The sequence below is a fragment of the Pseudomonas ekonensis genome (genome assembly GCF_019145435.1).
Lineage (GTDB): Bacteria > Pseudomonadota > Gammaproteobacteria > Pseudomonadales > Pseudomonadaceae > Aquipseudomonas > Aquipseudomonas ekonensis.
This window is the reverse complement of record NZ_JAHSTS010000003.1, coordinates 108,607-223,333: the sequence shown is the minus strand read 5'-3', so window position 1 is coordinate 223,333 and position 114,727 is coordinate 108,607. Positions and strand designations below refer to the sequence as shown.

97 protein-coding genes and 1 pseudogene (2 of these 98 running past the window's edge) are annotated in these 114,727 nt (G+C 64.5%); 36 read left to right on the top strand and 62 right to left on the bottom strand.

Going from position 1 to position 114,727, the window contains the following annotated elements; translation table 11 throughout:
* The 5 genes from pstB to KVG96_RS24950 all read right to left on the bottom strand — a co-directional run.
* Positions 1–95 carry the 5' portion of a phosphate ABC transporter ATP-binding protein PstB gene (pstB, locus tag KVG96_RS24970; protein WP_085579095.1) on the bottom strand. The gene continues 739 nt to the left of window position 1, outside the view, so 95 of the gene's 834 nt are visible here — the first part of the coding sequence; its start codon is at positions 93–95; its stop codon lies off the left edge, out of view.
* Between the two features lie 95 nt (positions 96–190).
* Complete coding sequence (gene pstA, locus KVG96_RS24965; RefSeq protein WP_085630273.1) at positions 191–1,861, bottom strand: phosphate ABC transporter permease PstA; 1,671 nt, start codon at positions 1,859–1,861, stop codon at positions 191–193.
* Between the two features lie 15 nt (positions 1,862–1,876).
* Positions 1,877–3,910, bottom strand: a complete 2,034-nt coding sequence (locus KVG96_RS24960; RefSeq protein WP_217894793.1) for an ABC transporter permease subunit — start codon at positions 3,908–3,910, stop codon at positions 1,877–1,879.
* 423 nt (positions 3,911–4,333) lie between these two features.
* A complete protein-coding gene (locus KVG96_RS24955) occupies positions 4,334–5,335 on the bottom strand; it encodes a phosphate ABC transporter substrate-binding protein PstS (RefSeq protein ID WP_011336616.1) in 1,002 nt (333 codons plus the stop codon).
* A gap of 175 nt (positions 5,336–5,510) precedes the next feature.
* Positions 5,511–6,809, bottom strand: coding sequence for an MFS transporter (locus KVG96_RS24950; protein ID WP_085579103.1), 1,299 nt, complete (start codon positions 6,807–6,809; stop codon positions 5,511–5,513).
* Positions 6,810–7,184: 375 nt separating this feature from the next.
* Between KVG96_RS24950 and KVG96_RS24945 the strand changes: the two genes are divergently transcribed.
* Both KVG96_RS24945 and KVG96_RS24940 read left to right on the top strand, forming a co-directional pair.
* Positions 7,185–7,589: an acyl-CoA thioesterase gene (locus tag KVG96_RS24945; protein ID WP_003229628.1), complete on the top strand. Its 405-nt coding sequence runs from the start codon at positions 7,185–7,187 to the stop codon at positions 7,587–7,589.
* Between the two features lie 57 nt (positions 7,590–7,646).
* Positions 7,647–8,546 carry a D-hexose-6-phosphate mutarotase gene (locus tag KVG96_RS24940; RefSeq protein ID WP_217894426.1) on the top strand — a complete coding sequence of 300 codons (900 nt, stop codon included), beginning with the start codon at positions 7,647–7,649 and terminating at the stop codon, positions 8,544–8,546.
* A gap of 117 nt (positions 8,547–8,663) precedes the next feature.
* Here KVG96_RS24940 and KVG96_RS24935 read toward each other — a convergent pair whose 3' ends face one another.
* From KVG96_RS24935 to KVG96_RS24915, 5 genes are all read right to left on the bottom strand, one after another.
* A complete protein-coding gene (locus KVG96_RS24935) occupies positions 8,664–9,200 on the bottom strand; it encodes a DUF3299 domain-containing protein (RefSeq protein ID WP_085630281.1) in 537 nt (178 codons plus the stop codon).
* Between the two features lie 102 nt (positions 9,201–9,302).
* Positions 9,303–9,548 carry a GlsB/YeaQ/YmgE family stress response membrane protein gene (locus KVG96_RS24930; RefSeq protein ID WP_085579109.1) on the bottom strand — a complete coding sequence of 82 codons (246 nt, stop codon included), beginning with the start codon at positions 9,546–9,548 and terminating at the stop codon, positions 9,303–9,305.
* A gap of 106 nt (positions 9,549–9,654) precedes the next feature.
* Positions 9,655–10,737: a 5-(carboxyamino)imidazole ribonucleotide synthase gene (locus KVG96_RS24925; RefSeq protein WP_217894425.1), complete on the bottom strand. Its 1,083-nt coding sequence runs from the start codon at positions 10,735–10,737 to the stop codon at positions 9,655–9,657.
* Between the two features lie 10 nt (positions 10,738–10,747).
* On the bottom strand, positions 10,748–11,239 hold the full coding sequence (gene purE, locus KVG96_RS24920; RefSeq protein WP_085579114.1) for a 5-(carboxyamino)imidazole ribonucleotide mutase: 492 nt from the start codon (positions 11,237–11,239) through the stop codon (positions 10,748–10,750).
* Between the two features lie 345 nt (positions 11,240–11,584).
* On the bottom strand, positions 11,585–12,493 hold the full coding sequence (locus KVG96_RS24915) for a LysR substrate-binding domain-containing protein (protein ID WP_217894424.1): 909 nt from the start codon (positions 12,491–12,493) through the stop codon (positions 11,585–11,587).
* Between the two features lie 178 nt (positions 12,494–12,671).
* On the opposite strand from KVG96_RS24915, the gene aspA reads away from it, so the two are divergent.
* The 7 genes from aspA (at position 12,672) to KVG96_RS24880 (ending at position 25,329) form a co-directional block, all read left to right on the top strand.
* Positions 12,672–14,096, top strand: a complete 1,425-nt coding sequence (gene aspA, locus KVG96_RS24910) for an aspartate ammonia-lyase (protein ID WP_085579118.1) — start codon at positions 12,672–12,674, stop codon at positions 14,094–14,096.
* Positions 14,097–14,546: 450 nt separating this feature from the next.
* A complete protein-coding gene (locus KVG96_RS24905) occupies positions 14,547–15,986 on the top strand; it encodes an alanine/glycine:cation symporter family protein (protein ID WP_217894423.1) in 1,440 nt (479 codons plus the stop codon).
* A 104-nt stretch (positions 15,987–16,090) separates the two neighbouring features.
* Positions 16,091–17,095, top strand: coding sequence for an asparaginase (locus tag KVG96_RS24900; protein ID WP_217894422.1), 1,005 nt, complete (start codon positions 16,091–16,093; stop codon positions 17,093–17,095).
* 108 nt (positions 17,096–17,203) lie between these two features.
* Complete coding sequence (locus tag KVG96_RS24895; protein WP_217894421.1) at positions 17,204–18,202, top strand: AraC family transcriptional regulator; 999 nt, start codon at positions 17,204–17,206, stop codon at positions 18,200–18,202.
* Between the two features lie 249 nt (positions 18,203–18,451).
* Positions 18,452–19,477, top strand: coding sequence for a histone deacetylase family protein (locus tag KVG96_RS24890; protein ID WP_217894420.1), 1,026 nt, complete (start codon positions 18,452–18,454; stop codon positions 19,475–19,477).
* Positions 19,474–20,574 carry a polyamine ABC transporter substrate-binding protein gene (locus tag KVG96_RS24885; protein ID WP_217894419.1) on the top strand — a complete coding sequence of 367 codons (1,101 nt, stop codon included), beginning with the start codon at positions 19,474–19,476 and terminating at the stop codon, positions 20,572–20,574. Before KVG96_RS24890 ends, KVG96_RS24885 begins: the two co-directional genes overlap by 4 nt.
* Before the next feature lie 141 nt (positions 20,575–20,715).
* Positions 20,716–25,329: a dermonecrotic toxin domain-containing protein gene (locus KVG96_RS24880; RefSeq protein WP_217894418.1), complete on the top strand. Its 4,614-nt coding sequence runs from the start codon at positions 20,716–20,718 to the stop codon at positions 25,327–25,329.
* Positions 25,330–25,348: 19 nt separating this feature from the next.
* Here the strand turns inward: KVG96_RS24880 and pdxR are convergent, their stop codons facing one another.
* The gene (gene pdxR, locus KVG96_RS24875; protein ID WP_217894417.1) at positions 25,349–26,899 is read right to left on the bottom strand and encodes a MocR-like pyridoxine biosynthesis transcription factor PdxR; all 1,551 of its coding nucleotides are present in this window, start codon (positions 26,897–26,899) and stop codon (positions 25,349–25,351) included.
* Positions 26,900–26,991: 92 nt separating this feature from the next.
* Between pdxR and KVG96_RS24870 the strand changes: the two genes are divergently transcribed.
* The 3 genes from KVG96_RS24870 to KVG96_RS24860 are packed head-to-tail and all read left to right on the top strand — an operon-like array spanning position 26,992 to position 28,757.
* Positions 26,992–27,615, top strand: a complete 624-nt coding sequence (locus tag KVG96_RS24870; RefSeq protein WP_217894416.1) for an FMN-binding negative transcriptional regulator — start codon at positions 26,992–26,994, stop codon at positions 27,613–27,615.
* A gap of 11 nt (positions 27,616–27,626) precedes the next feature.
* Entirely contained in the window at positions 27,627–28,073 is a 447-nt protein-coding gene (locus KVG96_RS24865; protein ID WP_217894415.1) for a GNAT family N-acetyltransferase, read from the top strand.
* 12 nt (positions 28,074–28,085) lie between these two features.
* A complete protein-coding gene (locus tag KVG96_RS24860) occupies positions 28,086–28,757 on the top strand; it encodes a GNAT family N-acetyltransferase (protein ID WP_217894414.1) in 672 nt (223 codons plus the stop codon).
* A 39-nt stretch (positions 28,758–28,796) separates the two neighbouring features.
* On the opposite strand, the pseudogene KVG96_RS27585 reads toward KVG96_RS24860, so the two are convergent.
* Positions 28,797–28,886 (bottom strand): annotated as a pseudogene (locus tag KVG96_RS27585) (transcriptional regulator); the annotation flags it as partial.
* Positions 28,887–29,107: 221 nt separating this feature from the next.
* On the opposite strand from KVG96_RS27585, the gene KVG96_RS24855 reads away from it, so the two are divergent.
* Positions 29,108–31,180: an autotransporter outer membrane beta-barrel domain-containing protein gene (locus KVG96_RS24855; protein WP_217894413.1), complete on the top strand. Its 2,073-nt coding sequence runs from the start codon at positions 29,108–29,110 to the stop codon at positions 31,178–31,180.
* A 122-nt stretch (positions 31,181–31,302) separates the two neighbouring features.
* On the opposite strand, the gene oadA is transcribed toward KVG96_RS24855, so the two are convergent.
* Complete coding sequence (gene oadA / locus KVG96_RS24850; protein ID WP_217894412.1) at positions 31,303–33,111, bottom strand: sodium-extruding oxaloacetate decarboxylase subunit alpha; 1,809 nt, start codon at positions 33,109–33,111, stop codon at positions 31,303–31,305.
* A 100-nt stretch (positions 33,112–33,211) separates the two neighbouring features.
* Positions 33,212–34,627 carry an acetyl-CoA carboxylase biotin carboxylase subunit gene (locus tag KVG96_RS24845; RefSeq protein WP_085579143.1) on the bottom strand — a complete coding sequence of 472 codons (1,416 nt, stop codon included), beginning with the start codon at positions 34,625–34,627 and terminating at the stop codon, positions 33,212–33,214.
* Positions 34,628–34,818: 191 nt separating this feature from the next.
* Between KVG96_RS24845 and KVG96_RS24840 the strand changes: the two genes are divergently transcribed.
* Positions 34,819–35,781, top strand: a complete 963-nt coding sequence (locus KVG96_RS24840; protein WP_217894411.1) for a LysR family transcriptional regulator — start codon at positions 34,819–34,821, stop codon at positions 35,779–35,781.
* On the opposite strand, the gene KVG96_RS24835 is transcribed toward KVG96_RS24840, so the two are convergent.
* From KVG96_RS24835 to KVG96_RS24825, 3 genes are all read right to left on the bottom strand, one after another.
* On the bottom strand, positions 35,723–35,935 hold the full coding sequence (locus KVG96_RS24835) for a PA3496 family putative envelope integrity protein (RefSeq protein WP_085579147.1): 213 nt from the start codon (positions 35,933–35,935) through the stop codon (positions 35,723–35,725). The two genes, KVG96_RS24840 and KVG96_RS24835, sit on opposite strands and share 59 nt — an antisense overlap.
* A gap of 174 nt (positions 35,936–36,109) precedes the next feature.
* On the bottom strand, positions 36,110–36,976 hold the full coding sequence (hexR, locus tag KVG96_RS24830; protein WP_085579149.1) for a transcriptional regulator HexR: 867 nt from the start codon (positions 36,974–36,976) through the stop codon (positions 36,110–36,112).
* 151 nt (positions 36,977–37,127) lie between these two features.
* Complete coding sequence (locus tag KVG96_RS24825) at positions 37,128–40,001, bottom strand: GGDEF domain-containing phosphodiesterase (protein ID WP_217894410.1); 2,874 nt, start codon at positions 39,999–40,001, stop codon at positions 37,128–37,130.
* Positions 40,002–40,258: 257 nt separating this feature from the next.
* On the opposite strand from KVG96_RS24825, the gene uvrD reads away from it, so the two are divergent.
* The 4 genes from uvrD (at position 40,259) to KVG96_RS24805 (ending at position 44,625) form a co-directional block, all read left to right on the top strand.
* Positions 40,259–42,442: a DNA helicase II gene (gene uvrD, locus KVG96_RS24820; protein WP_217894409.1), complete on the top strand. Its 2,184-nt coding sequence runs from the start codon at positions 40,259–40,261 to the stop codon at positions 42,440–42,442.
* Positions 42,443–42,584: 142 nt separating this feature from the next.
* Complete coding sequence (locus tag KVG96_RS24815; protein WP_217894408.1) at positions 42,585–43,025, top strand: EamA family transporter; 441 nt, start codon at positions 42,585–42,587, stop codon at positions 43,023–43,025.
* A gap of 176 nt (positions 43,026–43,201) precedes the next feature.
* The gene (locus tag KVG96_RS24810) at positions 43,202–44,080 is read left to right on the top strand and encodes a Tim44 domain-containing protein (protein WP_217894407.1); all 879 of its coding nucleotides are present in this window, start codon (positions 43,202–43,204) and stop codon (positions 44,078–44,080) included.
* A 137-nt stretch (positions 44,081–44,217) separates the two neighbouring features.
* The gene (locus tag KVG96_RS24805) at positions 44,218–44,625 is read left to right on the top strand and encodes an SMI1/KNR4 family protein (RefSeq protein ID WP_217894406.1); all 408 of its coding nucleotides are present in this window, start codon (positions 44,218–44,220) and stop codon (positions 44,623–44,625) included.
* A gap of 26 nt (positions 44,626–44,651) precedes the next feature.
* Here the strand turns inward: KVG96_RS24805 and KVG96_RS24800 are convergent, their stop codons facing one another.
* Entirely contained in the window at positions 44,652–46,415 is a 1,764-nt protein-coding gene (locus KVG96_RS24800; protein WP_217894405.1) for a cation:proton antiporter, read from the bottom strand.
* Between the two features lie 282 nt (positions 46,416–46,697).
* Between KVG96_RS24800 and KVG96_RS24795 the strand changes: the two genes are divergently transcribed.
* Positions 46,698–47,180: an acyl-CoA thioesterase gene (locus KVG96_RS24795; RefSeq protein WP_085579164.1), complete on the top strand. Its 483-nt coding sequence runs from the start codon at positions 46,698–46,700 to the stop codon at positions 47,178–47,180.
* Positions 47,181–47,282: 102 nt separating this feature from the next.
* Here the strand turns inward: KVG96_RS24795 and pdxY are convergent, their stop codons facing one another.
* A complete protein-coding gene (gene pdxY / locus KVG96_RS24790) occupies positions 47,283–48,155 on the bottom strand; it encodes a pyridoxal kinase PdxY (protein ID WP_085579166.1) in 873 nt (290 codons plus the stop codon).
* Positions 48,156–48,272: 117 nt separating this feature from the next.
* Here pdxY and KVG96_RS24785 point away from each other — a divergent pair, with 117 nt between their 5' ends.
* Entirely contained in the window at positions 48,273–48,686 is a 414-nt protein-coding gene (locus KVG96_RS24785; RefSeq protein WP_085630450.1) for a DUF3301 domain-containing protein, read from the top strand.
* Position 48,687: 1 nt separating this feature from the next.
* Here KVG96_RS24785 and KVG96_RS24780 read toward each other — a convergent pair whose 3' ends face one another.
* Entirely contained in the window at positions 48,688–49,659 is a 972-nt protein-coding gene (locus tag KVG96_RS24780; RefSeq protein ID WP_217894404.1) for a CobW family GTP-binding protein, read from the bottom strand.
* A gap of 25 nt (positions 49,660–49,684) precedes the next feature.
* On the opposite strand from KVG96_RS24780, the gene KVG96_RS24775 reads away from it, so the two are divergent.
* Positions 49,685–50,038 (top strand): NADH:ubiquinone oxidoreductase, encoded by a 354-nt coding sequence (locus tag KVG96_RS24775; RefSeq protein ID WP_217894403.1) that lies wholly within the window; start codon positions 49,685–49,687, stop codon positions 50,036–50,038.
* Positions 50,039–50,042: 4 nt separating this feature from the next.
* Here the strand turns inward: KVG96_RS24775 and KVG96_RS24770 are convergent, their stop codons facing one another.
* Together KVG96_RS24770 and zigA are read right to left on the bottom strand one after the other, a co-directional pair.
* The gene (locus tag KVG96_RS24770) at positions 50,043–50,693 is read right to left on the bottom strand and encodes a DUF1826 domain-containing protein (protein WP_217894402.1); all 651 of its coding nucleotides are present in this window, start codon (positions 50,691–50,693) and stop codon (positions 50,043–50,045) included.
* Positions 50,693–51,898 (bottom strand): zinc metallochaperone GTPase ZigA, encoded by a 1,206-nt coding sequence (zigA, locus tag KVG96_RS24765; protein WP_217894401.1) that lies wholly within the window; start codon positions 51,896–51,898, stop codon positions 50,693–50,695. The genes KVG96_RS24770 and zigA overlap by 1 nt, the downstream gene beginning before the upstream one ends.
* Before the next feature lie 209 nt (positions 51,899–52,107).
* Here zigA and KVG96_RS24760 point away from each other — a divergent pair, with 209 nt between their 5' ends.
* Complete coding sequence (locus KVG96_RS24760; protein ID WP_217894400.1) at positions 52,108–52,485, top strand: glutamine synthetase; 378 nt, start codon at positions 52,108–52,110, stop codon at positions 52,483–52,485.
* On the opposite strand, the gene KVG96_RS24755 is transcribed toward KVG96_RS24760, so the two are convergent.
* A complete protein-coding gene (locus KVG96_RS24755; protein ID WP_217894399.1) occupies positions 52,482–53,684 on the bottom strand; it encodes an N-acetylmuramoyl-L-alanine amidase in 1,203 nt (400 codons plus the stop codon). The two genes, KVG96_RS24760 and KVG96_RS24755, sit on opposite strands and share 4 nt — an antisense overlap.
* Before the next feature lie 83 nt (positions 53,685–53,767).
* Here KVG96_RS24755 and folE2 point away from each other — a divergent pair, with 83 nt between their 5' ends.
* Genes folE2 through KVG96_RS24725 form a run of 6 tightly spaced genes read left to right on the top strand, consistent with a single transcriptional unit; the run spans position 53,768 to position 58,980 of the window.
* Positions 53,768–54,664, top strand: coding sequence for a GTP cyclohydrolase FolE2 (gene folE2 / locus KVG96_RS24750; protein WP_217894398.1), 897 nt, complete (start codon positions 53,768–53,770; stop codon positions 54,662–54,664).
* On the top strand, positions 54,661–55,329 hold the full coding sequence (locus KVG96_RS24745; protein ID WP_217894397.1) for a metal ABC transporter ATP-binding protein: 669 nt from the start codon (positions 54,661–54,663) through the stop codon (positions 55,327–55,329). The genes folE2 and KVG96_RS24745 overlap by 4 nt, the downstream gene beginning before the upstream one ends.
* Positions 55,329–56,195, top strand: coding sequence for a metal ABC transporter permease (locus tag KVG96_RS24740; protein ID WP_217894396.1), 867 nt, complete (start codon positions 55,329–55,331; stop codon positions 56,193–56,195). Before KVG96_RS24745 ends, KVG96_RS24740 begins: the two co-directional genes overlap by 1 nt.
* 11 nt (positions 56,196–56,206) lie before the next feature.
* The gene (locus KVG96_RS24735) at positions 56,207–57,082 is read left to right on the top strand and encodes a metal ABC transporter substrate-binding protein (RefSeq protein ID WP_217894395.1); all 876 of its coding nucleotides are present in this window, start codon (positions 56,207–56,209) and stop codon (positions 57,080–57,082) included.
* Positions 57,079–57,639 carry a gamma carbonic anhydrase family protein gene (locus tag KVG96_RS24730; protein ID WP_217894394.1) on the top strand — a complete coding sequence of 187 codons (561 nt, stop codon included), beginning with the start codon at positions 57,079–57,081 and terminating at the stop codon, positions 57,637–57,639. Before KVG96_RS24735 ends, KVG96_RS24730 begins: the two co-directional genes overlap by 4 nt.
* 3 nt (positions 57,640–57,642) lie before the next feature.
* A complete protein-coding gene (locus tag KVG96_RS24725) occupies positions 57,643–58,980 on the top strand; it encodes a dihydroorotase (RefSeq protein ID WP_217894393.1) in 1,338 nt (445 codons plus the stop codon).
* Positions 58,981–59,029: 49 nt separating this feature from the next.
* Here KVG96_RS24725 and KVG96_RS24720 read toward each other — a convergent pair whose 3' ends face one another.
* Entirely contained in the window at positions 59,030–59,548 is a 519-nt protein-coding gene (locus KVG96_RS24720) for a DUF3617 domain-containing protein (protein WP_085579193.1), read from the bottom strand.
* Positions 59,549–59,680: 132 nt separating this feature from the next.
* On the opposite strand from KVG96_RS24720, the gene cls reads away from it, so the two are divergent.
* Complete coding sequence (cls, locus tag KVG96_RS24715) at positions 59,681–61,120, top strand: cardiolipin synthase (protein WP_217894392.1); 1,440 nt, start codon at positions 59,681–59,683, stop codon at positions 61,118–61,120.
* 3 nt (positions 61,121–61,123) lie between these two features.
* On the opposite strand, the gene cfaB is transcribed toward cls, so the two are convergent.
* From cfaB to hflK (KVG96_RS24690), 5 genes are all read right to left on the bottom strand, one after another.
* Positions 61,124–62,311 (bottom strand): C17 cyclopropane fatty acid synthase CfaB, encoded by a 1,188-nt coding sequence (gene cfaB, locus KVG96_RS24710; protein WP_217894391.1) that lies wholly within the window; start codon positions 62,309–62,311, stop codon positions 61,124–61,126.
* Between the two features lie 176 nt (positions 62,312–62,487).
* Positions 62,488–64,395, bottom strand: coding sequence for a heavy metal translocating P-type ATPase (locus KVG96_RS24705; RefSeq protein ID WP_217894390.1), 1,908 nt, complete (start codon positions 64,393–64,395; stop codon positions 62,488–62,490).
* Positions 64,392–65,450 carry a protease modulator HflK gene (gene hflK / locus KVG96_RS24700; RefSeq protein WP_217894389.1) on the bottom strand — a complete coding sequence of 353 codons (1,059 nt, stop codon included), beginning with the start codon at positions 65,448–65,450 and terminating at the stop codon, positions 64,392–64,394. The genes KVG96_RS24705 and hflK (KVG96_RS24700) overlap by 4 nt, the downstream gene beginning before the upstream one ends.
* Positions 65,447–66,493: a protease modulator HflC gene (gene hflC / locus KVG96_RS24695; protein WP_217894388.1), complete on the bottom strand. Its 1,047-nt coding sequence runs from the start codon at positions 66,491–66,493 to the stop codon at positions 65,447–65,449. Before hflC ends, hflK (KVG96_RS24700) begins: the two co-directional genes overlap by 4 nt.
* Entirely contained in the window at positions 66,490–68,448 is a 1,959-nt protein-coding gene (hflK, locus tag KVG96_RS24690) for a protease modulator HflK (RefSeq protein WP_217894387.1), read from the bottom strand. The genes hflC and hflK (KVG96_RS24690) overlap by 4 nt, the downstream gene beginning before the upstream one ends.
* Before the next feature lie 210 nt (positions 68,449–68,658).
* On the opposite strand from hflK (KVG96_RS24690), the gene lpdA reads away from it, so the two are divergent.
* Complete coding sequence (gene lpdA, locus KVG96_RS24685; protein WP_217894386.1) at positions 68,659–70,059, top strand: dihydrolipoyl dehydrogenase; 1,401 nt, start codon at positions 68,659–68,661, stop codon at positions 70,057–70,059.
* An 84-nt stretch (positions 70,060–70,143) separates the two neighbouring features.
* On the opposite strand, the gene KVG96_RS24680 is transcribed toward lpdA, so the two are convergent.
* Positions 70,144–70,617: an Lrp/AsnC family transcriptional regulator gene (locus KVG96_RS24680; RefSeq protein ID WP_085579211.1), complete on the bottom strand. Its 474-nt coding sequence runs from the start codon at positions 70,615–70,617 to the stop codon at positions 70,144–70,146.
* A 144-nt stretch (positions 70,618–70,761) separates the two neighbouring features.
* On the opposite strand from KVG96_RS24680, the gene KVG96_RS24675 reads away from it, so the two are divergent.
* A complete protein-coding gene (locus tag KVG96_RS24675; RefSeq protein WP_217894385.1) occupies positions 70,762–71,391 on the top strand; it encodes a LysE family translocator in 630 nt (209 codons plus the stop codon).
* Here KVG96_RS24675 and KVG96_RS24670 read toward each other — a convergent pair.
* The 6 genes from KVG96_RS24670 to KVG96_RS24645 form a co-directional block, all read right to left on the bottom strand.
* The gene (locus tag KVG96_RS24670) at positions 71,388–73,520 is read right to left on the bottom strand and encodes a hypothetical protein (RefSeq protein WP_217894384.1); all 2,133 of its coding nucleotides are present in this window, start codon (positions 73,518–73,520) and stop codon (positions 71,388–71,390) included. The two genes, KVG96_RS24675 and KVG96_RS24670, sit on opposite strands and share 4 nt — an antisense overlap.
* Entirely contained in the window at positions 73,507–74,703 is a 1,197-nt protein-coding gene (locus KVG96_RS24665) for a DUF3142 domain-containing protein (RefSeq protein ID WP_217894383.1), read from the bottom strand. Before KVG96_RS24665 ends, KVG96_RS24670 begins: the two co-directional genes overlap by 14 nt.
* A gap of 124 nt (positions 74,704–74,827) precedes the next feature.
* Positions 74,828–75,643: a class I SAM-dependent methyltransferase gene (locus KVG96_RS24660; protein ID WP_217894382.1), complete on the bottom strand. Its 816-nt coding sequence runs from the start codon at positions 75,641–75,643 to the stop codon at positions 74,828–74,830.
* Complete coding sequence (locus tag KVG96_RS24655; protein ID WP_217894381.1) at positions 75,637–76,791, bottom strand: acyltransferase family protein; 1,155 nt, start codon at positions 76,789–76,791, stop codon at positions 75,637–75,639. The genes KVG96_RS24660 and KVG96_RS24655 overlap by 7 nt, the downstream gene beginning before the upstream one ends.
* Before the next feature lie 4 nt (positions 76,792–76,795).
* On the bottom strand, positions 76,796–78,100 hold the full coding sequence (locus tag KVG96_RS24650) for a glycosyltransferase (RefSeq protein ID WP_217894380.1): 1,305 nt from the start codon (positions 78,098–78,100) through the stop codon (positions 76,796–76,798).
* Positions 78,094–79,653, bottom strand: coding sequence for a glycosyltransferase (locus KVG96_RS24645; protein ID WP_217894379.1), 1,560 nt, complete (start codon positions 79,651–79,653; stop codon positions 78,094–78,096). The genes KVG96_RS24650 and KVG96_RS24645 overlap by 7 nt, the downstream gene beginning before the upstream one ends.
* A gap of 524 nt (positions 79,654–80,177) precedes the next feature.
* Between KVG96_RS24645 and KVG96_RS24640 the strand changes: the two genes are divergently transcribed.
* Positions 80,178–81,545, top strand: coding sequence for a glycosyltransferase family 4 protein (locus tag KVG96_RS24640; protein ID WP_217894378.1), 1,368 nt, complete (start codon positions 80,178–80,180; stop codon positions 81,543–81,545).
* A gap of 48 nt (positions 81,546–81,593) precedes the next feature.
* Here the strand turns inward: KVG96_RS24640 and KVG96_RS24635 are convergent, their stop codons facing one another.
* From KVG96_RS24635 to rpmH, 25 genes are all read right to left on the bottom strand, one after another.
* Positions 81,594–83,624: a pyridoxamine 5'-phosphate oxidase family protein gene (locus KVG96_RS24635; RefSeq protein ID WP_217894377.1), complete on the bottom strand. Its 2,031-nt coding sequence runs from the start codon at positions 83,622–83,624 to the stop codon at positions 81,594–81,596.
* Positions 83,625–83,687: 63 nt separating this feature from the next.
* Positions 83,688–84,314, bottom strand: a complete 627-nt coding sequence (locus tag KVG96_RS24630; protein ID WP_217894376.1) for a glutathione S-transferase family protein — start codon at positions 84,312–84,314, stop codon at positions 83,688–83,690.
* 104 nt (positions 84,315–84,418) lie between these two features.
* The gene (locus KVG96_RS24625) at positions 84,419–85,345 is read right to left on the bottom strand and encodes a LysR family transcriptional regulator (protein WP_217894375.1); all 927 of its coding nucleotides are present in this window, start codon (positions 85,343–85,345) and stop codon (positions 84,419–84,421) included.
* 10 nt (positions 85,346–85,355) lie between these two features.
* The gene (locus KVG96_RS24620) at positions 85,356–86,540 is read right to left on the bottom strand and encodes a Fic family protein (protein ID WP_225927565.1); all 1,185 of its coding nucleotides are present in this window, start codon (positions 86,538–86,540) and stop codon (positions 85,356–85,358) included.
* A gap of 638 nt (positions 86,541–87,178) precedes the next feature.
* The gene (gene glmS, locus KVG96_RS24615; RefSeq protein ID WP_217894374.1) at positions 87,179–89,011 is read right to left on the bottom strand and encodes a glutamine--fructose-6-phosphate transaminase (isomerizing); all 1,833 of its coding nucleotides are present in this window, start codon (positions 89,009–89,011) and stop codon (positions 87,179–87,181) included.
* 2 nt (positions 89,012–89,013) lie between these two features.
* Positions 89,014–89,790: a DeoR/GlpR family DNA-binding transcription regulator gene (locus KVG96_RS24610; RefSeq protein WP_217894373.1), complete on the bottom strand. Its 777-nt coding sequence runs from the start codon at positions 89,788–89,790 to the stop codon at positions 89,014–89,016.
* Positions 89,791–90,016: 226 nt separating this feature from the next.
* The gene (glmU, locus tag KVG96_RS24605) at positions 90,017–91,384 is read right to left on the bottom strand and encodes a bifunctional UDP-N-acetylglucosamine diphosphorylase/glucosamine-1-phosphate N-acetyltransferase GlmU (RefSeq protein WP_217894372.1); all 1,368 of its coding nucleotides are present in this window, start codon (positions 91,382–91,384) and stop codon (positions 90,017–90,019) included.
* A gap of 116 nt (positions 91,385–91,500) precedes the next feature.
* On the bottom strand, positions 91,501–91,926 hold the full coding sequence (locus KVG96_RS24600; RefSeq protein WP_085579247.1) for a F0F1 ATP synthase subunit epsilon: 426 nt from the start codon (positions 91,924–91,926) through the stop codon (positions 91,501–91,503).
* Positions 91,927–91,971: 45 nt separating this feature from the next.
* Entirely contained in the window at positions 91,972–93,348 is a 1,377-nt protein-coding gene (gene atpD / locus KVG96_RS24595; protein WP_065260117.1) for a F0F1 ATP synthase subunit beta, read from the bottom strand.
* 27 nt (positions 93,349–93,375) lie between these two features.
* A complete protein-coding gene (gene atpG, locus KVG96_RS24590) occupies positions 93,376–94,236 on the bottom strand; it encodes a F0F1 ATP synthase subunit gamma (protein ID WP_085579249.1) in 861 nt (286 codons plus the stop codon).
* 50 nt (positions 94,237–94,286) lie between these two features.
* Positions 94,287–95,831, bottom strand: a complete 1,545-nt coding sequence (atpA, locus tag KVG96_RS24585) for a F0F1 ATP synthase subunit alpha (protein WP_085579251.1) — start codon at positions 95,829–95,831, stop codon at positions 94,287–94,289.
* A 21-nt stretch (positions 95,832–95,852) separates the two neighbouring features.
* Positions 95,853–96,389, bottom strand: a complete 537-nt coding sequence (locus KVG96_RS24580) for a F0F1 ATP synthase subunit delta (protein WP_085579253.1) — start codon at positions 96,387–96,389, stop codon at positions 95,853–95,855.
* Positions 96,390–96,401: 12 nt separating this feature from the next.
* A complete protein-coding gene (locus KVG96_RS24575) occupies positions 96,402–96,872 on the bottom strand; it encodes a F0F1 ATP synthase subunit B (RefSeq protein ID WP_085579255.1) in 471 nt (156 codons plus the stop codon).
* A 58-nt stretch (positions 96,873–96,930) separates the two neighbouring features.
* Positions 96,931–97,188 (bottom strand): F0F1 ATP synthase subunit C, encoded by a 258-nt coding sequence (gene atpE, locus KVG96_RS24570; protein ID WP_003097235.1) that lies wholly within the window; start codon positions 97,186–97,188, stop codon positions 96,931–96,933.
* 133 nt (positions 97,189–97,321) lie between these two features.
* On the bottom strand, positions 97,322–98,191 hold the full coding sequence (atpB, locus tag KVG96_RS24565; protein WP_085579257.1) for a F0F1 ATP synthase subunit A: 870 nt from the start codon (positions 98,189–98,191) through the stop codon (positions 97,322–97,324).
* 16 nt (positions 98,192–98,207) lie between these two features.
* The gene (locus KVG96_RS24560; protein ID WP_085579259.1) at positions 98,208–98,615 is read right to left on the bottom strand and encodes a F0F1 ATP synthase subunit I; all 408 of its coding nucleotides are present in this window, start codon (positions 98,613–98,615) and stop codon (positions 98,208–98,210) included.
* 148 nt (positions 98,616–98,763) lie between these two features.
* Positions 98,764–99,636, bottom strand: a complete 873-nt coding sequence (locus tag KVG96_RS24555; protein WP_085630347.1) for a ParB/RepB/Spo0J family partition protein — start codon at positions 99,634–99,636, stop codon at positions 98,764–98,766.
* A 9-nt stretch (positions 99,637–99,645) separates the two neighbouring features.
* Positions 99,646–100,443 carry a ParA family protein gene (locus tag KVG96_RS24550; protein ID WP_085579263.1) on the bottom strand — a complete coding sequence of 266 codons (798 nt, stop codon included), beginning with the start codon at positions 100,441–100,443 and terminating at the stop codon, positions 99,646–99,648.
* Between the two features lie 18 nt (positions 100,444–100,461).
* Positions 100,462–101,106, bottom strand: a complete 645-nt coding sequence (gene rsmG / locus KVG96_RS24545) for a 16S rRNA (guanine(527)-N(7))-methyltransferase RsmG (protein WP_217894371.1) — start codon at positions 101,104–101,106, stop codon at positions 100,462–100,464.
* On the bottom strand, positions 101,103–103,001 hold the full coding sequence (gene mnmG / locus KVG96_RS24540) for a tRNA uridine-5-carboxymethylaminomethyl(34) synthesis enzyme MnmG (RefSeq protein ID WP_217894370.1): 1,899 nt from the start codon (positions 102,999–103,001) through the stop codon (positions 101,103–101,105). The genes rsmG and mnmG overlap by 4 nt, the downstream gene beginning before the upstream one ends.
* Positions 103,002–103,555: 554 nt before the next feature.
* A complete protein-coding gene (gene mnmE, locus KVG96_RS24535) occupies positions 103,556–104,926 on the bottom strand; it encodes a tRNA uridine-5-carboxymethylaminomethyl(34) synthesis GTPase MnmE (protein ID WP_217894369.1) in 1,371 nt (456 codons plus the stop codon).
* A 79-nt stretch (positions 104,927–105,005) separates the two neighbouring features.
* Positions 105,006–106,688, bottom strand: a complete 1,683-nt coding sequence (gene yidC / locus KVG96_RS24530; RefSeq protein ID WP_085579272.1) for a membrane protein insertase YidC — start codon at positions 106,686–106,688, stop codon at positions 105,006–105,008.
* Positions 106,689–106,690: 2 nt separating this feature from the next.
* Entirely contained in the window at positions 106,691–106,936 is a 246-nt protein-coding gene (gene yidD / locus KVG96_RS24525) for a membrane protein insertion efficiency factor YidD (protein WP_085579274.1), read from the bottom strand.
* Positions 106,929–107,330: a ribonuclease P protein component gene (gene rnpA / locus KVG96_RS24520; protein WP_170929990.1), complete on the bottom strand. Its 402-nt coding sequence runs from the start codon at positions 107,328–107,330 to the stop codon at positions 106,929–106,931. The genes yidD and rnpA overlap by 8 nt, the downstream gene beginning before the upstream one ends.
* 16 nt (positions 107,331–107,346) lie before the next feature.
* On the bottom strand, positions 107,347–107,481 hold the full coding sequence (rpmH, locus tag KVG96_RS24515) for a 50S ribosomal protein L34 (protein WP_013793569.1): 135 nt from the start codon (positions 107,479–107,481) through the stop codon (positions 107,347–107,349).
* A 565-nt stretch (positions 107,482–108,046) separates the two neighbouring features.
* Here rpmH and dnaA point away from each other — a divergent pair.
* From dnaA to gyrB, 4 genes are read left to right on the top strand one after another with little or no spacing between them, the layout of a single operon-like run.
* A complete protein-coding gene (gene dnaA, locus KVG96_RS24510; RefSeq protein ID WP_217894368.1) occupies positions 108,047–109,570 on the top strand; it encodes a chromosomal replication initiator protein DnaA in 1,524 nt (507 codons plus the stop codon).
* A 39-nt stretch (positions 109,571–109,609) separates the two neighbouring features.
* Positions 109,610–110,713, top strand: coding sequence for a DNA polymerase III subunit beta (dnaN, locus tag KVG96_RS24505; RefSeq protein ID WP_217894367.1), 1,104 nt, complete (start codon positions 109,610–109,612; stop codon positions 110,711–110,713).
* 14 nt (positions 110,714–110,727) lie between these two features.
* Positions 110,728–111,831 carry a DNA replication/repair protein RecF gene (recF, locus tag KVG96_RS24500; protein WP_085579282.1) on the top strand — a complete coding sequence of 368 codons (1,104 nt, stop codon included), beginning with the start codon at positions 110,728–110,730 and terminating at the stop codon, positions 111,829–111,831.
* A 5-nt stretch (positions 111,832–111,836) separates the two neighbouring features.
* Positions 111,837–114,254, top strand: a complete 2,418-nt coding sequence (gene gyrB / locus KVG96_RS24495; protein ID WP_217894366.1) for a DNA topoisomerase (ATP-hydrolyzing) subunit B — start codon at positions 111,837–111,839, stop codon at positions 114,252–114,254.
* A 63-nt stretch (positions 114,255–114,317) separates the two neighbouring features.
* Here gyrB and KVG96_RS24490 read toward each other — a convergent pair whose 3' ends face one another.
* On the bottom strand, positions 114,318–114,727 hold the 3' portion of the coding sequence (locus KVG96_RS24490; RefSeq protein WP_217894365.1) for a response regulator transcription factor. It continues 310 nt past the right edge of the window; only the last 410 of its 720 coding nucleotides appear in the window; its start codon lies off the right edge, out of view; the stop codon is at positions 114,318–114,320.

The following is a 114,727-nucleotide window of genomic DNA, read 5'->3' as shown; positions in this document are numbered from 1 at the left end:
TCGATGGCCACGGTTTCCTGCTCCAGGTTCAGGCTCTGCTTGTCGCGGCCCAGGGCGGACATGTTGATGCCGTGGGTATGTGTTTCGTGCTGCATGGGTTCTCACTCCGTTCGTAGCTGCCAGCGTCTAGCTGCAAGCTGCAAGTTTTGAGCAAAAGCGGCTTGTGGCTTGCCGCTTGTGGCTAATGGCTTTAGCTATCCAACGCTTTGTATTTTTCGCGCAGGTGGTTACGGATCCACACCGCCGACAGGTTGAGCACTGCGATCACCAGCACCAGCAGCAGCGCCGTGGCGTACACCAGCGGCCGCGCGGCCTCGACGTTCGGGCTCTGGAAGCCGACGTCGTAGATGTGGAAGCCCAGGTGCATGATCTTCTGGTCCAGGTGCAGGTACGGGTAGTTGCCGTCCACCGGCAGCGACGGCGCCAGTTTCACCACACCCACCAGCATCAGCGGCGCCACTTCGCCGGCGGCGCGGGCCACGGCGAGGATCATGCCGGTCATCATCGCCGGGCTGGCCATCGGCAGGACGATCTTCCACAGGGTCTCGGCCTTGGTCGCGCCCAGGGCCAGCGAGCCCTCGCGCACGGTGCGCGGGATGCGCGCCAGGCCTTCTTCGGTGGCCACGATCACCACCGGCACCGCCAGCAGCGCCAGGGTCAGGGAGGCCCAGAGCAGGCCCGGCGTGCCGAAGGTCGGCGCCGGCAGCGCTTCAGGGAAGAACAGCCGGTCGAGGGAACCGCCCAGCACGTAGACGAAGAAGCCCAGGCCGAACACGCCGTAGACGATCGCCGGAACGCCCGCCAGGTTGTTCACCGCGATGCGGATCACCCGGGTCAGGGTGTTCTGCTTGGCGTATTCGCGCAGGTAAACCGCCGCCAGCACGCCGAACGGGGTCACGATCATCGCCATGATCAGGGTCATCATCACGGTGCCGAAGATGGCCGGGAAGATCCCGCCTTCGGTGTTCGCCTCGCGGGGGTCGTCCGACAGGAATTCCCAGACCTTGCTGAAGTAGAAGCCGACCTTGGTGAAGGTGCCCATGGCGTTCGGCTGGTAGGCATGGACCACCTTGCCCAGGCCGATCTCGACTTCCTTGCCGTTGGCGTCGCGGGCGGTCAGGGCGTCGCGGTTGAACTGCGCGTGCAGGTCGGAGAGGCGTGCCTCGACCTCCTGGTAACGGGCGTTCAGCTCGGCGCGCTCGGCGTCCATGTCCGCTTGCGCGGCCGGGTCGAGCTTGCCTTCGAGCTCCAGCTTGCGGCCGTGCAGGCGGATGCGTTCGAGGCCGGCGTTGATCGCGCCGATGTCGACCTTCTCCAGGGTCTTGAGCTGGGCGGCGAGCTTGTTCACCCGGTCGATCCGCGCCTGCAGCTCGGGCCAGGCGGCCTCGCCTTCGGCGATGACCTTGCCGTCCTGCTTGACGTTGACCAGGTAGCCGTAGAAGTTGCCCCATTCGCGGCGCTCGACGGCCATCAGTTCCACCGGCGTGGTCTGGTCGTTCAGCCACTCGCCGACGGTCCAGGTGAAGTCGTTGCCGTTCAGGTCACGGTTACCGACCTTGATCAGCTCGCGGGTCATGAACTCCGGGCCTTCGTCCGGCACCGGCAGGCCGGCGCTCTTGAGGCGGGCGCGGGGCACTTCTTCCTTCTGCACCACTTCGCCGATGACCAGGTGCTTGCCCTGGCCCGGCACGTCGTAGCTGGCGTGGAGCAGATCCGCCGGCCAGAAGTGACCCAGGCCGCGCACGGCGATCACCGCCAGCAGGCCAATGGTCATGATGACCGCGATGGACACCGCGCCACCGCTGATCCAGACGCCCGGGGCGCCGCTCTTGAACCATCCTTTCAGGGAGTTCTGTTTCACAGACTTCTACCTTTCTTAAAGCGACGAGTATTTCTTGCGCAGACGCTGACGAATCAGTTCCGCGAGGGTGTTCATGATGAAGGTGAACAGCAGCAGCACCAGCGCCGAGAGGAACAGCACGCGGTAGTGGCTGCCGCCGACTTCCGACTCCGGCATTTCCACCGCGACGTTGGCCGCCAGGGTGCGCAGGCCTTCGAACAGGTTCATTTCCATCACCGGGGTGTTGCCGGTGGCCATCAGCACGATCATGGTCTCGCCCACCGCGCGGCCCATGCCGATCATCAGCGCCGAGAAGATGCCCGGGCTGGCGGTGAGGATCACCACGCGGGTCATGGTCTGCCACGGCGTGGCGCCCAGGGCCAGCGAGCCCAGGGTCAGGCCGCGCGGCACGCTGAACACGGCGTCTTCGGCGATGGAGTAGATGTTCGGGATCACCGCGAAGCCCATGGCCAGGCCGACCACCAGGGCGTTGCGCTGGTCGTAGGTGATGCCCAGGTCGTGGGAGATCCACAGGCGCATGTCGCCGCCGAAGAACCAGTTCTCCATGTACGGGCTCATGTACAGCGACAGCCAGCCCACGAACAGGATCACCGGGATCAGCAGCGCGCTCTCCCAGCCGTCCGGGATCTTCAGGCGGACCGATTCCGGCAGGCGGCTGAAGGTGAAGCCAGCGATCAGGATGCCGATCGGCAGCAGCATCAGCAGGCTGAAGATGCCCGGCAAGTGCCCTTCCACATACGGCGCCAGGAACAGGCCGGCGAAGAAGCCGAGGATCACCGTCGGCATCGCTTCCATCAGCTCGATCACCGGTTTGACCTTGCGGCGCATGCCCGGGGCCATGAAGTAGGCGGTGTAGATCGCGGCGGCGATGGCCAGCGGCGCGGCCAGCAGCATGGCGTAGAACGCGGCCTTCAGGGTGCCGAAGGTCAGCGGCGACAGGCTCAGCTTCGGTTCGAAGTCAGTGTTGGCGGCGGTCGATTGCCAGACGTACTTAGGCTCGTCGTAGTTCTCGTACCAGACCTTGCTCCACAGCGCGCTCCACGACACTTCCGGGTGCGGGTTGTCGAGCAGCAGCGGCTGCAGCTTGCCGCCGGCCTCGACGATCACGCGGTTGGCCCGCGGCGACAGGCCGAACAGGCCTTGGCCCTCGACCACCTGGTCGACCAGCAGGGTGCGGTGCGCGGTGCTGTGGAACACGCCGAGCTTGCCGCTGGCGTCGAGGGCGGCGAAGCCCTTGCGACGCTCCTCGGCGCCGATCTCCACGATCGGCGCCTTGCCCATCTGGAAGGTGCGGATCTGTTTCAGGCGCAGTTCGCCGTCGGTGTCGCGGGCCATGAACCACTGGGCCAGACCACCGGTGGAGTCGCCGACGATCAGCGAGATGCCACCCACCAGTTGAGTGGCGGCAGTGACTTGCGCGTCAGCGTTTTCCAGCAGCTTGTAGCGACCGTTGAGGCTCTTGTCGCGCAGGCTGAACACGTCGGCCTGGGCCCGGCCGTTGACCACGTACAGCCACTGCTGGCGCGGGTCGACGAAGATGTTCTTCACCGGTTCAGTCATTTGCGGCAGATCGATGCGCTTCTGCTCGTTGGTGACTTCGCCGGTCATCATGTTTTCTTCGCTGGTCAGGGCCAGCACCTGCAGCTGCGCGCCGGTGGAGCCGGCCAGCAGCAGGGTCGAATCGTTGGCGTTGAGGCTGATGTGCTCCAGCGCGCCGCCGCTCTCGTTCAATGCGATCGGCGCTTCGCCGTACGGGTACTCGATCGCCGGGGTGATGGTTTTCTTGCCTTCCGGGTAGCTGACCTTATAGGTGTGACGGAACACCAGCGCCTGGCCGTTGGACAGGCCCACGGCCACCAGCGGATGGCCCGGCTGGTCTTCGCCGATGGAGGTCACGGTGGTGCCGGCCGGCAACGGCAGACCGACGCGCTTGAGCTCGGCGCCACTGTCGATGTCGAAGAACAGGGCCTGGCCCTTGTCGGAAACGCGCATGGCCACCTGGTTCTGCTCTTCCAGCGAGATCATCAGCGGCTTGCCGGCGTCCTGCATCCAGGCCGGGGCCAGGGTGTCTTTGGCGGTCAGGCTGGCGCCCTGGAACAGGGGCGCGACCACATAGGCGAGGAAGAAGAAGATCAGGGTGATCGCCGCCAGCACCGCCAGGCCGCCGACGAGGACGTACCAACGGGTGAAGCGATCCTTGAGCGCACGGATGCGGCGCTTGCGTTGCAACTCAGGCGTATTGAAGTCAATGCGCTTGGGAGGGTTCGTAGTCATTTTGGAATTGGCCAGATCATTCATGCGCACACCCTAGCGATCCTGTATGACAGAAAGATGACAATGCAGTGACGCACCAAATCCGCCGCCAGCAGGGCACTGGCGGTGGATAGAAGAATTCGGGGAGTGTGGGGCCGGGCCGCTCGCGGGCCGGGCCCCACACGGGAGTCAGGCGGGGTTCACCCCTGACTCAGTTTGTTACTTTTTTGCGACTTCGGCGCCGCCTTCCTGCAGGCCCAGGTCAGCCAGCGCTTTGGCGGCGACTTTGGCCGGCAGCGGGATGTAGCCGTCCTTCACCACGACTTCCTGACCCTGCTTGGACAGAACCAGTTTCACGAACTCGGCTTCCAGCGGGGCCAGAGGCTTGTTCGGGGCCTTGTTGACGTAGACGTACAGGAAACGGGACAGCGGGTACTTGCCGTTCAGGGCGTTTTCTTCGGTGTCTTCGATGAAGTCGGTGCTGCCTTTCTTCGACAGGGCGACGGTCTTCACGCTGGCGGTCTTGTAGCCGATGCCCGAGTAGCCGATGCCGTTCAGCGAGGAGCTGATCGACTGCACGACCGAAGCCGAGCCAGGCTGTTCGTTGACGTTAGGCTTGTAGTCGCCTTTGCACAGGGCTTCTTCCTTGAAGTAGCCGTAGGTGCCGGATACCGAGTTGCGGCCGAACAGCTGAACCGGCTTGTTGGCCAGGTCGCCGGTCACGCCCAGGTCGCCCCAGGTCTTCACGTCAGCCTTGGCGCCGCACAGGCGGGTGGACGAGAAAATTGCATCGACCTGTTCCATGGTCAGATGCTGGATCGGGTTGTCCTTGTGCACGAACACAGCCAGGGCGTCCACGGCGACCGGAATGGCGGTCGGCTTGTAGCCGTACTTCTGCTCGAAGGCAGCCAGTTCGGTGTCCTTCATCTTGCGGCTCATCGGGCCCAGGTTGGAGGTGCCTTCGGTCAGCGCGGGCGGCGCGGTGGCGGAACCGGCGGCCTGAATCTGGATGTTTACGTTCGGGTATTCTTTCTTGTAGTTCTCGGCCCAGAGGGTCATGAGGTTAGCCAGGGTATCGGAACCGACGCTGGACAGGTTGCCCGACACACCGGTGGTCTTGGTGTAGCTCGGGATAGCAGGGTCAACAGCGGCAACCGCGTTGGCGGTCGCAACGCCAGCGGCGACAAAGGTCATGGCCGCCATCAAACGCTTCAGTTTCATGCCTTACTCCTAGCAGATAGGGTGTGTTAAGTCGGGGCCAAGTATCAGCAGGCCGTGTGAACACTCTATGGCTGAAATATGACAATTGGATGAAAGGCCAGCATCCAGGTTTTACTTGATGATTCAGGCCGGCTCCCACACCGCAATGCCTTTCAATGCGGGAGCGGGCCGGACATCAGCGGCCCTTGCTCCAGAGCCACGCCCCGACCACGATCCCCATCCCGCACAGCACCGCCACGTAATAGGCCGGGCCCATCGCGCTTTCCTTGAGCAACAGGCTGACCACCATCGGCGTCAGGCCGCCGAAGATTGCGTAGGCGACGTTATAGGAGAAAGACAGGCCACTGAACCGCACCACCGGCGGAAACGCCTTGACCATCACGTAAGGCACCGCGCCGATGGTGCCGACCAGAAGGCCGGTCAGCGCGTAGAACGGGAACAGCCAGTCCGGATGGTCCGCCAGGCTGTGGTAGAAGGTCCACGAGCTGGCCAGGAGGCCCAGGCAGCCGAACACGAACACGCGCCCGGCACCGAAACGGTCGGCCAGCGCGCCGGCCAGGATGCAGCCCACGCTCAGGAACACGATCGCCAGGCTGTTGGCCTGCAGCGAAACGGTCGGCGTGAAGTGGTAGACGGTCTGCAGCACAGTCGGGGTCATCAGGATCAGCACGACGATGGCGGCGGACAGCAGCCAGGTCAGCAGCATCGACACCAGGATCGCCCCGCGGTGGTCGCGCAGCACCGCCCGCAGCGGCACTTCCTCGGCCAGGGCCTTGCGCAGCTGCAGTTCGGCGAACACCGGCGTCTCGTGCAGCCAGCGGCGCAGGTAGACCGAGAACAGGCCGAACACGCCACCGAGCAGGAACGGGATCCGCCAGGCGTAATCCGCCACTTGCTCCGGCGTATAAAGGCTGTTGATCGCCGTGGCGACCAGCGAGCCCAACAGGATGCCGGCGGTCAGGCCGCTGGTCAGCGTGCCGCAGGCATAGCCGATGTGCCGGTCGGGCACGTGTTCGGAAACGAAGACCCATGCCCCCGGCACCTCGCCGCCGATGGCCGCGCCCTGGATCACCCGCATCAGCAGCAGCAGGATCGGCGCCCACAGGCCGATCTGCGCGTAGGTCGGCAGCAGGCCCATGATCAGCGTCGGCACAGCCATCATGAAGATGCTCAGGGTGAACATCTTCTTGCGCCCCAGCAGGTCGCCGAAGTGCGCCATGACGATCCCGCCCAATGGCCGCGCCAGGTAGCCGGCGGCGAAGATGCCGAAGGTCTGCATCAGGCGCAGCCACTCGGGCATGTCCGCCGGGAAGAACAGCTTGCCGACCACGGTGGCGAAGAAGACGAAGATGATGAAGTCGTAGAACTCCAGCGCACCGCCCAGGGCGGACAGCGACAGCGTCTTGTAGTCGTTGCGGGTCAGGGGTCGTGCGGGCTGGTCGGACTGCGCGAGGCTCGAGGGCGCTGTGGTCATGGCAAGGTCTTCTCTTATAGTCGGATCTGCCGCCGCAGCAACGCTGGCTGCGGCTCGGGCAGGTTCGGCACCATAGCAAATTGTTCGAAAAAGCACATAGGGGCGCATTTGGCGGGCGAAATGAGAACCTGACGGTCGTCGCGGAGTCTACCGACCGATATACTCGCAACCTCGCCCCGGCTTGTAGGGGGTTGCTGTGCGAAAACGCCGTTGGCCGCATGACCGTGCCGGGCCAGCCGGTTTCGCAGAGTTTCCCTAAAGGCGCCTTATGGAAAACGTGACGAACGTAGTATGTTCGGTGCTGAATCGTTTTTCCTGAAGACGGCCGTCACCCGCATCACCAACGAAGAGTCACGGGTCAGAGGCACCCTCGGCATGATAGAGCTCGAACAAGAAGATCCGATCCCGCAAGGCGACCTGGCCTTGCAGATCACCGCGCTTCCCCGCGAAACCAACGGCTTCGGCGATATTTTCGGCGGCTGGCTGGTGGCGCAGATGGACCTGGCCGGCACGGCGATGGCCAGCCGCGTCGCCGGCGGCCGGGTGGCCACCGTGGCCATCGACCGCATGGCGTTCCTGGTGCCGGTGGCCGTGGGCGCGCAACTGTCCTTCTATACCCAGACCCTGGAGATCGGCCGCAGCTCGATCCAGATGATGGTCGAGGTGTGGAGCGACGATCCGTTGTCCAGCGAGTGGCGTAAAGTGACCGAAGCGGTGTTCGTGTTCGTCGCCATCGACGGCAGCGGCCGCACCCGTTCGGTTCCGCCGCGCGCCCGCTAAACCTTGCGGCCGCCGGCAGGTCGAAAACGTCCCGAATCGCTGATCGAGAGCAGTCCCATGAACACGCCCAACGTCGAAGCCGTCAAACTCGATGAACTGAACTGCTGGCGCATCCGCCACGGCCAGGCCGAAGTGCTGGTGGCCCAGCAAGGCGCGCACATCCTCAGTTACCAGGTGGACGGCCAGCCGCCGGTGATCTGGCTCAACGACAAGGCCGCGTTCAAGGCCGGCAAGAGCATCCGCGCCGGCGTGCCGGTGTGCTGGCCCTGGTTCGGCGTGTTCGCGCGCAACCCGCAGAGCGTGCAGGCCATGCGCACCGGCACGGAACCGGCGGGCGCCCACGGGTTTGTCCGGGCGACCGACTGGGAACTGGCCGGCATCGAAGCCGAAGGCGAAAGCCTGAAGGTCGAATTCACCCTGCCCTGCCCCGAAGGCGGTTTCGCCGACTGGCCGCACCCGGTGGACCTGACCCTGACCCTGCGCCTGGACGAGCGCCTGCACATCGGCCTGACCAGCCGCAACCGCGGTGCCGACACCGTCAGCCTGAGCCAGGCGCTGCACACGTACTTCGCGGTCAGCGACGTGCGCGACGTCAAGGTCGAAGGCGTGGACGGCCTCCGTTACATCGAGACCCTGGACGACTGGAAAACCGTCACCCAGAAAGGCGACCTGCAGTTCACCGGGGAAACCGACCGCATCTACCTCGACGCGCCGCCGCGACTGAGCATCAACGACCCGGCCTGGGAACGGCGCATCGTGCTGAACGCCACCGGCTCGCGCACCGCCGTGATCTGGAACCCTTGGATCGACCGCGCCGCCGCGTTCAGCGACATGGCCGACGACGGCTGGCAGCGCATGCTGTGCATCGAAACCGCGAACGTAATGGACAACATCGTGAACCTGGCGCCGGGCGCCAGCCACACCCTGGGCGTGAGCATCGGCAGCGAGCCTCTCTGATTCACCCCACTTGCGGGAGCCAGCCTGCTGGCGATAGCGGTCTGTCAGTTGACGATGAATCGACTGACACGACGCAATCGCCAGCAGCCTGGCTCCCGCAGTGGTTTGGCGGGTTGATCAGAGATCCGATTCCTGCACCACCTTCACCTTGTCCGCATCCAGCGCATACGCTGCGTCGGCCAGGTCATTGCTGACCTTCTCGACCTTCAGCGTGCCGGTCACCCACAGCGGCGTGTAGATGTCGTCCAGCTTCAGGCCCTTGGGATAGCGCACCAGCACCAATTGGTTGGGCGGCGGTGGCGGCACGTGGATGCAGGCGCCCGGGTACGGCACCAGGAAGAACAGCGTGCTGCGGCCCTTGGCGTCCGACTCCAGCGGCACCGGATAGCCGCCGATGCGGATGCGCTTGTCGTTCATCGACGCCACGGTCTTGGTCGAATACATCACCGCCGGCAGGCCCTTGGCCTGTTTCATCCCGCCCTTCTGGGTGAAGGTGCCGTTGGCCTCCGGGGAGTTGTGGTCGATTTCGGGCATGGCTTCGAGGGCTTTCTGGTCCGACTTGGGCATCAGTTCCAGCCAGTCGGTTTCCGGCAGTTCGCCGGCGTGGGCCAGACCGCTGCCCAGCAAAAGGAGAGTCAACAGAAGACGACGCATGAAGGGGCTCGTTGAGAATGCTCGTGAAAGGAAGGAACCGCGGATCGCCGAGCATTGCGGCCCTTCCCGCAGGACCTGCGGGAAGGGCCTTGTCGCTTTGGATCAGCTCTTTTTGATCAGGCCGTAGATCACCAGCAGGATGATCGCGCCGACCAGCGCGCCGAAGAAGCCGGCGGCCTGGCCTGCGTGGTAAATGCCCAGGGCCTGGCCGCCGTAGGTGGCCGCCAGCGAACCGCCGATACCCAGCAGGATGGTCATGATCCAGCCCATGCTGTCGTCGCCCGGCTTGAGGAACCGCGCCAGCAGGCCGACGATCAGGCCGATGAAGATGGTACCGATAATTCCCATGGCATTTCCCTCTGATTGATTGGCTATAGCCTAGCCAGACTTTGGCATCCTGCCATCAGAGAACGGCGGCCCCCGAAGGTTCCGCCGCCGCCAGATGAAACTCTCGTCACTCGGCGATCAGCGCCTCGACCTTGAGGATCTGCTGCGCCAGGGTCGCCTTGTCGGCACAGCGCAGGTTGGCGTGGCCGACCTTGCGCCCGGCCTTGAACGCCTTGCCGTAGTGGTGCAGGTGGCAATCGGCGATGGCCAGCACTTTCTCGGTCTCCGGCACCTTGCCGATGAAGTTGAGCATCGCGCTCTCGCCGACCTTGGCGGTCGAGCCCAGCGGCAGGCCGGCCACCGCCCGCAGGTGGTTCTCGAACTGGCTGCACTCGGCGCCTTCGGTGGTCCAGTGCCCGGAGTTGTGCACCCGCGGGGCGATTTCGTTGGCCTTCAGGCCGCCGTCGACCTCGAAGAACTCGAACGCCATCACGCCGACGTAGTTCAGCTTGGTCAGCACACGGCTGGAGTAGTCTTCGGCCAGGGCCTGCAACGGGTGATCGGTGCTGGCCACCGACAGCTTGAGGATGCCGCTGTCGTGGGTGTTGTGCACCAGCGGGTAGAACCGGGTCTCCCCGTCACGGGCGCGCACGGCGATCAGCGAGACTTCGCCGGTGAACGGCACGAAGCCTTCCAGCAGGCAGGCCACGCTGCCCAGCTCGGCGAACGTGCCGGCCACATCCTCAGGCGTGCGCAGGACCTTCTGGCCCTTGCCGTCGTAGCCCAGGGTGCGGGTCTTGAGCACGGCCGGCAGGCCGATGGCCGCCACGGCGGCGTCCAGATCGGCCTGCGACTGGATGTCGGCGAACGCCGGGGTCGGAATCCCCAGCTCCTTGAACATGCTCTTCTCGAACCAGCGGTCGCGGGCGATGCGCAAGGCTTCGGCGCTCGGGTACACCGGCACGAACTGGGAGAGGAACGCCACGGTCTCGGCCGGGACGCTTTCGAACTCGAAGGTCACCAGGTCGACTTCATCGGCCAGTTGGCGCAGGTGGTCCTGATCGCCGTAGTCGGCCCGCAGGTGTTCGCCCAGCGCGGCGGCACAGGCGTCCGGCGCAGGATCCAGGAAAGCGAAGTTCATGCCCAGCGGGGTGCCCGCCAGGGCCAGCATGCGGCCCAACTGGCCGCCACCGATCACACCGATCTTCATCTCAACAACCTCAGGCAATGCGTGGGTCTGGATTGTCCAGGACGCTGTCAGTCTGCTCGGCGCGGAAGGTCTTCAGCACCGCGTGGAACTGCGGGTGCTTGGCGCCCAGGATGCTGGCCGACAGCAGCGCGGCGTTGATCGCGCCGGCCTTGCCGATGGCCAGGGTGGCGACCGGAACGCCGGCCGGCATCTGCACGATCGACAGCAGCGAATCGACGCCCGAGAGCATGGCCGACTGCACCGGCACGCCCAGCACCGGCAAGTGGGTCTTGGCCGCGCACATGCCCGGCAGGTGCGCCGCACCGCCGGCACCGGCGATGATCACCTCGATGCCGCGGCCTTCGGCCTCTTCGGCGTACTGGAACAGCAGGTCCGGGGTGCGGTGGGCGGAAACCACTTTCACCTCGTAGGGGATGCCGAGCTTTTCCAGCATATCGGCGGTGTGGCTAAGGGTGGACCAATCGGACTTGGAGCCCATGATCACGCCAACCAGTGCACTCATCGTCGCGCCTCTTCTCTCTGGGCGCCCGCAGGCGCGTCAAAAACAACAAGCCACGCAAGTTGCGTGGCTTGATTGTACGGAAAATGGCCGGACAAACCGGCCGAAGGCCGCGCAGTATACCGCAAAGAAGCCAATAAACAGCCCCCGTCTCGACCATCTGTCATCTGCCGCAAAGCCCCGGTTTTATTGACCCGAAGGTCAGTGCTTGCGCACCGCTCGATCCCTGTGGGAGCTGCGGTGCGACGACTCGACTTGCAAGCGATGGCGTCTGCCCCGTCAATGCAGAGGTTGCCTGACCCGCTGCTTTCGCCGGCAAGCCAGCTCCCACACGGTTGTCGGGTGGGCTCAAGCCGTTTGCGCGGCTCCGCCCTCGAGCTTGCGCCACAGCAGCCGCACGTTGGCTTTGCGCACCAGCGCGCAGCGGTACAGGCGGATCTCCAGCGGCACATGCCACTGCGGGCCGCCGCAGATCACCAGTTCGCCGCGGGCCAGTTCGGCGCGCACGCTCAACTGCGGCACCCAGGCGATCCCCAGGCCTTCGAGCGCCATGCTCTTGAGGCTGTCGGCCATGGCGGTCTCGTAGACGGTGGTGAAGCGCAATTGGCGCTGGCGCAGCAGGCCGTTCACCGAACGCCCCAGGAACGCCCCCGCGCTGTAGGCCAGCAGCGGCACGCTCGCCTCGCCTTCCAGGTCGAACAGCGGCCGGCCGTTGGCGTCCGCCGCGCACACCGGCAGCATTTCGGTGTGGCCCAGGTGCAGCGACGGGAAGATGTCCGCGTCCATCTGCATCGCCGCATCCGGGTCATAGAAGGCCAGCATCAGGTCGCAGCCGCCTTCGCGCAGGGCATGCACGGCGTCGCCGACGTTGGTCGCCACCAACCGCGTGGCGATGTTCAGGCCTTCGTTGCGCAACTGCGCGATCCAGCGCGGAAAGAAGCCCAGCGCCAGGGAGTGCGCCGCCGCCACCTGGATCACCTCGCCCTGCCCACCCTCCAGATGGTGCAGGTGGCGCAGCACTTCGCCGAGCTGTTCGACCACCGTGCGCGCCGTCACGAGGAACAGTTGCCCCGCCGCCGTCAGCTCGATGGGCGTGCGCGAACGGTTGACCAGGGTCAGCCCCAGCGCGGCCTCCAGGCTGCGGATCCGTCGGCTGAACGCAGGCTGGGTCACGAAGCGCCGTTCAGCCGCCTGCGAGAAGCTGCGGGTGGCGGCCAGGGCACTGAAGTCCTCAAGCCATTTGCTTTCCAGATTCATCACACCCTCCGGGGCGCACCAAAATAGGTCACACGTCTGCCGCGCGAGCGGCGTCACACGGGCATTATGCCGAATGCGCATAGGGCAGTGTTTAACAGCATTGGCCCAAAAATTCCCACAAGCCTAGCATTCGCAGCGTTCCGGCACAGACCGGGTCCATATCGAGATGATTTCTATCATGTCCTCCGCTGCATCTTTCCGCACAGAAAACGACCTGCTTGGCTCCCTCGAAGTACCGGCTCAAGCGTACTACGGCATCCAGACCCTGCGAGCGGTGAACAACTTCCGTCTCTCCGGCGTTCCGATCTCGCATTACCCGAAGCTGGTGGTCGGTCTGGCCATGGTCAAACAGGCCGCCGCTGACGCCAACCGTGAGCTGGGCCATCTGAGCGAAGCCAAGCACGCTGCCATCAGCGAAGCCTGTGCCCGACTGATCCGCGGCGATTTCCACGAAGAGTTCGTGGTCGACATGATTCAAGGTGGCGCCGGTACGTCCACCAACATGAACGCCAACGAAGTGATCGCCAACATCGCGCTGGAAGCGATGGGTCACCAGAAAGGCGAATACCAGTACCTGCACCCGAACGACGACGTGAACATGGCGCAGTCGACCAACGACGCCTACCCGACCGCGATCCGCCTGGGTCTGCTGCTGGGTCACGACGCGCTGCTGGCCAGCCTCGACAGCCTGATCCAGGCGTTCGCGGCCAAGGGTGAAGAATTCAACCACGTCCTGAAGATGGGCCGCACCCAGCTGCAGGACGCCGTGCCGATGACCCTGGGCCAAGAGTTCCGCGCCTTCGCCACCACCATGGGCGAAGACCTGGCCCGCCTGAAGACGCTGGCCCCGGAAGTGCTGACCGAAGTGAACCTGGGCGGCACCGCCATCGGCACCGGCATCAACGCCGACCCGCGCTACCAGGCCCTGGCCGTGCAGCGCCTGGCACTGATCAGCGGCCAGCCGCTGGTGCCGGCCGCCGACCTGATCGAAGCCACCTCCGACATGGGCGCCTTCGTGCTGTTCTCCGGCATGCTCAAGCGCACCGCGGTCAAGCTGTCGAAGATCTGCAACGACCTGCGCCTGCTGTCCAGCGGCCCGCGCACCGGCATCAACGAGATCAACCTGCCGGCGCGTCAGCCAGGCAGCTCGATCATGCCAGGCAAGGTCAACCCGGTGATCCCGGAAGCCGTGAACCAGGTGGCCTTCCAGGTCATCGGCAACGACCTGGCGCTGACCATGGCGGCCGAAGGCGGCCAACTGCAGCTGAACGTGATGGAGCCACTGATCGCCTTCAAGATCCTCGACTCGATCCGCCTGCTGCAACGCGCCATGGACATGCTGCGCGAGCACTGCATCGTCGGCATCACCGCCAACGAAGCCCGCTGCCGCGAACTGGTCGAGCACTCGATCGGCCTGGTCACCGCGCTGAACCCGTACATCGGCTACAAGAACGCCACCCGCATCGCCCGCGTCGCCCTCGAGACCGGCCGCGGCGTGCTGGAACTGGTGCGCGAAGAAGGCCTGCTCGACGACGCCATGCTCGCCGACATCCTGCGCCCGGAAAACATGATCGCCCCACGTCTGGTTCCGCTCAAAGCCTGAACCGACGCGAAATTCGCTGTACCGCTCACCAGGTCGAGGGACTAGACACCTCTCACCTTTTGAGGGCTTGGGGATCGCTCCCCAAGCCCTTTTTTTTAACTTTCCGATCCTGAGACCCGTATGTCTGGGGATTGCTCGCACAAAAAAGAGCAACCTCCACACAAGCCCGGCGCCGGTAACGCCGGGTGTTTCAAAGCCTACGTTCCGTCGCTTGCACCACAACCGTGCAGACGGGCGCCGCACTGATAGGTATAGTGCCGCCCCTCTTCGCGTGAGCGGTCGTCGGTAACGAGGCCCAAACCCATGCGAAACCCGAACTAATAACAAACCCGCGATATGGAACCGGGACGAAACCTTCGCCTCGCCTGTTGTGCCGCACGCACACCGGTGTAACGCGATGTTTCAGACCGTCCAGCATTTGCTTACACAAAAAACAGCGAGGAAAAATCCATGCTAGAAGTCATCAACGACTTCCTCTCAGGCAAAGTACTGATCTTGCTCATTGTCGGGCTCGGCAGCTACTTCACGATTCGCTCGCGTTTCGTTCAACTGCGCCACTTCACCCACATGTTCGCAGTGTTCCGCGACAGCCTCAAAGGCAACGCCGGGCAACTCAGCTCGTTCCAGGCCCTGATGCTCAGCCTCGCCGGCCGCGTCGGTGCGGGCAACATCGCCGGTGTCGGCATCGCCGTGACCCTGGGCGGCCCGGGCGCGGTGTTCTGGATGTGGGTGACCGCACTGGTCGGAATGTCCAGCAGCTTCTTCGAATGCACCCTGGCCCAGGTCTACAAGCGCGCCGACGGCGACGGCCTGTACCGCGGCGGCCCGGCCTACTACATCCAGCACGGCCTGAAGCTCAAAGGCATGGCGGTGGTGTTCTCCATCCTGCTGCTGGTCACCTACGGCTTCGCCTTCATCGGCCTGCAGTCCTACACCGTGACCCACTCGCTGCAGAACGCCTTCGACTTCGACCCGCGCCACACCGGCATCGTCCTGGCGGTGCTGCTGGCCATCACCTTCATCGGCGGCATCAAGCGCATCGCCGCGGTGTCCGACCTGCTGGTGCCGGTCAAGACCCTGGCCTACATCGCCGTGACCCTGTACGTGATCGGCACCCAGATCGAACACGTTCCGGCCATGCTTGAGACCATCTTCAAGAGCGCCTTCGGCCTCGACCCGGCCTTCGGCGGCCTGCTCGGCAGCGCCATTGTCATGGGCGTGAAGCGTGGCGTGTTCGCCAACGAAGCGGGCCTGGGCAGCGCGCCGAACGTCGCCGCCGTGGCTGCCGTGAAACACCCGGGCGCCCAGGGCGTGGTCCAGGCCTTCAGCGTGTTCCTCGACACCTTCGTGATCTGCACCTGCACCGCACTGCTGATCCTGCTGTCGGGCTTCTACACCCCAGGCTTCGAAGGCGACGGCATCGTCCTGACCCAGAACTCGCTGGCCGCCGTGGTCGGCGACTGGGGCCGCCTGTTCGTCAGCGTCGCGCTGTCGCTGTTCGTGTTCACCTGCATCCTCTACAACTACTACCTGGGCGAGAACAGCCTGCAGTTCCTCAGCCGCAACCGCGTGGTGCTGATGGTGTTCCGCGGCCTGGTGCTGGCGCTGGTGGTCTGGGGTTCGATGCAGGACCTGTCGACCGTGTTCGCCTTCGCCGACATCACCATGACCTGCCTGGCCTTCGTCAACCTGATGGCCCTGGCCATGCTGTTCAAGGTCGGCCTGCGGGTGATGCGCGACTACGACGAGCAGCGCCGCGCCGGCGTCGATCAGCCGGTGTTCGACTCGCGCAAGTTCGCCGACCTGGACCTGGACCTGAAGGCCTGGCCCGCCGAAACTTCGCCGGCCACCCAGGCCGAGCCGCAAGGCGTGCCCGCAGCGCAACGCTGACGGGTGAACGGCGGGCGCATCCTCTGCGCCCGTCGGTTACAGTGCGTTAAATGTCGGAGCGGGCTTGCCCGCTCCCACAGCACCTCACCGTTTCGGAGAATCCCATGAACCCTTCGACCTACCCTGCCGCCCAGCACGTCATGGTGCTGTACACCGGCGGCACCATCGGCATGCAGGCCAGCGCCAACGGCCTGGCCCCGGCCTCCGGTTTCGAGGCGCGGATGCGCGACTACCTGCACGGCCAGCCTGAACTGGTGGTGCCGCAGTGGCGCTTCCGTGAGATGGCGCCGCTGATCGACAGCGCCAACATGACCCCGGCCTACTGGCAGCAACTGCGCGAAGCGGTGGTCGATGCCGTCGACGTGCAGGGCTGCGACAGCGTGCTGATCCTGCACGGCACCGACACCCTGGCCTACAGCGCCGCTGCCATGAGCTTCCAACTGCTGGGCCTGCATGCCCGCGTGTGCTTCACCGGCTCGATGCTGCCGGCCGGCGTCACCGACAGCGACGCATGGGAGAACCTCAGCGGTGCGCTGACCGCCCTCGGCCAGGGCCTGGCGCCGGGCGTGCACCTGTACTTCCACGGCGAGCTGCTGGCGCCCACCCGCTGCGCGAAGGTGCGCAGCTTCGGGCGCCACCCGTTCAAGCGGCTGGAGCGCCAGGGCGGCGGCACGCACGCCGCTTCGCTGCCTGCCCAACTGACCTACGGCGCCCCCAAGCAACTGGCGAACGTCGCGGTGCTGCCGCTGTTCCCGGGCATTTCGGCACAGGTCGTCGACGGCCTGACCGCCAGCGGCATCCAGGGCCTGGTGCTGGAGTGCTACGGCAGCGGCACCGGCCCGAGCGACAACCCCGAATTCCTCGCCAGCCTCGGCCGGGCGCGGGACAAGGGCGTGGTGGTCGTCGCCGTGACGCAATGCCATGAGGGCGGGGTCGAGCTGGACATCTACGAGGCCGGCAGCCGTTTGCGCGGCGTGGGCGTCCTGTCCGGCGGCGGCATGACCCGCGAGGCGGCGTTCGGCAAGCTGAACGCGCTGCTGGGCGCGGGGCTGAGCGACGCCGACGTGCGGCGCCTGGTCGAACTGGACCTGTGCGGCGAGCTCGCCTGACCTGACGCCACAGATCCCCTGTGGGCACGGGCAGGCTCGCGCCCGCAGGGAATTTTCATCCGGCATGCAACTTGCTGCGTTCCAGCCATCCCCAGGCTGGAAGATCCCATGCTCCACTCCCACCTCACCACCCTCAACGCCGTCTCCCTGATCCTCAACACGTTCAAGGACCAAGGGCTGTCCGGCGACGCGCTGCTGGCCGGCAGCGGCATCAGCGCGGCGGACCTGAGCCGCGCCGACACGCGCATCACCACCAACCAGGAGATGCAGGTGTGCGCCAACGCCGTGGCGCTCAAGCACGACATCGGCCTGGAACTGGGCCGGCGCATGCATGTTTCCTGCTACGGGATACTCGGTTACGCCCTGCTCACCTGTGCCACCTTCGGTGACGCCCTGCGCCTGGCGATCCGTTATCCGGCGCTGCTGGGCACCCTGTTCGAACTGAGCCTGGAGGACGACGGCGAACAGGTCTGGTTCGTCGCCGCCGACTACCGCGAGAGCCCGGCGATGGCGGTGTTCAACGCCGAGTTCTGCCTGGTCTCGCTGAAAGTCATCTGCGACGACCTGCTCGGCCACCCGCTGCCGTTGCGCGCCGCCCGTTTCGAACACGCCGCCCCGGACTACCGCGACAGCTACGCCGAGCCCTTCGGCTGCCCGCTGCACTTTCGCGCCAAGGACAACGCCTTCGCGTTCGAACGGCGCTGGCTCGACCAGCCGCTGCCGCTGGCCGACACCATCACCCACCAGGCCATGGCCGAGCGCTGCCGCAAGCAGAACACCGAGTTCACCGGGCGCCAGGCCTGGCTGGGACGGATCCGCCAGTTGCTCGGCGCGCAGCTCAATTGCGCGCCGGGGCTGGAGGGGCTGGCGCAGCAGATGAACTGCTCGCCGCGCACCCTGCGCCGGCACCTCAAGGACATGGGCTGCAGCTATCAGGAACTGCTCGATGAGCTGCGCTTCGAGCGGGCCAAGCAGATGCTCTGCGAAGACCAGATGCCGATCTACCGCATCGCCGAGACCCTGGGCTTCAGCGAGACCGCAAGCTTCCGCCATGCGTTCGTGCGCTGGAGCGGCGTTGCCCCCAGCCAGTTCCGCCCCCACGGCTGAGCCCTGCCTCGGCAGCAGCGAGCCTGCTCACGATAACGGCGGATCATCCAGCGCCTCATTGCCCGATAGTCAGCCATCGCGAGCAAGCTCGCCCCCACAGGCACCGAGGCTGCTGCCGTCAGGGGAGGGGCGAATTGAGGTCAGCACTTTTGGCCGCATCGATCCCCTTTTGGCCGCTCCCGCCGTTCTCCGCACCGTTCAGTGCCGCAACACTGTGTTCAACCGAATCAGCCCTGCGGAGAACAACAAATGCTGACGATCTACTCGGACGACCACCACCTGCACCACGGCCGCTGCGAACTCATCGACGGCCAGCTCAAGCCGTGCTTCGAGATGCCGTCCCGCGCCGACCACGTGCTGCAACGGGTCAAGCACCAGAACCTGGGCCCGGTGCAGGCGCCGAAGGATTTCGGCCTCGAGCCGATCGCCCGCATCCACAGCCGCGACTACCTCGATTTCTTCAAGGGCGCCTGGGCGCGCTGGGCCGAACTCAACACTGACGGCGACCTGCTGCCCTACACCTGGCCGGCGCGCACCTTGCGCCAGGTTAAGCCGACCAGCCTGCACGGCCAGCTCGGCTACTACAGCTTCGACGGCGGCGCGCCGATCACCGCCGGCACCTGGCAGGCGGCCTACAGCGCCGCGCAAACGGCGTTGACCGCCCAGGCAGCGATCCAGCGCGGCGCCCACAGCGCCTTCGCCCTGTGCCGTCCGCCGGGACACCACGCCGCCGGCGACCTGATGGGCGGCTACTGCTACCTCAACAACGCCGCCATCGCCGCCCAGGCGTTCCTCGACCAGGGCCACAAGAAAGTCGCGATCCTCGACGTGGACTATCACCACGGCAACGGCACCCAGTCGATTTTCTACGAGCGCAGCGACGTGCTGTTCACCTCGATCCATGGCCACCCGGAGGCGGAATTCCCGTTCTTCCTCGGCTATGAAGACGAGCGCGGCGAAGGCGCCGGCGAAGGCTTCAACTTCAACTACCCGCTGCCGGCAGGCGCAGGCTGGGACGTCTGGAGCGCCGCGCTGGAGCAGGCTTGCAAAGAGATCGAGCGCTACGGCGCCGACATCGTCGTCGTGTCCCTGGGCGTCGACACCTTCAAGGACGACCCGATCTCGCAGTTCAAGCTCGACAGCCCGGACTACCTGGCCATGGGCAAGCGCATCGCCGCCCTGGGCAAGCCGACGCTGTTCGTCATGGAGGGCGGCTACGCCGTGGAGGAAATCGGCATCAATGCGGTGAACGTGCTCGAAGGTTTTGAACAATGAACAGCCTCAAGCCCCTGATCGCCTCCGCGCTGTGCGCCGCACTGCTCGGCGGCGCGGCCCACGCCGAAGAACGCACCCTGCGCGTCTACAACTGGTTCGACTACATCACCCCCAAGGCCCTGGAGGATTTCAAGGCGCAGAACACCCAGACCAAACTGGTCTACGACATCTTCGACACCAACGAGGCGCTGGAGGCCAAACTGCTGACCGGCAACTCCGGCTACGACGTGGTGGTGCCGTCCAACGTGTTCCTGGCCAAGCAGATCGAGGCCGGGGTGTTCCAGCCGCTGGACCGCAGCCGGCTGCTGAACTGGAACCACCTGGACCCCAAACTGATGAAGCTGATCGAGGCCAACGATCCGGGCAACAAATTCGCCGTGCCGTACATGTACGGCACCATCCTGATCGGCTTCAACCCGGCCAAGGTCAAGGCGGCGCTGGGCGACAACGCCCCCGTGGACAGCTGGGACCTGATCTTCAAGGAAGAGAACATCAGCAAGCTCAAACAGTGCGGCGTCGCCCTGCTCGACTCGCCGTCGGAGATCCTGCCGCTGGCCCTGCAGCACCTGGGGCTGGACCCCAACAGCAAGAACCCGCAGGACTACGCCAAGGCCGAGGCGCTGCTGCTGAAGATCCGTCCGTACGTCACCTACTTCCATTCCTCCAAGTACATGGCCGACATCGCCAACGGCGACATCTGCGTGGCGGTGGGCTACTCGGGCAGCTTCTCCCAGGCCGCCAACCGTGCCAAGGAAGCGAAGAACGGCGTGGTGGTGGACATGCGCCTGCCCAAGGAAGGCGCGCCGATCTGGTTCGACATGCTCGCCATCCCCAAGGGCGCGCAGAACCCGCAGGACGCCTACACCTTCATCGACTACCTGCTGCAGCCGCAGGTGATCGCGCCGGTCAGCGACTTCGTCGGTTACCCGAACCCCAACAAGGACGCCACGCAACAGGTCGACCCGGCGATCCGCAACAACCCGAACCTGTACCCGACCGACGCGGCCATGAACACGCTCTACACCCTGCAGCCGCTGCCCCGCGACGCCGAACGTGCGCGCACCCGGGCCTGGACCCGGATCAAGTCCGGCACCTGATCCGGCTCCGGCCACATAAGACCCGCACCCGTGCGGGTCTTTTTTTGCCTGCGGTAACCGGCTACCGCAGGCGTCGCCCGATGCGCGGATACCGTGGCAGCGAACGAGATTCCCCACAGGCCTCCCAACGGTTGCGACCCCATGAGCGAAACCCCGACAGAAACGCCCGTCCCGCTGCTGCTGAACGAAAGCCGGCTGATCGAACAGATCAGCCGGGGCCCGACCCTGCATGCCGCCACGGCGCAACAATTGCGCAACGCCCTGAAGCAGCGCTTTCCCGACCTCGACATCGACCCGGACATGGCCGTGGTGATGTCTCCGCTCTGGCGCGAGCACAACGGAGCGCTGGTCAGCGACAGTTGCCGCTTCGAATCGCTGAGCCATGCACTGGTGCGTCTGGCCCTTGATCAAGCCAGCGCCAACTACATCGAGGGCGAACACTTCCTGACCCTGACGCCGTATGCCGAGGAACCGGTTCACCTGCCCGTCGGCATGGATGCGCTGACGGTACTGCTCAATGAACAGGCACCGCAGATCTTCGCGCACTTCCAGCAAGCCCAGTTGGACCACTGGAACGAGCCCGTCGGTGCGCTGCCGCGCTGGCAAGCGTTGTCCGACATGCTCAAGGCAGCGCTCGACGTCGAGTCGGTCAACGGCTGGGACGCAGATCTGTGCGCCTTGTGCCGCCAGGTCTCCAGGTTCCCCGACAAGGCATCGCGCCCGCCGGAAGGCAGCGGACTGACGAATGTCCGTGCCCGCATGGTGGACCTGGACTATGCCTTCGATTTCGCCGAGGCCATCGACACCCGGCACCTGATGTCGCCCGGTGCGCTGGTGTTGACCGCCAACCGGGGCGGGCGCGACCTGATCGTGATGTACACGGTCTTCGACGGTTATGAAGCCTTCGATTCGCTGGAACAGTTGGGCGCCGTGCTGCCCGAACGGATCGACGTCGACCTCGGCGGATCCAGCCTGAAGTGGCGCCTCTACGAGCCGGAGGGCAACGTCTTCGATGCCATGGCCTGGGCGCTGGTGAATTGCCAGCTCGACTCCATCGACGCCCTCGACCCGGCCAGCCCCTCAGCCGCGGCCCGGCTCACACCGCGCAGAACCGAGATCCGGACGCTCAGCGCCCGCGACAACCAACGCATGGCCCAATTGGTCGACGCGATGCCGCCGTGGCTGTCGGCAGGCTCCCTCGATGACATCCAGGCCTACAGCGGATACCTGAACACCTTGGGCCTCTTGCGCGAAGGGGCCGAGGACGCCTTCGCACCCATGAACCTTGCGTCCATACAGACCTACGCCCAACAGCGGATGCGCGAGGCCATCATTGCGCAGAGACCGGGCGCAGCGGCTGCGGCACTGCACCTGGACGACGTGCGGGTCACCGTGACCCAAAGCTTCGAGACCGGCGGCTTCACCCTGCCTTCGCCGCTCGGACGCAGCATCCAGACCCTCGGCCAGTTCGCCCTGAGCAACACGCCCCCCTACATGGCGACCGTCGCCTACGCCGACGATTCGGCCACGCCGGACTGGCTGACGCCGGCGTTTCTGGTACGCATCGCAGAAAGCATCGACGTCGGGGAAACCTACCCGCAACTGATCAAGCGCACCCTCATCGACGACCCGGTGCAGGCCCGGCGGCACAGGCTGCGCTATTGCCGTCAGTTGCCGACCCTGCTGCAACTGCGGGCCCTGGAGTGCAAGCTCAAACAGGAAGGCAACGTGGATGACCGGGGCTACCGGCAAATCTGCCGGCTGGCGGCGTCCATGGCCGGCAACGCCCCGTCCGCCGACTGGCCGGTGCAGATCCGTCCCCTGGCGTTCATGCCGCAGTTGCGCCCGGGCAGCGGGACAGACACCGTCACCGGCATGTACATCATCGGCCCGGGCCAGCACCGCAGCGGTCCGTGCCTGCTGTACCGGCCCCTGATGGAGCGCTCACTGCTCCAGTTCGAGTCCGGACAGAACCTGCTGTACGCGCTCCACCAGCCCGGCGAACTGCGGGACTCGGTACTCGCCTGGCTGGCCGACGACGGGCGCAGCTTCGAATACGCCCAGTATGTGTTCCCGAACGGCATGCCCTCGCCGCGAACCATCGCCGACCTGGCCTTCGAGCCGTTCATCCATCTCGGCCTGTCCCCCTCGATCCGACTGGCCGGCGCGCCACTGACGGGGGACATCCCCGCCACGCTGTTCCGCGACCACAGCCAGGCCCTGGCCATGCTGGCCGACCGCCAATCGACCTCGAACGCCGAGCGGCGCCGGGCATTGCTGGTGGACAGCGGCTGGGCGGTTTTCGGTGTGGCCGCCAACTTCCTCAGCGGCCCGGCGGGCACCGCCGTCTGGGTCTGGCAAATCATCGTCCAGATTCAACAGGCGATCGAAGCCCGCGAGCGCGGCGATACGGAGGTGCAATGGTCGTCCACCGGCGATGTGTTGCTGACGCTGAGCATCCTGCTGACCCACCGAATGGCGTGGCGGCGCCTGCGCCTGTCGGGGCCTTCGGACAAGAATGCACTTCTCGACCCGACACTGGAGGAAGCGCCCCTCACCGATGCCCCCGTTGCGTCAATGCCTGCGAAAGTCGTCCAGGAACCCGCCCTGTCCAGCCCGCGACTGCCCGAGGCGCACCTTGGCGGGCTGGCACCGATCAACGGGATCCGCACGTCCTCCGGAACACGGTTTGAACAACTCATGGACCGGTTGCAGGTGACGGCTCCCGGACTGCCTGCGCAGGCGCGCCCCAACGCGGATCATCTGCACGAGTCGGCGGGAAGGACCTACGCCCAGGTGGGCCGCCGCTGGTTCGAAGTCCGTTACGACCGGGACGGACCGGTCAGCGTCATCGATCCGGACCATCCCGAGCGATCGGGCCTGTGCATCAGGTTCGACCACGGGGAAGGCCGGTGGGTCTGGGATCTTCGGTTGCGGTTGCGCGGGGGACAGCCGTCCGGTCGGATTCGGGCATTTCGCCAGGAGAAGGCCAAGAGAATGGCCGAGGCCTGGACAGCCCTGCAGGCTTTCCTGACACAGGAGCCTGCGTTGAAAGCCGCGCTGGAGGACATCGTGATCCGCACCGAGAGCCAGGATCCGCAAACGGCGGTGCCCGAAAGCACCCTAACCGACTACCTGGCGCGATCCGACACCTTGAGCGACGGCTACACAAAGGCCCTGGCGGACCTGGAGAACTGGCGCAAGGAAGGCGGCACCGGTGTGTTCTATCAAGCGCAACTGATACGCCTCACCGTCGAACAGCATCGCTGCATCAATGGCTGGGTCAGGCTCAAGCTTCGCGAATACATCAGGCATGTCAAACCGATGATGAGCCAGGCACCGGCGTCGGAGCCGTCGGCACGCGCGCAACAACGGGAGGCGACACTGGCCACCCTCGCCGTCAGCAATGCGATCGTCGAACGGCTCGACCGCATGGACAGCACCTTGGCCAAACTGATGAGCGGCACCGGCCAGACCCGGGAAGCCGCCGGAAAACTGGAGAAACTGCGGCCGCCACTGTCGCGCTTCGACTTCCTCGCCAATGAAGTCGGCATGTCCGTCGATCTCTGCCTGCAAGAGCGCGCGGGCAGCGCCAGCGAGGCGACCCGGCAGATGATCTTCAGCGTGTTCGATGAGGCCGGGGATGCGGGGCACGCCTTGGTCGAGCGGCGCGCAGCGTCGGAACCCGGGCCCGCCAGCGCCCAGGAAACCGAACGCGTCATTGCGCTGGTCGACCGTCTGGAGGGCTGCCAAAAGCGCATGGAAGACTTGCTGGCCAGCTCACCCGAGCAACTGGAGCCGACACGCTACCGACGGATCGCCCAGCTCATCGCCGAGTTTCGCCAACTGGCCCGCAGCCGCCTGCTCGAATTGCTGCCCGCCCCCGAAGAGATTCCGATCGCCGCCATGGTCAGGCTGGAAACAGGGCCGTCCACGTCACGCCCCGTCGGCAAGGTCAACAAGCTGCGGCCACGGGTGCTTGAGACGGAACGGCCGGGCCCTGCGGCAAAACCGGAACCGCTGGAAAACGTGCCCATCGTCAAGGTGCCGCCCCGCCGCACCGTGCAGCCCCCTTCAGCGGATGACGATCAGATCCTCGGCAAAGGCCTTGCGCTGTACAACGACAACGATCTCTTCATCAAACACACAACCGCAGATTCCCGGCGCCCCCGGCGCATTCCTGCGGACATGAAGGATCTGTTCGAGCAACAGGCAGCACGCCTTGAGCAAGCGGCCAAGGATGTCCATGCAGCCTACGGACGCAAGAAAGCCTCAGGAAACACGCAATGGATCGACAGCAGGCTGAGCAGCGACCTGAAGTCGGCCGCGCAAAAGTGCCGGCGGGAAGGCGTGAGGGTCTACAGCGACATGATCATGAGCCGCAAACCCCGGGAAACCTACCTTCAGTGGCTGCATGAACACGACCGGATCGACATCGTCAAAGACCCGCGCGGCCGCATCAAGACCCGGCAACGCAAGGACTGGTTCCAGGAATACCGCGTGCTCGACAAGACACGGCAGAACAAGCCGCTGTGGGTCGCCCACTTTCACTACGGCAACGTGACCGACGCCGACGGCGGCTTCACCGTCGCCCACCTCAAGCTCGCCGATGAGTACCTCAAGTCGCTGCCGGATACGGCCCGCCAGGAACTGAGCACGTTTGACGACGTGGACAACGCCCTGCGCCGGTTGACCACGCCGCAAGTGCTTGACCTGTTTCTCAAGGGCCGTTCAGCCGGTCCCTCCAGCCCCTGAGCCGGCGGGCACCGTGCGGTCAATCACGCCACACGGTGCCCAGGCGCGCCAGCGCAGCCGCTATCGCAGGCTCGGGCACCGCCGCAAACCCCAGCACCAGGCCGGCGCGCCGGTCCGCCGGCGGTGACGGGTCGGGCAGCCAGTAACCGCTCAGCCCGTTGACCTCGACGCCGGCGCTCCGGGCCTTTTCCACCAGTTCACGTTCGCGCGCCACGCTGTCGACCGGCACCGTCAGGTGCAGGCCGGCCATCACGTCGGGCAACGGACCGACGCCACGGATGCCGGCGGGCCAATGGGCCAGCAAACAGTTGAGCCGGTTCAGGGCGGCGCGGCGCATGCGCCGGATATGCCGCTGAAAGTGGCCCGCAGCCATGAACTCGGCCATGACCGCCTGGGTGCTCACCTCGGAATGGCGCACGTCCACGGCGCGCCGCTGCGCGAAGGCCTGCACCAGCCCCGCAGGCAGCACCAGATAGCCCAGGCGCAGCGCCGGGAACGCGACCTTGCCGAAGGTGCCGACGTACAGCACGCGGCCCTGACGGTCGAGCGCCGCCAACGGTGCCAATGGCGCGCCGCTGTAGCGGTATTCGCCGTCGTAGTCGTCTTCGACGATCCAGCCCCGGGTGCGCTCGGCCCAGGCCAGCAGCTCCAGGCGCCGGGCCAGGCTCATGACCACGCCGCTGGGGTACTGGTGCGAAGGCGTGACGTAGGCCAGCCGGCAATCGCCGAGCCGCTCCAGCTCGCCGCAGTCGATGCCTTCGCTGTCCACCGCCACCCCGTGCAGGTTCGCGCCGGCCAGCGCAAAGGCATGGCCCGCCGCCCGGTAGCCCGGATTCTCGATGGCCACACCGTCGCCCGGCTCCACCAGCAACTGTGCACAAAGGCTGATCCCCTGCTGCGCGCCGCTGGTGATCACAATTTGTTCAGCGGTGCACTGCATGCCCCGCGAGCTGCGCAGGTATGCCGCGATCATCCCGCGCAGCCGCGCATCGCCGGCCGGGTCGCCGTAGCACAGCTGATCCAGGTCGGGCTTGCGCCAGAACCCCGCGTTCAGCTTGGCCCAGACCTCGAACGGGAACAGGTCGAACGCCGGAACGCCGACCCGGAACGCCTTGGGCGGCCCGCTGGGCGGCATCGGCAAATGGTTCTTCGTGACCCGTTCCAAGGCCGCGCTGTGGATAACTTTGCTGGATAAATACCCAGGCAAATCCTCGCATTTTGTGGATAAGGCTGTGGGTAAGCCTGTTGAAAACCCTGTGGATATTTTTGTGGAAAACTTTTCCGCCGACAGTGACGCCTGCGGCAACTGCGCCACGTACGTTCCGTCGCCGACCCGCCCTTCGATGAATCCTTCGGCATACAGCTGATCGTAGGCCCGCACCACGCTGTTGCGGGAGATCCCCAGCGCGGCGGCCAGGTCCCGGCTCGCCGGCAGGCGCATGCCGCTGGCCAGGCGCCCGTCCAGCACCCGCAGGCGCAGCGCCTGGTACAGCTGACGGCTCAGGCCCTGGCGCCGGTCCAGTTCAATGCCCGCCGGGTTGAAGGACAAGGACAACGGCTCGCTGGCCATGGCAATGGCTCCATGAAATTGGTCATGAGTGGCTCTTACAACAGACCAATAGCCTGCCTAGGATGCAGGCAACCGCCAAGGAATTTTTCTTCATGTACACCCCACGCGCCTTTGCCGTCGACGACCTGTCCCAACTGCACGAACTGATCCTCGCCACCCGCCTCGCCATCCTGGTGAGCCACGGGGCGCAGGGGCTGCAGGCCAGCCACGTGCCCGTGCTGCTGCATCGCGAGCAAGGCGAACACGGCACGCTGTACGGACACCTGGCCAAGGCCAATCCCCAATGGAAAGACCTGCGCGACGGCGCCGAAGCGATGGTGATCTTCGCCGGCCCCGACGCCTACGTCAGCCCCGGGTTCTACCCGGGCAAGGCCGAGCACGGCAAAGTCGTGCCGACCTGGAACTACGTCGCCGTGCACGCCTACGGCCACGCCGAGACCTTCAGCGACGGCGGGCGCCTGCTCGACATCGTCAGCACCCTCACCGACCGCCATGAGTCGAACCGCGCCACACCCTGGAAAGTCGACGACGCCCCCGCCGACTACATCGACGGCATGCTCAAGGCCATCGTCGGCTTCGCGATCCCCATCGACCGCCTCGAAGGCAAACGCAAGCTCAGCCAGAACCGCAGCGCCGAAGACATCGCCGGCGTGCGCGAAGGGCTGGCCGCCAGCCCCGACTTCACCGACCGAACCCTCGCCCACCTGATGCGTTAAGGACCATCACCATGAGTCAGATCGACATCCGCCCGGTCAGCGCCGACGACCACGCGGCCTGGCTGCCGCTGTGGCAGGCCTACCTGCGCTTTTACCAGACCGAGTTGCCGGACGCCGTGACGCAGAACACCTGGCAGCGTTTCCTCGACCCGAACGAACCGACCCATGCCGCCCTCGCCTGGGCCAACGGCAAGGCCGTCGGCATGGTGCACTTCATCTATCACCGTTCGAACTGGAGCATCGAGAACTCCTGCTACCTGCAGGACCTGCTGGTGGCGCCCGAAACCCGCGGCACCGGCGTCGGGCGCCTGCTGATCGAACACGTCTACGCCACGGCCAAGGCCGACGGCTGCTGCAAGGTGCACTGGCTGACCCACGAAACCAACGCCACGGCGATCCGCCTCTACGAGCGCATCGCCGAACGTCCGGGCTTCATCCAGTTTCGCAAAGCCATTTGAGGATCAACGTTCATGACCACCCCGCTCGCTGACTGGAAAGGCGTTCCGCCCCCCTCGACCACCCTGATCGAAGGGCGCTTCATCCGTCTGGAAAAACTCGACCCGGCCCGCCATGGCGACGACCTGTTCAAGGCCCTGCAAGGCCCCGGCGCCGATCCGAAACTGTGGGATTACCTGCCTTACGGCCCGTTCCCGGAACGCAGCGCGTTCAACGATTGGCTGAACAACCACGCCGCCGCCAGCGACCCGTACTTCTTCAGCGTGATCGACCGCGCCAGCGGCCAGGTCCAGGGCATCCTCAGCCTGATGTCCATCGTGCCGGCCCAGGGCCGCATCGAAATCGGCCACGTCACCTTCGGCGCGCCGATGCAGCGCTCGCCGAAAAGCACCGAGGCGGTGTACCTGCTGGCCAAGGAATCCTTCGCCCTGGGCTACCGCCGCCTGGAGTGGAAGTGCAACAACGCCAACGCCCGCTCCAAATACGCCGCCGAACGCCTGGGCTTCAGCTTCGAAGGCGTGTTCCGCCAGCACATGGTGGTCAAGGGCCAGAACCGCGACACGGCGTGGTACTCGATCCTGGATTCGGAATGGCCGGCGGTGGCGGCGGGGTTCGAGCGGTGGCTGAGCGACGGGAACCAGACGGCGTCGGGGCAGCTCAAGGGCCTGGCCGAGTGCCGCGCGTAAGGCTCGTCCTGCATCGGGGGTGCTGTGGGGCCAGCGGTCTTCGTTCCGCACCCGCAGCCCCCCCATCTTCAGCCCGAACGGGCGGAACACGGCATTCAGCGACTTGAGCGTCCGATTGCCTTCCCCGTGCCCGGTAGATGGGCCTCTGACATTTCGCCAATCGAAGTTTCAGCACCGACCGTAGGCAAAGGCATCATGTCGCCGGGCGAAACGGCGAACGTCGGCCGACCCTCCTCCTCCCGGCTACGAAACCGGGCTCCATCCCCTGCACGACACGCAGAATCGCCCGGCATCGGCGCACCGGCATCGACTTTTAGAGTTTGGCCTCCTTTCCAGCGAGGCAGAACCCGATGCTCAACCGACCTACGTTTCGCCCACACTGCGTGGCCCTGGCTGTCGCCGTCGCCCTCGGCCATGCCGCTTACGCGACGGCTCAGGAGCCCCCCGCCGCCCTCGTGACGCTCGACGGGCACAAGGCCCGCATCGACAGTTTTCTCAAGGATCCGGATACGAAGGTGATCCCGGTCACCCGGCCGGAATCCGGCGCCGACGGCATCGCGCTGAAACTGGACGCCACCCACGACCTGGTCAGCGTCAGCCGCAAAGGCCGGTTCGACGGCATCGTCGACGGCGGTGAAGGGATCAATGCCCTTCAGCTTGAAACGGCCAACGCCAGCGAGCTGGGAGAAAGCCGCAACTTCGATCATGTGCGCATCAAGCGCGGCGAATGGACATTGAGCGGAACGGGGGACTTCCCCGGCGGAGCCTTCGTGGCGGACAACGCCACGCTGAACAACCGAGGCCATGTGCTCGGGCAGGTCTCGGTGGATCGGCGGGCGACCTTGCGCGGCAACGGCGAAGCCGGCCATCTGCTGGTGGCCGGCAAGCTGGAGGTCAACACGCTTCACGGGGCGCCTCGGGTGCGGGGAGACCTTGAGCTGCAAAAGACCGCCGAACTGGCCTATGGGATCAACGCCGCCGGCAGCGGCGAAACGATCAGTGTCGGCGGCACCGCCCGCCTCGGCGACGCCACCCTGAACATCATCGCGGCGCCGGGCGACTATCCGGAAACCGGTCAACACACGATCATCGAAGCGGGAAAGGTCGAGGGCCGGTTCGGTCAGGTCACCAGTGATCTGGCCTTCCTGAGCCCGACCGTGAACTACGCCGAACAGACCGTCGGCCTGACCTATGCCCGCAACAATGTGCCGCTCGAAAGCGTGGCCGAGAATGAAAACGGGCGCGAACTCGCCGAGAGTCTCGAGGAGCCCGTCGCCGGACAACCTGCCGGGACAGACAGGCCGCCGACGGCCCCCGAGACACCCGGCCGGATCCCAACGGCGCCATCCGGCCCGACCGCTGTCACCGCAAAAGCGGCGGCCCCAGGCAACGCCGCCGTCAACGCCTTGCTGACCACGAACCGGATCACCGCATCCCGTGCCCTCGACCAACTGTCCGCCGGCGGCAACGCCAACCTGGCGGGAGCGACGCTGGGCAGTGTCGCTCCGGTCGGCGCCAGTCTGCTGTCCGCCATGCGTCAGACGGGCGATGGCCCCTCGGTGGAGCGCAACCCGCCGCACCTGGCCAACGGCGGCGAAACCGGCAGCCGCGTCTGGCTGCAGGCGCTTGGCGACGGCGGCACGCTGGACCGCGGCGAAAGCGCCAGCACCTTGCGGCATGCAACCCAGGGTTTGCTGCTGGGGGCGGACTGGGCAGCGGATGAGCATTGGCGTCTGGGAATGCTCGCAGGGCAATCGCGAACCCGTCTGGACGGGCAACAATACGAGGGCCGGCTCGACAGTTGGCACCTGGGGGCCTATGCCCTGCGCCAGAGCGGCCCGATGGCCATTCGGTTAGGCGCCGCCTACGGCAACCATGCCGGCGTCAGCAAGCGCAGCGTCGCCTACAACGGATTCAGCGACCGGCCCAAAGGCAAATACGAGGCGCACACCGGCCAGGCCTTTGCCGAGCTCGGCTACAACCTCGGCCATGGCCGGTTCAGCGCCGAGCCCTTTGCCGGCCTCGGCATCCAACGCTATCGGCGCGACAGTCATACCGAAAAAGGTGGCGATGCCTCGCTGCAGGTCCATGGCCAGACGCAACAGAACGTCAGCAGCACCCTTGGGCTGCGCCTTGCCTACGTCAAGGCACTGGATGACGGCCTCCAACTGACGCCGCGGTTCAGCGCCGGGTGGAAACACACCTACGGCGACGTCCAAAGCCACACCCGCCAGAAACTGGCGGCCGGCGGCAGGGACTTCACCGTGGAAGGCGCAGCGTTGGACCGCAACAATCTGACACTGGACGCAGGGCTGGAACTGGCCGTCTCGCCAAGGCATTCGTTGGGTTTGGGCTACAACGGCGATATCGGTCACCGCAGCCGCCGGCACGGCGTGTCAGGCCAATGGCGCATGGCGTTCTGACGGCCCCGGCCCGATCTGTCCTGCGGGAGCGGCCGAGCGGGCCGTTCCCGTCGCAAATGGCGGACAAAAAAAGGGGGGCACATGCCCCCCCGAGGTATAAAGCGTTGCATCGGCGCTGTGGGTCAGCCCTCGATCTCGATCAGGATCTCACCCGGATTCACCCGGTCGCCCTTGGCGACATGAATGGCGGTGACCTTGCCGGCGATGGCCGCCTGGACTTCGGTCTCCATCTTCATGGCTTCGGTGATCAGCACAGCCTGGCCGGCCTTGACGGTGTCGCCCTCCTTCACCAGCACATCGACGATGTTGCCCGGCATGGTGGTGCTGACATGGCCCGGTGCCGAAGCCTGCTTGCGCTTGCTGCTGCCGCCGCCGACGAATTCGTTGAGCGGCTCGAACACCACCTCTTCCGGCATGCCGTCGATGGACAGGTAGAAGTGGCGCTTGCCTTCGGCCTTCACGCCGACGCCGGTGATGTCCACCCGGTAGGTTTCGCCGTGGACGTCGATGACGAACTCGGTCGGTACGCCTTCACCGCCCGCCGAAGCCACCTTGCCCGCTTCCGGGATCGGCAGCAGCACTTCCGGCGTCAGGGTGCCGGCGGCACGCTCTTCGAGGAACTTGCGGCCGATGTCCGGGAACATGGCGAAGGTCAGCACGTCCTCTTCGGACTGGGCCAGAGCGCCGATGTCGGCCCGCAGCTTGGTCATTTCCGGCTTGAGCAGATCCGCCGGGCGCACGTCGATCACGTCCTCGCTGCCGATGGCCTGGCGGCGCAGCTGCTCGTTCACCGTGCCCGGCGCCTTGCCGTAGCCGCCTTGCAGGTAGAGCTTCACTTCGTTGGTGATGGTCTTGTAGCGCTCGCCGGCCAGCACGTTGAAGAACGCCTGGGTGCCGACGATCTGCGAGGTCGGGGTCACCAGCGGTGGGTAGCCCAGGTCTTCGCGAACCCGCGGGATTTCCGCCAGCACTTCATTCATGCGGTTCAGGGCGCCCTGCTCTTTCAACTGGTTGGCCAGGTTGGAAATCATGCCGCCCGGCACCTGGTTGACCTGCACGCGGGTGTCGACCGCCGTGAACTCGCTTTCGAACTGGTGGTACTTCTTGCGCACGGCGTAGAAGTACAGGCCGATCTCCTGCAGCAGCTCCAGGTTCAGGCCGGTGTCGAACTCGCTGCCCTTGAGGGCGGCGACCATCGATTCGGTGCCCGGGTGGCTGGTGCCCCAGGCGAAGCTGGAGATGGCGGTGTCGATGTGGTCGGCGCCGTTTTCGACGGCCTTGAGCTGGCACATCGCGGCCAGGCCGGCGGTGTCGTGGGAATGGATGAACACCGGCAGCGACTGCTCGGCCTTCAGCGCCTTGACCAGTTCGCCGGTGGCGAACGGGGTCAGCAGGCCGGCCATGTCCTTGATCGCCACCGAGTCGCAGCCCATGGCTTCCATCTGCTTGGCCTGATTCACGAAAGCCTCGATGGTGTGCACCGGGCTGGTGGTGTAGGCGATGGTGCCCTGGGCGTGCTTGCCGGCGGCCTTCACCGCTTCGATGGCCACACGCAGGTTACGCACGTCGTTCATCGCATCGAAGATGCGGAACACGTCGATGCCGTTGACCGCGGCCTTGGCGACGAACGCCTTGACCACGTCGTCGCTGTAATGGCGGTAGCCCAGCAGGTTCTGGCCGCGCAGGAGCATCTGCAGGCGGGTGTTGGGCAGCGCGGCGCGCAGTTGGCGCAGGCGCTCCCACGGGTCTTCCTTGAGAAAGCGCACGCAGGCGTCGAACGTCGCGCCGCCCCAGACTTCCAGCGACCAGTAGCCGACCTTGTCGAGCTTGTCGCAGATCGGCAGCATGTCTTCGGTGCGCATGCGGGTCGCGAGCAGCGATTGGTGGGCGTCACGCAGGATGGTGTCGGTTACGAAGATCTTTTTAGTCATTGGTATCTCCTCATAGCGGCAAGCGGCAAGCCAGAAGCGTCAAGCAAAAGCACATCGGCCTTACTTGCCGCTTGCAGCTGAAAGCCTGCAGCTGTCTCATTCATAATCCCGCGTGTGCGGCGATGGCGGCAGCGATGGCCAGGGCCAGCTCTTCGGGTTTGCGCTTGATCGAGTAGTTGGTCAGTTCCGGATGGCTTTCGACGAAGCTGGTGTTGAACTGGCCGCTACGGAATTCCGGGTTGCGCAGGATTTCCTGATAGTACGCCGCCGTGGTCTTGACCCCTTGCAGGCGCATGTCGTCGAGGGCGCGCAAGCCGCGGTCCATGGCCTCTTCCCAGGTCAGCGCCCAGACCACCAGCTTCAGGCACATCGAGTCGTAGAACGGCGGAATGGTGTAGCCGGTGTAGATCGCCGTGTCGGTGCGCACGCCCGGCCCGCCGGGGGCGTAGTAGCGGGTGATCTTGCCGAAGCTCGGCAGGAAGTTGTTTTTCGGGTCTTCGGCGTTGATCCGGAACTGCAGCGCGAAGCCGCGGTGCTGGATGTCTTCCTGTTTCACCGACAGCGGCAGGCCGGAGGCGATGCGGATCTGTTCGCGGACGATGTCGATCCCGGTGATTTCCTCGGTGATGGTGTGCTCCACCTGCACCCGGGTGTTCATCTCCATGAAGTACACCTCGCCGTCAGCGAGCAGGAACTCCACGGTGCCGGCGTTCTCGTAGCCCACGGCCTTGGCGGCGCGCACCGACAGGTCGCCGATGTAGGCGCGCTGCTCCGGGGTCAGTTGGGGGCTTGGGGCGATCTCGATCAGCTTCTGGTTGCGGCGCTGGATCGAGCAGTCACGCTCGAACAGGTGCACCACGTTGCCGAAACTGTCGCCGAGGATCTGCGCTTCGATGTGCTTCGGGTTGACGATGCATTTTTCCAGGAACACTTCCGCCGAGCCGAACGCTTTGGTGGCCTCGGAGATCACGCGGGGGAAGTTCTGTTCAAGCTCTTCGCGGCTGTTGCAGCGGCGGATGCCCCGGCCGCCACCGCCGGAGGTGGCCTTGAGCATCACCGGGTAACCGATGCGGTCGCCTTCGCTGAGGGCCTCTTCGAGCCCCGAAACGTTGCCTTCGGTACCCGGCGTGACCGGTACGCCGGCCTTGATCATGCTGCGGCGCGCTTCGGTCTTGTCGCCCATGCGACGGATCACTTCCGCCGACGGGCCGATGAATTTGATCCCGCGTTCGGCGCAGATCTCCGCCAGTTCGGCGTTTTCCGACAGGAAACCGTAACCGGGGTGCAGCGCATCGCAGCCGGTCTCCACCGCCAGGTTCACCAGCTTGCGCGGGTTGAGGTAACCGGCCAGCGGCTCGGCACCGATGCTGTGGGCCTCGTCCGCACGCTTCACATGCAGGGCATGCCGGTCGGCGTCGGAGAAAATCGCCACCGAGCGGATGCCCATCTCGGCGCAGGCACGCACGATTCGTACGGCGATCTCACCACGGTTGGCGATCAGGATCTTTGTTATCACTTGGAGGTTCCCTTGAGCCGGTGGTAACCACGACCTGCTAGACCCAGGTCGACGCGTGACCAAATGTTTCAATCTGGTCGCCGCTTCACACTAGCGCCGGCAAGGGATTAACAAAAATGAATAAAAATTGGGACAGGCATAAGTAAAGACTTATAGTCATTGCACCCAGCCGTCGCCAGAGCCTGTAGAAAATGCGTAAGTCTTTGATGCGTATGACATTGCGTCAATTGCAGATCTTCAACGAAGTGTGTGACTTGCGCTCCTACAGCCGCGCCGCCGACGAAATGTCCCTCACGCAACCGGCCGTTAGCCTACAGATCCGTCAGCTCGAAGAGCTGATCGGCCAGCCGCTGTTCGACTATGTCGGCAAAAAGCTCTACATGACCGAGGCCGCCGAAGCGCTGCAACGGGCCAGCCGGGACATCTTCGGCCGCCTGGAAAACCTCGACATGCAGCTCTCGGACATGCAGGGATCGCTGCAGGGCCAACTGAAACTGGCGGTGGAGTCGAGCGCCAAGTACTTCGTGCCGCACCTGTTCGCCGCCTTCAAGCGCCAGCACCCGGAAGTGAACCTGCAACTGACGGTGGTCAACCGCGGACAAGTCATCCGCCGCCTTTCCGACAACCGCGACGATCTGGTGATCATGTCCATGGTGCCCCAGGACATGGGCCTGGAATTCCTGCCGTTCCTCAACAACCCGATCGTGGCGGTGGCGCCGCCGGATCATCCGCTGTCGCACATGGGGCCGCTGCGCCTGCAGGACCTTGAGCCTTACACCCTGCTGATCCGCGAGCCCGGCTCAGGCACGCGGATGGCCTGCGAGGAGTACTTCAAGGAGAAGCGCGTGCACTTCACCCAGACCCAGGAAGTGGCCTCGGCCGAAGCCCAGCGCGAGTGCGTATTGGCCGGCCTGGGCCTGGCGTTGCTGACGCGCCACGCCCTGAACCTGGAGCTGGCGACCGGCGGCCTGGTGGAGCTGCCGGTCGAAGAATTGCCGCTGCTGCGCAGCTGGTGCCTGGTGCAGGCCAAGGCCAAGCGCCTGTCACCGGTGGCTCACGCCTTCCTGGCGTTCATCCGCAGCGAACGTGCGCAGATCAGCGCGCTGGTTGAGCGCTTCGCCGGGAAGCCGACGGTGCCGCCTGCCAGTAGTTGAACTCGAAATCCGAGGGAACGTCGCTGATTTCGGCTTGAAGCTGGCGCAATTCGAAGCGGTCTTCGATGGCGCGGCGAAACTCCATGCGGCGCTGGTCTTCCTGTTGACGGCGGGTTTTCGCAGCGCTGTTGCGTTCTTCGTAGGGCTGAGCCATTTCGAGTCTCCCAAGGCGAGTACGGGAGTTTCACGATAGGCCCGGGGGATGACGGTTTGGCGGCGCGGGGGTTACAGGCTGATGAATCTGCCTTGCTCCCGCTGGCCCGCACAGGGCGACGGGAGCAAGCTCCCTCGCCACAAGCGGGCGCCCTGACCGCAGGATCCTGCGGCGTCAGTCGTCCAGCGGCTTCACGGCCTTGGGCGACAGTCGCAGGCTGCGCAGGCTGCGCTTGACGCTCTTGAGGTGGTTGACCAGGCTCGGGCCGCGCGCCATGGCCACGCCCATCGCCAGCACGTCGATCACCACCAGGTGGGCGATGCGCGAGGTCAGCGGCGTGTAGATCTCGGTGTCTTCATGCACATCGATCGCCAGGTTGACGGTGGACAGCTCGGCCAACGGCGTCTGGCTCGGGCACAGGGTGATCAGCGACGCGCCGCTTTCACGGACGAGGTTGGCGGTGATCAGCAGGTCCTTGGAACGGCCGGACTGGGAAATGCAGATCGCCACGTCGGTCGGCTTCAGCGTCACGGCGGACATCGCCTGCATGTGCGGGTCGGAATACGCCGCCGCCGTCAGCAGCAGCCGGAAGAACTTGTGCTGCGCATCCGCCGCCACCGCGCCGGACGCGCCGAAGCCGTAGAACTCGACGCGCTGGGCCTGGGACATCAGGGTCACCGCCCGCTGCAGTTCCTGCGGATCGAGCTTCTCGCGCACCTCCATCAGCGTGTGCAGGGTGGTGTCGAAGATCTTCAGGCTGTAGTCGGCGACCGAATCGTCTTCATGGATCGCGAACTGGCCGAAGCTGGCGCCCGCGGCCAGGCTCTGCGCCAGTTTGAGCTTGAGGTCTTGGAAACCGGAACAGCCGATGGCCCGGCAGAAGCGCACGATGGTCGGCTCGCTGATACCGACACTGTGGGCCAGGTCGGCCATGGAACTGTGCATCACCGCCGCAGGGTCAAGCAGCACGTGGTCGGCGACCTTGAGCTCCGACTTGCGTAACAGGTGACGTGACTGGGCGATATGTTGCAGCAGATTCAAGGGCTGGACTCTTGTTGTGGTCAGGTGCTTGCCATGGGCAGTCGCAAGGCATGTAGCAAGCTTGTAGTTATACTACATGAATTGGCTTTTTGCCTGCTCAATGCATCACTCGATCTCCCCGTATCAGGCGGCATCCGCCGCATGTAGCCCTTCAGCGCAGGTTTTCCTGCCCGCGCAGCAGATCCGCCAGGGCATCGGCCTCCACCGGGCGGCTGATCAGATAACCCTGCACTTCGTCGCAGCCCTCGGCCTTCAGGAACGCCAACTGCTCGGGCCGCTCGACGCCTTCGGCCACCACCTTCAGCGCCAGTCCGTGGGCCATGGCGATGATCGCGCGGGTGATCGCCGCGTCCTCGCTGCCCTCTCCCAGGCCACGGATGAACGCCTGGTCGATCTTCACGTAATCCACCGGGATCCGCTTGAGGTAGCTGAGGGAGGAATAGCCGGTGCCGAAGTCATCGATGGCCAGCTTCACCCCCAGGTCGCGCAACTGCTGGAACGTGGCGATGATGTGCTCGACGCTGTCGAGCAACTGGCTTTCGGTCAGTTCCAGCTCCAGGTAGTGCGGGGCCAGGCCGGTTTCCTCCAGCACCTGGCGCACCAGGCTGGCCAGCTTGCCCTGGCGCAACTGATGCACCGACAGGTTCACCGACACCCGGATCGGCTCCAGCCCCTGGCGCTGCCACTCGCAGGCCTGCTGGCAGGCCTGGCGCAGGACGAACTCGCCGATGGGGCCGATCAGCCCGGTCTCTTCGGCGAGCCCGATGAAGTCACCCGGCGGCACCCGGCCCAGGGTCGGATGATCCCAGCGCACCAATGCTTCGGCGGCGTTCAGGCGGCCGGTGGCCAGGCACAGCTTCGGCTGATAGAACACGTGCAGCTGTTTGTCTTCGATCGCCTTGCGCAACTGGTTTTCCAGTTGCAGGCGCTCAAGGGTGCTGGCTTGCAGGCTGTCGGTGTAGAACTGGAAGTTGTTGCCGCCCAGGTGCTTGGCGTGCTGCATGGCCATGTTCGACTGGCTGACCAGCGCGGCGATCTCCCGGGCGCTGTCCGGCAGCAGGCTGATGCCCATGGAGGCGCTGACCACCAGCTCATGCCCTTCCACGGTCAGCGGCAAGCGCAGCTTGGCCAGCAACCGCGTGGCGACCCGCGCCAGGCTCGACAGGTTGCCGTAGGCATCGAACAGCACCGCGAACTCGTCGCCGGACAAACGCGCAATGGTGTCCGCCTCCGGCAGCGCGCTGACCAGCCGCCGGGCCATCCGTTGCAGCAACTGGTCGGCGACCTCGTGACCCAGGCTGTCATTGAGCAGCTTGAACCGGTCCAGGTTGATGTGCAGCAGCGCCAGGCTGCGCCGCCCGCCCTGACGCACACGCTGATGGGCCTCGTGCAGGCGCTCGCGGAACAGCGAGCGGTTGGCCAGACCGGTGAGTTCGTCGTAATGGGTCAGGAAGCGCATGCGCTCTTCAGATTCGCGCCGGGCCGACAGGTCGGCGAAGAAGCCGACGATATGACTGACGTTTCCCCGACCATCGCGCACGGCGTTCAGTTGCAGCCACTGCGGGTACAGTTCGCCGTTCTTGCGGGTTTCCACCAGTTCGCCCTGCCAGGTGCCGTGCTGCTCCAGCGCATGGCGGATCGCGACGTAGTGCCGGCGGGCATCGCGGCTGCACGGCAGCTCGACGACGTTGCGCCCGAGCATGTCTTCGATGTCGTAACCGGTGACCCGGCTGAACGCCTGGTTGATGGCGATCAGCGAGTAGTTCGGGTCGAGGATCACGATGCCCTCGCTGGCCGCCTCGAACACCGTTGCCGCCAGTTGCCGCTGCGCTTCCTGGCTTTTGCTGACGCTGATGTCGCGCCGGGTGCCGACCATCCGGGTGACCTGCCCGCTGTCGCTGCGCTCCACGGCGCGGCCGCGGTCTTCGATCCAGACCCAGTGGCCGTCGCCGTGGCGCACGCGGTATTCGATCTGATAGTCCTCGGTGCGGCCCTTGAGGTGCTCGATCAGCGCCCGCTTGAGCGGCGGCACGTCTTCGGGGTGCAGGCGCGGGCGCAGATGCCTGAGCAGCCCGGTGACGTACTCAGGATCGATGCCGAACAGTTCCTGGATCTGCGTGTGATGGACTTCGTCGGTCTGCAGGTTCCAGTCCCACAGGCCCAGCTCGCTGGCCTTGAGCGCCAGCGCCAGGCGCGCCTCGCTTTTGCTCAGGGCCTGGTTGGCGGCGTCCAGTTCACGGCTGCGCTGGGCGACCCGGTCTTCCAGCTCGACCTGGGCCTCGCGCAAACGGCCCTCGGCGCAGCGGCGCTGCTCGATTTCCTTGGCCAGCTCCTGGTTGAGCTGCTCGCTGCGCGCCTGCGCCTGCTGCAGGTGTTCGATCAGGTGCTGGTTCTGGAAACGCCGCAGCAGGCCGCGGTCGATCAGCCGGTTGACCTGCCAGGCCACCACGCTCAGCGAACCGAGCAGGATCAGCCCCAGCCAGCCCCAGCCGCGGGCCTGCTCATCGCCGCCCCAGAACAGGTAGCCGATGGCCGGCAGCAGGCACGGCAAGGTAAAGGACAGGAATGCCGGAATGCTCACGGCGTAGGCGACGCTGGCCGACAGGGTCGCGGCACCGATCAGGCCGAACACCCAGGCCTGCTGCATGAAGTTGTCCGCCGGCACCAGGGCGATGCCGGCGCCGGCCAGGGTCAAGCCGGTCATGGTCGAGCCCAGCAGGAACATCCGGCGCCAGACGGGCTGGGCCTGCCGGTCGGGGATCGCCGAATCGAAGGCGGCGACCTGAATCACCCGCAAGGCGACCAGAGACAGCAGCCACACCAGCCAGACGCTGACCACGAAATAGCGCTGCGGGCTCCAGAGCAGGCCGGCGCAGACCAGACCGTTGATCAGCATGAACAAGGTGGGCAACAGTGAGCCCTGATACAGCAGGCGCGTGCGCTCGACCGCCATCTGCATGGCGTAGTGCTTGCGGATAACCCGGGGCTCCACGAGGGGGCCCGACAGGTCGGGGCTGAGGGTCATAGGCAATGTTCTTGTTCTTATAAGGTGAGCATGGGCCCGAAACGTGGACGGAGCATACACAAGCCGATTCACTTGCCAAACTGCTCCAGATCATAATTTCACCGAAACTTTCCGACGCCGATGACCTCGCAAAAGCCCCGGAACCACGCGGGTCAACGGGTGCAGCCGATGACCGACCGGTCGTCATCGGCAGTGCTTTCATCGGTTCATGCAACGCTCGGTTTGCCCGGGCCTGCGGCGCACCCTAGAATGCCCCGATGCGCGATGATCTCTCCCTTCTGCTGAACTCCCTCAACGATGCCCAACGCCAGGCCGTAGCGGCCCCCGTTGGCCGTCAATTGGTCCTGGCCGGTGCCGGCTCCGGCAAGACCCGAGTGCTGGTGCACCGTATCGCCTGGTTGATCCAGGTCGAAAACGCCTCGCCCCACTCCATCCTGTCGGTGACCTTCACCAACAAGGCCGCCGCCGAGATGCGCCACCGCATCGAGCAACTGCTGGGCATCAACCCGGCCGGCATGTGGGTGGGCACCTTCCACGGCCTGGCGCACCGCCTGCTGCGGGCGCACTGGCAGGAGGCCGGGCTGAGCCAGACCTTCCAGATCCTCGACAGCGACGACCAGCAGCGGCTGGTCAAGCGGGTGATCCGCGAGCTGGGGCTGGACGAGCAGCGCTGGCCGGCCCGCCAGGCCCAATGGTTCATCAACGGGCAGAAGGACGAAGGCCTGCGCCCGCAGCACATCCAGGCCGGCGGCGACCTGTTCCTGGCCACCATGCGCGGCATCTATGAAGCCTACGAGGCCGCGTGCCAGCGCGCCGGGGTCATCGACTTCTCGGAACTGCTGCTGCGCGCCCTGGACCTGTGGCGCGACCATCCGGGCCTGCTGGCCCATTACCAGAAGCGCTTCCGGCACATCCTGGTGGACGAGTTCCAGGACACCAACGCCGTGCAGTACGCCTGGCTGCGGCTGCTGGCCAAGGGCGGCGACAGCCTGATGGTGGTGGGTGACGACGACCAGTCCATCTACGGCTGGCGCGGGGCGAAGATCGAGAACATCCACCAGTATTCCGCCGACTTCCCGGACGCCGAAACCATCCGCCTGGAGCAGAACTACCGCTCCACCGCCGGCATCCTCAAGGCCGCCAACGCCCTGATCGCCAACAACACCGGGCGCCTGGGCAAAGAGCTGTGGACCGACGGTGGCGACGGCGAAGCGATCAGCCTGTACGCCGCGTTCAACGAACACGACGAAGCGCGCTACGTGGTCGAAACCATCGAAAGCGCCCTGAAGACCGGCCTGTCCCGCAGCGACATCGCGATTCTCTACCGCTCCAACGCCCAGTCCCGCGTCCTGGAAGAAGCCCTGCTGCGCGAACGCATCCCGTACCGCATCTATGGCGGCCAGCGCTTCTTCGAACGGGCCGAGATCAAGAACGCCATGGCTTACCTGCGCCTGCTGGAAGGCCGCGGCAACGACGCGGCGCTGGAACGGGTGATCAACGTCCCGGCCCGGGGCATCGGCGAGAAGACCGTCGAGGCGATCCGCGAGCACGCGCGCCACAGCGATGTGTCGATGTGGGAAGCGATGCGCCAGCTGGTCGCCAACAAAGGCCTGACCGGGCGTGCGGCAAGCGCCCTGGGCGCGTTCATCGAACTGATCGAGAACCTGGCCGCCAAGTGCATCGACATGCCGCTGCACCTGATGACCCAGACCGTCATCGAGCAGTCCGGCCTGATCGCCTACCACGAGGCGGAAAAAGGCGAGAAAGGCCAGGCCCGGGTGGAAAACCTCGAGGAACTGGTCAGCGCCGCGCGCAACTTCGAGAACACCGACGAGGACGAGGACCTGACGCCGCTGGCGGCGTTCCTCGGCCACGCCTCGCTGGAGGCCGGCGACACCCAGGCCGACGAGCACGAAGACAGCATTCAACTGATGACCCTGCACAGCGCCAAGGGCCTGGAATTCCCTTACGTGTTCCTGGTGGGCATGGAAGAAGGCCTGTTCCCGCACAAGATGAGCCTGGAGGAACCCGGTCGCCTCGAAGAAGAGCGGCGCCTGGCCTACGTCGGCATCACCCGGGCCATGCAGAACCTGGTGATGACCTACGCCGAGACCCGCCGCCTGTACGGCAGCGAAACCTACAACAAGGTGTCGCGTTTCGTGCGCGAAGTGCCCAAAGGCCTGATTCAGGAAGTGCGCCTGTCGAACAGCGTCAGCCGTCCGTTCGGCGGCAACCAGTCGATGAGCGGCAGCAGCCTGTTCAGCGGCAGCGCGATCCCGGAGACCGGCCTGAGCCTCGGCCAGGCCGTGCGCCATTCGATCTTCGGCGACGGCGTGATCCTCAACTTCGAAGGCGCCGGCGCCCAGGCGCGGGTGCAGGTCAACTTCAGCGAAGGCAGCAAGTGGCTGATGCTGGGCTACGCGAAGCTGGAAGCGATCTGAAACTGAATCCGCCTTTCTGCGGGAGCGGGTCTGCTCGCGATGACTTCAATGCGGTTCGTCGGTCGAACCGCGGCGTTTCAATCGCGGGCAGGCTCGCTCCCTCAGTGGCGCGTGTGAACCTTGATCCGACAGGGAGCGACTCATGGGCTCAGGCTTCTTCTCCTCGTGGACCTTCTGGGCCCTGCTCTCGGCCTTGTTCGCCGCGCTGACCGCGATTTTCGCCAAGGTCGGCATCGAGAACGTCAATTCCGACTTCGCCACCCTGCTGCGCACCTTCGTGGTGCTGGTCAGCCTGGCCTTGATTTTGTACGCGACGGGCCAATATCAGTCGTTGGGATCGATCTCCGCCAGGAGCTACCTGTTCCTGCTGCTGTCCGGGTTGGGCACCGGCGCGTCGTGGCTGTGCTACTTCCGCGCCCTGAAGGTCGGCCCGGCCTCGCTGGTCGCCCCGGTGGACAAGCTCAGCGTGGTGCTGGTGGCGGTGCTCGGCGCGGTCCTGCTGGGCGAGAAGCTCGACCTGCGCCAATGGGGCGGGATCGGCCTGATCACCGCGGGCGTCGTCTTGTTGGCCTTGCGCCGCTGAATAGAAACCCGCTGAACCTTCCTATTTTTCCTACAGACAAATGTACATGGCCCTATTGCCTCGACCGAGCTGAACCTAACCTGTCAGGCAAAAGCCCGAAACACTCTGCCGCTAGCCAGTGACACTTCAGCTGTGCAACATGGCGCGCGTGCTCTCCACAAACGGGAATACCCTTTATGAAACGTTTCCTCAGCATCGCCATGGCGTTGTGCATCGGCCTGACGATGAGCCTCGATGTCAACGCAGCCAAGCGCTTCGGTGGTGGCAAAAGCTCCGGCGCCGCGCCGACGCACCAGACCAGCCAGATGGCTCCTTCTTCCCCGGGCATGGGCGGCGCTGCGGCGACCGCCGGTGCTGCCGGTGCCGCAGGCGCGGCCGCCAAGGCCGGCGGTGCCTCGCGCTGGCTGGGCCCGCTGGCCGGCATCGCCGCCGGCGGCCTGCTCGCCTCCATGTTCATGGGCGACGGCTTCCAGGGCATGCAGTTCTTCGACATCCTGATCATGGCCCTCATCGCGTTCGTGATCTTCCGCTTCATCGCCGCCCGTCGCCGCAAGCAGCAGGACCAGTTCGCGCCGGCCGGCCATGCGCCGATGCAGCGTGAAGCGTTCGAGCAGAAGCCGGCCGCCATGGGCTCGATCTTCGGCGGTTCGGCAGCCCCTGCCGCCCGTCCGGTGATCAACGCACCGGCCTGGTTCAACGAACAGCGCTTCCTCGAAGCCGCCCGCAGCCACTTCCAGGCCCTGCAGCAGCACTGGGACGCCAACGAAATGGACAAGATCGCCGAGTTCGTGACCCCGCAGATGCTCGACTTCCTCAAGCGCGAGCGCGCGGACCTGGGCGACGGCTTCCAGTCCACCTACATCGACAACCTCCAGGTACAACTGGACGGCGTGGATGACCGCGCAGACAAGACCATCGCCACCCTGACCTTCAGCGGCGTGTCGAAGACCTCGCGTTTCGACCAGGGCGAAGTGTTCAGCGAAAGCTGGAACATGGAACGTCCGCAAGGCGAAAACCAGCCTTGGCTGGTGGCCGGTATCCGCCAGAACGGCTGATCCCAGGCGCGTCAGCCATGCAGTACCGAAAACCCCGGCCCAGGCCGGGGTTTTCTATTTCGCGGTTGCATCCATAGCGAGCTACTGTATAAACCGCCCCATGCAAACCGCGCCATACAAGCAAGAGGATCCCGGACGTGGAAGAAATCATCGAACAACTGCGCGAAGCCAACGAGCCCGTGCCGGTTCCCCTGGAACTGCCTGACGAAGACCAGCTGGTGGAGATCGAGGAGGAGCTCTTCATCAACATCCCGTTCGTCTTCAAAGAGTTCCTGCTGACCGTCAGCGACGTGGTGTACGGCAGCCTGGAGCCGGTGACCGTCACCGATCCGCAGTCCCACACCTACCTGCCGGAGGTGGCCGCGAACGCCTGGGACGCCGGCGTGCCGCGCGACCTGATCCCCATCTGTCAGGACGGCGATGATTACTACTGCGTCGAAGAGGACGGCACCGTGGTGCTGTGGTCGGGCGAAGAGGAACTGATCACCGAAGAGTCGTGGGAATCGGTCTGGCACTGGGCGCGGGACGTCTGGCTGGAAAGCTGATCCGCCCCGCCGGCCCAGGGCGGCCCTCAGTGCCCCGACGGCTCCTTGTGGTTGTCGAGGGTCTCCAGCAAGGCCACCTGCATCCGTGTGTGCACGCGGATGAACCAGCGCCAGAGCAGCGCCGCCACGGCGGCCGCCACCACGGCGACCAGCACCAGCAACTTGTTGGTCGGCAAGATACTGGCCGACAAGGCTGCCAACAGCAGGAAAATCACCAGCAACGACAGTAGCGGAATCACTTCGGCAATCACCCGCCGCACCCGCTGCGTATGGCGTCCGGCCATTTCCGGCTTGACGCCCATCTCCGCCAGCAGCATCGACAGCGCCTTGAGCTTGCGGTAAGCCGCGATCAGGAACGGCAACGACACCAGCAACGCCGCCCCCCAGATCAACGCCTTCTGCCAGCCCGGATCGGCGATCCAATCCTGCAGCCAGACCGAAATGCGCCCGGCGAAAAAGGCGCCGGCCAGGAAAATCGCGATCACCAGCGCCAGATTGACCCCGACCTGCAGCAGGATCCGCCGGATCATCGACGCCAGCAAAGCCCCTTCGCCACGGGGCTGGATGCTGCGCAGCCATTCGCCGTAGAGGCCGAACACCCGCCCCAGGCGCTGAGGCATGGCGGCGGACAGCTTGATCGACAGCGGATCGGCGGCGCGGATCAGGTACGGCGTCAACAACGTGGTGATGACCGAAACCGCCACGGCCACCGGATAGAGGAAATGGCTGGTGACCTGCAGCGTCATGCCCAGCGCCGCGATGATGAACGAAAATTCGCCGATCTGCGAAAGCCCCATCCCGACCCGCAGTGAGGTGCGTCCGTCATTGCCGGCGATAAAGGCACCGAGGCCGCAGGAAAGCATCTTGCCGAGCACCACCGCCACGGTGATGACCGCGATCGGCCAGGCGTACTGCAGCAGGATCATCGGGTCGAGCATCAGACCGATGGCGACAAAGAAGATGGCGCTGAACAGGTCGCGAACCGGTTCGATCAAGCGCTCGATCTTCAGCAGTTGCCGTGACTCGGCCATGATCGCGCCGATCAGGAACGCGCCCAGCACCATGCTGTATTCCAGCTTGACCACCAGCAGGCAGAAGCCGAAGCACAGGCCCAGCACGGTGATCAGCAGCATCTCGTTGCTTTCGAATTTCGCCACGTAAGCCAATAGACGCGGCACCAGCAGGATGCCGATGACCAACGCGACGATCATGAACAACGACAGCTTGCCGACCGTGGAGAACACTTCGCCAGAACTCACCGTACCGCTGACGGCGATGCTCGACAGCAAGGCGATGATGCCGATGCCCAGGATGTCCTCGACGATCAGCACGCCGAAGATCAATTGGGCGAAACGCTCGTTCTTCATCTTCAGGTCATTGAGCGCCTTGACGATGATGGTGGTCGAGGAAATGGCCAGGATCGCGCCGAGGAACAGCGAATCCATGGTGTTCCAGTCGAACCAGCGGCCGATTTCGTAGCCGATCCAGATCATCAGCACGATTTCGAGGAAGGCCGCGATGAACGCCGTTGCGCCGACCTTGAACAGCTTGCGCAGGCTGAACTCCAGGCCCAGGCAGAACATCAGGAAGATCACCCCCAGTTCGGCGAGGGTCTTGATGGTGTCTTCGTCGTGGATCAGGCCGAACGGCGGCGTGTGCGGGCCGATGATGAACCCGGCGACGATGTAGCCGAGCACCACCGGCTGCTTGAAGCGGTGAAAGAGCACGGTCACCACGCCCGCGACCAACATGATCACTGCCAGGTCCTGAATGAAACTGATGGCATGCATGGCGTGGGCTCCTTGAATGGCAAGGCTCGCCAATGGCCTGGAAAACAGGCGGGGCGAGCTGAATGAAAATCCGCTTTTGGTGTGGGAATCGCCCTTGGGAAGTGGCTTTGGCAGGGTAACACCGCGACTTCCGGCTGAAAGGCGGTGCAATATATGGAAACAGATCGATCGGGCGTGACGGCGGCCAGTTGCCCGGCGTCCCGATAACGGTGGTTTGAAAAACGACCAGGCGCCCGCAGAGGCGCTTCCTCCAGCAATCCTGCCTTGACCCGTGAGAACGTTATGGAACCCGGAAACGCCCAGCTGTCAATGACGGTACTGATGACACCCGACATGGCCAACTTCTCTGGCAATGTCCATGGCGGCACCCTGCTCAAATACCTCGACGAAGTGGCCTACGCCTGCGCCAGCCGTTATGCCGGCCGCTACGTGGTGACCTTGTCGGTGGACCAGGTGATTTTCCGCGAGCCGATCCACGTCGGCGAACTGGTGACCTTCCTGGCGTCGGTCAACTACACCGGCAACACCTCGATGGAAGTCGGCATCAAAGTCGTGACCGAGAACATCCGCGAACGCTCGGTGCGCCACACCAACAGTTGCTTCTTCACCATGGTTGCGGTGGACGACCAGCGCAAACCTGCGCCGGTGCCGCCGCTGCAGCCGCAGAACAGCGAGGAGAAGCGCCGTTTCATGCAGGCCCAGCAGCGCCGGCAAATTCGTCAGGAGCTGGAGAAGCGCTATCAGGAGATCAAGGGCGACGCGTGAACCCTTCGGCTTGAAGTCGTTTCACCGATAGCCTGCACCGCCGCTGTCAGGCGGTGTCTCCACTGACGCCATCGCCAGGCAGGCTCCTACAGGATCCGTGGGTCACAAGCTGATCGGTGTCGCCTCGAACTTCACCCGCGGATGGGCGATCCGGTCCTGGGCCCGCACCAGCTGCAATTCGTAGCTGGCGCAGGCCTGGGTCTCCAGCAGCACTTCATGCACCGCCGCCGCCGTGAACTCGAACGCCGCCAGCAGGCTGTCGCCCAGCAGCACCCGCGCCAGGAACAGCCCGGACGTCAGGTCGCCCACCCCTACCGGCTGACGGGGGAACGCCAGCAGCGGACGGCGCAGATGCCAGCTGCCCTCGGCCGTCACCAGCAGCATCTCGAACCCTTCGGCCGGCTTGCCCGGGTAGTCCAGGTGTTTGACCAGCACCGCCTTCGGACCTCGGGCGAGCAACGCGCGGGCCATGGCCAGGCAATCAAACAGCGACTGCGGCTTGCGCCCGGCAAAACTGTCCAGCTCCAGCTGGTTCGGGCACATGATATCGGCCACCGCCGCCGCCTCTTCCAGCAGGAAGTCGCTGACCTCCGCCGGCACGCTGCAGCCCTTCTCCGGATGCCCCATCACCGGATCGCACAGGTAAAGGGCCTTGGGATTGACCGACTTGATCCGCGCCACCCCCTCGAGAATCGCCCGGCCCTGGGCGGCGCTGCCCAGGTAGCCCGACAGCACCGCATCGCAGTTGCCCAGCTCGCCGATGGCGGCGATGCCTTCGACCAGCTCCGGAATCCGCTGCGGCTGCAGCACTTCGCCGGCCCACTGGCCATACTGGGTGTGGTTGGAGAACTGCACGGTGTTGAGCGGCCAGACATTCACCCCGACCCGCTGCATCGGAAAAACCGCAGCGCTGTTGCCGGCGTGGCCGAACACCACATGGGACTGGATGGCGAGCAGATGAGGCGTACGTTTCATTCGGGATTTTCCGTAAAACGATTGAAATTCAAGCCGCGCAGTATGCGACGAAACGCAGCCTGTACGACAGACCGGCGACGCAGTTAAGCTGATGCCCTCTTTTGGAGTCCCCTGTTGATGCTGACCCTGGAAAACATATTCGTGCTGATGCTGTTCGCCGCCGCCGGCGCATGGCTCTGGCACAACCACGGCTTGCGGGAGCGCGCGCTGGAACGGGTCAAGCAGCATTGCGTGAACGTCGGCGTCGAACTGCTCGACGGGAATGTCGCGCTGAAGCGGATCGGCTTCATCAAGGACGCCAGCGGCCGCCGGCGGCTGGCCCGGGTCTACGGCTTCGAATTCACCGTGACGGGCGAGACCCGCCACAACGGCACCATCACCCAGTTCGGCGCGCACAGCGCTCAGATCGAACTGGCGCCCTACCCGGCGCCGTTCGACGAGGCGCCGCCGGTGGCGGACGTCGCCAAGCCCCGGGCCGAAGTGATCGAGCTGAGCCAGTGGCGGCAGGAACACACCAAGTGGAAGCCCTGAGCTAGAAGATCCCGGTCCGGCAACCCGCCAGACCTGCCTGCAATGTCGCGACATCCTGCCGCTCGGCGAAGATCAGCTCGATCCGCGAGTCCTTACGCCATTCGCTGGGCTGCCATGGCGCCGGCGCGTTATCCAGGGCATTCATCGATCGCCAGCCGTCGGCGCTGTGGATCACCAGTTTCGCCCGACGCCAAACCAGGCTTTCCAGCCATTGCCGGACGCGCGCGCTGTCGAAAACCTGCCCGGGGTGCCAGCGCCAGCCGATGCTCCAGCCACCGTCCCGGGCCTGGTGCAGGCAGATCGGCAGCGCCGGATCGCTCCAGACCGCCGGGATCTGCGCCAGCGCCTCCGGCACGTTCAGCCGGTCGACGCCCGCCACCGCCTGCACGTCCAGGCCGGGCAGTTCCGCCAACGGCAGCTGTGCCTGCTGGGTCCAGACCCTCCTCACCGCCGGCAATTGCGCGGCGATTGCCTGCCGCGCTGGCTCCGCGAGGTTTTCCGATTTGTTCAGCAACAGCAGGCCGGCGCCGGCCAAAGCCTGCCTTTGAGTGTCCGGCAGCGGCTTGCCGGCCGCCAATGCCTGGGCGTCCAGCACCAGCACCCAAGGCTGCACGGCCAGAACGCCCAGCCAGGGCGCCTCGCCCAACTGCTTGAGCAACTGCGCCGGATGCCCCAGCCCTGACGGCTCGATGAACAGGCGATCCGGCCTGGCCTTGCGCAGCAGCCGACCGAGCCCGACCTGGAACGGCGCGCCGTTGACGCAACACAAACAGCCGCCGGCCACTTCGCCCAGTGCGATACCATCGGCGTCGCGGGTCAGCAGTGCGGCGTCGAGGCCGATCTGGCCGAATTCGTTGATCAGCACCGCCCAGCGCTCGTGCGCCGGGCGCTGGGCCATGAGCCGGCGGATCAGGCTGGTCTTGCCTGCGCCCAGCGGCCCGGCGATGACGTGGGTGGGAATGTTCTGCAACATGGCTGAAGTGTTCTGGAGGTCGAAGATGCGGTGGATGGGATGGTTGTTGCTGACGCTGGTGTCGGGCGAGGCGCTGGCCCAGGCCTGCGTGGTGCGCAGCCAGGCGGAACGGCTGGACGTGAAGGTCTGCCAGCAGAACCGCAACATCCCGCAGAAACTGTTCAGCGACGGCTTCTGCCGGCCCACGCTGGCCGGGCAGACCGTCGAGGTCGAGTATGTCGACCAATGCCCTGCAGGCGCCTTCGGCGTCTGCAGCGACGCGCAAGTCGCCAATATGCCCTATCGCCAGGATATCCACTATTACGGCGTGGCCACCGACGCGGCATACCTGCAACCGTACTGCGAAAACCAGAGCCACGGCCGCTGGCTCAAGCCTTGAGGCGCTAGCCGAGCCAGTCGAGGGTGAGCATCAGCCGACGCTGGCCCGGCGCTGGCTGCGGCGAACGGTGGATCAGGCCGAACCCTTCGTTTCCGTGCCATTTCTCGCCCTTGAGCAGGGCCACTTCACCGGCGTTCAGCCGCTGGATGCGCGACGGCTCGGCAGGCTCGGCGTCGGGGTTGCCCAACAGGCGGCGATCCATCGACCCTTCGCTGAGCCATTCGCTGCCGATGCCGGCATACGTGGTGATCAGGCGCACCGGCACATGATCGACGTGAAACCGCGGGCACATGGCCTTGTCCAGCACCCGCAGGCGCAGGCCGATGCGCGTGGCGCCGAGCAGGCAGGCGAAGGCGCCGGTCAGCCATTTCAGGTCGGCGACAAACGCTTCGTGGCCGGCCAGGTCGCGGAACTCGCCGGCCAGGCCCGACAGATCCGGCTCCGCCTCCTCGTCGGGCAGTTCCAGGCACAGCGCTTCGGCGTACGGCACCTCGAGCGACAGGAGCAGATCCGCGAAATCCGCGATGTGCAACGGCAGCTGCCGTTGCCAGACAGCGAGGTTGGCGTCGTCCTCGAGGATCCGCGCCAGGTCCTGCGGGGTCGCCCCCTGATGCTGTACGCGAGTGGCGCGATACGACGGGTTCAAGGCGAGCATCAGGCGGCCTCTTCGTGCCAAGGGCCGAACGGATCCGGCCACTGCCGCCAGCCTTGCGCACCGACGGCCATTTCCGCATCGCTCAGCAGGCAGTCATCGAGATCCGCCGTGAGTTGCGCGAAATCGATGTCCTGACCGATGAACACCAGCTCCTGGCGGCAATCTCCCACGCTGGCCGTCCAGTTTTCCATGATCGCGGCAGTGCTTTCCCGATCCTGCGGCCATTGTTCCTTCGGTACGAACCGCCACCAGCGCCCGGCGAAGCCATGGCGCATCAGGCCGCCGGCCTGCGACCAACTGCCGGCATCAGCGGGTTTGCTGGCCAGCCAGAAGAATCCTTTGGAACGCAGCAGCTTTCCGTTCAGCCAGGGCCGGTTGAGGAAGTCGAAAAAGCGCTGCGGGTGGAACGGACGCCGGGCCCGATAGGCCGTGGAGGCAATGCCGTACTCTTGGGTTTCCGGAACATGTTCGCCGCGCAGCTCCTGCAGCCAGCCCGGGGCCTGGGCGGCCTTCTCGAAGTCGAAACGGCCGGTGTTGAGGATCTTCGCAAGCGGCACTTCGCCCATCACCATCGCAATGATCTCGGCCTGAGCGTTCAGGCGCCTGAGGATGGCCATCAGTTCCTCCCGCTCGCGGCTGCCGATCAGGTCGATCTTGCTGATCAGCAGCACGTCGGCGAACTCGATCTGTTCGATCAGCAGGTCGGTGATCGAGCGCTCATCCTCCTCCCCCAGGACTTCACCCCTTGCCGCGAGGCTTTCGGCGGCCTGGTAGTCGGACAGGAAATTCAAGCCGTCGACTACAGTGACCATGGTGTCGAGGCGAGCGACGTCAGCCAGGCTTTGACCCTGCTCGTCGCGGAAGGTGAAGGTTTCGGCGACCGGCAGCGGTTCGGAAATGCCGGTGGACTCGATCAGCAGGTAATCGAAACGGCCCTCACGGGCCAACTGGCCGACCTCTTCGAGCAGGTCTTCGCGCAACGTACAGCAGATGCAGCCGTTGCTCATCTCCACGAGCTTCTCTTCGGAGCGGTTCAGGCTGACATCACGCTGGACTTCGCTGCCATCGATGTTGATTTCGCTCATATCGTTGACGATGACGGCCACACGCAGACCGCCCCGATTACGTAGTACGTAATTCAGAAGCGTACTCTTTCCCGCGCCGAGAAAGCCTGACAAAACGGTCACTGGCAACATGTATGACATGGGGTAATCCTCATCAAACGGTCGGTTTTTGCGATCTGGCGCTCTTGAAGCCTCCAGGAGGCCACCACAGAAGCAGGCGCTTGAAAATCAGGGGGTAAAGGCGATTCAAATTTATGTTATAGTATAACAATATGAATTGACCACTCTTCTCTTGCTCCAAGCGCCGTCGCGCAGGAAGCTGTACACCGTCTAACCCGTCGGGAATTTCCATGAAACAGGCGCTGAAACGCTCGCTGCTGGGCCTTGGATTGTTGCTGGCCTCAACGGCCTGGGGACAATTCCCCGGCCCGGCCACGTGCACGCGCAGCGCCAACCTGCTGGCCTGCATCGATGCGCAGGGCAACGCCTACAGCGTCAACACCGTAGGCAGCACGATCTACCTGCGCGGCTTCGACAAGGCCGGCCAGCGCTATTGGGCGCAGACCAACAGCCGCTACGGACAACTGACCTTTTTCACAGGCATCGCGACCGACGGCGAAGCCTGGGTCGGCTACAACCGCCGCGTGGGCTGGACAACGATCAACCGTTATTCCAGCTCCGGCGGCAGCAGCGCCAAGTTCACCTGCAATCGCCTCACAGGCTGCTAGGCCACAGGATTTTTCTGCGCCTGCTGCCAGGCGAGGTAGCTGTCGAGCGGCGGATTCTTCTGGAAGTAGCGCTGCAATCCGTCGAACAAACCATCGGCAATCGCCTGCTGGTGGCGGGGGTTCACCAGTCGTTGACTGTCGCGCGCATTGGAGATGAAGCCGGTCTCCACCAGGATCGACGGCACATCGGGCGACTTCAGCACCGCGAACCCAGCCTGTTCCACGCGCTTCTGATGCAGCGTGGTGATGCCGGCGAGGCTGCCTAACACCGTACTGCCCAGTTGCAGGCTGGCGGCGATGGTGGCGTTCATCGACATATCGAGGATCACGCCAGCGAGCATCGGATCCTTGTCTTTGAGGTTGAGCAGACTGGTGGCGCCAAGCAGATCCGCACCGTTTTCACGCTGGGCCATGAAGCGCGCGGTGGCCGACGTCGCGCCCCCTTCAGACAGGCAATACACCGACGCCCCGGCCGCCGTCAGACGGGGCGCCGCATCGGCGTGCACGGAGATGAACATGTCGGCCTTGTGCTGACGGGCGATGTCCACGCGCTTGCGCAGTGGAACAAAGAAGTCGTCGTTGCGTACGAGCTTCACATCAAACCCTTTCTCCCGTTTCAGGCGCCGCGCAAGCAACTGTGAAATGGACAGCACGACGTCCTTTTCCCGCGCACCTTGGGCGCCCACGGCGCCCGGATCCTTGCCGCCGTGCCCCGGATCCACCACGACAATGATGTCGCGCTTGGGGTGAGCTCTGCCGGGCTGCGCGTGTGTTTCACGTGGAACCATCGGCGCAGGCGAAGCGCCGCTTACCAGATCCAGCACCAGCCGATGACCCTGGCCGTCCTGGGGCGCCAGCAAGAAGCTGTTCAACTGCGTTGGGTTCTTCAGATCCAGCACGATCCGCGTATCACCGCGACCGTAACCTCCGGAACGGATGGCGCGGATGACCGTGTCTTTCAACGGCAGCTGACTGAAATCACCGCTCACCTGCGCACCCGCCACGTCGATGATCAGGCGATCCGGCGAGCCCAGGGAGAACGTCTTGTAGCTCACCGGGCCGCTGAGATCGAACACCAACCGCAGCTTGTCGTCGGATCGCCACAGCCGCGCCTGGCGGATCTGTGCGGCTTTTGCACCAAAGGGAAAGGCCAGGGCGACACTGGCCAGCATCAGGTTAAGTAAGTGACGTCTGTGCATATCAAAGCCCGCTCATGAAAAAGGCATCGCGATTTCAATTGTTATAATATAACATCAATTCAAATCACACGATGGACCCACTCATGAATGCGCTGACGCTTCCGGATATCGCTGCGCAAGCCGCGCGCCAACCCCTTCCGCTCGAATGGGTGGGCATGCGCGGCATTGCCCTGCCCGTTTTGATCGAGGGCCAACGCCTGTGCGCCAAAGCGGATGCGGGTGTCAGCTTGGATGATGGCGAGGCCCGGGGGATTCACATGTCCCGGCTCTACCTGGCGTTGGAACGTCTGGAAACGCAGAACCTCAGCGCCGGCCTCATGCGTGAGGTTCTGCAGGCTTTTCTCGACAGCCACATAGGGCTGTCGAGCGGCGCTTACCTGAACATCCACACCGATCTGATGCTCAAGCGACCGGCGTTGGTCAGTCCGCTGGCCGGTTGGAAGACTTATCCCGTCACCCTCGCCGCGCACCTGAAAAACGGAATGTTCCACGTGGAACTCAAAATCGAGGTGCCGTATTCGTCGACCTGCCCCTGCTCGGCGGCGCTCGCACGGCAGTTGATCCAGCAACAGTTCGTTGACGACTTTGCCAACAAGCCCCTTCAACACGCCGATGTATTGGCCTGGCTGGGCTCGACCCGAGGCATTGTCGCCACGCCTCATAGCCAACGCAGCACGGCGCAATTGCACCTGCACCTCGACGCTGCGACAGAGCACCTCTCGCTGACCGACTTCATCAACCAGGCCGAAGCGGCCCTCGGTACCGCCGTCCAGACCGCCGTGAAACGCGCCGACGAACAAGCCTTCGCCCTCGCCAATGGGCAAAACCTGATGTTCTGCGAGGACGCTGCCCGCCGCTTGAATCTGGCCCTGCGACGCTCGCCCGGGATCCGTGAGTTCCACCTGCGAGTGATCCATGCCGAAAGCCTCCACGCCCATGATGCCGTCGCCGAAAGCCGCTGGCAGCGGGAGGCTCAATGATCCGCTGCCAGTCCTTGACGTGGGGAGCACCCGGCCAACCCTTGACCCCCGCCCTCTCTCTTTCGCTGGACACCGGCAGCCTGACCGCCGTGGTCGGCGCGAACGGCAGCGGCAAGAGCAGCCTGCTCAAGGTCATCGCGAAACTGCAGAAACCGTTATCGGGCAGAGTCGACTTGAGTGTTCCACGCCAAGGCGGACTGTCCTTCCTGCCCCAGCAACAGCACTTGGATCGCCAGTTCCCCATCAACCTGCGGGATCTGGTGGCGGCGGGTTTCTGGGGGCGCCGGTTGTCTTCGCCTTTGCGAAAGCGGCGCCTCGCGATTGCGTTGGAGGACTGGCAACTGAGCGGTCTGGAACAGCGCCCGTTGATGGCTCTCTCCGGCGGAGAACTGCAACGCGCCCTGCTCGCCCGCCTGAGCCTTGCCGATACGCCTTTGCTGTTGCTCGACGAACCGCATGCCGCACTCGATGAACAGGGGCAGGCACTGCTGTGGCAGCACCTGCATGCCTGGCACGCGCAAGGACGAACCCTCGTCGTGGTCTGCCACGACCTCGCCGCCGTACGCCACCACATCCCCCATACCCTGCTGATCAGGCACACCGGCTGCGTGTACGGCAGCTCCGCCGAACTGATCGAGCAAACACTCCCACCGCAGGTGGCCTGATGCACACCTTCGTCCCCCTCTGGCAACCGTTCCACGAATTCCTGTTCATGCGCCGCGCCCTGATCGGCGGGCTGCTGCTGGCCTGCAGCACGGCACCCTTGGGCGTGTTCCTGATCCTGCGCCGCATGAGCCTGATCGGCGACGCCGTCGCCCACGGCATTCTCCCCGGCGCGGCGCTCGGTTTCTGGTTCGCCGGGCTAAGCCTGCCTGCCCTCACCGTCGGCGGGCTCGCTGCTGGCCTGGGCATGGCCGGGCTCGCCGCCTGGATCACCCGCCGCACCGGCCTGCGCGAAGACACCAGCCTTGCGGCCATCTATCCCATGTCGCTGGCGGCCGGCGTGCTGATTCTGGGCATCGCCGGCAAACGTCTGGACTTGCTGCACCTGCTGTTCGGCTCGGCACTCGCGGTGGACGCCCCGACGCTCAACGGCATGCTGGGGGTGTCCGCCCTGAGCCTGGCGGCCATGGCGCTGATCTACCGCCCGCTGGTGCTCGACACCCTCGACCCGGTGTTCCTGCAGACCGTCAGCCGGCTCGGCCCGATCGCCCATGGCGCATTTCTGACCCTGGTGGTGCTGAACCTGGTGATCGGCTTTCAGGCCATCGGCGCGCTCATGGTGGTCGGGCTGATGATGCTGCCCGCTGCCGCCTCGCGCTTCTGGAGCCGGCGCCTGCCGGTCCTGATCGCCATCGCGGCGCTGATCGGCTGCCTGTCGGTCTGGCTCGGCTTGCTGCTGTCGTTCCACTGCTCGCTGCCCAGCGGCCCCGCCATCGTCCTGATCGCGGGCGTCGGCTATCTGCTGTCCGTGGTGTTCGGACCGATCCACGGTCTGTTGCGCCGCCCGCCTTTGCTCACATCCTCATGAGGTGCTTTCCGATGCGCGCTCTATTACTGCTGTTCAGCCTGACGCTGTCGATGTCGTTGTCGGCGGCGGAAAAGATACCGGTGGTCACCAGCTTCAGCATTCTCGCCGACCTGGTGCACCAGGTCGGCGGCGAGCATGTGCAGATCACCGACATGGTCGGGCCGGATGCCGATGCCCATACCTACGAGCCCACGCCGGACGATGCCAAGGCCCTGCTCAAGGCCCGGCTGATCGTGAAGAACGGCCTGGGGTTCGAGCCCTGGCTGGATCGCCTGGTGAGCAGCACCGCCACCCCCGCGACGGTGGTCACCGCCAGCCGCGGCGTGATCCCGCGCTCGCTGGAGGAGGACGGTGAAACCGTCCCCGACCCGCACGCCTGGCACAACCTGGCGAACATCGAGCTGTACATCGCCAACATCACCAAGGCCCTGACCGCCGCCGACCCGGCCAACAAGGCCGATTACGAGCGCAACGGCCAGGCCTACCTGAAACAGATCCACGCCCTGCTCGCCGAAGCCCGCGCCAAGCTCGGCTCGCTGCCGCCGGGCAACCGCAAGATCGTCACCAGCCACGACGCCTTCGGTTACCTCGGTCAGGCCTACAGCATCGAGTTCATGGCGCCGCAGGGGCTGTCCACCGAGCGTGAGCCGTCCGCCGCCGAGGTCGCTGCATTGATCACCCAGATCCGCCAGGCGAAGGTCAAAGCGGTGTTCATGGAGAATATCAAGGACGCGCGCCTGCTCAAGCAGATCGCCGAAGAGACCGGCGCCCGCATCGGCGGCACCCTGTACTCCGACGCCCTCGCCGCCACCGGACCGGCCAGCACGTTCGCCGGCCTGTTCGAACACAACCTCAACACCCTCTACCGAGCCTTGGGCCAACCATGATCCGCAAGAATCCTTCCGGCGACCTGCCGCTGATTGCCGAATCCGCCTACGTCGACAAAACCGCGATCATCTGCGGCAAGGTGGTGATCGGCGAAAACGTGTTCGTCGGCCCCTACGCGGTGATCCGCGCCGATGAAGTGGACGCCTCCGGCAGCATGGAGCCGATCACCATCGGCGCCAACTCGAACATTCAGGACGGCGTGGTGATCCATTCCAAATCCGGCGCGGCGGTGACCATCGGCGAGTACAGTTCCATCGCACACCGTTCCATCGTGCATGGCCCGTGCAAGGTCGGCGACCGGGTGTTCATCGGCTTCAACAGCGTGCTGTTCAACTGCGCCGTCGGCAACGGCTGCGTGGTGCGGCACAACTCGGTGGTGGACGGACGCGACCTGCCGGACGCGTTCTATGTCCCCTCCACCACCCGCATCGGCCCGGGCACCGACCTTTCGCAATTCCCGCCGGTAAGCGTCAGCGCTTCGGAATTTTCCGAGGACGTGGCCCGCACCAACGTCGATCTGGTGCGCGGCTACAAAGCCCTGCAGAACGAGTTCTGAGCCATGGGCAGCCTGCTGATCCGCAATGCGCGGCTGGTGAACGAAGGACGGCAATTCGGGGCGGACGTGCTGGTCAGCCACGGGCGCATCGTCAAGATCGCTTCAAGCATCTTCGGCGAAAACGCAGTGCAGGAAATCGACGCCGACGGCCAATGGCTGCTGCCGGGGATGATCGACGACCAGGTGCATTTCCGTGAACCGGGCTCGCCGGCCAAGGGCAGCATTCACTCTGAATCCCGCGCGGCCGTCGCCGGGGGCATCACCAGTTTCATGGACATGCCCAACACCTCCCCGGCCACCCTCACCCTCGAGGCGCTGGCCGACAAAAAGCGCCGGGCCGCCATCGGTTCCGTGGCCAACTACGGCTTTCACTTCGGCGTCAGCCAACACAACCTCGACACGGTGGCCGCGCTCAACCCGTGCGAAGTGGCCGGGGTGAAAGTGTTCATGGGCGCGTCCACCGGCAACCTGCTGGTGGACGATCCACGGATCCTGGAACGGCTGTTCGCCGAGGTGCCGACGATCCTGCTGGCCCACTGCGAACACACGCCCAGCATCGAGGCCAATGCCGCAAGGCTGCGCGAGCGCTACGGCGAACACCTGCCGCCCGACGCCCACGCGCTGATCCGTGATGCCGAAACCTGCTACCGCTCCTCTTCGCTCGCCGTGGATCTGGCCAGACGCCATGGCACCCGCCTGCACGTCCTGCACCTCACCACCGCCCGCGAGCTGGAACTGTTCGAGGACAAACCGCTGCCCCACAAACGCATCAGCGCCGAAGTTTGCCTGCATCATCTGCTGTTCGACGACCGCGACTACCCGACGCTGGGCAACCGGATCAAATGCAACCCGGCGATCAAATCCCGCACCGACCGCGACGCCCTGCGCCAGGCCTTGCTGAGCAACCGCCTGGATGTGATCGGCAGCGATCATGCGCCGCACACGTGGACCGAAAAGGAGCGACCCTACGACCAGGCGCCGGCGGGCTTGCCGCTGGTGCAGCACGCCTTGCCGGCGCTGCTGGAGCTAGTGGCCGACGGCGTGCTGCCGATCACCACCCTGGTGGCGAAGACCAGCCACCGGGTGGCGGATCTGTTCGCCATTCCGGACCGGGGTTATTTGCGTGAGGGATATTGGGCGGATCTGGTGCTGATACGACCGGAGCCGGAAGGTGTCGCCGTGTCGCGCCAACCGGTGCTCTCGCAGTGCGGATGGACACCGTTCGCCGACCGGCGGTTCAGGCACCGGGTGAGCCTGACCGTCGTGTCGGGGCAGGTTGCCTGGGATGGCCAGCGGGTGAACGAAGGGTGTCAGGGATTGCCCCTGAGGTTCATGCGTTGAGTCGGTGACGCGTTCGCGGGCAAGCCTTGCGGCTTGCCCGCGAAGCCTGTCATGCCCTTGGCTTGACGGTGCCGCAGTCCTGCCCCAACCACACCGCGCGGGTTTCCAGGCTGCCCTTCTGGTTGATGCCGATGGCATTGAAGGTGCCGTTGGCGACTGTGGTGAACTCCCGGTCGCTGAGGAACGTCGCCACGCCGGTGCCTTGGGCCCGCGGGCAACTGAAACGGAATTTCCACTGGTTGCCGTTGCGCTCGGTGATCTGCTGCTTGCAGCCCGACTGCGGATCCGCCAGCGGAATGTCGTTGGTCGCCACTTGCTGCGGCGTCAGGCAGGCGCGGATGCCCTTGCCGCCGATGTTGATGCCCTGCTTCTCCAGCGCCGCCCGTTGCTGCGGCGTGATTTGCCCTTGAATCTGGCCGAGGATCGATTGCACGTCCATGGCCTGGTCATCGACCTTGACGTTGCTCGACGTCATTTCCCACAAACCCGGCTGCAGCATTTGCGCCTGAGCAACCACCGGCAAAGCCAAACCCAGGCCCAGCGCCAAACCCAGCAGACGAACGTTCATTGCGAGACTCCTGATCAGTAGTGGCCGTTAGACGTCGGCCGGTCGCTTCGGTTCATGCTCCAATTAAATGGCGACAACCGCAACGGAACATGGTCTGTTAGGCATTGAAACTTCAGGAGCACGGCTGCCCCCATGGATTACTTCGGACCGCACCTCTTCGGTTACCTGATCGCCCTGATCCACACCCTGGGCTCGATCGCCGCCCTTCATGCGGTGCTGACCGTGCGCACGGCGCAGGGCTCGATCGCCTGGGCGCTGTCGCTGATCTTCATTCCCTACCTGACGCTCATCCCGTACCTGGTCTTCGGCCGCAGCACCTTCGACGGCTACATCAAGGCGCGACGCCAGGCCAACGAACAGATGCGCCAGGCGATCTCCGAACTCAACTGGCGGCCGTGGGTGGAAGAGGCCCTGACCGCCCGCGCCTCGAACGCCTACGCCTCGTTGCGCGCGATGCCGCGGCTGGGACGGATGCCGTGCCTGGCCAACAACGACGTGCAACTGCTGGTGAACGGCCCGGCCACCTTCAAGGCCTTGTTCAACGCCATCGGCCAGGCCAGGGAGGCGGTGCTGATCCAGTTCTTCATCATCCACGACGATCAGCTCGGCCAACGCCTGCGCGACCTATTGCTGAAGAAGGCCGCCGAAGGCGTGGCGGTGCATTTGCTCTACGACCGCATCGGCAGCCATGCCCTGCCCCACAGCTACGTGCAGGCCCTGCGCGACGGCGGCGTCGAAGTGCAGGCGTTCGCCACCCGCAGCGGCTGGCTCAACCGCTTTCAGGTGAATTTCCGCAACCACCGCAAGATCGTCGTGGTGGATGGCATGACCGGTTTCGTCGGCGGCCACAACGTCGGCGACGAGTACATGGGCGAGAAACCGCCGCTGGCACCGTGGCGTGACACCCACATCCAGGTGCGCGGCCCGGTGGTGGCCTGCATGCAGGAGTCGTTCGCCGAGGACTGGTTCTGGGCCGCGCGTGCCCTGCCGCCGATGATCCTGCCGGACGCCTATCCGGAGGACGGCGTGCTCTGCCAATTGCTCGCCAGCGGCCCGGCCGACCCCTACGAGACCTGCTCGCTGTTCTTCGTCGAAGCGATCCACGCCGCCACCGAGCGGGTGTGGATCACCAGCCCCTATTTCATTCCGGACGAAGCGGTGTTCGCGGCATTGCGCCTGGCGGTGCTGCGCGGCGTCGATGTGCGGCTGCTGCTGCCGTCGCGGCCCGACCACCGCATCGTTTATGCCGCCTCCAGCCTCTATGCGTTCGAAGCCGTGCGCGCCGGGGTGCGGGTGTTCCGCTACAAGCCAGGGTTCCTGCATCAGAAGGTGGTGCTGATCGACAGCGAAATCAGCGCCATCGGCAGCGCCAACCTGGACAACCGCTCCTTCCGCCTCAACTTCGAAGTGATGCTGCTGACCGTGGACAGCGAGTTCGCCACCCGCGTGGAACAGATGCTCGACGATGACTTCGCCCAAGCCAACGAGATCGCCAAAGACGAAAGCCGGGAGATCCACCACCTGCAACAGGTCGGCATGCGGATCGCCCGGCTGATTTCGCCGATTCTCTGAGGCTTACGGGTTGTAGATGTCGTCCCGTGTCCACGGCAGTTCATGGCTGCCGTCGGGGTGGGCCTTCACGGCGAGGATCTGGTGCAGGTTGATCCAGCCGTGGGCGAAGGCGTAGGCACACCCGGCCAGGTACAGGCGCCAGATCCGCAGCGCCTGCTCCGGCACCAGTTTGGCGGCGGTCTCCAGGTTGTCTTCCAGGCGCTCGCTCCAGTGGTCCAGCGTGCGCGCGTAATGCAGGCGCAGGCTTTCGACGTCGACGATCTCCAGGCCCGCCTCGCTGATCTCGGCGGAGATCATCGACAGGTGCGGCAGCTCGCCGTTGGGGAACACGTACTTCTCGATGAAATCCCCGGCGCCGCGTCCCACCGGACGACCGTCGGTGTGTTTGGCGGTGATGCCGTGGTTCATCACCAGGCCGCCCTCCTTCACCGCACCGAACAAGGTCTTGCAGTATTCGGCGAGGTTGGCGTGGCCCACATGCTCGAACATGCCGACGCTGACCACTTTGTCGAAACGGCCGTCCTGGGGCAGGTCGCGGTAGTCGAGCAGTTGCAGCTCGATCTGGTCTTCCAGGCCTTCGGCCTTGACCCGCTCGCGGGCCAGCGCCAGTTGTTCCTTGCTCAAGGTGATGCCGAACACCTTTGCCCCGAACTCGCGGGCGGCGTACCGCGCCAGTCCGCCCCAGCCGCAGCCGACATCCAGCAGGTAGTCGCCGGGCTGCAGGCGCAGCTTGCGGCACAGATGGCGGAACTTGGCCTGCTGGGCCTGTTCCAGGGTTTCGCTGCCGGTTTCGAAATAGGCGCAGGAATACGCCATGTCGCTGTCCAGCCACAGCTGATAGAACGCGTTGGACAGGTCGTAGTGATAGGAAATGGCTTTTGCGTCGGTTTCCTTGTCGTGGAGCGAACGCACCGGTTGGCTGCCTTCGTCTTCGTCGAGCAGCGCATTGCTCAGCTCGTCGCAGACCCGGATCACCTCGCTGATCGAACCTTCCAGCTCAAGCTTGCCCTCGACGAACGCCGCCCCCAGCGCGTCCAGGCTTGGATGGGTGAACTGAGTGACCATCTGCGGGTCCTTGACCACGATGGTGACGCTGGGCGTCGGCCCGAGATTGAACTCATGGCCGTCCCAGAGCCGCAGGCGAAGCGGTAGCTGCAGTTTCTGTAAGGCCGGTGGAAGTTGCGCGAGCATGGAATATCCCCCTGGTTTCAGACGTCTGATCTGAGGGTAGACCATCCTTGAAAAATAGCAGGCTATCGATTTAATAGCCGTCCGCTATGAACCGGAGCGCCTGCGCCTGCACGGTCATCCTTGAACGGTGCGCTTAAGCGGAAGACTGCGGGGCAGGCGCACCGTTCAAAAAATGATCAGTCTTCCTTCAGCTTCAGCAACGGTTCCTGGAACCGCAACAGGCGTCCGGCATTGCCCAGCACCAGCAAGGTGCTGAGGTTGTGCAGCAGCGCAGCGATCATGGCCCCGGCTGCGCCGAGCCAACCGAACGCGGCGAACACGACGATCGCCAGCGTCCAGCCCAGGCCGATGATCACGTTCACCTGCAACGTGCGCCGGCACTGGCGACTCAGCCGCACGCAGGTGCCCAGGCGCCGCAGGTCGCTGCCGATCAGCACGATGTCGGCCGAGGCCAGCGCGATGTCGGCGCCTCCCGCCCCCATCGCCACACCGACCACCCCGGCCTTGAGCGCCAATGAGTCGTTGATGCCGTCGCCCACCACCATCGGCCGGAAGCCGCTGTCGATCTCCTTCAGCACCCGGTTGAGCTTGTCCTCCGGCAACGCCTGGGCTTCGACTTCATGCAGGCCGACATCCCGGGCCAGCGCATTCGCCACACTTCGGCGGTCGCCGGTCAGCAGCAATTGCCGGCCCAGGCCCAGGTCGCGCAATTCGCCCAAGGCCAACCGCGCTTCCGGCTTGACGCTGTCGGCGAGCAGCAGCCAGGCGAGGAATTCGCCGTTCAGGGCCAGTCCGGCAATCGGGCCGTCATGTTCCGGCACGGCGGTGGTGACGATGCCCAACTGCGCGAACAACTCAGGGCGGCCCAGCGCCGCTTCGCCCTGAACCGTCATGGCGACCACGCCCAGCCCTTGCCGCTCGTGGATGTCGGTCAGCGCCAGGTCACTGTCCGGCTCGGCCAGACCGGCCAGCGCACGACTGACCGGATGGCTGCTGGCCGCACCGAGCGCCGCCGCCAGCGCGATCACCGTAGCGTGCTCGACGCGGGGGCTGTCGACCGACTGCAAGCGCAAGGTGCCGTACGTCAGGGTGCCGGTCTTGTCCACCACCAGCGAAGTGAGATCGGCCAGCTCCTCAAGGAACGCCGAGCTGCGGATCAGGATCCCGTGCCGCGCCGCCACCGCCACACCGGCAATCGCGGTGGCCGGCGCCGACAGCACCAGCGCGCACGGGCAAGCCGCCACGAGCACCGCGAGCATCGCTTGCGCATCGTGGGTGATGAACCAGGTCACCGCCGCCAGCAACAACACCAGCACCATGTAGCTGCCGGCGTAACGCTCCAGCAGGCGGGTGATCGGCGGCTTGGAGCGCTCGGCGTTCTGCATCAGGCCGATGACCTTGCCGAGGGTCGATTCATCGCCGGTGCGGGTCACCTCGATGCGCAGCAGGCCGTCGAGGTTGATCGCCCCGCCGTACACCTCCATGCCGGCGCCCGCCTCCACTGGCACCGACTCGCCGGTGATCGACGCGGTGTCGAGGCTGGCCTGGCCGAACAGCACCCGCCCGTCCGCCGGCACCCGGTCTCCCGCCCGGACTTCGACCGTGTCGCCGGCCTTGAGCGTGCGGTTGTCGACCTCGATGATCGAGCCGTCGGCCTGCACCTTGCGCGCATGGCTGCGGGTCAACTGGCCCAGCGCATGGATCGCCTCCTGGGAGCCGATCACGCTGCGCTCCTCCAGCACATGGCCGAAGATCATGATGATCGGCAGCAGCGCCGCCGTGAGCAGGTCCCCGGTGGCCCAGGCCCCGAGCAGGGCCAGCGCGATCAACTGATCGGTGATGCCGTGCAGGCTCGGATAGCGCAGGCTGAACCAAGCCGAGCGCATGACCGGCACCGCCACCAGAACCGACGCGACACCCAGCAACAACTGGCTGACGCCGGTCTGCTCCGGCATCAGCCAGCGCCAGATCAGCCCCAGCCCGAGCAGGCCGAGGGCGAGCATCGCCAGGGTCAACTGGCGTGCGGCGCGGCGCTGTTCGGCCGAGGACAGCAGGCCCGGCGCAGGAAGGGTGTTTGTGGTCATTTACTGGCTCCCTGAATGATCAGCCGGGCATCGTCCTTCGGATCCACCGTGGTGACCGAACCGGCCTGGCCGAGGATCTTCGGAATGCGCTCGCGGTACAGACGCAGCAACATCTGCGGGTCGCTGCCTTGCTGCCGGGCCTTGGCCAGGCTCAAGACCGTCGCCGTGTCGGCGGTGGCTTTGGCGAGCCGTTCACCGGCTTGTGCATGGGCAACCTGCAGCGTGCGGTCGGCTTGTTCGTTGGCGGTCTGGGTGAGTTTCTCCGCGTCGGTGCGGGCGTTGGCCACGGCCTTGTCGGCTTGTTGACTGGCGGTCAAGACGGCATTGAACGCACTCACCGCCGGCGCCGGCAGGCTTGATTGCACATCCACCCGCACCGCTTCGATGCCGATGCCCTGCCCGCCGGCCTTCAACTCGGACAAGCGCCGGTTGATGCCTTGCACCAGATCGCCGCGCAACCGTTCACGACGCTCGGCGGCCTGGTTGTCGGCGCCGATCAATTCAGGTCGGGCCACCAGAATCGTGTCCAGGTCCCGGGCGGCCGTCAGGGCCACCGCACTGCGGGTCACCAGCCGATCCAGCGCGGGCAGCACATGATCCCCTTGAAGCACGTACGCATAAGGATCCGTCACTTTGTAGAACACCCGGACATCCAGCTGCACGACGCCAGCATCCCCGGTGAGCAAATAGCCGGAACCGGCCAGCGCGTCGCTCAACGGTGTGGCGAATGTCGCCACGCGATCTGCCTGCAAGGCCGCGTCGCTGCGCAGCAGGTTGTCGACCCGACGCTCGATCACCCGGTCCGCCGCCGGCAGCAGCACCACTTGCTCGAAGGGTTCGGGCCAGGCCAACAGCAAACCGGCATTCTGAATCCGATCCAACGCACCGAAATGCAAAACCACTGCGCGGTTCTGCGGATCGATCTGCCGCACATTGGAGAATGCCCAGGCCAGCGCCGCCAGCACGGTCACGGCGTACAGCGCAAAGAACGCCAGGCGTCCGGCCTGAATCCAGGGGCTGTTCAGCGAATGTGTTCCACGTGGAACTTCACTCATGGCTGCGATCCGCTTTTGCTGTCGAGCGTCGGCGGACCGTCCACCAGCGCCCGGAACGGCGCAGCGTCGGTGCGCAGAATCAGCTTGGTATCGGGCGTGACGATGGTGCCGAGGGTGTCCAGCGAACGCAGCAAGTTGTAGAGCTGCGGCGACCCGGCATAGGCGCGTCCGTAGATCTGCGCCGCCTCGACCCGGGATTGCGCTTCGATCTCTGCCGCTTTCACCGTGGCGTCGGCCTGTACGATGCGTGCATCGCGTTCGGCGGCGGAACGGATTTGCGCCGCTTCGCGCTTGCCGACGGCCGTGCGCTCGGTGGCGATGGTTTCACGCTCGGCGCGCATCCGGTCGACGGTGGCGGTGAGCGTCACCGACGGCAAGGTCAGCCGCTCGATGCCGACCTGCACCACCCGCACCCCGTAAGTCGCCAGCAACTGCTGGTCGATCTGTTGGCGCAGTTGCGCCTCGAAGTCAGCGATGCGCACCTGAGCGGCATCGGTGTTCACCAGATTCGCCAGGTCGAAACTGCTGGCGGTGGTCTCCAGCGCCGAACCGACAAACGTGCGGATCTGCCACGCGGCTTCGTCCGGCTGGTTCTGCACAGCGCGCATGAAACGCTGCACATTGTCCGGATCGCCCTGCACCTGCCACGCCACATACGCCTGCACGATGATCCGCAGGCCGTCGCGGGTGCCGACATCCTGCAGGCCGCTGGACGTGGTGCGCAGACGCAAGTCCACCGGGATCGCCGCCTCGAACGGCGCCGGCCAGCGCCAGCCCAGCCCCGGCTCCAGCAGCACCCGCGTCGGGTTGCCGAAGCGGGTGATCACCGTCGCCTCCCCGGAGCGCACCTGCACCAGGCTCGCCGCCGCGACCGCAAAGGCCACCAGCAGCGCCGCCCAGCCCATGCGCCGCCAAGGGAACGGCCCCGCCTCTTCCGGTTCGCCGTGGTGATGGTGATGATGACCGTGATGATGGTGATGCCCGCCATGAGCATGACCGTGGCCGCTGTGATCGGAATGATCGTGAGTGTGCGACTGGCTCAATGGGTGACTCCTGGTTGAGCGGAATTGCGTGCCGGCGCGGGATCGGCCGGCAGTGTGAAGGTGCGCAGGTCAATGGTCGGCGCATTGCCGCTGCCGCCGAGGCGATGGTCGAGCACCAGCAAGCGGGCCTTGCCCAGGCCCTGGCTGAGCCGGCTGAGGTACTGCTCCAGCACGAACGCCTGGCCGGCGCTGGCGTAGGCCTTTTGTTCGGCCGCGAACTTGAGGTCCGCCGCCCGTGCCGCCGCTTCCGTTTCGCGGGCGTTGGCGGTGGCTTGATCCCCGGCGAGGCTGGCCTGAAGTTGCGCCTGGTTGCTGGCCTCGGCCGCCGCGCCGCGCTCGCGGGCGATCAACGCCTGCGCACCGATCTGCGCCGCCTGCACGCCGTGGTAGGCATTGGCCGCACCGGCCGGCGGATGAATGGCCTCGACCACCGTGGCGAGGATCTCCACGCCGCTGTCGAGTTTTTGCAGGTCTTGCTGCACCGCCCGGCCGATCTCCTCGGCGAGCCCCGTCCTGTCTTGCCCCAGCAAACCGTCGAGGGTGCGTGAGGCGAAGTCGTGCACCAGGATCCGGCTGGCCGTGCTGCGGATCAGCGTCGGCACATCGGCGCTGTTGTAGGTGGCGGCCAGTGCGGCCTCATCGCTCAATCCGATGCGGTAGACGAAGCGCACGTCCATGTTGACGATCTGGAAGCTCTGCTGCCCGCCCCGACTGCCGGCGATCACTTGGGACTTGTCGTTGACGTGGCTGGCGTCCCACAAGCGGTTGGCCGTTATCGGCGCCGGACCTTCGGCAGGCTCCGCCTGAACCGGCGCGGGGTTGTCGCCGACGCTGGTGGCCAACTCATGCACCACACCGTTCTCGACGCTCAACACCCGCCCCAGCGGCCACGGCAGACCGGCGTGCAGACCGGGGCCGAACACCTGCACCGGTTTGCCGAAGCGCTCGTAGATGCCGCGACCTTGCATCGGGATTTCATGAAGCCCGGTCAGTAGCCACCCCACCGCCGCGACCAGCGCCAGCACCGGCAACAGGGCCCGGCGCATGTAGCTGAAGGCCCAGATCTGGCGCAGGTCGATGCCGAAGCGATTGTGCAGTTCATGCTGCAAGGCCAGCAGCGGCTGCGGCGGCCAGCGCAGCAGATCCGCCACAACGCTGCGCGCCAGCAGGGTCGGCTCGAGCGTCTCCCGCCGCGGGCTGAACAGCGACAACACCGCACGCAGCAGCAACTCCAGCGCCACCACGCCCGGCAGGATGCCGATCAGCACGGCGACGCGCACCGGCCACACGGCGCTTTCGCCGGCGAACAACAGGCACAGCGCCGCCAACACCAGGCAGATGATCGCCACGCGCGCCAATTGCGCCAGCGACCCCGCTTCAGGCCATTGCGCTGCGGATTCCTGGGCCCATTGCCGCTCCAGCACCAGCAACCCGAACGCCAGCACCAGCGCCAGCGCGGCGCCGGCCGTCGCGGACAGGCCCACAGCGGCGGACGGCAACGCCAGGCTCCACGTCTGATCGATGCTCAACGTAGCCGCCAAGGCCCAGCCTCCCAGCCATAGCGTGGGCGCGCCGACCTGCCCCAGCAGGTGCAGGCCGCGACGGCTCAACCGGTCGAGCAACCGCTCGTACCAACCGTCCGGCGCAGGCGCATCATCCTCGGGGACGACCGATGCGGGCGGATCGATCACCCGTGCCCGCCAGCGGCTCACCCACCACGCAGATTGCAGTCCGGCCACCAGCACCAGCAACGCAGCGCTGAGGTTGACCAACAGCGCCGGCCACAACGATTGCGGCGCAAACAGCCCGACAAAGAACGCCAGCACCCACCCTGCCCCGGCCAACGCGCCCAGCCCGACGGCCAACCGGCGCAAGCGGCGACCCTGGGCCGCGGCCTGCTGAAAGCGCGGCAATTCGGTCACGTGCGTGCCATCCCCCTCCAGATCGACTTGCATATCCCCCCAAAACCTTTGGCTATCGGCACATATCGTTACGATATAACAAATGCCGTGAAATATTCGTACACAAATCCACTATCTAAAGACGACCGACCTGTCGCTTGCCTGAAGCCTTGACCGAAATGTCCGGAAACGCACATATTACGTTCGTAATTTTTAGTGCGGACTACCGTTACCGATCCGCATCCTTCAACCAGGAGCAAGCGCATGAGCAACTATGACGTGGTGATTCTGGGCGGCGGCCCCGGCGGCTACAACGCGGCGATCCGCGCCGGCCAACTCGGCCTCAAGGCCGCTTGCGTGGAGGGTCGTGCCACCCTCGGCGGCACCTGCCTGAATGTCGGCTGCATGCCCTCCAAGGCGTTGCTGCATGCCTCCGAACTGTACGAAGCGGCCGTGGGGCCGGAATTCGCCAACCTCGGCATCGAGGTCAAACCGTCGCTCAACCTGGCGCAGATGATGAAGCAGAAGGACGAGAGCGTCGCCGGCCTGACCAAAGGCATCGAGTTCCTGTTCCGCAAGAACAAGGTCGACTGGATCAAGGGCTGGGGCCACATCGACGGCCCCGGCAAGGTCAGCGTGACCGGCGACCAGGGCAGCCGCATCGAGCTCACCGCCAAGGACATCGTCATCGCCACCGGCTCCGAGCCCACGCCCCTGCCCGGTGTGGAGATCGACAACAAACGCATCCTCGACTCCACCGGCGCGCTGTCGCTCGGCGAAGTGCCCAGGCACCTGGTGGTGATCGGCGCCGGGGTGATCGGCCTGGAGCTGGGCTCGGTCTGGCGCCGGCTCGGGGCGCAAGTGACGGTGGTCGAATACCTGGATCGCATCTGTCCCGGCGTCGACGGCGAAACCGGCAAGGCCTTGCAGCGCTCATTGGGCAAGCAAGGGATCGCCTTCAGGCTGAGCTCGAAAGTCACCAGCGCCACGTCCTCGGCCAGCGGCGTGCAACTGAGTGTCGAACCCGCCGCCGGCGGCGCCGCCGAGCTGCTGGAAGCCGACTATGTGCTGGTCGCCATCGGCCGCCGGCCTTACACCCGCGGGCTGGGCCTGGAGAACGTCGGCCTGGGCACCGACAAGCGCGGCATGCTCGCCAACGACCGCCACCGCACCGAGGCCGCCGGGGTGTGGGTGATCGGCGACGTCACGTCCGGGCCGATGCTCGCGCACAAGGCCGAAGACGAAGCCATGGCCTGCATCGAGCGGATCGCCGGCAAGGCGGCCGAGGTCAACTACGGCCTGATCCCCAACGTGATCTACACCCGGCCGGAACTGGCCAGCGTCGGCAAGACCGAAGAGCAGCTCAAGGCCGAAGGCCGGGCCTACAAGGTCGGCAAGTTCCCGTTCACCGCCAACAGCCGGGCCAAGATCAACCACGAGACCGAAGGTTTCGCCAAGGTCATCGCCGACGAGCGCACGGACGAGGTGCTGGGCGTGCACCTGGTCGGCCCGAGCGTCAGCGAGATGATCGGCGAATACTGTGTGGCCATGGAGTTCAGCGCCTCGGCCGAAGACATCGCCCTGACCTGCCACCCGCATCCGACCCGCTCGGAGGCGTTGCGCCAGGCCGCGATGGATGTGGAGGGGATGGCGACGCAGATGTAAGGCCGCCGGCAGACAGGCTCGCTGCCACAGAGATTGCTGCAGTCCTGTAGGAGCGAGCCCGCTCGCGATGGGCTCAACCCGGCCTCAAGCCGGAAGATGCCCCAACGGCAACGCCCCCGGCGTCTTCACCGTGTTGATCGCAAAGTTGCTGCGGATGTCGCTCACCCCCGGCAGCTTCAGCAGGCAACCGGTGAGAAAGCGGTCATAGGCCCGCAGGTCCGGCACCACCACCTGCAACAGGAAGTCCGACTCGCCGGACACCAGAAACGCCGAAATCACCTCCGGCAGCGCCGTCACCGCCGCCCGGAACGCTTCGGCCCGCTCATCGTTGTGCCGCTCCACCTTGACCCCGACGAACACGGTCAGCCCCAGCCCCACTTCATCGCGGTCGAGGTTGGCCTGGTAGCCGCGGATCACCCCCGCCTCCTCCAGCATCCGCACCCGGCGCAGGCACGGCGAGGCCGACAGTCCGATCTCGTCGGCCAGTTGCACGTTGCTCAGGCGCCCGTCCCGTTGCAGCGCGGCGAGAATCTTGCGGTCGAAAGCGTCCAGTTTCATGGTTGGCAGATTCCAATGGTCTATGCGCAGAAAGAAAGCAGGTTATGCCAATCATGAGCGCTTTTGAAGCGAACTACGCAAGCACCTGCCCTACCCTTCGGCCCTAGACTGAGCCGACCGAATCGACAACGAAAGGGGTGCGGCATGGCGAGTCTCTGGCTGTTTTTCCTGGCATTGGCGGTGGTCTACCTACTGCCCGGCCCGGACATGATCCTGCTGTTGCAGACCGGCGCCCGCCAAGGCCGCGGCGCGGCGCTGGCCACTGCCGTCGGACTGGCGGTGGCCCGGGGCTGCCATGTGGCGTTGGCGGGGCTGGGGCTGGCGGCGCTGTTCAAGGCCGCGCCGTGGACGTTCGACGTGGTGCGCCTGGCCGGGGCGGCCTACCTGCTGTGGCTCGGCGTCCAGTGCCTGCGCAGCACATTGCTGCCGGACCTGAACGCTGCGCCGCTGCCGGACGCGAAGGCGCAATGGCGCGAAGCGGTGCGCCGCGGTCTGCTGACCAATCTGCTCAACCCCAAGGCGTTGCTGTTCTGCTCGGTGCTGCTGCCGCAGTTCATCGTCGCCGACGGCGCGCCGGTGCTCACCCAATTTGCCGTGCTCGGCGCCCTGCTGGTGGGCGCAGGGCTGCTGTTCGACAGCGCCTACGCCCTGGCCGGCGCCGCCCTGGGCCGCTGGCTGCACAACAGCCCTTCGGCCCAGCGCCTGCAACAGTGGCTGTTCGGCAGCCTGTTGATCGGCTTCGCCGTGCGTTTGACGTTCGTCCAGCAGGCCTAGGCTTTGCGGGCCTTGCGCCGGCGTCCGAACAGCCACAGCGCAGCGCCCGCCAGCACCACGGCCGCGCCGATCTGCACCGGCCACTTGTAAGGGCGCAGCGTCGAGCGCACGGCGTCGGTGACCTGGGTCACGTAGCGCTTGTCAGCGTTCTCGAAGTCCGGATACGGGCACTGGTGGCCGAAGTCCACCGCCCACGGCACGTACGGGCCTTCCTTCACATAGCGTTGGTACAGCCCGCGCTGATCCTCCTCGCTACTGTTCCAGCCGGCCGCCGAACACAGCACGGCGGCGAACGCCTGGCTGGTGTGCGGCAGGTTGTCGGCCGCGCGGCTGGCCAACGCGGTGGCGACGAACCGGTAGTGGTAACGCACGTCGGGCTGCGCCTCGCTGGCCTTCTGGCGCTGCACTTCGGCGTCGGCCACCAGCGGGCCGACCTTCAGTTCGGCGGTCTCCAGGCTGTAGTTGCCGCCGAACGTCGCGTAGTCCGGCGCCATCTCGTAGCCAAGGATGTCCATGCCCCATTCCCGGGCCGTCCAGGCCGCGTTGAACAGCGCCGCGGCGCGTTTGGTCGGCCACCAGGCCGCGTCGGCGTTCAGCCGTTGCTGGCCATACAGCCGGGCCTTGTTCTGCAGGTCGGGATTGTCGAAGTAGCCGACCGCCTCTTCGTAACGGCCTTCGCGCAGCAAGCGCCGGCCCAACAAGTTGCGCAGGTTCGCCGCCACCGACAGCGGCACGTAGTTGTCGCGGTCCTGCTGGCTCAGCACCGGCGGCGCCGGCACTTTCTCATCGACGTAGCGCTTGAGCTCATCGAGCGTCAGCACCCGCTCGGCCACGGTGGCGGCGTCGAACCAGTAAATGTCCTGGCTTTGGTACAGCCGGTCGAAGGCTTGCAGGTAATCGCCGCGCTGCAGGTCGAGGATCGCGCTTTCGCCGTCCACCCGGCACTTGGGCCGCAGGGTTTCGAAGGCCCAGTCCGGCGTGCGCCGCTCGCCCCACGATTCGTCCTTCGGAAAGGCCTGGGCGGCTTTGGCGTAGGCCGCTGCGGCGGCGTTGGCGTCGCCGTCGCGCACCGCCAGTTTCGCCCGCAGCCACCAGGCCAGCCCGCCGTCCCCGGCGTGTTCGAGAAACGCCTTGGCGCTGGCGTAGTCGCCCTGCTGATAGTTCATCGCCGCCAGGCGGTCGGCGTTGTCCAGGCTGCCGCGGGTGCTGTCCTGCAGCAGTTTGATGAGTGCCTTCTCGCGCTCCGGCTGCTCGCCGAACGACCAGCCGATCCGGCTGATCAGCGAGGCCGTGACCAGTTGCTGCACCGCTTTGCCCCGCAGCAGCTTGGCCAGTTGATCCTCGGGCAGCGCCACCAGGTCGTTCACCAGCAGTTTCAGCGAAGACGCCCCCACCATCGAGCCATGCTGGTTCTGCGCCGCGTACAGTTCGATGGCGCCGTTCCAGTCTCCGGCGGTGCGCAGCACCCGGGCCTCTTCGCCGAGGCTGGCCACGCCCAGCTCCAGCGGGTCGCTGAAACCGTCGATGTTCAATTGGCGGGTCTGGCGGAACGCGGCGAGCGCCTGCTCCAGCGGATCGAGGGCGTCGTCCGCCTGCCCGCTCATGGCGTACAGGGATCGGCCCAGGGAGTACGCCGCCCACGTGCTGCGCAACGGGCGCTGATCCGCCGGCAGCGCCAGCACCTGCCTGAAGTAGTCGGCCGCCAGCGGGTAATCGGCGGCGGCGAACGCCACGGCGCCGGCCACGTACAGGCGCACCTCGGCGGGAAGGTCGGCACCCTGATCATAGGCCTGGCGGGCATCGCCGAGGCTGCGCAAGCGCTTGACCTGCGCCTGCGCAGCTTCGGTCAGATCCGCTTGCTCGGCCTGCTCGCGCTCGTCGACGTATTCACCGGGCTCGCCGTAGGCGTCCGGGTTATGGGTGGCCACCGTCGTGAGCTTGAGCCCGTCGATGGCTTTGCCCAGACGGCTGATCTCGAAGTTGAAGTTGCCCTCCGGCAGTTCCGCCAGCGATTGCCCGCGGTTGTCGAGCAGGCGCATCGGGAAGTCCGGGCCGCAGGCCAGCGCCGTGCCCAGCGGCAGGCTGAGGCTCAGGCAGAGCAGGTGGCGGGGCCAGTTACGGGTCAACATGCGAACCTCCTTGATCAATGTTTGCGCAACGCGCCCAACCGACGGCGCGCTGACCGCCCGCCGGCAGCCGGCCGTCGCGCAGGCGGGTGAAGGTAAGCAGATCCGGCGTTTGTTGCAACGTGTAACCGGCCAGGGCGTCGGCGCCGACGCAATCCCGGGCCTTGACCGTCAGGCGCGCGGGCCACGGGCTGTCGAGATTGCCGCGGTTGGCGAGGCCGATGTCGTAGAGCCCGTCCTGCGCCGCGAAGCTCACGTCGAGGCGGCTCGACAGGGGTTCGTCGCGGGCGACGGCACGCAACGTGGTCAGGCTCCAGGCCCGACGGTCGTTGGCCAGCGGCAGGCGGAACCAGATCAGGCCCGCCAGATGTTCCGGGCGTTTTCCCCGCAGCCCGCTGGCCAATTGGCTCAAGGCCTGTGGATCGGCAAGCAGTTCGCGGCGTTCGCCGCGCCGCGGGATCGCGACCTCGCTTTCCACCCCAGGCGCCCCGCCGCTGTCCGGCAACAGCGCCACGCCGTAGGCCGGCAGCGCCAGGTAGAACGGTTTGTCGCTGACCCGTCCCCAGGCGTCCGCCCAGCGCCGCGCCTGATCCGCATCGAACAGGCCCCGGCGCGGATCGCTGACCGCATGCACCTGCAGCACACTGCTGTCGACCGCCGCCAGCAGCGCCGGCAACTGCGGGCTGTCCAGCCACGCCGGTAACGCGGTGATGCTCAGCGGCAACGAGGGCGGCAGCGCCGGGCGCAGATGCGTGAGGAATTCGGCATAGGCCGGCAGCCGTGCGCTGCCGGCATCGTGGTCGATCTCAACGCCGGCCAACGTCAGCCCCTGCCCCCGCCAGTCGTCGAGCACCTGAAGTATCTGCGCCGTGGCTTGCGCAAGGTCCAGGGACTTGAGCTGGCCGTCGAGCCGGATCACCGCAATCAGCGGCCGACCGTCCTGGCGGAGCAACGCCGGATCGATCCGCGCCCGGCTCCATCCCGCCTGTGGAAAAGCCTGCAACGCCAGCACCCGCACCGTCGAAAAGTCAGCGCGGCTGTCGCGCAGCGCGGCCTCATGGGCGGGCGTCCATTGGCGCTGCCAGATGTAGAGTTGCTGGTCGAGGGGCGGCGCCGGCGTGCGCTCACAGGCCGAGAGCCAAGAGGCGATGGCCAGCACCGCCGACAGCCCGATGTAAAACCGCATTGCTTGCGACTCCCTGGCCACGCAAAGCGCCAAGGGTACACAAAACCGTCGGGAGCGGCCGACATCTTGGTTGCCTGATCCGACGATGGCGTCAGTCAACGCATCGCAAAAGCCCGCGACGGCGCTAAGGCTTGCGGGCGATGATCACCTGACTTTTCGCCACGACCGCATCCAGCGCCTGCTTGATCTGCGCGCCGCGCGGCGAGTCGAGCACCGTCTGCCAGGTGTCGGCCCAGTGGTTGAGCAGCGGGTGGTCGGCGTTGCTGAAGTCCACCTTCGCCTCCCAGAAAAGCAGCATCCACATCGACCAGTAAAAGCCGTACGAACTGTGGCTGATGATCTCCAGGCCCGCGTCGCTGACCATGCCCTTGAACTGCTCCTCGCCGATGATCCGGATGTGGTTGGGTTTCTGGAAATACTCCGGCGCGGCGATGTCCTTCTGCAGGTCTTCGGAACTTGGGTGCGGCACGCTCAGCAGGTACAGCGCCCCCGGCCGGCCGACCCGCACCAGTTCGGCGAGGAACTGCGCCGGGTCGTCGACGTGCTCGATGACTTCGGTGGACACCACACGGGTGGCGGTGGCGTCGGCGATCGGCAGCGGGTTGCAGTCGGTGACATGGCATTCGACGCCGCGCGCCGGCGTATCGCCCAGGCGCTGGCGGGTGGCCTCGACCTTGGCGCCGTCGATGTCGGCGATGATGATCTTCGCCCCGCGCATCCCGCAGAAGTGCACGTTGCCGCCGTCGCCGCAGCCCACATCCAGCAGCGTATCGTCGGCCGTCACAGGAAAGCCTGTGAACAGCTCGCCGGTCTCCTGGTTGAACCAGCCGCTGAGCATGGCGTCGCGCAGCCCGAGCATGTACGGATCAACCTTGTCGGCGGCCGGGGCGACGGGCTCGGCGGACGGCGCCGCCGTGAGTTTCTTCAAAAGGCTCAGCATGAGGTGGCTCCAGGGGATGGGACGGCGGTGGGAGAGGTGCGCAGGCGCCGCACCAGGGCGGTGCCGCGGTTGCGCAGGGGCATTTCGATCAGGCGGTAGTTCAGTTCGCTCAGCAGCGCGATCAGGCCGGCGGCGGCCAGGAGCGTGGCGACCGGGTGGCCGCCGAGGTCGGGAAGGCCGGCGGCCTGCAGGCGGAAACTCAGTTCGCGCACCAGTTGATAGGCCGGAATGTGGATCAGGTAGATGCCGTAGGAGCGGCTGCCGATCCACGCCATCAGCCATTGCATACGGCCCGCCGGCAGCAGGTAGTCGCGGTTGTACGACGCGATCCACACCAGCGCCGCGCCGAGCACGGCGATCGAGCCGATGCGGTAAGGGGCAAAGGTGAAGCGGTCGGTGGCCATGAAGCTCAGCAGCGCCGCGACCGCGATCAGCGTCGGGACGCCGAGCCAGGGCCGGCTCAGGAAGGTCGGTTCGAAGCGCCGCCAGGACGGTTGCGCACTCCACATCGCCAGCAGCACGCCCAACGCCAGCGCATCGGTGCGAACCACCATCAGCAGCGGCGTGCGCACAGTGAAGAGCTGCACCGCGATCAGGGCGAGCAAGGCCCAGGCCAGCTGCTTGCGGCACACCAGGATCAACAGCGGAAACAGCAGGTAGAACTGCTCCTCCAGCGACAGGCTCCAGTAGACGAAACTGCTGCCGTACTCGTAATGGAAAAAACTGTCGGCGAAGCGCAAGTTGGCGTATTGAAACACCCCGGCGAAGGTGGCCTGCACGTTGGCCTGCCACGTGCCGAAGGCGCCGGAACGGTTGAGGAACACGCAGGCCAGCAGCATCAGCGCCAGCCACAGCCAGGCCGAAGGCAACAGCCGGAACGCCCGGCGCAGCCAGAAGTCGCGCACCTGCAGCCACTGCGCCTGACGGCCTTCGCAAGCGCGCAGCGCAGGGATCAGGCTGCGGGCGATGACGAACCCGGAGATCGCGAAGAACAGGTCGACGCCCCACCACGGCTGCGCCCAGGCATGGATCGTCTCCAGCAACGGCACCTGATCGGTGAACAGGCTGCCTTGCAGGTGATGGAACAGCACCCCCAGCACCGCAACGGCCCGCAGCACCTCGATGTCCAGGATCCGCCGTTCGCTCATCGGCTCAGGCACCGCAGGTATGCGCAGGGGCCGTCGCGCACAGCGCCTGCGCCCGCCCCAGGAAATCGCGCAAGCGCTGCTCCGCCACGGCCTGGCTGCAAAAGGCCTGAAGGCTGCGCACCGCATGTGCCGACATCTGCGCGTAGCGTTGCGGATCGTGCCTGGCCACCTCGTAGCTGGCCCGGTAGGCGTCGCGCACCGACGCCCAGTCGGTGATGTAGCGCAAGGTCCGGTAGGCCTTGCGCGGGTCGTGGGGCCACGCGGTGAGCTCGTCGGTGGTCCGCACCAGGAACGCGTTGTCTTCGTCCAGGTAATCGATCATCGCGGTGGTGCGCGGGGCCACGGCCGGCTTGCCGCAGGACATGAATTCCATCAGCGGCAGGCACTGCCCTTCGCCGTAGGAGGTGTTCACCACATAGCGGGTCGCCTGCACCAGCCGTTCGTAGTCCGCATCCGCCAGGTAGCCGTGGATCAGCACGATGCGGCAGCGGTAGGACTGGTTCTTGTAGAGGTGATGGAGGATGTCGCCGAGCGCCTCTTCGGCGTCGTGATGCGTGAGCTTGAGCACCAGCGTCGCATCCTCGGTGTCGCGGAAGGCGACGCAGAAGGCGCTGAGCATGTCCTCCCAGTTCTTGCGGCCGTCGCCGGGGTTGAACACCGAGGTGTACACCACGCCGTCGAGCACCAGTTCCTGCTCCCGAACCGGCGCCTTGAAGTCGATGGCCTTGCCCCGGCGCAGATGCACCGGGCCGAACGCCTCCAGGTCGAGCTGACGGCTGTCGGCCACCAGCCCCTTGATCGTCAGGCGCACCGGCCCGGTCTGCGGCTGGGCCTGTGCCGACGTGCCGCGGGCGCTGAAGCGGTCCCATACCGGCGCCGGCACGGAGATGATCGGGTAATCGGTTCCCATGGCCTGGTGCACGGCATCGACCGTGTAGCCGGAGTGCGTGATGGCCGCGCCGCAGGCCTGCAGCACGGTGCGCCAGTCGTTGCGCGGCTCGCCGGCGAACGGTTCGTTGGGGATGGTGCTGAATTCCCAGGCGAACACCGGCAAGGTCGGGCAGGCCAGGTGCACCGGCGTGCGGTGCGGCGGCGAAAAGGACAGGAACACGCAAGGCTCGCCGCGGGCGACGCACTCAAGGTACAGCGCATCGACCTCCCGCTGCGGATCGCGGACTTCGACCACCCGCCCCAGGCGCTCGAGCACGGGCCGGTACTCCTTGAGCACGAAGTAATAGCTGTACTCGGACCGGCCGAGGTTGCGCTCGATGGTGTGCTGGTTGGTTTCGGAATGAATGATGATCAGCATGAGGCGTCTTCCGTAACGGGTGCGGCAACGGCGATCGGCGGCACCAGCCCTAGGAAGTCCGCCAGCCTTTGTTGCACCGGCGCGAACGCGCAGTAGGCGCGCATGCGTTCGAGCGCGGCGACGGACAGGTGCCGGTACGCCTGCGGCTGGCTCTTGGCGAGCCGGTAGCTGTTTTCGTAGGCGTCCTTGAGCGATCCCCAATCGGGCCGGTGGCGCAGCGTGCGGTAGATGATCCGCGAGTCCTGGGGCCAGATGGTCAGCTCCTCGCTGGACTTGACCACGAACGCCACGCTGTCGTCGATGTAGTCCTCCATGGCCGTATGGTCGGGAGCGATGGCCGGCTTGCCGCTGGCCATGAACTCCATCAGCGGCAGGCACAGGCCTTCGCAGCGCGATGCGTTGACGTAGAAACTGGCGGCCTCGTACAGCCGGGCATACTGGGCATCGTCCAGGTAGCCGTGCATCACCACGACCCGGCACGCGAACGGCGACAGCTGCGCCAGCAGGGTCATCAACTCGCCGTGGTAGGACGCCAGATCGTTCTGGGTGATCTTCAGCACCAGCGTCGCGTCAGGCGTTTCGCGAAACGCCCAGCAGAACGCGGTGATCATCTGGTGCCAGTTCTTGCGGCCGTCCTTGGGGTTGAACACGGTGACGTACACCACCCCGTCGACGCGGGTCTCGACCACCTGCGAGGTGTCCGGCAGGTTGAGCGGCGCAGGCGCAGGCTCAGCCACCGCCTGCGGGCCGGCGATCGCCGGCAGTTGCCGGGCGAGCCAACCGTGGGCCTTGTCCGACAGCAGGTCGCGGATCCCTTCCCAGTACCAGTGATGCAGGAACTTCACCCGCGGCACGCCTTGCTCGCGGCCCAGATCCAGCGCCCACTGGCGCAGGAAGTGCCGGGCGATGACGAAACGGCGCTTGAGGGTCAAGGGCGGCGGACGCAGCGCCTCGAGCGCCGCTTCCTCTTCGGGCGTCAGCGGCTTGGGCACCAGGTCGTCGGCCGACAGGGCCAGGGTGCGGGTGTCGAAAATGCAGCCCTTGATCGACAGCGTCATGCCCGGGTTCACCGGCGCATCGGCCTGCCGCTCGCGGATGGCGGCAAAGTTCTCCCACAACGGGGTGGGCAGGACCAGCACGGGAAAGTCGTCGCCCATGGCCCGGCGGATCGCCCGGGCGGTGTGGCTCGACAGCGTGATCACCCGGCCATGGCGCGCCAGCATGCGCGTCCAGTCATGGCGAGGATCGTCGTCCCACTGCTCGTCGGGGATCGAATCGAACTCCCAGGCGACCACGCAGACCATCGGGCAGGCCAGTTCGGTCGGGGTTTTCTGGGGCGGTGCGAACGACAGGAACAGACAGTCTTCGCCGCGGGCGACCAGCTGCCGGTAAAGGGGATCGACTTCGGCCGGGGAAGACACCACATGCACTTGCCCGAGGCTTTCGAGCACCGGCCGGTAGGCCTTGAGCACAAAGTAGTAGCTGTATTCGGGACGTCCGAGGCTCTGGCTGATGGAGTGGTCGTTGACGTCGGAGTAGAGAATGAAATTCATGGCATCCCACGATGAAACAGCCGTCCCGGCCATTTCATTTCATGACGGAGAACTGCAACCGGGCAAGTCGCGGATGGCGCAGGCCCTGGTGTTCGATCCGTCTACGTTCTTGTTTTAGTGGTCAGCTTCACAGGGTTCCCGCGTCGCCCTGCCGAACCTCGGCCAATCGTGACGAGGGGCATTCTAAACACATCCGTCGCGACTTCGTGAACCATCTGGCGCGAATAAATGGGGCTGCGCAAAGCAGAACTGACCGGTCACGGTAAGACTTGTTGAAATTGCTGATTAATTGGCACAGATTGGCAACCAAACAACTACAACAACCTCGCCTGTCCTCTTACAGGGGCTCTAGCTCCGGTCTGACAGACATTCCCCCCAAGCCTGTGGGAAAACGGTGAGAGTTCAAGACCAAGGGATCGCGGTTTGAAAAACTGTCCGTTCGTTCCGGTGACCAAAGGCTCCGGGGAGCCATCTGCCAAGCTGCATCCGGACACGGCCGGCGGGCGTCTGCCGCGGGGCACGTCATGACGCGCCTGCTGGTGGAGTGCACCCACGTTTTCCAGCATCCGCAGATCAACTCGGGCATCCAGCGGGTGGTGCGCAACGTCATCAACCAATTGCCGCCCAGCGTGGACGGCGTCGAGTGCGTGCCGGTGGTGTTCCTCAACGGCAAGCTGTACCGCGTGCTGCGCCTGGCCCCCCTGGACACGCCCCTGTCCAACCGTATCGTGGAGTTCGGCGGACGCCTGGAACGCCTGGCCCATCATTTCCTGCAGTGGTATCAAGCCCGTGACCGCCGCCTCACCGGCCGGATCGCGCGCCGGGCGCTCTACGCAGCCTACCGGCTCAGCGCCATGGCCGCCTTCAGCGTGCCGCTGCGCCTGGTCGAACGGATCAACCGCCATCAACTGCCCAGCCGCTGCGAACCGCTGCAGCATCGGCCGGGGGACCAACTGGTGCTGCTCGACTCCTCGTGGAACCCGGACTTCTTCCCCCACGCCGAACAGCTCAAGCGTGAAGGCGTCGGCGTCACTGCCGTGATCTACGACCTCATTCCGCTGACCCACCCGCACTTCTACGACGCGCGGCTGGTGCAGGTCTTCAACACCTGGTTCGACTGGATCACCCGCATCGCCGACGGTTACGTCGCCATTTCGGCGACCGTGCGCGACCAGATGCGCGGCGAACTGGAGCGGCGCCTCGGCCACGCGGCGGCGCGCAAAACCTGGTTCGACTACTTTCACCTGGGCTGCGAGCTGGACCTGAGCGCGGCCGACGCGGCCGTCGAGCCAGGCCTGGAACGCCTGTTCTCCACCCCTGAGCCGGTGTACCTGATGGTCAGCACCATCGAGCCGCGCAAGAACCACAGTTACCTGCTCGACGCCTTCGAACGCGCCTGGGCCGCCGGCTCCAAGGCGCGCCTGTGCATCGCCGGGCACATCGGCTGGAAGTGCGAAGCGTTGCTTGCACGGGTCCGCAGCCACCCCGAGTTCAACCAGCGCCTGTTCATGTTCAACGACCTGAACGACACCAGCCTGGAGTACGCCTACTCCCATGCCAGCTCGTTGGTCTTCCCTTCCTACGTCGAAGGCTTCGGCCTGCCGCTGGTGGAAGCGATGCAGCGCGGCTTGCCCGCGATGGGCAGCGACATTCCGGTGTTCCGTGAGATCGGCCGCGAGTTCATGGCCTATTTCGACTTGAACGACCCGCAGACGCTGGCCGACCTGATCGGCGACTTCGAACGCAGCGGCCGCTTCCCCGCGGCCCGTGACGTCGCCGACTGGAAATGGCTCACCTGGCGCGAGGCCAGTGCGCAAATGGCCGCACACACCTTACGCAACCTGACGTCCGGCCCTGCCCCGCAGCACGTGCATTCCCTTCAATACACCTGAACCGGGTCGCCGGCCCCCGGCGACCCGGTTATCCACAGGCCCGTCCGGTCACAGGTCCAGCACCAGGGCCTGGGTTCCGGCGGCCGGCACCGCGCAGCAGATCAGCACATGCCCGTCCTCCGGGCTTTCGGCCGGGGGCTGTGGATAATGCACCGCACCGCTGACCAGCCGTGTCCTGCACGTACCGCACGAACCGCCCCGGCAACTGAACTCCGGACGCAGGCCGCGGCTTTCCGCCAGCTCCAGCAGGCTGCCGCCCTCCGGATGCCAACGGGCTTCCTTGGCCGACCGTTCGAACACCACCGACACCGGGAGGGTGGCCGCCGGCGGCTGATCGATCACCACCGCGTCCGGGTCGGCCCGGCGACGCAACGTCGACGGGCCGAAGGTCTCGGCATGGATCTGCGCATCCCGCACATCCAGCGCCAGCAGGCTGTCGTACACGCCTTGGGTGAAGGCGCCGGGGCCGCAGAGGACGAAATCGACCTGGTCGAAGTCCTCGACCGTCAGCAGGTTGCGCAGCAGGTCGCCGTCGATCCGCCCGCGCAGGTCGAAGTCCTCGCCTTCTAGCAAGCCGTCCTCAGGCTGGCTGAGCAGGCGCAGCACCCGCACCGCGTCACCGGTGTCCTCCAGCAGCCGGTCCAGCTCGGCGCGAAACGGCTGGTCGGCCAGGCTGCGGGAACTCTGGATGAACCAGGTCGGCCGGATCCGCCGCGTGCGCAGGCCCTGATACACAACCTCGCGCAGCATCGACAGCAACGGCGTGACCCCGACCCCGGCGGCCAGCAGCACCAAAGGCCGCCGCTCCAGCGGCGCCACGGTGAAATGCCCCTGGGGCGCCCGCGCCTCCAGCACATCGCCCACTCGCACCTGCTCATGCAGATAGGTGGAGATCCGACCTTCGCGCTTCACGCTGATCCGGAAGAAATCGTCCGACGGCGCCCCAGACAAGCTGTAGGTGCGGATGTGCGTTTCACCGTCGAGGGTGAAGCGCAGCGGCAAATGCTGGCCGGCCTGAAACACCGGCAGACCGGCGCCGTCCGCCGGCTCCAGATAGAACGAGCGGATGTTGCGGCTCTGCGTCTCGATCCGCGCCACCCGCAGCGGCCGCCAGCGGTCGCCCAACGCCTGGGCCTGAAGGCGCGCCTCGGCCTGGGGCCAGTTGCCGGTCAAAAGGCTGGTGGGCGACATGCCCTCGAAGCGCCAGCGCAAGGCCAACGCCGCCGGACGCCGCACCAGTTTTTCCACCTCGAACGTCCACAGCCGCTCGGCCCCCTGGAACGCCGCGATCTGCGGATCATCGAGGATCACTTCGGTGCGTCCGCTGAGCTGCAGCAGATCGCCTGTGGAAAAGTCGATGAACAGCAGCCCGGCCCGGGGGTTGAGCAACAGGTTGCCGAGGGTGTTGAAATGCAGGTTGCCGGCAAAGTCCGGAATGGTCAGGCGATTGCCCTGCACCCGGACGAACCCGGCCTGGCCGCCGCGGTGCGAGACGTCCACCGAGCGCTGGCCGTCGGCCTCGACGTAACTGGCGACAAAGAACGTGTCGGCCCCTTCGATCAGGGCGCGGGCGTCATCGTCGAGGGCGTCCAGGTGGGTGGCCGGCCGGGTCGCCGGATCCGTCAGCGGCACCCGCTGGAACTGACGCAACTGAATGTATTGCGGGCAGTTGCCGAAGGATTGCTCCACCGTCACCTCGAAGCCGTCGGCCCCAAGGGCGCCGATGCGCCCGTTGAGCCGGTTGCGGCGGCGGGTGTGCAATTCGATGCCGAGCAGGCCGATGGCGGCGCCGTCCTGCAACGCCGCCGGGTCATCGGCGGCGGGCAGACTCAGAAAGTGCAGATGTTCCGGATCCGGTGAACGGGCGAACCCCGGCTCGCCTTCCAGCACGCTGGCCCAGGGCCGGCCTTCGCCATCCACCGCGCCGTACAGCATGAACGGCAGTTGCCGGTAGAACTCGCGGTGCTGGTCCGGCATCCAGGTGCGGATCACCTTGCGCCCGAACGCCTCCATCCGCTCGGCGACGCCGACATGGGTCTGCAGTTGCCGTTCGCCGGCGTGCCAGGGTGAACGTTCCATCACAGTGCCTCCCCTACGCCGCCGGCGCAGTGTGGATGGCCCGGCTCGGCCGGGCCGTGGACATCAGGCGGTTTTCTGCAGGCCGGCCACCGTGCGCGGCATGCCGACGAAACCGGGCAAGGCTTCGACGCGCTGGAGCCAGGCACGGACATTGGCGTAATCGTCCAGCGACACGTTGCCTTCCGGCGCGTGGGCGATGTAGCTGTAGGCGGAGACATCGGCGATGGTCGGCTCCGCACCGGCCAGGTACGGAGTCTTGCCCAGTTCCAGGTCCATGACCTTGAGCAGGTTGTGGGCGCGGGTGATGAGTTCGTCGGCATTCAATTGGGCGCCGAACACCGTGACCAGCCGCGCCGCCGCCGGGCCGAAGGCGATGGGGCCGGCCGCCACCGACAGCCAGCGCTGCACCCGTGCCGCGCCCACCGGATCGGCCGGCAGCCAGCGGCCGTTGCCGTACTTCTGCGCCAGGTACACCAGGATCGCGTTGGAATCGGCCAGCACCACGCCGCCGTCGTCGATCACCGGCACTTGGCCAAAGCTGTTGAGGGCGAGAAACGGTGCTTGCTTGTGTTCACCCTTGGCCAGGTCGACCAGAATCAGTTCGACGGGCAATTGCAGCAGCGAGAGCATCAACTCCACGCGGTGTGCGTGGCCGGAACGCGGGAAGTTGTAGAGTTTGATCGCTTGCATGGTCGACTCCGCAGGAGGAAAGCGCCGCCCGGAATGGGCGACAACCGTGGCGGCCATCTTCCGCCTTTCACCAGACCTATAGAATCACCAGCAAACGCAATCGATTATTTCACTGGGCGAAATAACGCCGCCTCCTTCAGCCCCGGATGCTCACGCAGCGCCTTCACGGCGTAGTCGACGAAACTGCGCACCCGCGCCGGCGCCTTGCGCCCGCCCTGATACACCACGTGGATCGGCAGCGGCGGCAGCTCGAACTCGGCGAGGACGATCTCCAGCTCGCCGGACGCGATCTTGCCGGCCACCTGGTAAGACAGCACCCGCGTCAAACCGAGCCCCAGGCAGGCGGCGGCAATGGCGGCCTGGTTGGCGGTCACCACCAGCCGGGGCTCCGGGCGCACGCTGACCGGTTCGCCGTGCTCGATGAGCGGCCAGTTGCGCACCTGACCGATGGAAGAGGTCGCCACCACCGGCGCCCCGGCCAGATCCTGCGGACACACCGGCCGGCCATGCGCCGCAAAGTACGACGGCGAACCGCAGATCACCCGCCGCACCTCGCCGACCCGGATCGCGTGCTGGTTGCTGTCCGGCAACTCCCCGATGCGCACCGCCACATCGACGCCCTCCTCGACCATGCTCACCACACGGTCCACCAGCAAGGCATTGATCGACACCTCGGGATACTGCGCCAGGTAACCGGCCATCACCGGCGTGACGAACAGCTCGCCGAACAGCACCGGCGCGGTCACCGTCAATTGCCCACGGGGCCGGGCATGGCTGCCGGCGGCGGAATCCTCGGCCTCCTGCACCTCGGCCAGGATCCGCCGGCAATCCTCCAGATAACGCTGCCCCGCCTCGCTGACGTGCACGCTGCGGGTGGTGCGCACCAGCAACTGCGTGCCGATCCGCTGCTCCAGCGCCGCCACCGCCCGGGTGACGCTGGCCGCCGACAACCCCAACCGCCGCGCCGCCGCCGAGAAGCCTTGCTCCTGGGCGACGGCGGTGAAGACCTGCATTTCCTGGAAGCGGTCCATCCTTCGACTCCTAGCTGGCGGAAACCATCCGTTGATGCAGATTCGGGAACAGCAACTGCGCAAACCAGACCGGCAAGCCCGGGTACACATCACGGGCCTTGGGCGTCGCGCTTTCCACCAAGCCAAGCTGCACCAGGCCTTTCAACTGATCCGTCGCCGCCCGGTCGGACAGGCCTGTGAATATCTTGAAATCCGCCCGGCTCAAGACGCCCTGAGTCAGCAAGACATGCATCGCACGTGCGGACTCCAGCTTGATGCCGGCCCTTTTGATCTGCTCATCCCAAGCAAAGACCGTATGCAGCCTTTCGCGCATGTTCGACACGCCCAGCGCCTGTTCGGTGTAGCGCATCTGATCCAGACAGGTTTCGAGCATGAAGCCGACAAATTCGAACAGTCCGGCTTGTGTCAGTTGTCCTCGACCGTCCAGGTCGCCCCGCCGGGGCTGGTCGGCATTGGCCAGCCTTGCGTAGTAGGTTCCCTGCTGCCGGGCAAGTCCCCGGGACAACGACCACAGCGGCGAAACCAGCCCCAGCTTGTGCAACTGCAAATGGGTCACCAGTCTGACGGTACGGCCGTTTCCATCGACAAACGGATGCACCCACGCCAATCGGTGGTGATAGGCCATGACGGCCAACAGCCGGCTGCGGGCATCGGGCAAACGGCCATAGACCTGCTGCATTCGGGCGAGCATCGGCGTCACGGATTGACAATGCGGCGCTGCGTGGTTGCCCACCGACACTTCACGCCCAGCCACGTCGCGCAACTCGCCGGGCACCAACAGACTGCCATCACTCAATCTCAACTGATCATCGTTGACGCCCTGAAAGAGCCGCTGATGAATGCGCCCCACGAATCCCGGACTGAACAAGGCCTCCCAAGGAAGATCCCTGTGAAGCGTCAACGCCCGCTCGAACGCCTGCTGCGTGTCGATATGCGTCGTCGCAAGCTCTGCCAGCTCCTTGCGGTGACGCTTGGGGGCCGTGGCTGCCAGCGTCACCGGTTCGGTGAACTGACCTTCGATGAGGTTGCTGTAGAAACTGCTGGTCACCCGCAGCAAGCCCCCCACACGCCGGATCATCTGCGGGGCGACCATCGCGCTCAGCTTCCCCGCCTGAAAGGGTACTTGCTCAGCCAATTGCAGGATTTCGCTCGGAAACACCGGCAGAAGCGGTTCGAGCCAGTGGTTTCCAGACATGGGCCGAGCGTCCATCAGACCTCCAAAATCGCGGATATTTTTGCGGATTTCAGATTACGCTCAAAGCCCATATTTACCTAGCTTAGAGTCATGTAGGAAATGTCTATATTCTAGGTAGTTTGCGGATATTTTTTCGGGTATTTCCTGGTTCTTTTGCATACGACGGGTTCAAGTTGGGAAAACTCCTGCGTGGGAGTGCGACCATTCTGGATGATGCCGGATCAAATCCACATTGGGGTAAGTAAGTCATCGCTGGCACGGGCGCGCTCCCCACCACCCTCATTACCCCAAAACCTCACTTGGTTTTCGCTGGCCTTCTCAGGTTCGCCTCATGCTCACTGAGCTAAGCCAGCAATGTGGATGATGGGATCCGAGTAAAGCGGCTACTACCTCAATGCCGTCGCCAGGATCGACCATGACGGTTCCTTCGGGCGCAAAAAGTAGGTCTGATCTCCTCCCCCCAGCCCCTGTTCCCACACCCAATACCCGGCAGCACGGCGAGGACACCGAGCACGCCGAGCACACTGAGCAGTAGTGACTTCAGCTAACCCCTATGGATGGCTTATCCAGGCCTCCCAAGGCTCCTGTGCCAGTTTTTATTCTCTAATACCCACACGTCGCACTCCCACGCCTTCAAATCACTCCACCGTCACCGACTTCGCCAAGTTGCGCGGCTGATCCACGTCGGTGCCCTTGAGCACGGCGACGTAGTACGACAGCAGTTGCAGCGGGATGGTGTAGAGGATCGGCGACAGGATGTCGTTGATGTGCGGCATCTGCACCACGTGGGTGCCTTCGCCGTTGGACATCCCGGCCTTTTCGTCGGCGAACACGATCAGTTCGCCGCCGCGGGCGCGGACTTCCTGCAGGTTGGACTTGAGCTTCTCCAGCAGTTCGTTGTTCGGCGCGACGGTGACCACCGGCATGTCGTTGTCCACCAGCGCCAGCGGGCCGTGCTTGAGCTCGCCGGCCGGGTAGGCCTCGGCGTGGATGTAGGAGATCTCCTTGAGTTTCAGGGCCCCTTCCATCGCCACCGGGAATTGCGCGCCACGGCCCAGGAACAGGGTGTGGTTCTTCTCGGCGAACAGTTCGGAGATCTTTTCCACGGTGTTGTCCATGGCCAGCGCCTCGCCGAGGCGGGTCGGCAGGCGGCGCAGTTCTTCCACCAGGGTGGCTTCGACGCCGGCGCCCAGGGTGCCGCGCACCTGGCCCAGGGACAGGGTGAGCAGCAGCAGGCCCACCAGTTGGGTGGTGAAGGCCTTGGTCGAGGCCACGCCGATTTCGCGGCCGGCCTGGGTCAGCAGGGTCAGGTCGGATTCGCGCACCAGCGAGCTGATGCCGACGTTGCAGATCGCCAGGCTGGCGAGAAAGCCCAGTTCCTTGGCGTTGCGCAGCGCCGCCAGGGTGTCGGCGGTTTCGCCGGACTGGGAAATGGTGACGAACAGGGTGTCCGGCTGCACCACCACCTTGCGGTAGCGGAACTCGCTGGCGACTTCGACCTGGCAGGGAATGCCGGCCAGCTCTTCGAGCCAGTAACGGGCGACCATGCCGGCGTGGTAGCTGGTGCCGCATGCGACGATCTGCACGTTGCGCACCTTGGCGAACAGCTCCGCCGCCTGTGGGCCGAAGGCTTGAACGAGGACCTGGTCCTGGCTCAGGCGGCCTTCCAGGGTACGCTGCACCACCGTTGGCTGTTCGTGGATTTCCTTGAGCATGTAGTGGCGGAACTCGCCCTTGTCGGCGGCTTCGGCACCGTCGCTGTACTGCACGGTCTGGCGCTCGACGGCTTGGCCGTTAACGTCCCAGATCTGCACGCTGTCGCGGCGGATGTCGGCGATGTCGCCCTCTTCCAGGTACATGAAGCGGTCGGTGACCTGACGCAGGGCCAGTTGGTCGGAGGCGAGGAAGTTCTCGCCCAGACCCAGACCGATCACCAGCGGGCTGCCGCTGCGGGCGGCGACCACGCGATCGGGCTGCTGCGCGCTGATCACCGCCAGGCCGTAGGCGCCGTGCAGTTCTTTGACGGTGGCCTTGAGGGCGACGGTCAGATCCTTGAGCTCCTTGAGCTTGTGGTTGAGCAGGTGGGCGATGACTTCGGTGTCGGTGTCCGAGGAAAACACATACCCGAGCGCCTTCAGTTGCTCGCGCAGGGCTTCGTGGTTCTCGATGATGCCGTTGTGCACCACGGCGATGTCGCCGGAGAAATGCGGGTGGGCGTTACGCTCGCTCGGTGCGCCGTGGGTGGCCCAGCGGGTGTGGGCAATGCCCAGGCGACCGACCAGCGGATGCTCGGCCAGCGCCGCGTCCAGTTCGCTGACCTTGCCCACGCGGCGGGTGCGCTCCAGGGTGTTGGCATTGGTGTACACCGCCACGCCGGCGCTGTCGTAGCCCCGGTATTCCAGGCGCTTGAGGCCTTCGAGCAGGATGGCGGTGATGCTGCGTTCAGCGACGGCGCCGACAATTCCACACATGCTTATTTCTCCTGACTGACAGTCGCGCAAATCAAATTGATGCCGCGGGCCTGTATCTGATCCCGTGCCTCCTGGGGCAGGCGATCATCGGTGATGAGGGTATGGACGCTGCTCCAGGGCAGCTCCAGGTTGGGAATCTTGCGGCCGATCTTGTCGGCCTCGACCATCACGATCACCTCCCGCGCCACTTCGGCCATCACCCGGCTCAGGCCGAGCAGTTCGTTGAACGTCGTGGTGCCGCGCACCAGGTCGATGCCGTCGGCGCCGATGAACAACTGGTCGAAGTCGTATGAGCGTAGTACCTGCTCGGCGACCTGGCCCTGAAAGGATTCCGAATGCGGATCCCAGGTGCCGCCGGTCATCAGCAGCACGGGTTCGTGCTCGAGTTCGCTCAAGGCATTGGCGACGTGAAGGGAGTTGGTCATGACCACCAGGCCCGGCTGATGGCCGAGTTCCGGGATCATGGCGGCGGTGGTGCTGCCGCTGTCGATGATGATGCGGGCGTGTTCGCGGATGCGTTTGACCGCAGCGCGGGCGATGGCCTGCTTGTATTTCGAGACGTTCTGGCTGGTGTCCGCCACCAGTTCCTGCGGCATGGTGATGGCGCCGCCGTAACGGCGCAACAGCAGGCCATGGCTTTCCAGTGCGGCCAGATCCTTGCGAATCGTAACTTCGGAGGTTTCGAAGCGTTTCGCCAGTTCATCCACACTCACTTCGCCCTGCTCGTTGAGCAAGGCCAGGATGTTGTGGCGGCGTTGGGGCGTATTACGTTTCGACATGGCCGATTAAGTTTCGATTCGAAAGATAATGAGCGCAATCAAAACCTATCAGTGAGAAATGGTCAAGCCTGCCGCAGGAATTTCTTCTGTGGAAAAGCTTCGCGGGCAAGCCTCCCACAATGATTCTCACGTAACCTGTGGGAGCGGGCTTGCCCGCGAAAGGAATGAGCCGAGCTGTGCATCCGAGCTGTGTATAACTGTCGGCCCACCTGCCGATGTGGATAACTCAGCCCTTCTTGACCTTCTCCGGGCGCTTCCAGCCATCGATGTTGCGCTGTTTTGCGCGGCCGACCGCCAATTGGGCCTTATCCACATTCTGGGTGATGGTCGAACCGGCCGCCGTGGTCGCACCGGCGGAGATATCCACAGGCGCCACCAGCGAATTGTTGGAACCGATGAACACATCCTCGCCCAGTACGGTTTTCCACTTGTTGGCACCATCGTAGTTGCAGGTGATGGTGCCGGCGCCGATGTTGGTGCGGGCGCCGATCTGCGCATCGCCCAGGTAGGTCAGGTGCCCGGCCTTGGCGCCTTCGCCCATGTGGGCGTTCTTCAGTTCGACGAAGTTACCCACATGGGCGCGGGCCTCCAGCACGGTGCCCGGACGCAGGCGGGCGAACGGGCCGGCATCGCTGCCTTCGCCCAGCACCGCGCCTTCGAGGTGGCTGTTGGCCTTGACCACCGCGCCCTTGCGCAGGGTGCTGTCCTTGATCACGCAGTTCGGGCCGATGACCACGTCGTCCTCGATGACCACCTTGCCTTCGAGAATGACGTTGATGTCGATCAGCACGTCCCGACCGACAGTCACCTCACCGCGCACATCGAAACGGGCCGGGTCGCGCAGCGTCACGCCCTGGGCCATCAGCCGGCGGCCGGCGCGCAACTGATAGTGGCGCTCCAGTTCGGACAGCTGCTTGCGGTCGTTGGCGCCCTGCACTTCCATCGCATCGTCAGGCTGCTCGGTGGCCACCACCAGGCCGTCGCTGACCGCCATGGCGATCACGTCCGTCAGGTAGTACTCGCCCTGGGCGTTGTTGTTGGAAAGCCGGCCCATCCAGTCGCCCATGCGCCGGAACGGCAGGGCCAGAATGCCGGTGTTGCCTTCGGTGATGGCCCGCTGGGCCTCGTTGGCGTCCTTCTGCTCGACGATGGCCGTGACCTTGCCGTCGGCGTCGCGCACGATGCGGCCGTAACCGGTCGGGTCGTCAAGCTCGACGGTCAGCAGCCCCAACTGCTCGGGGCCTGCCTGCTTCAGCAAGCGGCGCAGGGTGTCGACTTCAATCAGCGGCACATCGCCGTAGAGGATCAGCACGGTATCGGCCTGGATGAACGGCACGGCTTGGGCCACCGCGTGGCCGGTGCCCAGTTGCTTGTCCTGCAGCACGAAATTCAGGTCATCGGCCGCCAGGCGTTCGCGCACCGCATCGGCGCCGTGCCCGATCACCACATGGATGCGCTGCGGCTCCAGCTGGCGGGCGCTGTGGATAACATGGCCAAGCATGGAATTGCCGGCGATCGGATGCAGCACCTTCGGCAGCGCCGAACGCATGCGGGTGCCTTGGCCGGCCGCGAGGATAACGATTTCAAGAGACATGACTGGCTACCAATCCTGGGTGGTCAGCGACTGCGACCGGGTTGTGAAAATCGGAAATAAAAAAGGGTAGCCGAGGCTACCCTTTTTTAACAATCGCACAACAAGCGACCGGTGGATTAACCACCGAACTTCTTGCGGATCTGCTGGACGGTACGCAGCTGAGCTGCGGCCTCGGCCAGACGTGCGGACGCAGCGCCGTAATCGAAATCAGCGCCTTTGTCGTGCAGAGCCCGCTCGGCGGCCTTGACGGCTTCCTGAGCAGAGGCTTCATCCAGGTCGGCAGCACGTTGCACGGTGTCGGCGAGAACCTTGACCATGTTCGGCTGAACCTCGAGGAAACCGCCGGAGATGTAGAACACCTCGGCATCCCCGCCTTGCTTGATCAGGCGGATCGGACCCGGCTTGAGATTGGTGATCAGCGGCGCGTGACCCAGGGCGATACCCAGATCACCCAGTGCACCGTGCGCAATCACCATCTCGACCAGGCCGGAAAAGATTTCCCCTTCCGCACTGACGATGTCGCAATGGACTGTCATAGCCATCTGATTGCCTCAACCTAAATTAGCGCCCGTTGCCGGGCGCCGGGATTACAGTTTCTTGGCTTTCTCGATCGCTTCTTCGATGCCGCCAACCATGTAGAACGCTTGTTCCGGCAGGTGGTCGTAGTCACCGTTGAGGATGCCTTTGAAGCCAGCAATGGTGTCCTTCAGGGAAACGTATTTACCCGAAGCACCGGTGAAGACTTCAGCCACGAAGAACGGCTGCGACAAGAAGCGCTGGATCTTACGGGCGCGGGCCACCAACTGCTTGTCGGTTTCCGACAGCTCGTCCATGCCCAGGATCGCAATGATGTCCTTCAGCTCTTTGTAGCGCTGCAGCACGTACTGAACGCCGCGAGCGGTTTCGTAGTGCTCGTTGCCGATCACGTTCGGATCCAGCTGACGCGAAGTCGAGTCCAGTGGGTCTACCGCCGGGTAGATACCCAGGGAAGCGATGTCACGGGACAGAACGACGGTGGCGTCCAGGTGGGCGAAGGTGGTCGCCGGCGACGGGTCGGTCAGGTCGTCCGCAGGTACGTATACGGCCTGGATCGAGGTGATCGAACCTTGCTTGGTCGAAGTGATGCGCTCTTGCAGCACGCCCATCTCTTCAGCCAGGGTCGGCTGATAACCTACCGCCGATGGCATACGGCCCAGCAGTGCGGACACTTCGGTACCGGCCAGGGTGTAACGGTAGATGTTGTCGACGAACAGCAGAACGTCGTTACCTTCGTCACGGAACTTCTCGGCCATGGTCAGGCCGGTCAGGGCTACGCGCAGACGGTTTCCCGGCGGCTCGTTCATCTGGCCGTAGACCAGTGCCACTTTGTCCAGAACGTTGGAGTCCTTCATCTCGTGGTAGAAGTCGTTACCCTCACGGGTACGCTCGCCCACACCGGCGAACACGGAGTAACCGCTGTGCTCGATGGCGATGTTACGGATCAGTTCCATCATGTTTACGGTCTTGCCTACACCGGCACCACCGAACAGACCGACTTTACCGCCCTTGGCGAACGGGCAGACCAGGTCGATAACCTTGATGCCGGTTTCGAGCAGGTCGTTGCCGCCGGCTTGTTCCGCGAAGGAAGGAGCGGCGCGGTGGATGCCCCAGCGCTCTTCTTCGCCGATCGGGCCGGCTTCGTCGATCGGGTTGCCCAGCACGTCCATGATCCGGCCCAGGGTCGCTTTACCGACCGGTACGGAGATGGCTGCGCCAGTGTTGTTGACGTCCAGACCACGCTTCAGGCCTTCGGTCGAGCCCATCGCAATGGTACGAACCACGCCGTCGCCCAGCTGCTGCTGAACTTCCAGGGTGGTTTCGGCGCCTTGAACCTTCAAGGCGTCGTAGATGCTCGGTACGCTGTCGCGTGGGAATTCCACGTCGATGACGGCGCCGATGATTTGAACGATACGTCCGCTACTCATAGCTGGATCCTCTGAATATTTGAACCGTTAAACCGCGGCAGCGCCGCCGACGATTTCCGAGATCTCTTGGGTGATCGCAGCCTGACGCGCCTTGTTGTAGATCAGCTGCAAATCGCTGATCAAATCACCGGCGTTGTCGGTGGCGTTCTTCATCGCGATCATCCGCGCAGCTTGTTCAGCCGCGTTGTTCTCGACCACCGCCTGGTACACCTGCGACTCCACGTAACGCACCATCAGGCCGTCAAGCAGCTCTTTGGCGTCCGGTTCGTAGAGATAGTCCCAGTGGTGCTTGAGTTCTTGATCCGGGGTCGCCACCAGTGGAATCAACTGCTCCACGGTCGGCGTCTGCGTCATGGTGTTGACGAACTTGTTGGACACCACGGACAGGCGGTCGATACGGCCTTCCAGGTAGGCATCCAGCATTACCTTGACGCTGCCGATCAGGTCATTGATCGACGGCTCTTCACCCAAGTGGCTGATGGCTGCAACGACGTTACCGCCGAAGTTGCGGAAAAACGCCGCACCCTTGCTGCCTACAACGCACAGATCAATCTCGACGCCGTTTTCGCGGTTTACCGTCATGTCCTTGACCAGGGCCTTGAACAGGTTGGTGTTCAAGCCGCCGCACAGACCACGGTCACTGCTCACCACGACATAGCCGACACGCTTCACTTCGCGGTCGATCATGAACGGATGGCGGTATTCCGGGTTGGCGTTGGCCAGATGCCCAATTACCTGGCGGATACGCTCCGCATAAGGACGGCTAGCAGCCATGCGCAGTTGTGCCTTGCGCATTTTGCTGACCGCCACTTTTTCCATGGCGCTGGTAATTTTTTGCGTGCTTTTGATGCTCGCAATCTTACTGCGAATCTCTTTTGCGCCTGCCATGTAACACCTATCAGGTTAGCAAGCGGGAGCCTTGCGGCTCCCGCTGCGGCTTACCAGGTTTGGGTGGCCTTGAACTTCTCGATACCGGCTTTGAGGCCAGCGTCGATTTCGTCATTGAAGTCACCCTTCACGTTGATCTTGGCCATCAAATCGGCGTGATCGCGGTTGAAGTAAGCAATCAGCGCTTGCTCGAAGCTGCCGACTTTGGCGATTTCGATGTCGGTCAGGAACCCACGCTCAGCGGCATACAGCGACAGCGACATGTCGGCGATCGACATCGGCGCGTATTGCTTCTGCTTCATCAGCTCGGTAACGCGCTGACCATGCTCGAGTTGCTTGCGGGTCGCTTCGTCCAGGTCCGAGGCGAACTGGGCGAATGCCGCCAGTTCACGGTACTGGGCCAGCGCGGTACGGATACCGCCCGACAGCTTCTTGATGATCTTGGTCTGAGCGGCACCACCCACACGGGATACCGAAACACCGGCGTTCACTGCAGGGCGGATGCCCGAGTTGAACATGGCCGATTCCAGGAAGATCTGACCGTCGGTGATGGAGATCACGTTGGTCGGAACGAACGCGGAAACGTCGCCCGCCTGGGTTTCGATGATCGGCAGAGCGGTCAGGGAGCCGGTTTTGCCGGTCACTGCGCCGTTGGTGAACTTCTCGACGTACTCTTCCGAAACGCGGGATGCGCGCTCCAGCAGACGGGAGTGGAGATAGAACACGTCGCCTGGGTACGCTTCGCGTCCTGGCGGACGGCGCAGCAGCAGGGAGATCTGACGGTAGGCAACGGCCTGCTTGGACAGGTCATCGTAAACGATCAGTGCGTCTTCGCCGCGGTCGCGGAAGAATTCGCCCATGGTGCAACCGGCGTAAGGAGCCAGGAATTGCAGTGCGGCGGATTCCGAGGCGCTGGCGGCAACGATGATGGTGTTGGCCAGTGCGCCGTTCTCTTCCAGCTTGCGAACCACGTTGGCGATGGTCGATTGCTTCTGACCAACGGCTACGTAGACGCAGAAAATGCCGCTGTCTTTCTGGTTGATGATCGCGTCGATCGCCAGAGCGGTCTTGCCGATCTGACGGTCACCGATGATCAGCTCACGCTGGCCACGGCCGACAGGGATCATGGCATCGACAGCCTTGTAGCCAGTCTGTACAGGCTGGTCTACCGACTTACGCCAGATCACGCCCGGAGCAACTTTCTCGACCGCGTCGGTCTCGGTGTTGTTCAGCGGACCTTTGCCGTCGACAGGGTTGCCCAGTGCGTCGACGACGCGACCCAGCAGTTCCTTACCGACAGGAACTTCCAGGATGCGGCCGGTGCACTTGGCGCTCATGCCTTCAGCCAGACTGGTGTATGCGCCCAGTACAACGGCACCTACGGAGTCTTGCTCCAGGTTGAGGGCCATACCGTAGACGCCGCCCGGAAACTCGATCATCTCGCCGTACATGACGTCGGCCAGACCGTGGATCCGCACGATGCCGTCAGATACGCTGACGACAGTGCCTTCGTTACGGGCTTGGGAGGTCACATCGAGCTTTTCGATGCGGCCCTTGATAATTTCACTAATTTCGGAAGGATTGAGTTGCTGCATTGCTCTGCTGCCCCTTCAAACTCAAGATTTCAATGCTTCGGCCAGTTTCGCGAGTTTGCCGCTAACTGAGCCATCGATAACCAGGTCGCCGGCGCGGATGACGACGCCCCCGATAAGGGAGCTGTCTTCCTCGACCTGCAGGCGCACTTCCCGGTTGAGTCGTGCACTGAGAACCTTGGCGAGTTTGTCTTGCTGTTCTTGGTTCAATGCGAATGCACTGGTGACTTCCACATCTACCGATTTCTCCTGCTCGGCCTTGTACAGGTCGAACAGGGCGGCGATCTCCGGCAACAGCGGGAGACGGTCGTTTTCGGCAACGACGTGGATGAAGTTCTGTGCCTTGTCATCAAACTTGTCGCCGCACACGTCAATGAACGTGGCGGCCTTTTCTGCGCTCGTCAGTCGCGGGGCCTTGAGCACGCGCTGCATGGTGCCGTCTTGCGACACCGCTGCTGCCAGGCCGAGCATGGCTGACCAATTGGCCAGTTGCTGGTGGGCCTGAGCGTGCTCGAAGGCCGCCTTAGCGTAAGGTCGGGCCAACGTGGTCAGTTCTGCCATGATCGCCCTCGCTTAGATTTCAGCAGCCAGTTGGTTAACCAGCTCTGCGTGCGCGTTTTGATCGATTGACTTGCCCAGGATCTTCGAAGCGCCGCCGACGGCCAGGCTGCCCACTTGGGCACGCAGCGCGTCTTTGACACTGTTCAGTTCCTGTTCGATCTCGGCCTGAGCCTGAGCCTTCACACGGTCAGCTTCGACGCGAGCCTGTTCACGGGCTTCGTCAACGATCTGGTTACCGCGCTTCTTGGCTTGCTCGATGATTTCAGCTGCCTGGGCTTTCGCTTCGCGCAGTTGCTGACCCGCTTTCTCTTGGGCCAACTCCAGGTCGCGAGCTGCACGGCTGGCAGCGTCCAGACCATCAGCGATCTTCTTTTGACGTTCGTGCAGAGCCGCGATGACCGGAGGCCATACGAACTTCATGCAGAACAGTACAAAAATCAGGAACGCAACGGACTGGCCAATCAGGGTCGCATTAATGTTCACGCCAACACCTCGCAGTTACGTTGTCCATCACACCAAATTACCCGGAAACTCCGAGTAATCAGCCAGCGATCTGACCAACGAACGGGTTCGCAAAGGTGAAGAACAGAGCGATACCAACACCGATCATGGTTACGGCGTCGAGCAGACCGGCAACGATGAACATTTTGACTTGCAGCATTGGAACCATTTCCGGCTGACGCGCAGCGCCTTCCAGGAACTTGCCGCCCAGCAGGCCGAAACCAATTGCGGTACCCAGTGCGCCCAGGCCGATCAACAGTGCAACAGCGATAGCGGTTAGACCAACTACAGTTTCCATCTTTCCTCCCGACTTTTACGTCGTATGGTTTAGGTTTTTTAGATTAAAGCGGTAAAACAAATCGTTTCAGAGGCCCTGTCAAGGGCCCCCTCCCGTTTGACCGGGAGGGACATCAGGCCAGCCGAAGCTGCCCTTAATGGTTTTCTTCGTGCGCCATCGACAGGTAGACGATGGTCAGCATCATGAAGATGAACGCCTGCAGGGTGATGATCAGGATGTGGAACACAGCCCACGCCCACTGCAGCGCAACGCCCAGGCCGCTCAGCCACAGCAGGCCGGAGCCGAACATCACGGCGATCAGGATGAACACCAGCTCGCCGGCATACATGTTGCCGAACAGACGCAGTGCCAGAGAGATCGGTTTGGCGATCAGGGTCACGAATTCCAGCAGGAAGTTCACCGGAATCAGGAGCGCCTGAACCAGGATGTTCTTGCTGCCGAACGGGTGCAGGGTCAGCTCGCCGATGAAGCCGCCGATGCCCTTGACCTTGATGCTGTAGAAGATGATCAGTGCGAAAACCGAGAACGCCATGCCCAGGGTCGCGTTCGGGTCGGTGGTCGACACGGCGCGGAACGGGATGTGATGGTCACCGGAGATCAGGATGGCCAGCTGAGGGATCCAGTCGACCGGTACCAGGTCGACGGCGTTCATCAGGAACACCCAGACGAAGATGGTCAGCGCCAGCGGTGCGATCACCGGGCTGCGGCCATGGAAGCTGTCCTTCACGCTGCCGTCGACGAACTCGACCAGGACTTCGACGAAGTTCTGCAGCGCGCCCGGCTGACCGGAGGTCGCCTTCTTGGCCGCCATGCGGAACAGGAATACGAAGATCAGGCCCAGGGCAACCGACCAGCCGAGGGTATCGACGTGGAAAGCCCAGAAACCCATTTCCTTGGCTTCTGCCGCGGTGTGGGCAAAGCCCCAGCCGCCGTTGGGTAGCTGACCGAAGGTCAGGTTCTGCAAGTGGTGCTGGATATAGCCCGAAGCCGTTGTTTCTGCCATGGTTGCCTCAAACGCCCTAAGGTCTCGAAAGTCTTGTTCTCATCAGCAGGGGAGCGAACCAGCTGACCGACTGGGTCAGCACGAACGCGCCGAACACAGCGATCGGCGCCAATGGCTTCACACCTGCAAACACCAGTGCAAACAGCACTGCCGTCAAAATCAGTTTGCCTGCCTCGCCGGCGTAAAAAGACCGGACGATGGACTGGGCTGCTCGGGCGCCGGAAAACCGAAATGCCTTGTGAGCGAAATAAACATTGGGCAGCAAGGCTATCAGGCCTCCGCAAAGACCCGAGTATCCGGCAACGACTCCGCGCCATTGCCAAAGCGCCAAAGCGGCGATCAGCAGAATGACCAACTGAGCCATCAGCACCGGAAAAACCGCCAGGCGATGGAAAGGCAAGCGGTTTGGCGTGCGGGTTTCCATCACTGTTGCTCTCCAATGGTCGGCTGCCGAAATTCAATAACTTGGCATAATTTGTGCCGACAAAATGCGCGCAGAGTATAGGGGCGGTTCTGCCCCTATTCAACTGTCAGGTAGTGATTTCCGACTGCGCGCTACAAGAGGAATTGTTTCAGCGGATGTGTGCAAGCACGCCCTGAAGCTCGTCGAGGGAGTTGTAGCCGATCACCAACTGACCCTTGCCCTTCTTGCCGTGGCGGATCTGCACCGCAGAGCCTAGGCGCTCGGCCAGACGCTGTTCGAGGCGGGCGATGTCCGGGTCCGGTTTGGCCGGCTCCGCAGGCTGCGGTTTGCCGCTCAGCCATTGCCGGACCAGTGCCTCGGTTTGGCGCACGGTGAGGCCGCGTGCGACAACATGTCGCGCCCCTTCGACCTGCTGATTGTCCGGCAGACCGAGCAAGGCACGGGCGTGCCCCATTTCCAGGTCGCCGTGGGACAGCATGGTCTTGATCACTTCAGGCAAGGCGATCAGCCGCAGCAGGTTGGCCACGGTGACGCGGGACTTGCCCACAGCCTCGGCGACCTGTTGCTGGGTCAGCTGGAATTCCTGCTGCAGGCGCTGCAGGGCGATCGCTTCTTCGATCGGGTTCAGGTCTTCGCGCTGGATGTTCTCGATCAGCGCGATGGCGATGGCCGTTTCGTCCGGCACGTCGCGCACCATCGCCGGGATGGTTTCCTGCCCGGCCTGCTGGCTGGCGCGCCAGCGGCGCTCGCCGGCGATGATTTCGAAGCGGCCGCTGCCGATGGGGCGCACCACGATCGGCTGCATCACGCCCTGGGCCTTGATCGATTGCGCCAGCTCTTCGAGCGCTTGCGGATCCATGTCCCGGCGCGGTTGGTACTTGCCGCGCTGGAGCAGGTCCAGCGGCAGGTGCTGCAGTTCGCGCAGATCGGCCTGCGCCGCCTGCTCTTCCAGTGCGCTGACGCTCGGACCGCTCAGCAGTGCATCCAGTCCACGTCCGAGACCTCGTTTCTTGACGGCCATGGGGATTCCTTAAGTTGGCTGGGCGGCGGCGATGCGTGAATTCTTGCGCTGGCGGCGAACCATCTCGCCGGCCAGGGCCAGGTAGGCCAGCGCACCGCGCGATTGCTTGTCGTAGGCCAGGGCCGGCATGCCGTAGCTCGGCGCTTCGGCCAGGCGCACGTTGCGCGGGATCACCGTGTCGTACAGCTGATCGCCGAAGTGCTCCTTGAGCTGCGCGGAGACGTCGTTCATCAGGCTCAGGCGCGGGTCGAACATGGTGCGCAGCAGCCCCTCGATCTTGAGGTTGGGGTTCAGCAGTTCGGCGATGCGCTTGATGTTATCCACAAGGTCGCTCAAGCCTTCGAGCGCGTAGTACTCGCACTGCATGGGGATGATCACGCCATCGGCGGCCACCAGCGCGTTGAGCGTGAGCATCGACAGCGACGGCGGGCAGTCGATCAGGATGTAGTCGTAGTTCTCGCGGATGGGCGCCAAGGCGCTGCGCAGGCGGCTTTCCTTCATCTGCATTTCCAGGAGGACCACTTCCGCCGCGGTCAGGTCGCGGTTGGCCGGCAGCAGCTGGTAGCCGCCGTGCTCGGAAAAGTGCATGGCCTGGGCCAGGTCGCATTCGCCGATCAGCAGGTCGTAGACCGAGTTTTCCAGGCCATGCTTATCCACACCGCTGCCCATGGTGGCGTTGCCCTGTGGATCGAGATCGATCAGCAGCACCCGGCGCTTGGTCGCGACCAGGGATGCTGCGAGGTTGATGCAGGTGGTGGTCTTGCCCACGCCACCCTTCTGGTTCGCTATCGCGAATACCTTAGCCATTCTTGCTTGTGTTCCCAATCATGCCGTGCGGCGCAGTATCAGCAGATGGCGTTGGCCTTGGCAACCGGGTACGGCCAGGGCGTGTTCGCTATCGAGTTTGAAGTCTGCCGGCAATGCTACCAGCTCATCGGCCGGATGGACGCCCTTCATTGCCAGCCAGCGTGTGTCGGCGTCGCCGAGGTGGCGGGTCCAGCCGGTGAAGTTCTCCATGCTGCTGAACGCCCGGGAAATGATCCCGTTGAACGGCTGCGCAGGCTGGAAGGCTTCGACCCGGCTGTGGACAACTTGCAGGTTATCCAGTTTGAGTTCGAGTTTGACCTGGGTCAGGAAGCGGGTCTTCTTGCCGTTGGCGTCCAGGCAGGTCACTTGCGCGTCCGGATACAGGATCGACAACGGGATGCCCGGCATGCCGCCGCCGCTGCCCACGTCCAGCCAACGGCCGTTTTCGATGAACGGCATCACGCTCAGGCTGTCGAGCAGGTGACGGGAAACCATCTCGTCCGGATCGCGCACGGCGGTCAGGTTGTAGGCCTGGTTCCATTTGATCAACAGGGCCAGGTAACCCAGCAGTTTCTCGTGCTGGATTTCGCTGAGGTTGACACCGAGCGCACGGGCTCCTGTGGATAACTCTTCGGCGTGTTGCGAAGTGACCTTAGAACTCAAGCGCTTTGCTCCAACTGACGGCCCGCGCCGCGTTTTTTCAAATGAATCATCAACAGGGAAATCGCCGCCGGGGTGACGCCCGGAATCCGCGACGCCTGGCCCAGGGTCTCAGGGCGGGTCGCGCCGAGCTTGCCCTGAATCTCCTTGGAGAGACCGGAAATGCTCGCGTAATCGATATCCACAGGCAGTTTCGTGTCTTCGCTGGCGCGCAGGCGGGCGATCTCATCCTGCTGCCGGTCGATGTAGCCGGCGTACTTGGTCTTGATCTCGACCTGTTCGGCGACCTGTGGATCTTCGGCGCCCTGCCCGGTCACTTCGACCAGACCAGCGTAGTCGATTTCCGGACGGCTCAAGAGGTTGAGCAGGTTGTATTCGTGGGTCAGCGGCGTGCCGAACTTTTCGGCGACCGCATCGCCCTGGGGCGTGCCCGGGCGAACCCAAGTGCTTTTCAGCCGCTGCTCTTCCAGCTCGATGCCTTCGCGCTTCTTGCAGAACGCCGCCCAACGCGCGTCATCGACCAGGCCCAGTTCCCGGCCTTTTTCGGTCAGGCGCAGGTCGGCGTTGTCTTCGCGCAGGATCAGCCGGTACTCGGCGCGGGACGTGAACATGCGGTACGGCTCTTGGGTGCCGAGGGTGATCAGGTCGTCGACCAGCACGCCGATGTACGCCTCGTCGCGGCGCGGGCACCAGGCTTCTTTGCCCTTGGCCCGCAGCGCGGCGTTGGCCCCGGCCAGCAGGCCTTGGGCGCCGGCCTCTTCGTAGCCCGTGGTGCCGTTGATCTGGCCGGCGAAGAACAGGCCGCCGATGACTTTGGTCTCCAGGCTGTACTTCAGGTCGCGAGGGTCGAAGTAGTCGTACTCGATCGCATAGCCCGGACGCACGATGTGCGCGTTCTCCATGCCGCGGATCGATTGCACGATCTGCAGCTGCACGTCGAACGGCAGGCTTGTGGATATCCCGTTCGGGTACAGCTCATGGGTGGTCAGGCCTTCAGGCTCGATGAACACCTGATGGCTTTCCTTGTCGGCGAAGCGGTGGATCTTGTCTTCGATCGACGGGCAGTAGCGCGGACCGATGCCCTCGATCTCGCCGGCGTCGGAGTACATCGGCGAACGGTCGAGGTTCGCCGCGATGATCTCGTGGGTGCGCGCGTTGGTGTGGGTGATCCAGCAACTGACCTGCCGCGGATGCTGTTCCTTGTTGCCCAGGAACGACATGACCGGGATCGGCGTGTCGCCCGGCTGCTCGGTCATCACCGAGAAATCCACAGACCGGCCGTCGATGCGCGGCGGCGTACCGGTCTTCAGGCGACCGACGCGCAGCGGCAATTCGCGCAGGCGACGGGCCAGGGCGATCGAGGGCGGATCGCCGGCGCGGCCGCCGGAATAGTTCTGCAGACCGATGTGGATAAGTCCGCCGAGGAACGTGCCGGTGGTCAGCACCACGGAGTCGGCGAAGAAACGCAGGCCCATTTGGGTGACGACGCCGCGCACTTGTTCCTGCTCGACGATCAGGTCGTCGGCGGCCTGTTGGAATATCCACAGGTTGGGCTGGTTTTCCAGGATCTCGCGGACAGCGGCCTTGTACAGGATCCGGTCGGCCTGCGCGCGGGTCGCCCGTACCGCCGGCCCTTTGCGGCTGTTCAATACGCGGAACTGAATGCCGCCCAGGTCGGTGGCCATGGCCATCGCGCCGCCGAGGGCGTCGATTTCCTTGACCAGATGGCTCTTGCCGATGCCGCCGATGGCCGGGTTGCAGCTCATGGCGCCGAGGGTTTCCACGTTGTGCGTCAGCAACAGGGTCTTTGCCCCCATGCGCGCTGACGCCAGTGCTGCCTCGGTACCGGCATGACCGCCGCCGATGACGATCACTTCAAAACGGGAAGGGAAATCCACCACGCACCTCGTGCCTGCTTAAGTAGGTATTTAAGGAAAAATTCGATCTCAGGTTTCTGGACCTGGTCGGCAAGTATAGGGACTTCGCCTTTCCTAAAGAACCCTTTGCACAAAATTTAACCAGTTGTGGAAAAATCGCGGACAAAAAAATTAAAAAGGAAAGAAATGTATAAAACCTTGTTTTTATGTTTATTCTTAGGCCCCGCCCTATCTGTGGATAACTGGCTGAACGCCTTTATTTTCAATCTGTACAGAGATTCATAACTCTGTGCCCATGTACCACGGAGCCATTGGGATAACCGCCTTAAGCCTGTGGATGAAAGGGGTCGTTATCCACAGATGCGGTTATATCCAGTTTTCAGGCCCTGTTATCAACTGACCTCATCGGCAGTTATTCACAGGGCTTGATCCACAGAAATCAGACGAACGAGAACGCTTCGGGCACGGAAAATCCGCCCGGACAGAACGTGTCTGGCCGGCATTTGGAGGGAGGAAGGATTGGGAGGAAGGGCAGACAGGCCGCGAACGGGCCTGTCTGAGGGGGACTGCAGAGATTACTTGCCGATGCAGAAGCTGGAGAAGATCCGCCCCAGCAGGTCGTCCGAACTGAACGCGCCGGTGATTTCTCCCAGGGATTGCTGGGCCTGACGCAAGTCTTCGGCCAGCAGCTCACCGGCGCCGGCGAGGGTCAGTTGCGCGCGGCCGTGCTCCAGCGCCGCACTGGCGTGACGCAGGGCTTCCAGGTGCCGGCGTCGGGCGCTGAAGCTGCTTTCCGCTGTCTGTTCGTAGCCCATGCAGGCCTTGAGGTGTTCGCGCAGCAGCTCAAGCCCCTCGCCCGCCGACTTCGCGCTGAGGCTGATCGTGACATGGCCATCGTCGCTGACTTCCAGGGCGATCGCTTCCCCGGTCAGGTCAGCCTTGTTGCGGATCAGGGTGACGCGGGCCGGATCCGGCTTCGTTTCCAGGAATTCCGGCCACAGGGCGAACGGGTCGGCAGCTTCTGGCGCGGTCGCATCGACCACCAGCAGCACCCGGTCCGCTTCGTTGATGGCTTTGAGGGCGCGTTCGACGCCGATCTTTTCCACATGGTCGTCGGTGTCGCGCAGACCGGCGGTGTCCACGACATGCAACGGCATGCCGTCGATGTGGATATGTTCGCGCAGGATGTCCCGGGTCGTGCCGGCGATCTCGGTCACGATCGCCGCTTCGCGGCCGGCCAGCGCATTGAGCAGGCTGGATTTGCCGGCGTTCGGCCGGCCGGCGATCACGACCGTCATGCCGTCGCGCAACAATGCGCCCTGCCCGGCTTCACGCAGCACGGTGGACAAGTCGTCACGCACCTTGTCGAGCATGCTCAGCACATGGCCATCGGCGAGAAAGTCGATCTCTTCCTCAGGGAAGTCGATGGCGGCCTCCACATAGATGCGCAGGCCGATCAGTTGTTCGGTGAGTTCATGCACACGCTGGGAGAACGCGCCCTGCAGGGAGCGCAATGCGTTGCGTGCGGCTTGCGCGGAACTGGCCTCGATCAGGTCGGCGATGGCTTCGGCCTGGGCCAGGTCGAGCTTGTCGTTGAGGAACGCGCGTTCGCTGAATTCTCCAGGACGGGCCAGGCGGCAGCCCAGTTCCAGGCAACGCTTGAGCAGCATGTCCAGCACGATCGGGCCGCCATGCCCCTGCAGTTCCAGCACGTCTTCGCCGGTGAAGGAATTGGGGCCCGGGAAATACAGCGCCAGCCCTTCGTCCAGCACCTCTCGGCCGGCGCTGAAGAACGGGCCGTAGTGGGCGAACCGGGGTTTCAGTTCGCGGCCGCTGATGGCTTTCGCCGCGGCACCGGCCAACGGGCCGGAAATGCGGACGATGCCCACGCCGCCGCGCCCCTGGGCAGTGGCGACGGCGGCGATGGTTTCACGAGGTGCGCTCATAAACCGGTATCCAGACAAAAGTGGCAGATAGCAAAACGCCCCACTAGGGGGCGTTTTGAGTGGTTATCCACAGAGTAAGTTACGCCTCGGCTTTTTTCGTCGCCGATTCGATCTTACGCGTGATGTACCACTGTTGGGCAATCGACAGGCAGTTGTTCACAACCCAGTACAGCACCAGGCCGGCCGGGAACCACAGGAAGAAGAAGGTGAAGATGATCGGCATCATTTTCATCACCTTGGCCTGCATCGGATCCGGCGGCGTCGGGTTCAGCTTCTGCTGTATGAACATGGTGGCGCCCATGATGATCGGCAGGATGAAGAACGGATCTTTGATCGACAGGTCGGTGATCCACAGCATGAACGGCGCCTGGCGCATTTCCACGCTTTCGAGCAGTACCCAGTACAGCGAGAGGAAGACCGGCATCTGCACCAGGATCGGCAGGCAGCCGCCCAGCGGGTTGATCTTCTCTTTCTTGTACAGCTCCATCATGGCTTGCGACATTTTCTGCCGGTCGTCGCCATGCTGTTCCTTCAGTGCGGCCAGTTTCGGTGCCACGGCGCGCATGCGGGCCATGGACTTGTAGCTGGCGGCGGACAGCGGGAAGAACAGGCCCTTGATCAGCATGGTCAGGAAGATGATCGACCAGCCCCAGTTGCCGACGATGCTGTGGATATGTTGCAGCAGCCAGAAGATCGGCTGGGCGATGAACCACAGGATGCCGTAGTCAACGGTCAGTTCCAGGCCTGGGGACAACTCTTTCAGGACGGCCTGGCTCTTGGGACCTGCGTACAGCACGGCGCTGGTTTCGACCTTGGCGCCTGGCGCAGCGGTCAACGTGGAGCCGGTGTAGCCGATGATGTAGTTGCCTTTGCTGTCCTTGCGGGTCTGGACGATGTTGCTTTCGCCCTTGGGAGCGACCCACGCGGTCACGAAGTAGTGCTGCAGCCAGGCGACCCAACCACCGTTGACGGTTTCCTTGAGCTGACCCTTGTCCATGTCCTTCATGGACACTTTCTTGTACGGCTCGGAACTTGTCCACAGGGCGGCGCCCAGGTAGGTCGCGGTGCCGGTGGCGGTTGTGGACGAAGGATCGGCGCTGGCGTCACGCTTGAGCTGGGCGAACATCGCGCCAGTCCAGGGTTGTGCGCTCTGGTTGTCGATCAGGTAGGAAACGGTCACGTCGTACAGGCCGCGCTTCAGGGTGAAACGCTTGATGTAGTTGACGCCGTCCTTGCTGAACTTCAGGTCGACGACCAGTTGGTCCTGACCGTCGGCCAGTTGATAAGTCTTCTTCTCCGACGCGTACAGCGGACGGCCGGCCGGGTTTGCATCCGGGCCGTTGGTGCCGATCAGGCCGCTTTGCGCCAGGTAGATGCGCTCGCCGCCGTTGTCGAACAGCTGGAACGGCACGTCCGGACGGTCCTGGCGACGCGGATACAGCGGCAGGGTCAGTTGAGCGACGTCACCGCCCTGTGGATCGATCGCCAGATCGAGCACGTCGGTCTTGATCTGGATCAGGTCCTTGCTGACGGCGACCGGCGCTTCGGCCGGCGCGTTGCTGTCGCTCGCGGCGTGCGGAATGTCGTCGTTGGCGGAGGCGTTATTGCCGGTTGCGGTGTCCGGCAAGCCAGATGTGGTCGTGCTCGAGGCAACATTCTGAGTCGGCAGGGCAGTTTGACCGTAGTCCTGGTTCCATTTAAGAACCATGACGTAGGACACGATTGCCAGGGCGACGATCAGGACCGTGCGTTTGATATCCATGATTACTCGGCCATCGAAGAAGAACGGGAGGTAGGGACAGGTGGAACCGGGTCATAACCACCGGGATTCCACGGATGACAGCGACCTAAACGACGAAAGGTCAGCCAGCCACCGCGCAGAAGGCCATGATTTTCGATGGCTTCGTACGCGTAGCAAGAACAGCTGGGGTAAAAACGACAGTGACTGGCCATCAGCGGACTAATGGCATAGCGATAGAACCGGATCGGAACGAGCGCCAGTTTACGCATCTGGACTGTCAGCCCCCACAGTTTCGGTTTTGGCTGGAGATGCCGGCTTGTTGCGCGCCAGGCGTTTCCAGAGCTTGCCGAAATGTTGGATCAATTCGGGGTTTTCCACGTCGCCCAAACCTTTGCGCGCGACGATGACGATGTCCCAGCCGACCAGTGAATCCTGGTTCAGACGGAACGATTCGCGCATCAGGCGTTTGAGGCGATTGCGCTCGACGGAGAGCTTTACGCTCTTTTTCCCGATGACCAGCCCGAGGCGGGGGTGATCGAGATCGTTGTTGCGCGCAAGGAGCAGGAGATTTTTCCCCGGAACCTTGCCGGTAGGGGAGTCAAAGACTGCCTTGAAGTGCCGGGGTGTAAGCAGACGCTTTTCCCGACTGAAGTCCTGACTCACCTCCAGTACCGGGATATCAAACGGTCAGACGCGCACGGCCTTTGGCGCGACGACGCGACAGGACGGCACGACCGTTCTTGGTGGCCATGCGAGCACGGAAACCGTGGGTACGAGCGCGTTTGATAGTGCTTGGTTGGAAAGTACGTTTCATGTCGTGTTACCTGGTTCGTCCACAACGGCCGGAATGGCCCCTGTTTTAAGAGACCGGGGATTCTAGAGAAAGCAAGTCCTCAGGTCAATTTCCAACCAACGTTTCCTAATAAACAGATCGGCAGCGGTTTCAAGGCCCGGATCCCGGCCGGCAGACATAAAAATAAAGAAGCGAAGAATTTAAAGCTTTTTTGTAAAGCTTGTTAAAGCTAGTCTCCGCCCCTTCTGTGGATAACTGAGTCGAGGCCATATTCCACCTGATGTACAGAGAATGACAACTACGCGGGAAAACCGTGGTCAGCCTGTGCCGCGAGGCCGGAAAACCTGTGTATGCAAGGGGCTGTTATCCACAGGCGGGTTATCCACGCGCTTTTGCCCCCAGTTGTCCAGTGCCCTCATCGGCGGTTATCCACAGAGCTCCCTGGAGCACCGTCGGTCGCCTTTTTGCCGGTTAACGCATTGATAATTCGCCTCCATCGGGTCACCTGCGTGTGGATAAGTGGACGGCTCGCCGCTACAATGGCCGCTTGTTTTTGCCTCACCGGCTTTCAACTTAGGGGATCTCCGTGTCAGTGGAACTTTGGCAGCAGTGCGTGGAGCTTTTGCGCGAAGAGCTGCCTGCCCAGCAATTCAACACTTGGATCCGTCCACTGCAGGTCGAAGCCGAAGGCGACGAGTTGCGCGTCTATGCGCCCAACCGTTTTGTTCTGGACTGGGTCAACGAAAAGTACCTGGGACGCGTCCTCGAGCTGCTGGATGAGCACGGCAACGGCATGGCGCCGGCGCTTTCCTTATTAATAGGCAGCAAACGCAGCTCGGCCCCCCGCGCCGCACCGAACGCTCCGCTGGCGGCAGCGGCGGCTCAGGCCCAGGTGAATGCGGCGCCTGCCCCGGTGGCACCGGCCCCGGTGGCAGCGCCGGCCAAGCGCGCTGCGCAGAAGGCCGAAGCCGAAGAGGTCATCGAGGAGCCGTCGCGCGACAGTTTCGATCCGATGGCCGGCGCCGCTTCCCAGCAGGCCCCGGTTCGTACCGAACAGCGCACCGTGCAGGTCGAGGGCGCCCTCAAGCACACCAGTTACCTGAACCGCACCTTCACCTTCGAGAACTTCGTCGAAGGCAAGTCCAACCAGCTCGCCCGTGCGGCGGCCTGGCAGGTGGCGGACAACCCCAAGCACGGCTACAACCCGCTGTTCCTGTACGGCGGCGTCGGCCTGGGTAAGACCCACTTGATGCACGCGGTGGGCAACCACCTGTTGAAGAAGAACCCGAACGCCAAGGTGGTGTACCTGCATTCCGAGCGTTTCGTGGCCGACATGGTCAAGGCGCTGCAATTGAACGCGATCAACGAGTTCAAGCGGTTCTACCGTTCGGTGGACGCCCTGCTGATCGACGACATCCAGTTCTTCGCCCGCAAGGAACGCTCCCAGGAGGAGTTTTTCCACACCTTCAACGCCCTGCTTGAAGGTGGCCAGCAGGTGATCCTCACCAGCGACCGCTATCCGAAGGAGATCGAAGGCCTCGAAGAGCGCCTGAAGTCCCGTTTCGGCTGGGGCCTGACCGTGGCCGTCGAGCCGCCGGAGCTGGAGACCCGCGTCGCGATCCTGATGAAGAAGGCGGACCAGGCCAAGGTCGAGCTGCCGCACGATGCGGCGTTCTTCATCGCCCAGCGCATCCGCTCCAACGTCCGTGAGCTCGAAGGCGCGCTCAAGCGCGTGATCGCCCACTCGCACTTCATGGGCCGCGAGATCACCATCGAGCTGATCCGCGAATCCCTCAAGGATCTGTTGGCGCTGCAGGACAAGCTGGTCTCTGTGGATAACATTCAGCGCACCGTCGCCGAGTACTACAAGATCAAGATCTCCGATCTGCTGTCCAAGCGCCGTTCGCGCTCGGTGGCGCGCCCGCGTCAGGTCGCCATGGCGTTGTCCAAGGAACTGACCAACCACAGCCTGCCGGAAATCGGCGATGTGTTCGGCGGCCGCGACCACACCACCGTTCTGCACGCCTGCCGCAAGATCAACGAACTTAAGGAATCCGACGCGGACATCCGCGAGGACTACAAGAACCTGCTGCGTACACTGACCACTTGATGAACGCCAGCGCAGCTTATTGAGGCAAGGGACTAGACCATGCATTTCACCATTCAACGCGAAGCCCTGTTGAAACCCCTGCAACTGGTCGCAGGTGTCGTCGAACGCCGACAGACCTTGCCGGTGCTGTCCAACGTGCTGCTGGTCGTAGACGGCCAGCAGCTGTCGCTGACCGGCACGGACCTGGAAGTCGAGCTGGTCGGCCGCGTGCAGCTCGAAGAGCCTGCGGAAACCGGCTCCATCACCGTGCCGGCGCGCAAGCTGATGGACATCTGCAAGAGCCTGCCGAACGACGCGCTGATCGACATCAAGGTCGACGAGCAGAAACTGGTGGTGAAGGCCGGCCGCAGCCGCTTCACCCTGTCGACCCTGCCGGCCAACGATTTCCCGACCGTGGAAGAAGGCCCGGGCTCGCTGACCACCAGCCTTGAGCAAAGCAAGCTGCGTCGCCTGATCGAGCGCACCAGTTTCGCCATGGCCCAGCAGGACGTGCGTTACTACCTCAACGGCATGCTGCTGGAAGTGTCCACCGGCATCATCCGCGCCGTGGCCACCGACGGTCACCGCCTGGCGATGTGCTCGATGCAGGCCGACATCGGCCAGCAGGACCGCCATCAGGTGATCGTGCCGCGCAAAGGCATCCTGGAACTGGCGCGCCTGCTCACCGAGCCGGACGGCAACGTCAGCATCGTGCTGGGCCAGCACCACATCCGCGCGACCACCGGCGAATTCACCTTCACCTCGAAACTGGTGGACGGCAAGTTCCCGGACTACGAGCGCGTCCTGCCCAAGGGCGGCGACAAGCTGGTGCTGGGCGACCGCCAGGCCCTGCGTGAAGCGTTCAGCCGCACCGCGATCCTGTCCAACGAGAAGTACCGCGGCATCCGTCTGCAACTGGCCAGCGGCCAGCTGAAGATCCAGGCCAACAACCCGGAGCAGGAAGAGGCGGAAGAAGAAGTGGGCGTGGAATACAACGGCAGCTCGCTGGAGATCGGCTTCAACGTCAGCTACCTGCTGGACGTGCTGGGCGTGATGACCACCGAGCAGGTTCGCCTGATCCTGTCCGATTCCAACAGCAGTGCGCTGGTGCAGGAATCCGACAACGACGATTCGGCTTACGTTGTCATGCCGATGCGTCTGTAATCAGCGCCAACTAGATGTCGCTCAGTCGCGTCTCGGTCACCGCGGTGCGCAATCTGCACCCGGTGACCTTCTCCCCCTCTCCCCGCATCAACATCCTTTACGGCGCCAACGGCAGCGGCAAAACCAGTGTCCTGGAAGCCATTCACCTGCTGGGGCTTGCCCGTTCGTTCCGCAGCACGCGGCTGTTGCCGGTCATTCAGCACGAACAGCTCAGTTGCACCGTGTTCGGCCAGGTCGAGCTGGCCGAAGGCGGACACAGCGCGCTGGGGATATCCCGCGACCGCCAGGGCGAGTTCCAGATCCGCATCGACGGACAGAACGCCCGCAGCGCTGCGCAACTGGCGGAAATCCTGCCGCTGCAGTTGATCAACCCGGACAGTTTTCGCCTGCTGGAAGGTGCGCCGAAGATCCGTCGGCAGTTTCTGGACTGGGGCGTGTTCCACGTCGAACCGCGGTTCATGGCCACCTGGCAGCGTTTGCAGAAGGCCTTGCGTCAGAGAAACTCCTGGCTGCGGCATGGTACACTTGACGCCGTTTCGCAAGCGGTTTGGGACAGGGAACTGTGCCAGGCCAGCGCTGAAATCGATGAATACCGCCGCGCTTACATCAAAGCCTTGAAACCGGTCTTTGAACAGACTTTGAGCGAACTGGTTGAGCTCGAGGGTTTGACGCTCAGCTATTACCGGGGCTGGGACAAGGACCGGGAACTGAGCGCCGTGCTAGCCGGATCCCTGCAACGGGATCAGCAGATGGGCCATACCCAGGCCGGGCCGCAACGCGCTGACCTGCGCCTTCGGTTGGGTGCGCACAACGCCGCGGACATCTTGTCCCGGGGGCAGCAGAAGCTGGTGGTCTGTGCCTTGCGGATCGCCCAGGGGCACCTGGTGAGCCAGGCCCGTCGCGGGCAGTGTATTTATCTGGTGGATGACTTGCCGTCCGAGCTGGACGAGCAGCACCGCCGTGCGTTGTGCCGCTTGCTGGAAGACTTACGCTGCCAGGTCTTTATCACCTGTGTAGACCACGAATTTTTGAGGGAAGGCTGGCAGACGGAAACGCCAGTCGCCCTGTTCCACGTGGAACAGGGCCGTATCACCCAGACCCACGACCATCGGGAGTGAAGGCATTGAGCGAAGAAAATACGTACGACTCATCGAGCATTAAAGTGCTGAAAGGCCTGGATGCCGTGCGCAAACGTCCCGGTATGTACATTGGTGACACCGACGATGGCAGCGGTCTGCACCACATGGTGTTCGAGGTGGTCGACAACTCGATCGACGAAGCCCTCGCCGGCCATTGCGACGACATCGCCGTCATCATCCACCCGGATGAATCCATCACCGTGCGCGACAACGGTCGCGGCATTCCGGTGGATGTGCACAAGGAGGAAGGCGTTTCCGCCGCCGAGGTCATCATGACCGTCCTTCACGCCGGCGGTAAGTTCGACGACAACTCCTACAAGGTATCCGGCGGTCTGCACGGCGTAGGTGTGTCGGTGGTGAACGCCCTGTCCGAAGAGCTGGTGCTGACCGTTCGCCGCAGCGGCAAGATCTGGGAGCAGACCTACGTGCACGGCGTGCCTCAGGCGCCGATGGCGATCGTGGGCGACAGCGAAACCACCGGTACCCAGATCCACTTCAAGGCTTCCAAGGAAACCTTCAAGAACATCCACTTCAGCTGGGACATCCTGGCCAAGCGCATTCGCGAACTGTCGTTCCTCAACTCGGGCGTCGGCATCGTCCTCAAGGACGAGCGCAGCGGCAAAGAGGAGCTGTTCAAGTACGAAGGCGGCCTGCGCGCATTCGTTGAATACCTGAACACCAACAAGACCGCGGTCAACCAGGTGTTCCACTTCAACATCCAGCGCGAAGACGGCATCGGCGTCGAGATCGCCCTGCAGTGGAACGACAGCTTCAACGAAAACCTGCTGTGCTTCACCAACAACATTCCGCAGCGCGACGGCGGCACCCACCTGGTGGGCTTCCGTTCCGCGCTGACCCGCAACCTGAACAACTACATCGAACAGGAAGGCCTGGCCAAGAAGCACAAGGTCGCCACCACCGGCGACGACGCCCGTGAAGGCCTGACCGCGATCATTTCGGTGAAGGTGCCGGATCCGAAGTTCAGTTCCCAGACCAAGGACAAGCTGGTGTCTTCCGAAGTGAAGACCGCGGTCGAACAGGAAATGGGCAAGTACTTCTCCGACTTCCTGCTGGAGAACCCGAACGAAGCCAAGCTGGTGGTCGGCAAGATGCTCGACGCGGCCCGTGCCCGTGAAGCGGCGCGCAAGGCCCGTGAGATGACTCGCCGCAAAGGCGCGCTGGACATCGCCGGCCTGCCGGGCAAGCTGGCCGACTGCCAGGAAAAGGATCCGGCGCTGTCCGAACTGTACCTCGTGGAAGGTGACTCCGCGGGCGGCTCTGCCAAGCAGGGGCGCAACCGCAAGACCCAGGCCATCCTGCCGCTCAAGGGCAAGATCCTGAACGTCGAGAAGGCCCGTTTCGACAAGATGATCTCGTCCCAGGAAGTGGGCACGCTGATCACCGCGCTGGGCTGCGGCATCGGCCGCGAAGAGTACAACATCGAAAAACTGCGTTATCACAACATCATCATCATGACCGATGCTGACGTCGACGGTTCGCACATCCGCACCCTGCTGCTGACCTTCTTCTTCCGTCAGTTGCCGGAGCTGATCGAGCGCGGCTACATCTACATCGCCCAGCCGCCGCTGTACAAGGTCAAGAAGGGCAAGCAGGAGCAGTACATCAAGGACGACGACGCCATGGAAGAGTACATGACGCAATCGGCCCTGGAAGACGCCAGCCTGCACCTGGACGAAGACGCCCCGGGCATTTCCGGCGAGGCGCTGGAGCGCCTGGTGAACGACTTCCGCATGGTGATGAAGACCCTCAAGCGCCTGTCGCGCCTGTACCCGCAGGAGCTGACCGAGCACTTCATCTACCTGCCGGCGGTGAGCCTGGAGATGCTGGGCAACCACACCGCCATGCAGGAATGGCTGGCCAAGTACGAAGTGCGCCTGCGCACCGTCGAGAAGTCCGGCCTGGTCTACAAGGCCAGCCTGCGCGAAGACCGCGAGCGTGGCGTATGGCTGCCGGAGGTCGAACAGATCTCCCACGGCCTGTCGAACTACGTCACCTTCAACCGCGACTTCTTCGGCAGCAACGACTACAAGACGGTCGTTTCCCTCGGCGCCCAGCTGAGCACCCTGCTGGACGAGGGCGCGTACATCCAGCGCGGCGAACGCAAGAAGCCGGTCACCGAGTTCAAGGAAGCCCTGGACTGGCTGATGGCCGAAAGCACCAAGCGCCACACCATCCAGCGATACAAAGGTCTGGGTGAGATGAACCCGGATCAGCTGTGGGAAACCACCATGGACCCGACCGTGCGCCGCATGCTGAAAGTGACCATCGAAGACGCCATCGCCGCGGACCAGATCTTCAACACCCTGATGGGTGATGCGGTCGAGCCTCGTCGTGACTTCATCGAGAGCAATGCCCTGTCGGTGGCGAACCTGGACTTCTGATCCCGGTCTGCACCGACGAAAAGGCCAACGCATCTGCGTTGGCCTTTTTTATTGCCCGCCGGTTCACTCCCCGGCCGTGGCCACACTCTCCAACCGATACCCATACCCATAGATCGTCAACAACTGCCAACCCCGATCCGCCGTCAGTCCCAGCTTGTTGCGCAGGCGATAGATGTGGGTGTCCAACGGCCGTGACGACGACATTTCCTCATGGGGCCAGAACCGTTCGTACAGGTAGTCCCGGGACAGCGGCCGGCCGAGGTTGTTGAACAGGCAGCGGGCCAGGCGGTATTCGCGTTCGGTCATGGCGATCGGCTTGCCGTCGCGGGTGACGGTCAGTTCGCCGTCGTCGAACACCAGATCGTTGAAGTGCAGCACCTCGCCGGCGGCCGGGCGTTGTTGGGCGTGGCGGCGCAGCACCGCGGCCACCCGGGCTTTGAGTTCATTGGGGCGGAACGGTTTGCTGACGTAGT

What these genes read in the sequence shown, in the direction of transcription:
- hflK (WP_217894389.1), bottom strand. Translation starts at nt 65,450, where the DNA reads ATGAGTGAAGTTCCACGTGGAACACATTCGCTGAACAGCCCCTGGATT.
- oadA (WP_217894412.1), bottom strand. Translation starts at nt 33,111, where the DNA reads ATGACTAAAAAGATCTTCGTAACCGACACCATCCTGCGTGACGCCCAC.
- KVG96_RS24930 (WP_085579109.1), bottom strand. Translation starts at nt 9,548, where the DNA reads ATGGGAATTATCGGTACCATCTTCATCGGCCTGATCGTCGGCCTGCTG.
- KVG96_RS24865 (WP_217894415.1), top strand. Translation starts at nt 27,627, where the DNA reads ATGAGTCAGATCGACATCCGCCCGGTCAGCGCCGACGACCACGCGGCC.
- KVG96_RS24940 (WP_217894426.1), top strand. Translation starts at nt 7,647, where the DNA reads ATGAACACGCCCAACGTCGAAGCCGTCAAACTCGATGAACTGAACTGC.
- KVG96_RS24670 (WP_217894384.1), bottom strand. Translation starts at nt 73,520, where the DNA reads ATGTTGACCCGTAACTGGCCCCGCCACCTGCTCTGCCTGAGCCTCAGC.
- atpA (WP_085579251.1), bottom strand. Translation starts at nt 95,831, where the DNA reads ATGCAGCAACTCAATCCTTCCGAAATTAGTGAAATTATCAAGGGCCGC.
- KVG96_RS24755 (WP_217894399.1), bottom strand. Translation starts at nt 53,684, where the DNA reads ATGCACAGACGTCACTTACTTAACCTGATGCTGGCCAGTGTCGCCCTG.
- hflK (WP_217894387.1), bottom strand. Translation starts at nt 68,448, where the DNA reads ATGCAAGTCGATCTGGAGGGGGATGGCACGCACGTGACCGAATTGCCG.
- KVG96_RS24785 (WP_085630450.1), top strand. Translation starts at nt 48,273, where the DNA reads ATGCTGACCCTGGAAAACATATTCGTGCTGATGCTGTTCGCCGCCGCC.
- KVG96_RS24770 (WP_217894402.1), bottom strand. Translation starts at nt 50,693, where the DNA reads ATGCTCGCCTTGAACCCGTCGTATCGCGCCACTCGCGTACAGCATCAG.
- KVG96_RS24680 (WP_085579211.1), bottom strand. Translation starts at nt 70,617, where the DNA reads ATGAAACTGGACGCTTTCGACCGCAAGATTCTCGCCGCGCTGCAACGG.
- atpD (WP_065260117.1), bottom strand. Translation starts at nt 93,348, where the DNA reads ATGAGTAGCGGACGTATCGTTCAAATCATCGGCGCCGTCATCGACGTG.
- KVG96_RS24775 (WP_217894403.1), top strand. Translation starts at nt 49,685, where the DNA reads ATGCGGTGGATGGGATGGTTGTTGCTGACGCTGGTGTCGGGCGAGGCG.
- pdxY (WP_085579166.1), bottom strand. Translation starts at nt 48,155, where the DNA reads ATGAAACGTACGCCTCATCTGCTCGCCATCCAGTCCCATGTGGTGTTC.
- KVG96_RS24810 (WP_217894407.1), top strand. Translation starts at nt 43,202, where the DNA reads ATGAAACGTTTCCTCAGCATCGCCATGGCGTTGTGCATCGGCCTGACG.
- KVG96_RS24645 (WP_217894379.1), bottom strand. Translation starts at nt 79,653, where the DNA reads ATGAATTTCATTCTCTACTCCGACGTCAACGACCACTCCATCAGCCAG.
- yidD (WP_085579274.1), bottom strand. Translation starts at nt 106,936, where the DNA reads ATGCGTAAACTGGCGCTCGTTCCGATCCGGTTCTATCGCTATGCCATT.
- folE2 (WP_217894398.1), top strand. Translation starts at nt 53,768, where the DNA reads ATGAATGCGCTGACGCTTCCGGATATCGCTGCGCAAGCCGCGCGCCAA.
- KVG96_RS24725 (WP_217894393.1), top strand. Translation starts at nt 57,643, where the DNA reads ATGGGCAGCCTGCTGATCCGCAATGCGCGGCTGGTGAACGAAGGACGG.
- KVG96_RS24740 (WP_217894396.1), top strand. Translation starts at nt 55,329, where the DNA reads ATGCACACCTTCGTCCCCCTCTGGCAACCGTTCCACGAATTCCTGTTC.
- KVG96_RS24915 (WP_217894424.1), bottom strand. Translation starts at nt 12,493, where the DNA reads ATGAATCTGGAAAGCAAATGGCTTGAGGACTTCAGTGCCCTGGCCGCC.
- KVG96_RS24925 (WP_217894425.1), bottom strand. Translation starts at nt 10,737, where the DNA reads ATGAAGATCGGTGTGATCGGTGGCGGCCAGTTGGGCCGCATGCTGGCC.
- KVG96_RS24800 (WP_217894405.1), bottom strand. Translation starts at nt 46,415, where the DNA reads ATGCATGCCATCAGTTTCATTCAGGACCTGGCAGTGATCATGTTGGTC.
- KVG96_RS24955 (WP_011336616.1), bottom strand. Translation starts at nt 5,335, where the DNA reads ATGAAACTGAAGCGTTTGATGGCGGCCATGACCTTTGTCGCCGCTGGC.
- KVG96_RS24640 (WP_217894378.1), top strand. Translation starts at nt 80,178, where the DNA reads ATGACGCGCCTGCTGGTGGAGTGCACCCACGTTTTCCAGCATCCGCAG.
- zigA (WP_217894401.1), bottom strand. Translation starts at nt 51,898, where the DNA reads ATGTCATACATGTTGCCAGTGACCGTTTTGTCAGGCTTTCTCGGCGCG.
- pdxR (WP_217894417.1), bottom strand. Translation starts at nt 26,899, where the DNA reads ATGGCCAGCGAGCCGTTGTCCTTGTCCTTCAACCCGGCGGGCATTGAA.
- cls (WP_217894392.1), top strand. Translation starts at nt 59,681, where the DNA reads ATGGATTACTTCGGACCGCACCTCTTCGGTTACCTGATCGCCCTGATC.
- KVG96_RS24895 (WP_217894421.1), top strand. Translation starts at nt 17,204, where the DNA reads ATGCTCCACTCCCACCTCACCACCCTCAACGCCGTCTCCCTGATCCTC.
- KVG96_RS24555 (WP_085630347.1), bottom strand. Translation starts at nt 99,636, where the DNA reads ATGGCCGTCAAGAAACGAGGTCTCGGACGTGGACTGGATGCACTGCTG.
- KVG96_RS24600 (WP_085579247.1), bottom strand. Translation starts at nt 91,926, where the DNA reads ATGGCTATGACAGTCCATTGCGACATCGTCAGTGCGGAAGGGGAAATC.
- KVG96_RS24950 (WP_085579103.1), bottom strand. Translation starts at nt 6,809, where the DNA reads ATGACCACAGCGCCCTCGAGCCTCGCGCAGTCCGACCAGCCCGCACGA.
- KVG96_RS24745 (WP_217894397.1), top strand. Translation starts at nt 54,661, where the DNA reads ATGATCCGCTGCCAGTCCTTGACGTGGGGAGCACCCGGCCAACCCTTG.
- KVG96_RS24735 (WP_217894395.1), top strand. Translation starts at nt 56,207, where the DNA reads ATGCGCGCTCTATTACTGCTGTTCAGCCTGACGCTGTCGATGTCGTTG.
- KVG96_RS24870 (WP_217894416.1), top strand. Translation starts at nt 26,992, where the DNA reads ATGTACACCCCACGCGCCTTTGCCGTCGACGACCTGTCCCAACTGCAC.
- KVG96_RS24855 (WP_217894413.1), top strand. Translation starts at nt 29,108, where the DNA reads ATGCTCAACCGACCTACGTTTCGCCCACACTGCGTGGCCCTGGCTGTC.
- atpE (WP_003097235.1), bottom strand. Translation starts at nt 97,188, where the DNA reads ATGGAAACTGTAGTTGGTCTAACCGCTATCGCTGTTGCACTGTTGATC.
- KVG96_RS24630 (WP_217894376.1), bottom strand. Translation starts at nt 84,314, where the DNA reads ATGCAAGCGATCAAACTCTACAACTTCCCGCGTTCCGGCCACGCACAC.
- cfaB (WP_217894391.1), bottom strand. Translation starts at nt 62,311, where the DNA reads ATGCTCGCGCAACTTCCACCGGCCTTACAGAAACTGCAGCTACCGCTT.
- KVG96_RS24675 (WP_217894385.1), top strand. Translation starts at nt 70,762, where the DNA reads ATGGCGAGTCTCTGGCTGTTTTTCCTGGCATTGGCGGTGGTCTACCTA.
- KVG96_RS24650 (WP_217894380.1), bottom strand. Translation starts at nt 78,100, where the DNA reads ATGCTGATCATCATTCATTCCGAAACCAACCAGCACACCATCGAGCGC.
- KVG96_RS24620 (WP_225927565.1), bottom strand. Translation starts at nt 86,540, where the DNA reads ATGTCTGGAAACCACTGGCTCGAACCGCTTCTGCCGGTGTTTCCGAGC.
- rpmH (WP_013793569.1), bottom strand. Translation starts at nt 107,481, where the DNA reads ATGAAACGTACTTTCCAACCAAGCACTATCAAACGCGCTCGTACCCAC.
- KVG96_RS24840 (WP_217894411.1), top strand. Translation starts at nt 34,819, where the DNA reads ATGCGTAAGTCTTTGATGCGTATGACATTGCGTCAATTGCAGATCTTC.
- aspA (WP_085579118.1), top strand. Translation starts at nt 12,672, where the DNA reads ATGTCCTCCGCTGCATCTTTCCGCACAGAAAACGACCTGCTTGGCTCC.
- KVG96_RS24580 (WP_085579253.1), bottom strand. Translation starts at nt 96,389, where the DNA reads ATGGCAGAACTGACCACGTTGGCCCGACCTTACGCTAAGGCGGCCTTC.
- KVG96_RS24635 (WP_217894377.1), bottom strand. Translation starts at nt 83,624, where the DNA reads ATGGAACGTTCACCCTGGCACGCCGGCGAACGGCAACTGCAGACCCAT.
- KVG96_RS24825 (WP_217894410.1), bottom strand. Translation starts at nt 40,001, where the DNA reads ATGACCCTCAGCCCCGACCTGTCGGGCCCCCTCGTGGAGCCCCGGGTT.
- yidC (WP_085579272.1), bottom strand. Translation starts at nt 106,688, where the DNA reads ATGGATATCAAACGCACGGTCCTGATCGTCGCCCTGGCAATCGTGTCC.
- KVG96_RS24935 (WP_085630281.1), bottom strand. Translation starts at nt 9,200, where the DNA reads ATGCGTCGTCTTCTGTTGACTCTCCTTTTGCTGGGCAGCGGTCTGGCC.
- KVG96_RS24905 (WP_217894423.1), top strand. Translation starts at nt 14,547, where the DNA reads ATGCTAGAAGTCATCAACGACTTCCTCTCAGGCAAAGTACTGATCTTG.
- glmU (WP_217894372.1), bottom strand. Translation starts at nt 91,384, where the DNA reads ATGTCTCTTGAAATCGTTATCCTCGCGGCCGGCCAAGGCACCCGCATG.
- KVG96_RS24610 (WP_217894373.1), bottom strand. Translation starts at nt 89,790, where the DNA reads ATGTCGAAACGTAATACGCCCCAACGCCGCCACAACATCCTGGCCTTG.
- KVG96_RS24625 (WP_217894375.1), bottom strand. Translation starts at nt 85,345, where the DNA reads ATGGACCGCTTCCAGGAAATGCAGGTCTTCACCGCCGTCGCCCAGGAG.
- atpG (WP_085579249.1), bottom strand. Translation starts at nt 94,236, where the DNA reads ATGGCAGGCGCAAAAGAGATTCGCAGTAAGATTGCGAGCATCAAAAGC.
- recF (WP_085579282.1), top strand. Translation starts at nt 110,728, where the DNA reads ATGTCGCTCAGTCGCGTCTCGGTCACCGCGGTGCGCAATCTGCACCCG.
- mnmE (WP_217894369.1), bottom strand. Translation starts at nt 104,926, where the DNA reads ATGAGCGCACCTCGTGAAACCATCGCCGCCGTCGCCACTGCCCAGGGG.
- KVG96_RS24560 (WP_085579259.1), bottom strand. Translation starts at nt 98,615, where the DNA reads ATGGAAACCCGCACGCCAAACCGCTTGCCTTTCCATCGCCTGGCGGTT.
- KVG96_RS24655 (WP_217894381.1), bottom strand. Translation starts at nt 76,791, where the DNA reads ATGAGCGAACGGCGGATCCTGGACATCGAGGTGCTGCGGGCCGTTGCG.
- KVG96_RS24890 (WP_217894420.1), top strand. Translation starts at nt 18,452, where the DNA reads ATGCTGACGATCTACTCGGACGACCACCACCTGCACCACGGCCGCTGC.
- KVG96_RS24885 (WP_217894419.1), top strand. Translation starts at nt 19,474, where the DNA reads ATGAACAGCCTCAAGCCCCTGATCGCCTCCGCGCTGTGCGCCGCACTG.
- KVG96_RS24660 (WP_217894382.1), bottom strand. Translation starts at nt 75,643, where the DNA reads ATGCTGAGCCTTTTGAAGAAACTCACGGCGGCGCCGTCCGCCGAGCCC.
- KVG96_RS24760 (WP_217894400.1), top strand. Translation starts at nt 52,108, where the DNA reads ATGAAACAGGCGCTGAAACGCTCGCTGCTGGGCCTTGGATTGTTGCTG.
- KVG96_RS24900 (WP_217894422.1), top strand. Translation starts at nt 16,091, where the DNA reads ATGAACCCTTCGACCTACCCTGCCGCCCAGCACGTCATGGTGCTGTAC.
- KVG96_RS24795 (WP_085579164.1), top strand. Translation starts at nt 46,698, where the DNA reads ATGGAACCCGGAAACGCCCAGCTGTCAATGACGGTACTGATGACACCC.
- KVG96_RS24860 (WP_217894414.1), top strand. Translation starts at nt 28,086, where the DNA reads ATGACCACCCCGCTCGCTGACTGGAAAGGCGTTCCGCCCCCCTCGACC.
- KVG96_RS24780 (WP_217894404.1), bottom strand. Translation starts at nt 49,659, where the DNA reads ATGTTGCAGAACATTCCCACCCACGTCATCGCCGGGCCGCTGGGCGCA.
- KVG96_RS24815 (WP_217894408.1), top strand. Translation starts at nt 42,585, where the DNA reads ATGGGCTCAGGCTTCTTCTCCTCGTGGACCTTCTGGGCCCTGCTCTCG.
- KVG96_RS24550 (WP_085579263.1), bottom strand. Translation starts at nt 100,443, where the DNA reads ATGGCTAAGGTATTCGCGATAGCGAACCAGAAGGGTGGCGTGGGCAAG.
- KVG96_RS24835 (WP_085579147.1), bottom strand. Translation starts at nt 35,935, where the DNA reads ATGGCTCAGCCCTACGAAGAACGCAACAGCGCTGCGAAAACCCGCCGT.
- uvrD (WP_217894409.1), top strand. Translation starts at nt 40,259, where the DNA reads ATGCGCGATGATCTCTCCCTTCTGCTGAACTCCCTCAACGATGCCCAA.
- KVG96_RS24705 (WP_217894390.1), bottom strand. Translation starts at nt 64,395, where the DNA reads ATGACCACAAACACCCTTCCTGCGCCGGGCCTGCTGTCCTCGGCCGAA.
- KVG96_RS24960 (WP_217894793.1), bottom strand. Translation starts at nt 3,910, where the DNA reads ATGCAGGACGCCGGCAAGCCGCTGATGATCTCGCTGGAAGAGCAGAAC.
- dnaN (WP_217894367.1), top strand. Translation starts at nt 109,610, where the DNA reads ATGCATTTCACCATTCAACGCGAAGCCCTGTTGAAACCCCTGCAACTG.
- glmS (WP_217894374.1), bottom strand. Translation starts at nt 89,011, where the DNA reads ATGTGTGGAATTGTCGGCGCCGTCGCTGAACGCAGCATCACCGCCATC.
- purE (WP_085579114.1), bottom strand. Translation starts at nt 11,239, where the DNA reads ATGAGTGCACTGGTTGGCGTGATCATGGGCTCCAAGTCCGATTGGTCC.
- KVG96_RS24665 (WP_217894383.1), bottom strand. Translation starts at nt 74,703, where the DNA reads ATGCGGTTTTACATCGGGCTGTCGGCGGTGCTGGCCATCGCCTCTTGG.
- lpdA (WP_217894386.1), top strand. Translation starts at nt 68,659, where the DNA reads ATGAGCAACTATGACGTGGTGATTCTGGGCGGCGGCCCCGGCGGCTAC.
- KVG96_RS24730 (WP_217894394.1), top strand. Translation starts at nt 57,079, where the DNA reads ATGATCCGCAAGAATCCTTCCGGCGACCTGCCGCTGATTGCCGAATCC.
- atpB (WP_085579257.1), bottom strand. Translation starts at nt 98,191, where the DNA reads ATGGCAGAAACAACGGCTTCGGGCTATATCCAGCACCACTTGCAGAAC.
- KVG96_RS24880 (WP_217894418.1), top strand. Translation starts at nt 20,716, where the DNA reads ATGAGCGAAACCCCGACAGAAACGCCCGTCCCGCTGCTGCTGAACGAA.
- KVG96_RS24720 (WP_085579193.1), bottom strand. Translation starts at nt 59,548, where the DNA reads ATGAACGTTCGTCTGCTGGGTTTGGCGCTGGGCCTGGGTTTGGCTTTG.
- KVG96_RS24945 (WP_003229628.1), top strand. Translation starts at nt 7,185, where the DNA reads ATGATAGAGCTCGAACAAGAAGATCCGATCCCGCAAGGCGACCTGGCC.